General features: G+C 36.5%; 108 protein-coding genes, 1 tRNA gene and 5 pseudogenes (2 of these 114 only partly in view). 93 read left to right on the forward strand and 21 right to left on the reverse strand.

Annotated elements, in window-relative coordinates:
* The 9 genes from R4Z10_RS07335 to R4Z10_RS07375 all read left to right on the forward strand — a co-directional run.
* Positions 1-438 carry the 3' end of an NADPH:quinone reductase gene (locus tag R4Z10_RS07335; protein ID WP_338472548.1) on the forward strand. It extends 540 nt beyond the left edge of the window, so only the last 438 of its 978 coding nucleotides appear in the window; the start codon falls outside the window, past its left edge; the stop codon is at positions 436-438.
* A gap of 626 nt (positions 439-1,064) precedes the next feature.
* Positions 1,065-3,287, forward strand: coding sequence for a phosphoribosylformylglycinamidine synthase subunit PurL (purL, locus tag R4Z10_RS07340; RefSeq protein ID WP_338472549.1), 2,223 nt, complete (start codon positions 1,065-1,067; stop codon positions 3,285-3,287).
* 530 nt (positions 3,288-3,817) lie between these two features.
* Positions 3,818-6,172, forward strand: a complete 2,355-nt coding sequence (locus R4Z10_RS07345; RefSeq protein WP_338472550.1) for an arylsulfatase — start codon at positions 3,818-3,820, stop codon at positions 6,170-6,172.
* A 68-nt stretch (positions 6,173-6,240) separates the two neighbouring features.
* Positions 6,241-7,497 carry an anaerobic sulfatase maturase gene (locus tag R4Z10_RS07350; RefSeq protein WP_338472551.1) on the forward strand — a complete coding sequence of 419 codons (1,257 nt, stop codon included), beginning with the start codon at positions 6,241-6,243 and terminating at the stop codon, positions 7,495-7,497.
* Between the two features lie 34 nt (positions 7,498-7,531).
* On the forward strand, positions 7,532-7,780 hold the full coding sequence (locus tag R4Z10_RS07355; protein ID WP_338472552.1) for a hypothetical protein: 249 nt from the start codon (positions 7,532-7,534) through the stop codon (positions 7,778-7,780).
* Positions 7,781-7,859: 79 nt separating this feature from the next.
* Positions 7,860-8,003 carry a hypothetical protein gene (locus tag R4Z10_RS07360; protein ID WP_338473182.1) on the forward strand — a complete coding sequence of 48 codons (144 nt, stop codon included), beginning with the start codon at positions 7,860-7,862 and terminating at the stop codon, positions 8,001-8,003.
* 746 nt (positions 8,004-8,749) lie between these two features.
* Entirely contained in the window at positions 8,750-9,604 is an 855-nt protein-coding gene (locus R4Z10_RS07365) for a gamma-glutamylcyclotransferase (protein ID WP_338472553.1), read from the forward strand.
* Between the two features lie 358 nt (positions 9,605-9,962).
* Positions 9,963-11,333, forward strand: coding sequence for an MFS transporter (locus tag R4Z10_RS07370; RefSeq protein WP_338472554.1), 1,371 nt, complete (start codon positions 9,963-9,965; stop codon positions 11,331-11,333).
* A 95-nt stretch (positions 11,334-11,428) separates the two neighbouring features.
* Positions 11,429-12,001, forward strand: coding sequence for a nitroreductase (locus R4Z10_RS07375; protein WP_338472555.1), 573 nt, complete (start codon positions 11,429-11,431; stop codon positions 11,999-12,001).
* Positions 12,002-12,447: 446 nt separating this feature from the next.
* Here the strand turns inward: R4Z10_RS07375 and R4Z10_RS07380 are convergent, their stop codons facing one another.
* On the reverse strand, positions 12,448-13,104 hold the full coding sequence (locus R4Z10_RS07380; RefSeq protein ID WP_338472556.1) for a nitroreductase family protein: 657 nt from the start codon (positions 13,102-13,104) through the stop codon (positions 12,448-12,450).
* Between the two features lie 338 nt (positions 13,105-13,442).
* Here R4Z10_RS07380 and R4Z10_RS07385 point away from each other — a divergent pair, with 338 nt between their 5' ends.
* Positions 13,443-13,601 (forward strand): hypothetical protein, encoded by a 159-nt coding sequence (locus R4Z10_RS07385; protein WP_338472557.1) that lies wholly within the window; start codon positions 13,443-13,445, stop codon positions 13,599-13,601.
* 157 nt (positions 13,602-13,758) lie between these two features.
* Here the strand turns inward: R4Z10_RS07385 and sda are convergent, their stop codons facing one another.
* A complete protein-coding gene (sda, locus tag R4Z10_RS07390; RefSeq protein WP_338472558.1) occupies positions 13,759-13,902 on the reverse strand; it encodes a sporulation histidine kinase inhibitor Sda in 144 nt (47 codons plus the stop codon).
* Between the two features lie 1,658 nt (positions 13,903-15,560).
* On the opposite strand from sda, the gene R4Z10_RS07395 reads away from it, so the two are divergent.
* The 3 genes from R4Z10_RS07395 (at position 15,561) to R4Z10_RS07405 (ending at position 17,482) form a co-directional block, all read left to right on the forward strand.
* Positions 15,561-16,055, forward strand: a complete 495-nt coding sequence (locus R4Z10_RS07395; protein WP_338473183.1) for a M15 family metallopeptidase — start codon at positions 15,561-15,563, stop codon at positions 16,053-16,055.
* Positions 16,056-16,744: 689 nt separating this feature from the next.
* A complete protein-coding gene (locus R4Z10_RS07400) occupies positions 16,745-17,086 on the forward strand; it encodes a hypothetical protein (protein ID WP_338472559.1) in 342 nt (113 codons plus the stop codon).
* Between the two features lie 63 nt (positions 17,087-17,149).
* Positions 17,150-17,482 (forward strand): hypothetical protein, encoded by a 333-nt coding sequence (locus tag R4Z10_RS07405; RefSeq protein ID WP_338472560.1) that lies wholly within the window; start codon positions 17,150-17,152, stop codon positions 17,480-17,482.
* 129 nt (positions 17,483-17,611) lie between these two features.
* Here R4Z10_RS07405 and R4Z10_RS07410 read toward each other — a convergent pair whose 3' ends face one another.
* Together R4Z10_RS07410 and R4Z10_RS07415 are read right to left on the reverse strand one after the other, a co-directional pair.
* Entirely contained in the window at positions 17,612-17,902 is a 291-nt protein-coding gene (locus tag R4Z10_RS07410) for a hypothetical protein (RefSeq protein WP_338472561.1), read from the reverse strand.
* Positions 17,903-18,531: 629 nt separating this feature from the next.
* Positions 18,532-19,386 (reverse strand): arginine deiminase family protein, encoded by an 855-nt coding sequence (locus R4Z10_RS07415; protein WP_338472562.1) that lies wholly within the window; start codon positions 19,384-19,386, stop codon positions 18,532-18,534.
* A 168-nt stretch (positions 19,387-19,554) separates the two neighbouring features.
* On the opposite strand from R4Z10_RS07415, the gene R4Z10_RS07420 reads away from it, so the two are divergent.
* The 7 genes from R4Z10_RS07420 to R4Z10_RS07450 all read left to right on the forward strand — a co-directional run bounded on the left by R4Z10_RS07420 (position 19,555) and on the right by R4Z10_RS07450 (position 29,672).
* Entirely contained in the window at positions 19,555-20,289 is a 735-nt protein-coding gene (locus R4Z10_RS07420; protein ID WP_338472563.1) for a YqcI/YcgG family protein, read from the forward strand.
* Between the two features lie 656 nt (positions 20,290-20,945).
* Positions 20,946-22,235, forward strand: coding sequence for a GntP family permease (locus R4Z10_RS07425; RefSeq protein ID WP_338472564.1), 1,290 nt, complete (start codon positions 20,946-20,948; stop codon positions 22,233-22,235).
* Between the two features lie 39 nt (positions 22,236-22,274).
* On the forward strand, positions 22,275-23,051 hold the full coding sequence (locus R4Z10_RS07430) for a 3-hydroxybutyrate dehydrogenase (RefSeq protein ID WP_338472565.1): 777 nt from the start codon (positions 22,275-22,277) through the stop codon (positions 23,049-23,051).
* A 506-nt stretch (positions 23,052-23,557) separates the two neighbouring features.
* Positions 23,558-24,724 carry a cell division protein FtsZ gene (ftsZ, locus tag R4Z10_RS07435; protein WP_338472566.1) on the forward strand — a complete coding sequence of 389 codons (1,167 nt, stop codon included), beginning with the start codon at positions 23,558-23,560 and terminating at the stop codon, positions 24,722-24,724.
* Positions 24,725-25,197: 473 nt separating this feature from the next.
* Positions 25,198-26,610, forward strand: a complete 1,413-nt coding sequence (locus tag R4Z10_RS07440; RefSeq protein ID WP_338472567.1) for a PLP-dependent aminotransferase family protein — start codon at positions 25,198-25,200, stop codon at positions 26,608-26,610.
* A 340-nt stretch (positions 26,611-26,950) separates the two neighbouring features.
* Positions 26,951-28,255 (forward strand): 4-aminobutyrate--2-oxoglutarate transaminase, encoded by a 1,305-nt coding sequence (gabT, locus tag R4Z10_RS07445; protein WP_338472568.1) that lies wholly within the window; start codon positions 26,951-26,953, stop codon positions 28,253-28,255.
* A 25-nt stretch (positions 28,256-28,280) separates the two neighbouring features.
* Positions 28,281-29,672 carry an NAD-dependent succinate-semialdehyde dehydrogenase gene (locus R4Z10_RS07450; protein WP_338472569.1) on the forward strand — a complete coding sequence of 464 codons (1,392 nt, stop codon included), beginning with the start codon at positions 28,281-28,283 and terminating at the stop codon, positions 29,670-29,672.
* Between the two features lie 293 nt (positions 29,673-29,965).
* On the opposite strand, the pseudogene R4Z10_RS07455 reads toward R4Z10_RS07450, so the two are convergent.
* Positions 29,966-30,106, reverse strand: a pseudogene (locus R4Z10_RS07455) (IS3 family transposase); the annotation flags it as partial.
* A 336-nt stretch (positions 30,107-30,442) separates the two neighbouring features.
* Here R4Z10_RS07455 and R4Z10_RS07460 point away from each other — a divergent pair.
* The 3 genes from R4Z10_RS07460 to R4Z10_RS07470 all read left to right on the forward strand — a co-directional run bounded on the left by R4Z10_RS07460 (position 30,443) and on the right by R4Z10_RS07470 (position 33,725).
* Complete coding sequence (locus R4Z10_RS07460; protein ID WP_338472570.1) at positions 30,443-31,825, forward strand: LLM class flavin-dependent oxidoreductase; 1,383 nt, start codon at positions 30,443-30,445, stop codon at positions 31,823-31,825.
* 191 nt (positions 31,826-32,016) lie between these two features.
* On the forward strand, positions 32,017-32,226 hold the full coding sequence (locus R4Z10_RS07465) for a hypothetical protein (RefSeq protein ID WP_338472571.1): 210 nt from the start codon (positions 32,017-32,019) through the stop codon (positions 32,224-32,226).
* The gene (locus R4Z10_RS07470) at positions 32,223-33,725 is read left to right on the forward strand and encodes a sodium:solute symporter family protein (protein ID WP_338472572.1); all 1,503 of its coding nucleotides are present in this window, start codon (positions 32,223-32,225) and stop codon (positions 33,723-33,725) included. The genes R4Z10_RS07465 and R4Z10_RS07470 overlap by 4 nt, the downstream gene beginning before the upstream one ends.
* Before the next feature lie 189 nt (positions 33,726-33,914).
* Here R4Z10_RS07470 and R4Z10_RS07475 read toward each other — a convergent pair whose 3' ends face one another.
* Positions 33,915-34,574, reverse strand: coding sequence for a hypothetical protein (locus tag R4Z10_RS07475; protein WP_338472573.1), 660 nt, complete (start codon positions 34,572-34,574; stop codon positions 33,915-33,917).
* Positions 34,575-34,933: 359 nt separating this feature from the next.
* Complete coding sequence (locus R4Z10_RS07480) at positions 34,934-36,085, reverse strand: ArgE/DapE family deacylase (protein WP_338472574.1); 1,152 nt, start codon at positions 36,083-36,085, stop codon at positions 34,934-34,936.
* Between the two features lie 163 nt (positions 36,086-36,248).
* Between R4Z10_RS07480 and R4Z10_RS07485 the strand changes: the two are divergent.
* Positions 36,249-36,541 (forward strand): annotated as a pseudogene (locus tag R4Z10_RS07485) (cupin domain-containing protein); the annotation flags it as partial.
* A 262-nt stretch (positions 36,542-36,803) separates the two neighbouring features.
* Here the strand turns inward: R4Z10_RS07485 and R4Z10_RS07490 are convergent.
* Positions 36,804-37,103: a DUF3243 domain-containing protein gene (locus tag R4Z10_RS07490; RefSeq protein ID WP_338472575.1), complete on the reverse strand. Its 300-nt coding sequence runs from the start codon at positions 37,101-37,103 to the stop codon at positions 36,804-36,806.
* Positions 37,104-38,023: 920 nt separating this feature from the next.
* Here R4Z10_RS07490 and R4Z10_RS07495 point away from each other — a divergent pair.
* Positions 38,024-39,277, forward strand: coding sequence for an amidohydrolase family protein (locus tag R4Z10_RS07495; protein ID WP_338472576.1), 1,254 nt, complete (start codon positions 38,024-38,026; stop codon positions 39,275-39,277).
* Positions 39,278-39,513: 236 nt separating this feature from the next.
* Here the strand turns inward: R4Z10_RS07495 and R4Z10_RS07500 are convergent.
* Both R4Z10_RS07500 and R4Z10_RS07505 read right to left on the reverse strand, forming a co-directional pair.
* Positions 39,514-39,735, reverse strand: a pseudogene (locus R4Z10_RS07500) (IS110 family transposase); the annotation flags it as partial.
* Between the two features lie 519 nt (positions 39,736-40,254).
* The gene (locus tag R4Z10_RS07505) at positions 40,255-40,590 is read right to left on the reverse strand and encodes a hypothetical protein (RefSeq protein WP_338472577.1); all 336 of its coding nucleotides are present in this window, start codon (positions 40,588-40,590) and stop codon (positions 40,255-40,257) included.
* A gap of 514 nt (positions 40,591-41,104) precedes the next feature.
* Here R4Z10_RS07505 and R4Z10_RS07510 point away from each other — a divergent pair.
* The 10 genes from R4Z10_RS07510 to R4Z10_RS07555 all read left to right on the forward strand — a co-directional run bounded on the left by R4Z10_RS07510 (position 41,105) and on the right by R4Z10_RS07555 (position 50,349).
* Positions 41,105-41,998 (forward strand): SDR family oxidoreductase, encoded by an 894-nt coding sequence (locus R4Z10_RS07510; protein WP_338472578.1) that lies wholly within the window; start codon positions 41,105-41,107, stop codon positions 41,996-41,998.
* 201 nt (positions 41,999-42,199) lie between these two features.
* On the forward strand, positions 42,200-42,850 hold the full coding sequence (locus R4Z10_RS07515) for a 2OG-Fe(II) oxygenase (protein ID WP_338472579.1): 651 nt from the start codon (positions 42,200-42,202) through the stop codon (positions 42,848-42,850).
* A gap of 636 nt (positions 42,851-43,486) precedes the next feature.
* On the forward strand, positions 43,487-44,401 hold the full coding sequence (locus R4Z10_RS07520) for a catechol 2,3-dioxygenase (RefSeq protein ID WP_338472580.1): 915 nt from the start codon (positions 43,487-43,489) through the stop codon (positions 44,399-44,401).
* Between the two features lie 60 nt (positions 44,402-44,461).
* Positions 44,462-44,788, forward strand: coding sequence for a 2Fe-2S iron-sulfur cluster-binding protein (locus tag R4Z10_RS07525; protein ID WP_338472581.1), 327 nt, complete (start codon positions 44,462-44,464; stop codon positions 44,786-44,788).
* A 340-nt stretch (positions 44,789-45,128) separates the two neighbouring features.
* Entirely contained in the window at positions 45,129-45,503 is a 375-nt protein-coding gene (locus R4Z10_RS07530) for a nucleotide excision repair endonuclease (RefSeq protein WP_338472582.1), read from the forward strand.
* 386 nt (positions 45,504-45,889) lie between these two features.
* A complete protein-coding gene (locus tag R4Z10_RS07535; RefSeq protein ID WP_338472583.1) occupies positions 45,890-46,093 on the forward strand; it encodes a hypothetical protein in 204 nt (67 codons plus the stop codon).
* 313 nt (positions 46,094-46,406) lie between these two features.
* A complete protein-coding gene (locus R4Z10_RS07540; RefSeq protein ID WP_338472584.1) occupies positions 46,407-47,438 on the forward strand; it encodes a fatty acid desaturase in 1,032 nt (343 codons plus the stop codon).
* A gap of 78 nt (positions 47,439-47,516) precedes the next feature.
* Positions 47,517-48,023 carry a response regulator transcription factor gene (locus tag R4Z10_RS07545; protein WP_338473184.1) on the forward strand — a complete coding sequence of 169 codons (507 nt, stop codon included), beginning with the start codon at positions 47,517-47,519 and terminating at the stop codon, positions 48,021-48,023.
* 349 nt (positions 48,024-48,372) lie between these two features.
* Positions 48,373-48,849: a CarD family transcriptional regulator gene (locus tag R4Z10_RS07550; protein ID WP_338472585.1), complete on the forward strand. Its 477-nt coding sequence runs from the start codon at positions 48,373-48,375 to the stop codon at positions 48,847-48,849.
* A 1,299-nt stretch (positions 48,850-50,148) separates the two neighbouring features.
* Positions 50,149-50,349 (forward strand): cold-shock protein, encoded by a 201-nt coding sequence (locus R4Z10_RS07555; RefSeq protein ID WP_338472586.1) that lies wholly within the window; start codon positions 50,149-50,151, stop codon positions 50,347-50,349.
* Between the two features lie 112 nt (positions 50,350-50,461).
* Here R4Z10_RS07555 and R4Z10_RS07560 read toward each other — a convergent pair.
* A tRNA-OTHER gene (locus R4Z10_RS07560) sits at positions 50,462-50,546 on the reverse strand.
* Positions 50,547-50,848: 302 nt separating this feature from the next.
* On the opposite strand from R4Z10_RS07560, the gene R4Z10_RS07565 reads away from it, so the two are divergent.
* From R4Z10_RS07565 to R4Z10_RS07580, 4 genes are all read left to right on the forward strand, one after another.
* Positions 50,849-52,168 (forward strand): short-chain fatty acid transporter, encoded by a 1,320-nt coding sequence (locus R4Z10_RS07565; RefSeq protein WP_338472587.1) that lies wholly within the window; start codon positions 50,849-50,851, stop codon positions 52,166-52,168.
* A 189-nt stretch (positions 52,169-52,357) separates the two neighbouring features.
* Positions 52,358-53,458, forward strand: coding sequence for a sugar diacid recognition domain-containing protein (locus R4Z10_RS07570; RefSeq protein WP_338472588.1), 1,101 nt, complete (start codon positions 52,358-52,360; stop codon positions 53,456-53,458).
* Between the two features lie 118 nt (positions 53,459-53,576).
* Positions 53,577-54,851 carry an SLC13 family permease gene (locus R4Z10_RS07575; protein ID WP_338472589.1) on the forward strand — a complete coding sequence of 425 codons (1,275 nt, stop codon included), beginning with the start codon at positions 53,577-53,579 and terminating at the stop codon, positions 54,849-54,851.
* A 31-nt stretch (positions 54,852-54,882) separates the two neighbouring features.
* Positions 54,883-56,055 (forward strand): glycerate kinase, encoded by a 1,173-nt coding sequence (locus tag R4Z10_RS07580; protein WP_338472590.1) that lies wholly within the window; start codon positions 54,883-54,885, stop codon positions 56,053-56,055.
* Between the two features lie 119 nt (positions 56,056-56,174).
* On the opposite strand, the gene R4Z10_RS07585 is transcribed toward R4Z10_RS07580, so the two are convergent.
* Both R4Z10_RS07585 and R4Z10_RS07590 read right to left on the reverse strand, forming a co-directional pair.
* Complete coding sequence (locus tag R4Z10_RS07585; protein ID WP_338472591.1) at positions 56,175-56,540, reverse strand: DoxX family protein; 366 nt, start codon at positions 56,538-56,540, stop codon at positions 56,175-56,177.
* A 375-nt stretch (positions 56,541-56,915) separates the two neighbouring features.
* The gene (locus R4Z10_RS07590; protein ID WP_338472592.1) at positions 56,916-57,263 is read right to left on the reverse strand and encodes a helix-turn-helix domain-containing protein; all 348 of its coding nucleotides are present in this window, start codon (positions 57,261-57,263) and stop codon (positions 56,916-56,918) included.
* A gap of 114 nt (positions 57,264-57,377) precedes the next feature.
* Here R4Z10_RS07590 and R4Z10_RS07595 point away from each other — a divergent pair, with 114 nt between their 5' ends.
* The gene (locus R4Z10_RS07595; RefSeq protein WP_338472593.1) at positions 57,378-58,235 is read left to right on the forward strand and encodes a pirin family protein; all 858 of its coding nucleotides are present in this window, start codon (positions 57,378-57,380) and stop codon (positions 58,233-58,235) included.
* A gap of 220 nt (positions 58,236-58,455) precedes the next feature.
* On the opposite strand, the gene R4Z10_RS07600 is transcribed toward R4Z10_RS07595, so the two are convergent.
* Entirely contained in the window at positions 58,456-59,298 is an 843-nt protein-coding gene (locus R4Z10_RS07600; RefSeq protein WP_338472594.1) for an MBL fold metallo-hydrolase, read from the reverse strand.
* Positions 59,299-59,592: 294 nt separating this feature from the next.
* Here R4Z10_RS07600 and R4Z10_RS07605 point away from each other — a divergent pair, with 294 nt between their 5' ends.
* The 13 genes from R4Z10_RS07605 to R4Z10_RS07665 all read left to right on the forward strand — a co-directional run bounded on the left by R4Z10_RS07605 (position 59,593) and on the right by R4Z10_RS07665 (position 70,959).
* Positions 59,593-59,871, forward strand: a complete 279-nt coding sequence (locus R4Z10_RS07605; protein WP_338472595.1) for a hypothetical protein — start codon at positions 59,593-59,595, stop codon at positions 59,869-59,871.
* A gap of 153 nt (positions 59,872-60,024) precedes the next feature.
* The gene (locus R4Z10_RS07610) at positions 60,025-60,306 is read left to right on the forward strand and encodes a hypothetical protein (protein ID WP_338472596.1); all 282 of its coding nucleotides are present in this window, start codon (positions 60,025-60,027) and stop codon (positions 60,304-60,306) included.
* Between the two features lie 1,039 nt (positions 60,307-61,345).
* Positions 61,346-61,603, forward strand: coding sequence for a YczI family protein (locus R4Z10_RS07615; RefSeq protein ID WP_338472597.1), 258 nt, complete (start codon positions 61,346-61,348; stop codon positions 61,601-61,603).
* Between the two features lie 169 nt (positions 61,604-61,772).
* Complete coding sequence (locus R4Z10_RS07620) at positions 61,773-62,189, forward strand: MarR family transcriptional regulator (RefSeq protein WP_338472598.1); 417 nt, start codon at positions 61,773-61,775, stop codon at positions 62,187-62,189.
* A gap of 124 nt (positions 62,190-62,313) precedes the next feature.
* On the forward strand, positions 62,314-63,360 hold the full coding sequence (locus tag R4Z10_RS07625) for an LLM class flavin-dependent oxidoreductase (protein WP_338472599.1): 1,047 nt from the start codon (positions 62,314-62,316) through the stop codon (positions 63,358-63,360).
* 14 nt (positions 63,361-63,374) lie between these two features.
* Positions 63,375-64,724 carry an NtaA/DmoA family FMN-dependent monooxygenase gene (locus R4Z10_RS07630; RefSeq protein WP_338472600.1) on the forward strand — a complete coding sequence of 450 codons (1,350 nt, stop codon included), beginning with the start codon at positions 63,375-63,377 and terminating at the stop codon, positions 64,722-64,724.
* Positions 64,725-65,101: 377 nt separating this feature from the next.
* Positions 65,102-66,052 carry an SMI1/KNR4 family protein gene (locus R4Z10_RS07635; RefSeq protein WP_338472601.1) on the forward strand — a complete coding sequence of 317 codons (951 nt, stop codon included), beginning with the start codon at positions 65,102-65,104 and terminating at the stop codon, positions 66,050-66,052.
* A gap of 171 nt (positions 66,053-66,223) precedes the next feature.
* The gene (locus R4Z10_RS07640) at positions 66,224-66,778 is read left to right on the forward strand and encodes a DUF4240 domain-containing protein (protein WP_338472602.1); all 555 of its coding nucleotides are present in this window, start codon (positions 66,224-66,226) and stop codon (positions 66,776-66,778) included.
* Between the two features lie 331 nt (positions 66,779-67,109).
* The gene (locus R4Z10_RS07645) at positions 67,110-68,105 is read left to right on the forward strand and encodes a zinc-dependent alcohol dehydrogenase family protein (protein ID WP_338472603.1); all 996 of its coding nucleotides are present in this window, start codon (positions 67,110-67,112) and stop codon (positions 68,103-68,105) included.
* Positions 68,106-68,686: 581 nt separating this feature from the next.
* On the forward strand, positions 68,687-68,944 hold the full coding sequence (locus R4Z10_RS07650; RefSeq protein ID WP_338472604.1) for a hypothetical protein: 258 nt from the start codon (positions 68,687-68,689) through the stop codon (positions 68,942-68,944).
* Positions 68,945-69,207: 263 nt separating this feature from the next.
* Positions 69,208-70,023: a lipid II flippase Amj family protein gene (locus tag R4Z10_RS07655; protein ID WP_338473185.1), complete on the forward strand. Its 816-nt coding sequence runs from the start codon at positions 69,208-69,210 to the stop codon at positions 70,021-70,023.
* 120 nt (positions 70,024-70,143) lie between these two features.
* Positions 70,144-70,515 (forward strand): DUF4181 domain-containing protein, encoded by a 372-nt coding sequence (locus tag R4Z10_RS07660; RefSeq protein WP_338472605.1) that lies wholly within the window; start codon positions 70,144-70,146, stop codon positions 70,513-70,515.
* Between the two features lie 138 nt (positions 70,516-70,653).
* Complete coding sequence (locus R4Z10_RS07665) at positions 70,654-70,959, forward strand: hypothetical protein (RefSeq protein ID WP_338472606.1); 306 nt, start codon at positions 70,654-70,656, stop codon at positions 70,957-70,959.
* A 275-nt stretch (positions 70,960-71,234) separates the two neighbouring features.
* On the opposite strand, the gene R4Z10_RS07670 is transcribed toward R4Z10_RS07665, so the two are convergent.
* Positions 71,235-71,438 (reverse strand): hypothetical protein, encoded by a 204-nt coding sequence (locus R4Z10_RS07670; RefSeq protein ID WP_338472607.1) that lies wholly within the window; start codon positions 71,436-71,438, stop codon positions 71,235-71,237.
* A gap of 647 nt (positions 71,439-72,085) precedes the next feature.
* On the opposite strand from R4Z10_RS07670, the gene R4Z10_RS07675 reads away from it, so the two are divergent.
* The 6 genes from R4Z10_RS07675 (at position 72,086) to R4Z10_RS07700 (ending at position 76,401) form a co-directional block, all read left to right on the forward strand.
* Complete coding sequence (locus R4Z10_RS07675) at positions 72,086-72,487, forward strand: hypothetical protein (protein ID WP_338472608.1); 402 nt, start codon at positions 72,086-72,088, stop codon at positions 72,485-72,487.
* A gap of 203 nt (positions 72,488-72,690) precedes the next feature.
* Positions 72,691-73,443, forward strand: coding sequence for a hypothetical protein (locus R4Z10_RS07680; protein ID WP_338472609.1), 753 nt, complete (start codon positions 72,691-72,693; stop codon positions 73,441-73,443).
* Positions 73,444-74,200: 757 nt separating this feature from the next.
* Positions 74,201-74,611 (forward strand): DUF2500 domain-containing protein, encoded by a 411-nt coding sequence (locus tag R4Z10_RS07685; RefSeq protein WP_338472610.1) that lies wholly within the window; start codon positions 74,201-74,203, stop codon positions 74,609-74,611.
* A 530-nt stretch (positions 74,612-75,141) separates the two neighbouring features.
* On the forward strand, positions 75,142-75,390 hold the full coding sequence (locus R4Z10_RS07690; protein ID WP_338472611.1) for a hypothetical protein: 249 nt from the start codon (positions 75,142-75,144) through the stop codon (positions 75,388-75,390).
* 248 nt (positions 75,391-75,638) lie between these two features.
* Positions 75,639-75,932: a hypothetical protein gene (locus R4Z10_RS07695; protein WP_338472612.1), complete on the forward strand. Its 294-nt coding sequence runs from the start codon at positions 75,639-75,641 to the stop codon at positions 75,930-75,932.
* 175 nt (positions 75,933-76,107) lie between these two features.
* Positions 76,108-76,401 (forward strand): 3-isopropylmalate dehydrogenase, encoded by a 294-nt coding sequence (locus R4Z10_RS07700; protein WP_338472613.1) that lies wholly within the window; start codon positions 76,108-76,110, stop codon positions 76,399-76,401.
* A gap of 712 nt (positions 76,402-77,113) precedes the next feature.
* On the opposite strand, the gene R4Z10_RS07705 is transcribed toward R4Z10_RS07700, so the two are convergent.
* Positions 77,114-77,236, reverse strand: coding sequence for a hypothetical protein (locus tag R4Z10_RS07705; RefSeq protein ID WP_338472614.1), 123 nt, complete (start codon positions 77,234-77,236; stop codon positions 77,114-77,116).
* A 74-nt stretch (positions 77,237-77,310) separates the two neighbouring features.
* Between R4Z10_RS07705 and R4Z10_RS07710 the strand changes: the two genes are divergently transcribed.
* The 13 genes from R4Z10_RS07710 to R4Z10_RS07770 all read left to right on the forward strand — a co-directional run bounded on the left by R4Z10_RS07710 (position 77,311) and on the right by R4Z10_RS07770 (position 86,792).
* Positions 77,311-77,487, forward strand: a complete 177-nt coding sequence (locus tag R4Z10_RS07710) for a hypothetical protein (protein WP_338472615.1) — start codon at positions 77,311-77,313, stop codon at positions 77,485-77,487.
* 106 nt (positions 77,488-77,593) lie between these two features.
* Complete coding sequence (locus R4Z10_RS07715) at positions 77,594-78,130, forward strand: small multi-drug export protein (RefSeq protein ID WP_338472616.1); 537 nt, start codon at positions 77,594-77,596, stop codon at positions 78,128-78,130.
* A 690-nt stretch (positions 78,131-78,820) separates the two neighbouring features.
* The gene (locus R4Z10_RS07720; RefSeq protein WP_338472617.1) at positions 78,821-79,210 is read left to right on the forward strand and encodes a hypothetical protein; all 390 of its coding nucleotides are present in this window, start codon (positions 78,821-78,823) and stop codon (positions 79,208-79,210) included.
* 738 nt (positions 79,211-79,948) lie between these two features.
* Positions 79,949-80,155 (forward strand): DUF3953 domain-containing protein, encoded by a 207-nt coding sequence (locus R4Z10_RS07725; protein WP_338472618.1) that lies wholly within the window; start codon positions 79,949-79,951, stop codon positions 80,153-80,155.
* A gap of 253 nt (positions 80,156-80,408) precedes the next feature.
* A complete protein-coding gene (locus R4Z10_RS07730; RefSeq protein WP_338473186.1) occupies positions 80,409-80,936 on the forward strand; it encodes a CarD family transcriptional regulator in 528 nt (175 codons plus the stop codon).
* A gap of 750 nt (positions 80,937-81,686) precedes the next feature.
* The gene (locus R4Z10_RS07735; protein ID WP_338472619.1) at positions 81,687-82,355 is read left to right on the forward strand and encodes a nitroreductase; all 669 of its coding nucleotides are present in this window, start codon (positions 81,687-81,689) and stop codon (positions 82,353-82,355) included.
* 309 nt (positions 82,356-82,664) lie between these two features.
* Positions 82,665-82,946, forward strand: coding sequence for a hypothetical protein (locus tag R4Z10_RS07740; protein ID WP_338472620.1), 282 nt, complete (start codon positions 82,665-82,667; stop codon positions 82,944-82,946).
* A 501-nt stretch (positions 82,947-83,447) separates the two neighbouring features.
* A complete protein-coding gene (locus R4Z10_RS07745; RefSeq protein ID WP_338472621.1) occupies positions 83,448-83,966 on the forward strand; it encodes a YusW family protein in 519 nt (172 codons plus the stop codon).
* A gap of 372 nt (positions 83,967-84,338) precedes the next feature.
* Positions 84,339-84,716, forward strand: coding sequence for a hypothetical protein (locus tag R4Z10_RS07750; RefSeq protein WP_338472622.1), 378 nt, complete (start codon positions 84,339-84,341; stop codon positions 84,714-84,716).
* Between the two features lie 10 nt (positions 84,717-84,726).
* Positions 84,727-85,260: a hypothetical protein gene (locus R4Z10_RS07755; RefSeq protein WP_338472623.1), complete on the forward strand. Its 534-nt coding sequence runs from the start codon at positions 84,727-84,729 to the stop codon at positions 85,258-85,260.
* A gap of 32 nt (positions 85,261-85,292) precedes the next feature.
* Positions 85,293-85,778, forward strand: a complete 486-nt coding sequence (locus tag R4Z10_RS07760; protein ID WP_338472624.1) for a thermonuclease family protein — start codon at positions 85,293-85,295, stop codon at positions 85,776-85,778.
* Positions 85,779-86,424: 646 nt separating this feature from the next.
* The gene (locus R4Z10_RS07765) at positions 86,425-86,526 is read left to right on the forward strand and encodes a YjcZ family sporulation protein (protein ID WP_338472625.1); all 102 of its coding nucleotides are present in this window, start codon (positions 86,425-86,427) and stop codon (positions 86,524-86,526) included.
* A gap of 131 nt (positions 86,527-86,657) precedes the next feature.
* Positions 86,658-86,792 carry a sporulation protein YjcZ gene (locus R4Z10_RS07770; protein WP_338472626.1) on the forward strand — a complete coding sequence of 45 codons (135 nt, stop codon included), beginning with the start codon at positions 86,658-86,660 and terminating at the stop codon, positions 86,790-86,792.
* A 43-nt stretch (positions 86,793-86,835) separates the two neighbouring features.
* On the opposite strand, the pseudogene R4Z10_RS07775 reads toward R4Z10_RS07770, so the two are convergent.
* A pseudogene (locus R4Z10_RS07775) lies at positions 86,836-87,038 on the reverse strand (IS3 family transposase); the annotation flags it as partial.
* Between the two features lie 328 nt (positions 87,039-87,366).
* Here R4Z10_RS07775 and R4Z10_RS07780 point away from each other — a divergent pair.
* On the forward strand, positions 87,367-87,825 hold the full coding sequence (locus R4Z10_RS07780; protein ID WP_338472627.1) for a hypothetical protein: 459 nt from the start codon (positions 87,367-87,369) through the stop codon (positions 87,823-87,825).
* A gap of 144 nt (positions 87,826-87,969) precedes the next feature.
* A complete protein-coding gene (locus tag R4Z10_RS07785; protein WP_338472628.1) occupies positions 87,970-89,049 on the forward strand; it encodes a hypothetical protein in 1,080 nt (359 codons plus the stop codon).
* A gap of 336 nt (positions 89,050-89,385) precedes the next feature.
* Here R4Z10_RS07785 and R4Z10_RS07790 read toward each other — a convergent pair whose 3' ends face one another.
* Complete coding sequence (locus R4Z10_RS07790; RefSeq protein WP_338473187.1) at positions 89,386-90,135, reverse strand: glucose 1-dehydrogenase; 750 nt, start codon at positions 90,133-90,135, stop codon at positions 89,386-89,388.
* A 337-nt stretch (positions 90,136-90,472) separates the two neighbouring features.
* Here R4Z10_RS07790 and yghU point away from each other — a divergent pair, with 337 nt between their 5' ends.
* The 6 genes and pseudogenes from yghU (at position 90,473) to R4Z10_RS07820 (ending at position 95,069) form a co-directional block, all read left to right on the forward strand.
* Positions 90,473-91,261 (forward strand): glutathione-dependent disulfide-bond oxidoreductase, encoded by a 789-nt coding sequence (yghU, locus tag R4Z10_RS07795; protein WP_338473188.1) that lies wholly within the window; start codon positions 90,473-90,475, stop codon positions 91,259-91,261.
* A 350-nt stretch (positions 91,262-91,611) separates the two neighbouring features.
* Positions 91,612-92,616: a GGDEF domain-containing protein gene (locus R4Z10_RS07800; protein WP_338472629.1), complete on the forward strand. Its 1,005-nt coding sequence runs from the start codon at positions 91,612-91,614 to the stop codon at positions 92,614-92,616.
* 325 nt (positions 92,617-92,941) lie between these two features.
* A pseudogene (locus tag R4Z10_RS07805) lies at positions 92,942-93,544 on the forward strand (metal ABC transporter permease); the annotation flags it as partial.
* The gene (locus R4Z10_RS07810) at positions 93,528-93,662 is read left to right on the forward strand and encodes a hypothetical protein (protein ID WP_338472630.1); all 135 of its coding nucleotides are present in this window, start codon (positions 93,528-93,530) and stop codon (positions 93,660-93,662) included. The pseudogene R4Z10_RS07805 and the gene R4Z10_RS07810, both read left to right, overlap by 17 nt.
* Positions 93,663-94,290: 628 nt before the next feature.
* Complete coding sequence (locus R4Z10_RS07815) at positions 94,291-94,701, forward strand: hypothetical protein (protein ID WP_338472631.1); 411 nt, start codon at positions 94,291-94,293, stop codon at positions 94,699-94,701.
* Between the two features lie 107 nt (positions 94,702-94,808).
* On the forward strand, positions 94,809-95,069 hold the full coding sequence (locus tag R4Z10_RS07820) for a CPCC family cysteine-rich protein (protein WP_338473189.1): 261 nt from the start codon (positions 94,809-94,811) through the stop codon (positions 95,067-95,069).
* Between the two features lie 509 nt (positions 95,070-95,578).
* Here R4Z10_RS07820 and R4Z10_RS07825 read toward each other — a convergent pair.
* Complete coding sequence (locus R4Z10_RS07825; RefSeq protein ID WP_338472632.1) at positions 95,579-96,457, reverse strand: thermonuclease family protein; 879 nt, start codon at positions 96,455-96,457, stop codon at positions 95,579-95,581.
* Between the two features lie 156 nt (positions 96,458-96,613).
* Positions 96,614-97,297, reverse strand: coding sequence for a DUF421 domain-containing protein (locus R4Z10_RS07830; protein WP_338473190.1), 684 nt, complete (start codon positions 97,295-97,297; stop codon positions 96,614-96,616).
* Between the two features lie 192 nt (positions 97,298-97,489).
* On the opposite strand from R4Z10_RS07830, the gene R4Z10_RS07835 reads away from it, so the two are divergent.
* The 9 genes from R4Z10_RS07835 (at position 97,490) to R4Z10_RS07875 (ending at position 108,105) form a co-directional block, all read left to right on the forward strand.
* Positions 97,490-98,992 carry an aminotransferase class V-fold PLP-dependent enzyme gene (locus R4Z10_RS07835; protein WP_338472633.1) on the forward strand — a complete coding sequence of 501 codons (1,503 nt, stop codon included), beginning with the start codon at positions 97,490-97,492 and terminating at the stop codon, positions 98,990-98,992.
* A 570-nt stretch (positions 98,993-99,562) separates the two neighbouring features.
* Positions 99,563-100,810, forward strand: a complete 1,248-nt coding sequence (locus R4Z10_RS07840; protein ID WP_338472634.1) for a peptidoglycan-binding protein — start codon at positions 99,563-99,565, stop codon at positions 100,808-100,810.
* A 385-nt stretch (positions 100,811-101,195) separates the two neighbouring features.
* Complete coding sequence (locus R4Z10_RS07845; RefSeq protein ID WP_338472635.1) at positions 101,196-101,654, forward strand: SMI1/KNR4 family protein; 459 nt, start codon at positions 101,196-101,198, stop codon at positions 101,652-101,654.
* A gap of 144 nt (positions 101,655-101,798) precedes the next feature.
* Positions 101,799-102,221 (forward strand): DUF5063 domain-containing protein, encoded by a 423-nt coding sequence (locus R4Z10_RS07850; protein ID WP_338472636.1) that lies wholly within the window; start codon positions 101,799-101,801, stop codon positions 102,219-102,221.
* A gap of 884 nt (positions 102,222-103,105) precedes the next feature.
* Positions 103,106-103,663, forward strand: coding sequence for a signal peptidase I (gene lepB / locus R4Z10_RS07855; protein WP_338472637.1), 558 nt, complete (start codon positions 103,106-103,108; stop codon positions 103,661-103,663).
* 142 nt (positions 103,664-103,805) lie between these two features.
* On the forward strand, positions 103,806-104,246 hold the full coding sequence (locus R4Z10_RS07860; RefSeq protein ID WP_338472638.1) for an ASCH domain-containing protein: 441 nt from the start codon (positions 103,806-103,808) through the stop codon (positions 104,244-104,246).
* A gap of 71 nt (positions 104,247-104,317) precedes the next feature.
* Complete coding sequence (locus R4Z10_RS07865; RefSeq protein WP_338472639.1) at positions 104,318-104,866, forward strand: GNAT family N-acetyltransferase; 549 nt, start codon at positions 104,318-104,320, stop codon at positions 104,864-104,866.
* A 345-nt stretch (positions 104,867-105,211) separates the two neighbouring features.
* The gene (locus R4Z10_RS07870) at positions 105,212-106,042 is read left to right on the forward strand and encodes a glycerophosphodiester phosphodiesterase family protein (RefSeq protein WP_338472640.1); all 831 of its coding nucleotides are present in this window, start codon (positions 105,212-105,214) and stop codon (positions 106,040-106,042) included.
* 896 nt (positions 106,043-106,938) lie between these two features.
* A complete protein-coding gene (locus R4Z10_RS07875; protein ID WP_338472641.1) occupies positions 106,939-108,105 on the forward strand; it encodes an acyl-CoA dehydrogenase family protein in 1,167 nt (388 codons plus the stop codon).
* Between the two features lie 327 nt (positions 108,106-108,432).
* Here R4Z10_RS07875 and R4Z10_RS07880 read toward each other — a convergent pair whose 3' ends face one another.
* Entirely contained in the window at positions 108,433-110,250 is a 1,818-nt protein-coding gene (locus R4Z10_RS07880; protein WP_338472642.1) for a V4R domain-containing protein, read from the reverse strand.
* A 174-nt stretch (positions 110,251-110,424) separates the two neighbouring features.
* On the opposite strand from R4Z10_RS07880, the gene R4Z10_RS07885 reads away from it, so the two are divergent.
* The 4 genes from R4Z10_RS07885 to R4Z10_RS07900 form a co-directional block, all read left to right on the forward strand.
* Entirely contained in the window at positions 110,425-111,297 is an 873-nt protein-coding gene (locus R4Z10_RS07885) for an alpha/beta hydrolase (protein WP_338472643.1), read from the forward strand.
* A 215-nt stretch (positions 111,298-111,512) separates the two neighbouring features.
* Entirely contained in the window at positions 111,513-112,391 is an 879-nt protein-coding gene (bphC, locus tag R4Z10_RS07890; protein WP_338472644.1) for a biphenyl-2,3-diol 1,2-dioxygenase, read from the forward strand.
* A gap of 156 nt (positions 112,392-112,547) precedes the next feature.
* Positions 112,548-112,949, forward strand: coding sequence for a helix-turn-helix domain-containing protein (locus R4Z10_RS07895; RefSeq protein WP_338472645.1), 402 nt, complete (start codon positions 112,548-112,550; stop codon positions 112,947-112,949).
* 525 nt (positions 112,950-113,474) lie between these two features.
* On the forward strand, positions 113,475-115,343 hold the 5' portion of the coding sequence (locus tag R4Z10_RS07900; RefSeq protein WP_338472646.1) for an alpha-galactosidase. The gene runs 360 nt beyond the window's last position; the window shows 1,869 of its 2,229 coding nt (coding positions 1-1,869); its start codon is at positions 113,475-113,477; its stop codon lies beyond the right edge, outside the window.

A 115,343-nucleotide genomic window follows, 5' to 3' on the forward strand; every position in this document is an offset into this window, starting at 1 on the left:
GGTAAGAAAATGGTTAAGGAAGCTGGCGCAGATGTTGTCATTGATCATGTGTCAGAAGCAACAATTAATGATGTGCTAGCCGTAACAGATGGCAAGGGACCTGATGTGATTATTGAATTTTCATCCCATGTTAATTTAGAAACAGATTTAAAGCTGATTTCACGTTTTGGTAAAATTATCATTATTGGAAATCGTGGTTCAATCGAAATAAATCCCCGACTTGCCATGCAAAAGGAATGTGATATTTTAGGAATGGCCCTCTGGAACGCACGACAAGATGAACGTGAACAAATCATTCACGGTGTAATAGATATGCTCTCAAGTGGTGCACTTCGTCCGATGATTGGCACATATTTTCCTTTACAACAAGCATCACAGGCCTTTGAACAGCTAGCAGAAGGGACTGGAAATGGTAAAATTGTTTTAAGTATTGACTAATGTGGGGCAGAGGGACATGTCCCTTGATCCACACAGGAAATGATGTATAAGGAAAAATACTTTTTCTTATACCTACTATAAAATCCCCCACTTAACTCAATTGGGAAACAATCGAATTACGAAAAAAAAAAGAAATGGCAAATGGACCGCTTTATCAAATACCAAAAGGTCATCCAATACAATCTCTAGATGAGAGAACTTGTGATTAAAAATTACAACTTACATAAAAAGTTATCAATAGGGTTTATTAAAGTTATAAGAAGCGGAAGATCATACGTTGATTGAATGAGTCGCTTAAAATATAATCGACAAAATATTTTTATGATTTATAGAACTTTTTATGAAAATCATTCGGACGGGGGAAATGAATTCTTTTCTTTGACAATCCCTATAATAAAATAATGAAAACGAATTCATTCCCTTAATGAGTGAAGAAGCGCATTTTGTCGCATAGCAGTATTAGAATTTTTAGATTTCCTGTTCTTGTCAAATCCTGTCGATGGCGCTATTATTATAGAGGATAGATGAAGGTAAGTGGCGCAGAAGATGTCGAAAAAGCGAGTGTCTTCATTGAAAACATAAGCATTATTTACCAAATAAAATAAATTTTTTGGAGGGAACCATTGATGTCGCAACATAACATTAGCCCAGAACAAATTGAAAAAGAACAGTTATACAAGGAAATGGGATTATCAGATGAAGAGTATCAACTAGCGAAAGATCTATTAAAACGTCTTCCGAACTATACGGAAACAGGCATTTTCTCTGCTATGTGGTCTGAGCATTGTAGCTACAAATCATCAAAACCATTACTTAGAAGGTTCCCTACGAAAGGAAGTCATGTTTTACAAGGACCTGGTGAAGGTGCCGGGGTTGTTGATATTGGAGATAATCAAGCTGTTGTTTTTAAAATTGAAAGTCATAATAGTCCATCGTTTGTCGAGCCTTTTGAAGGTTCAGCAACAGGTGTTGGAGGAATCTTGCGTGATGTCTTTTCAATGGGAGCGAAACCAATTGCATCCCTAAATTCATTACGTTTTGGAGATCTAGATAATGACCATACAAAAATGTTATTTTCCGAAGTGGTCCGTGGGATTGCAAGTTATGGAAATGTGGTTGATGTTCCAACGGTTGGTGGCGAGATCCAATTTGATGCACAATATGAAGAAAATCCATTAGTCAACGCAATGGTTGTTGGACTTGTTGATCATAACGATGTACAAAAAGGTCTTGCTGCTGGTGTAGGGAATGTCGTCATTTATGCCGGTGGGGATACAGGTAGAGACGGAGTTGGTGGTGCATCGTTTTCTTCAGATGTGGTCGAAGCTGGAAGCGAAGAGAATACATCTGCAGTTGCAATCGGTAATCCACAAATAGGTAAAAAATTAATGAATGCGTGCCTAGAAGTCATTCATTCGGATGCATTAGTTGGGATTCAAGATATGGGTGCGGCAGGATTAACATCATCTGGAAGTGAAATGGCTGCTAAAGCAGGTACGGGAATTGAGATGAACCTTGACCTTGTTCCACAGCGTGAAGAAGGGATGAATGCCTATGAAATCATGCTGTCTGAATCACAGGAGCGGATGTTATTAGTCGTGAAAAAAGGTCAAGAGCAAGAAATTCTTGATATTTTTGCGAAACATGAAGTAGATGCGGCCGTGATCGGTGAGGTTATCGAGGAAAAAATCTTCCGTATTAAGCAGCATGGGGAGATTGTCGCAGATATTCCTGTTGATATTTTAGCGGATGAAGCACCTGTCTATCATTTGCCAACAAAAGAAGCGGCATATTACCAAGAATTCCAAGCGATGGAAAATGAAGTTCCAGCAGTCGACGATCATGGTGCGATGTTAAGACAACTTTTACAACAGCCGACAATTGCTAGTAAGGAATGGGCATACAAGCAATATGACACAGAAGCACAAGGAAACACCATTGCGGGACCTGGATCTGATGCAGCTGTCGTGAAAATTGAAGGAACAGATAAAGCAATTGCGATTACGACAGACTGTAATTCTCGTTATATTTATTTGGATCCAAAAGTGGGCGGACAAATTGCCGTGGCTGAAGCAGCACGTAACCTTGTTTGTTCGGGTGCAAAACCACTTGCAATTACTGACGGCTTGAACTACGGAAACCCAAATGATCCAGAAGTATTTTGGCAAATGGCAGAGAGCATTGATGGAATCGGTGAGGCATGTCTTGCTCTTGAAACACCAGTTATTAGTGGAAATGTTTCCATGTATAATACATCAAAAGGTGAAGCGATTCTTCCAACACCGATCATTGGGATGGTTGGACTTATCGAAAATACAAAATATGTAACACCAAGCCACTTCCAAAATAATGGGGACCTTGTTTATTTAATTGGTGAAACACTCCCTGAATTCGGTGGCAGTGAATTACAAAATGTGATTGCTGGAAAATATTCAGGAAAAGCGCCAGCGATTGATTTACAAGTAGAGGCGAAACGTCAAAGCTCACTTGCGACTGCTATTAAAGAAGGTCTTGTTGTATCTGCACATGATTTATCTGAAGGCGGACTTGCAGTTGGCTTAGCGGAAAGTCTTTTTAAAGGACAAGGTCTAGGTGCCGAAGTGAACGTAACTGGAGACGCAACCGTAGCGTTATTCAGTGAATCACAATCAAGATTCCTAGTAACAGTAAAAGCAGAAAACAAAGAACAATTTGAGAATCTATGGACAGAAGCGGTCCAAATCGGTTCAGTCACGAACGACGGAAAACTAAAAGTGTCTGTAAACGGTGAAGCAGTGATTGAAGATACGGTTGATGAACTACAAAAACTATGGAGTGAAGCAATTCCTAAGTTAGTTGCAGCGAAGTAAATTCGTTCGAGGAAAATCGAAGTAAGAATGAAAGAGAATGTGTTAAATAACCTTTTGGTAGAGCACGGAACCCTGTGAATGGGCCGTGCTCTACCTATGAATCCATAGATACTCATCAGAAGGACAAAATTATTTAAATACAATGAAAAAAGAGAGAGGCAGGGTGATTCATATCCTGCCTTTTTGATGTGTTTGAATATTTTAGAGAAGTATAGCAAGCCCAAAAAGTGATTCGGGGAATGAAGCATTTAAAATTTTAAAATTGGTTTTTTTATTACGTAGAGAACGGATTTTGTTATATATCATTTAATTTGAATTTTCAAAAATCTAATTGACTTTAATTGCATCGGAATGTAAAATTATAGTTGGCTAAGGGGATGTATATTTCTGCAGAATATTCTATAAAAAGCTATAAAAATCCTGAGACTAAAATTTTAGTTAGGAATGAAAGATAGTAAGTATGTTAACTATAATGAATAACACTTGTTAATGGGAATTTTTTGCTTTAATTACAACTAACTTTATCGAAAATGGAGGTAGATATTAAGTTGGACAAAGGATTAAAGGTATTAAGTAAATCACCCTTACAAAAGTTGACGATTTTTGCTTCAGCATTGGCTTTACTATCTGGCTGTTCAGGAACAAAATTTACAGGATCCGAGGTAAAAGCAGAGACTGTAAAGACGACAGATAAAAATCAAACGAAAGGAACCAATTCACAAAATGGGGATTCTGAAAAGCCTAATATTGTTTATATTGTTTTAGATGATTCAGGGTTTTCAGATTTGGCAAGTTATGGATCTGAAATTAAAACCCCTAACTTAGACTCTTTAGCGGAAAATGGACTTCGCTACAATAACTCCCATGTGACGCCGGTTTGTTCACCGACCCGTGCGGCGTTATTGACTGGGAGAAATCCGCATGCTGTTGGGATGGCAACTGTCGCAAACTTTGATATGGGACCTGATTACCCAAATAAACGGGGGCGTATCAATCCGGAGGCAGGTACGACTGCCGAAGTATTGAAGGAAAACGGATATAATACATATGCACTTGGAAAATGGCATTTGTCTCCGTCCCATCATGCCACACCTGCAGGACCCTATGAAAACTGGCCGCTTGGAAAAGGGTTTGACCGTTTTTACGGTTTCCTTGAAGATTCTAGTGACCAATATAAACCCGAACTCGTCCGGGATAATAGTTTTATAGAAACACCTGATGATGAAAACTATCATTTTTCAGAGGATATCGTAAATCAGGCAAATCAATATGTTACAGATCAAGCCTCGATTGACCCTGATAAACCATTTTTCTTATATATGGCTTTCGGGGCCCAACATCAGCCTGTTCAAGTTCCAGAAAGTTATAAAAAACTGTACGAAGGCGTATATGATAAAGGCTGGGATGAAATTCGCAAAGAAAGATTTGAAAGACAAAAAGAACTGGGAATTATTCCAGAAAATACGGAGTTAGCCCCATTAAATCCTGGAGTGAAGCCTTGGGATGAATTGACGGAAGAGGAGAAAGAGACGTTTATTACTTTCCAGGAAACTTATGCAGGCTTTTTGACACATACAGATGAACAAATTGGCCGATTTGTAGAAAACTTAAAAGCTGTTGGTGAATTTGAAGATACGATGATTGTTTTTCTATCTGATAATGGAGCGAGCCCAATGGGGAAAGGAACTGGTTCCATCAATCATACATTAGCTTATAACGACATTCCCGAAAAATGGGATGATATTGTCAATCATGCAGATCAAATTGGAAGCAATCAAACAAAGTCTGAATTTCCGGCAGGTTGGGCACAAGTAAGTGGGACACCATTTAAGATGTTCAAATCGACAATGTATGCAGCAGGCATTAAATCGCCATTAATTGTGCATTATCCAAAAGGGATCCAAGCGAAAGGTGAAATTCGTAATCAATTTGTACATGCAATTGACATCACACCAACGGTTTATGATGTAGCAGGTATTGAGCTGCCAAAAAAGATTAATGGAGTTAAGCAAATGTCGTTACATGGTGAAAGTTTTGCCAACACATTCAATAGCGCGTCTAAACCGACTCGAACCACCCAATTCTATGAAAACAATGGGCAAAGAGCTATTTATCACGACGGTTGGAAAGCGATTGCTAAGCATGTACCAGGCACGCCTCATGAAAAGGATCAGTGGGAACTTTATCATGTAGCGAAAGATGCATCTGAAATGAATGATCTTGCAAAAGAAAATCCGAAGAAGTTAAAAGAACTGTTAAAACTATTTGACAAAGAAGCTAAAAAGTATAATGTGTTCCCAATGTCGGACGTTATGGGTGATGGGTTTTTAGCAATACCAGAGGATTCCTTGCGTGCACGAAACTCATTTACATTCTATCCTGGAATGTCACGTTTGCCGGAAGGAGCGTCACCATTTATTATTAACCGCTCTTATACGATTACATTGCCTGTTAATCGTGAAAGTACAAAGGATGAAGGGGTACTCGTGGCTCTAGGAAGCTCTGAAAGCGGCTATACGCTTTATATTAAAGATAATAAGTTAGTTTATGAGTATAATAGAGGAAATGAGGTTTACACCATTGTGTCTGATCAAACCGTTCCTGTAGGAGAGTCTATTCTTAACTATGAATTTGACCTGACTGGAACAAATGAGAATGGAACCCATCAAGGAATCGGCAGCCTTTATATTAATGATCAAAAGGTTGGGGAAGCCGTTATTCAAGAAACACATAAATTTAAACTAAGCTTCGAAGGGTTAGATATTGGCAGAGATACGAACTATCCTGTAAGCAAGGCATATGCTGACCAAGGGGACTTTGAGTTTACTGGAAAGATTCAAAAAGTAGACTATCAAATAAAGGAAGCGCAAGTTGTGAAAAATTAACAGGGGGTTAAGCCAGTGATGCTTACACATCACTGGCTTAACCTTTATACATAGAGAGGAAGTAGAAAATGGGAGAGACTGTCGTTAAAACAAACGGGTTCCATATGTTAGCTAAACCATCAGGACCAATCTGCAATCTCGATTGTCACTATTGTTTTTATACGGAAAAAGAAGGACTTTTTTCTGGTACGCCTTCATTTCGAATGTCAGATGAAACGCTCGAGAAATTCATCAAACAATATATTGAGGCGCAAGTTTCACACGAGATTCCATTTGTATGGCAAGGTGGAGAACCGACGTTAATGGGTCTAGATTTTTATAAAAAAGTGATTGCGTTTCAGCGTAAATATGGGAAAGGAAAGAAAATCACCAATTCATTGCAGACCAATGGTACGTTATTAACCGAGGAATGGTGTCAGTTTTTGGCTCAGCATGAATTTCTTGTTGGATTAAGCTTGGACGGTCCGGAGTGGATACATGATCACTTTCGTGTCGATCGTGGGGGAAAACCAACCTTCCATAAAGTATTAAAAGCATTGCATATGTTAAAAAAATATAAGGTTTCATTTAATATTTTGGCCTGTGTCACGAAATTCTCTTCCCAATACCCTTTGGAAATATACCGCTTTTTCAAGGAACAAGGTGTTGAATACATTCAATTTATCCCGATTGTTGAACGGATGCCTGACCAGAATGCTCTTCAATTAGGACTCCGTCATGCGACACCACCTTCTATTACAGAAAAAGACGTACAGAAAAGTGTTTCCTCTTGGACGGTTGAAGCTGAAAAATATGGGGACTTTTTAATTGCGGTTTTTGATGAGTGGGTGCGAAATGATGTTGGCAGGATTCATGTGATGAATTTTGAACATGCGTTAACAGCGTGGCTTGGCCTTCCGGCAACATCTTGTATATTTGCTGAAACATGTGGACGAGCTGGGATTGTGGAGCATAATGGTGATGTCTATTCATGTGATCATTACATGTATCCTGATTATCGGCTGGGTAATATTCATCAAGACCCTTTTGCGGAAATGATGGATTCGGAACAACAACGACAATTCGGGGAAAATAAGAAAAAGTCTTTGCCGCAACATTGTCAAACATGTGAGGTGAGATTTGCTTGTAATGGAGAATGTCCCAAGCATCGTTTCCTTATGACCCCTGATGGAGAACCAGGTCTTAATTATTTATGTGAAGGGTATAAAAAATACTTTTTTCATATTCACAAATATATGAAAGTCATGGTTCAATTGATAGAAAATGGTTTACCTGTAGAAGAAATCATGGGTGTCATCAAACGCCCATTAGTAATAAAAAAATAACGGACCCTATATCCAATAAAAACGATGTTGGCAAATGGCAGAGAGCATTGATGGAATCAGTGAGGCATGTCTTGCTCTTGAAACACCAGTTATCAGTGGAAATGTTTCTATGTATAATACATCAAAAGGCGGAGCGATTCTTCCAATGCCAATCATTGGAATGGTTGGACTGGTCGAAAATACAAAATATGTGACACCAAGCCACTTCCAAATAGTGGAGACTTTGTTTACTCAATTGGTGAAATATTCCCTGAGTTTGGTGGCAGTGAACTGCAAAATGTGATTGCAGGAAAATATCGGGAAAATCTCCAGCGGTTGATTTACAAGTTGAAGCGAACCGTCAAAACCTACTTTCAGCTGCTATTAGAGAAGGTCTTGTCGTATCTGCACATGATTTATCAGAAGGTGGACTTGCTATGGGCTTAGCGAAAAGTATAATTATAGGACAAGGTTTAGGTGCCGAAGTGAACCATAACTGGAGACGCAACGGTAGCGTTATTCAGTGAATCACAATCAAGATTTTTAGTAACAGTAAAAGCTGAAAACAGAGAACAATTTGAAAATCTTTGGACAGAAGCGGTTCAAATCGGTTCAGCCACGAACGTAGGAAAATTAAAAGTATCTGTAAACGGTGAAGCAGTGATTGAAGATACGGTTGATGAACTAAAAAACTTTGGAGTGAAGCGATTCTGAAGTTAGTTGCAGCGAAGTAAATTGTTTCTGAGTAACTCAATGATATGTTTATAAACCAAAAAGGTTATGTACACATGCTTTTTAATTGTACATAACCTTTTTTGTGTGCTATTCGTAACAACAATTACTCGACTATGCTATGAAAATAGATGTTTGTTATAATGAAAAGGAATGAGGAAATAAACGGGTTCCTTTTAGAAATGCTTAATTTGGGTCTTCCTTGTGACTCGGTCTAGCTGAACACAAAAAAGACGCCTGTAAAAACAGGCGTCTTCGCGTTTGCGGCAATGGTCCGAACGACCACATTCGTTCGTTTAGCACAAAGCATAACCATTGACTTATGCAAATTAGCTCATCGCTTTTTTAATATAGCATTTTTTTGCTATTAATGCAAGTTGGTAGCCAAAATTTTGTGGCGTATCATTTAGTTTTTTGATTTCATTGCCACCATGCGAGTCCAACTTAAAAGGAAAGAGAAAATTCGGGTCGTCACTGTGACTTGTTCTGAAGAAGAGAACTTACGCCAGTTAATAATAGAAAAAATAAATGGGGTGATTGGATGGTTTATGTATTTGTGTATGGCACGTTAAGGAAAGGGGAATCCAATGCTTATTTGCTGAAAAATGCAATTTGTATCGCTGAACAGGCTTGGACAAATGGAGAGATGTATGACACGGGTAATGGATATCCTGCGATAAAACCATCCTTAACTTTACGAGTATACGGGGAGCTGTATCTCGTAACGGAAAGTGAGTTGGAACGTTTAGACCAACTTGAAGGATATACGTCAGGAAGCACTAACAATCTATATGAAAGAATTGAACAGACTGTGTATACAGATAGGGGTGAAAAAGAGGCCTTTGTATATGTAGAAGGGAATGCTAGCATATGTAAAGAAGAGATTCACAGAGGTGACTGGAAGGAGTACCGACTGCTGAATAAGCAAAAAAAACCAAATCATAAGATTCTTTACTTTGCCTATGGAAGCTGCATGGATGACAAACGTTTTAAAATGGCCGGTGTGGAGCATTATTTTCAAAATGTAATCGGTGTTGGTTTATTAACCAATTATTCGCTACGTTTTACTTATTGCTCCAAAATTGATGGAATGGGGCGTGCAGATATTGTGGAAGAAGGGGGACACGTTGAAGGAAAGGTTTATGAAATTCCTATTCATGCCTTAGAGGATTATTTGTACATCCGCGAAGGCGTCCCCTATGCTTACCGTCCCACTTTTGTAACGGTTGAACTGAACGGTAAGAAAGTTGAGGTACTCACCTTTGTCGTTGCCCAAAAGGCGGAAGAAACACCCCCACCAGATTGGTATGCGGAAGAGATCCTACGCGGTGCAAGTGGATATTTAACAGAAGATTATATTGCTAGATTAACAGAACACATCCATTTTTTAAAATAAAGGTACAAACCCCTTCGGAAGATGATGAGCCGGAGGGGTTTTTAGTGAGACGTTTTCTCGTTTTATAAGATAATAACCCGAATTTTTTGAATTAATTATTCATGAATAGTAAAATAAAGAAGATGCTTCCTCACACCGGTAACAGGTTACCTCTTAGGTAAGGGAGCCTACAAATGCAGATATCATTTAACAATGTAAACAAATTTGAAAGTTGTTGAACACGTTTTTCGGTGAAACACCTTTATCAAAATGGTGAATTAAATGGTCAACCTGACTACATGATTAGAACTTGGCTTTACCTATCGTTTTTTTAATAAAGACTTAACCTAGCTAACTAGTAGAAATGAGAGATGTCTAAATGAAAAATTGGCGTAATAGCCGGGGACTATTATTATCAGCAGTGGCGACCGGGGCGATGTTGAATCCTCTTAATTCCTCTATGATTGCACTAGCACTCTATAATATTCAGAAAGATTTTGGTCTATCTTATTTGACGGTTTCTTGGTTGATATCCTCCTTTTATTTAGCGAGTGCGGTGACACAGCCAGTAGCCGGAAAACTTGGTGATCTGATCGGAAGAAGAAAAATGTTTCTCGGTGGGCTCCTATTAGTGGCCATATCTGCAATTGGTGCACCTTTCGCGCCAGCATTTGCCGTGTTAATTATCATGCGCTTATTTCAAGCAGTCGGCAGTGGGTCTATTTATCCTTCGGGAATTGGGATCGTGCGTGATCAGATTCATGATAGACAAGGATCAGCGCTTGGTTTCATTTCTCAAGTTATGACGGCGATGGCAGCCTTAGGACCTACAATTGGAGGGCTACTGATTGCCTGGGGAGATTGGCCGGCGATCTTTTTAGTCAATATCCCTGTTCTAGTCGTATGCTTTATACTGGGGTGGTTTGTATTACCGAAAGATGAAACTAGAAAAAAAATGAAACTGCCTGAATTGATTCAAAAAATGGATTTGTTAGGCATCCTATTATTTTCGGTAGGAGTGGTCGGTCTTCTTTTGTTTTTATTATCTTTTAAAACAACTGTGAATTATGGTGCAGGGATCATTGGTGTTATTTTCCTATTTTTGTTTGTCTGGCATGAATTAAGAACCAAAATTCCATTCATTGATATTCGTTTGTTTCGATCGAACCAGAAATTATCTTTAGTGTATTTACAATATATCATCCTGAACTTTATTTACTATAGTTTATTTTTTGGATTGCCAGGTTACTTTCAAGATGGTTTGAATTTAAGTGTGAGTTACAGTGGAGTGTTGATGCTTTTTGTGACGGGAATGGGAATAATCACCGCACCGTTAATTGGTCGTTGGATTGATAAAGCAGGTGTGAATCTACCCATTTTGCTGGGGAATATGTTAATTGTGATCGGTTCCTTATTACTTTGGATTTTCTTTGATCATGTTTCCGTTATGGTCATGGTGTTAATCATCTCTCTTATTGGGGCTGGATGCAGTTTTGGAAATGTTACATTACAAGTCGCCATGCTTAGGGCAAGTCCAGCCAACATTGTTGGGGTGTCGACAGGATTGTATCAAACATGCCGGCATTTAGGCTCCGTTTTCTCAGCTGTATCACTTGGATTAATATTTGGTGATCATTTTAATCCGGAGAATTTTAAAACACTGATCAATGTATTTATTGTGTCAGGTATTGTTGTTGTATTACTAGGGGTAAGATATTCAAGACTGAACCCCGCATCGGCAAAGGCCTGATCGGTCAAGTCACAGGGACTTGTCGATTACGTTATTTTTGTATCAAAGGTTGAATACATATATTTACTAGATGAAAAACGAAAGGTGGATTTAAAATGGATATATTTGAGGCGATCTTTAATAGGAGAACAGTCGGCAAGGTGAAACCCGATCCAATTGAGAAAGAAAAAATTGAAAAATTACTTGAAGCGGCGATTTGGGCTCCAAATCATTATCATACAGAACCTTGGAAATTCTTTGTCTTAACTGGGGAGGGGAGACGCTCATTAGGTAGAGCATTAGCTGAGATTGCCAAAGAGAATATGGATGATCCAGAAACAAAGGAAAATCAAGAGAAATTAAAAAGAGAGGAGGAAAAACCATTTCGGGCACCTGTTATTATAACAGTAGCCGTAACTCCATCTGACAACCCGAAGGTTATAGAAATCGAAGAGGTAGGGGCAGTAAGTGCTGCGATTCAAAATATGCTATTGGCTGCTCACGCTCTCGGACTCGGTGCGATTTGGCGTACAGGAAAGCCTACCTACCATTCAAAAATGAAACAATTATTCGGATTAAGAGAGCAGGATGAGGTGTTAGGATTTATTTACATCGGTTATCCAGACATGCCTCAACGAGAGGGAAAAAGAATTTCATTTGAAGAAAAGACGAAGTGGATTGAAGAATGAAACGGCGGGACGGTTCTCGCGTTTCATACAAAGTTTCTATTAATTTTAAAAACTTAAATTTACATCCCGTTACTACTTGAAATAAATTTTTCAGTGGAAACGATTACGATTGGTTGGGGGATTAGAGTTAAATAAGATAAAACTTCCATCAGTGAGGGGCTACTAGCCCTAAGCTTGATAAATTTTGGCGGGATAACAGGGAGCACTCTATCGTCTCATAACATAAAAAATGTGTACTTTAATTGGTTGTTTGGTCTAGCACATAAACAAACCATAATAAAGTACACTTTTTTAAAAATAATGTTCAAGAACTGTGAAAAGTAACGTAATTAACGCGTTGGGACGGTTCTCATGTTTCAAAAAGACCATAAGAACCGATTTTTCATGCGCTCTGATTCCCATAAATCTTGTGAAAGTGAAACGCGAGATCCGTCCCCATGTTTCAATTATAGCATTTTGTTAAAGGACACTACATCATCAATAGGAAGGCGTGTAGTTGGGTGTCCCGGTTCTGTTGCTTTTCCAATAGCAATGAGCATTACTGGCACATACTGGTCGGATATTCCGAAAGTTTCAGCTAATTTTTTGGGGTCGTATCCTCCCATTGGAACGGTGTCGTACCCTTTAGAGCGGGCAATAAGCATGAGTTGCATGGAGACAAGGCCACCATCTGTATATACGATTTGACGAGCTGCTTCAGGTGAAAGGCTTGAGTACATAGCAACATTTCGCTCAATGAATGATTTAGCTGTATCCTCTTGCATAAATCCAGCTTCAACTGCCTGGCCATAAATTTGTTCAGCTTTTTCATAGCTTTTTACATCGCCAAGAACAACAATAACAGCAGAAGCCTCAACGACCTGTTTTTGATTATAGGCAATAGGTAGAAGTTTTTGTTTTAATTCAGGCTTATCAATTACAAGGAAACGCCATGGCTGTAGGTTCGAGGACGAAGGGGCTAATGTTGCTAACTCAAGTATTTCAGTCATTTCCTCGTTTGAGATTTGCACGGTTGAGTCATACTTGCGAACAGACCGACGTTCCTTAATTACATCCAAGAACATTTTTGATTGAAGCTTATCTATGGTTTGTGAGTTTGTCATAATAATTCCTCCTGATCATATTCTAGTTGATTGATTAATATGATAATGATCTCATCTAAAAAAATGCCCTATTCAATAGAATAGCATAATTTGGAGGAAATAGGTTAACAGAAGCTAGGGAAGGGTTCCTCAACCACAGTTTCCAATTCTTCATTCGCTCTGATTCCCATAAATCTTGTGAAAGTGAAACGCGAGATCCGTCCCCATGTTTCAAACGCGAAGGCTGTCGTCTTTTCGATTATTAACAATTGTTACATAAACTTAACAAGAATTTTCTTACTTTTACGTTTATAATAGAAGGGTAAATATTTTTCTAACTAGAAGGGGGGAGATTAGTAGTGTTTGAAGAGAATAAGCCATCAGCACCTCACTTAGATGAAAAATTAAAAAATAATCATCAAAAGGACAAAAATGAAATCCACCTAGATATAAAGGAAACGATAGCTAAAAATAAAGAAATAATCGAGAAAAATCGGGAAATCTTAAAGAAAGAATAAAACTTTTAATCCTTTTATTAATGTGATTATTTTGGGATGGTTAGAAACAGAATAAGCCTTGTTATTTCAATTACTTCAACGATAGGATGAATATGAAGAAAATAAGCTGTCATTACGACAGCTATTTGTCGTTTCACTAACAAAGTAATTTGCATTCTTATTGTTCATTTAAAGGGAGACCTCTTTTGCTTATTTCTTTTTCTATTAACCTTATAAAATCTTCTGTTACTTCTCCTTTTTTATTAAGTTGTTTAGCTTCTCGGTATACACGAAATAGGGATCTATCTGTTAATTGTTCCATTTTATCATTTCCTCCTAGACGGTTAAGTGAGTTAATTAACCGGTATATACCCTTAATAGGATTGAGGTAAACCTATTTTCAGACAGTTTTGTTTTGGTAAAATAATATAATGGTAGATTTGTTGGTAAATGAAGTTCCTTCTATATACTTAAACAACAAGGTTAGTATGGAATTTATATTGAACTACTCATTTTAAATGCTGAAATCCAAACTACTCCAATAATGTAATGAGAGTTTATAAGGTGGTTAAAAATAATATTGGAGGCGAGAAAATGAAGCGAAAGTTGAATTGGTTGTTTCAATCTTTAATATTGTTGGGGGAGTTTCATATACATTGGGATTTTTTAATATTGGAGAAATTTTTTTTGATAGATATTATAATTGGTTGTGAAAAGAAACAAGACAAAGAGGACGCTTTATTGCCTTAAAAGGGGCTTTAACGGAATAGGAACACTCCTAAGCGGGGCACGTTTGTGTATGAAGAAAGGAGAGAGTTTTCTTGGAAAAAGTGAAAACCCATCCATTAACCATGTTAGCCTTAATATTAAGTTCTATCTCGATGGCACTATATGCATATCGAAGCTATACTAATCAGGAAATAGGCTATGGTATAGTATTTACAGTCTTATTTATTCTTCTAATGGGCATGGTCATTCATAGTATGATAAGGAATAAAAAAATAAATCGTGAAAATACAAAATGAATTTAATCTTGTTGTTTTAACGGGGGGCGAAGCTTCAATTAGGAAGGATCGCTATTTTTTATTGTAGGAGCTGGCAGGTTGGTTCCATAGTTATCATAGAGAAATTTGTATTTATAATAAAATTAAACTAGCAATCGTTTTTATTTAGGGAGGGGGATTATGTTGAGCGGTTTCAATCTGGGAGATGCACTGTTTCAACTATTTTCATTTGCATTTATTATTCTAATTATCTTGTTCGTCGTGTAATTGTTTCGTGATAACAAGAAGCGAAACAATCAACTTGATAGAATTGAACAGAAAATAGATGAAATAAACCAACGAATAAAAAACGGTGATGAGTAAGATTTTTTAAATTTAATGGAAGAGGATCTTTATTTCATCAGGGAGAAAAGCCTTTTTTATTCTAGTAACGGAGAAGTTCAGTTCATGTTAAAATTACTAAATGGATGACTCAACAAACGAGGCTAGTTTAATAGATAGGACATTTCATATTATATTAGTCATGCAAATGATGTAATTTCCTTTAAAACTTATCGTTGTTAATAAGGGCATGTGATTAAAGGTGCAGAAGTAGGGTAAATAAAGAAAAAGTATGGATAGCAATAAAGTAGAAAGTGCACCGATACATTATGGATTGAACCCTAGAAATCAATTTACACCTTCAAATCTAACTATTCCAAAATTCAACGTTTACATTATGGGACAAGGGTTAGAACTTTTCCCCGTTGGCCCCAATTATTAAGGATTTTAATGAGCTTTTGACTAGTATGTTTAGGACTGGGTGCCTCACCCGTATGTTCTATTCCGTCAAAGAGACCATAAATTATGTGAAAATGAAACGCGAGAACCGTCCCCATGTTTCGTTAAGAAGGAGTGGCTAACAACTATGAAGAAAGTGCTGAGATTATTGCTGTTATTCCTTTTTGCATTTGTGGCCTATGAATCTTTCTTATCTATGAAGGATTATCCTGGTTCTTCGGAGCAGGTTGATTATGAATTAAATGCAGAGACTCTGCCAACTGAATTGCATCCTATTGTAGCTGAGAACGTGGAGGTTTTAAAACAAAAAACTGCAGCAAAAGGGATTACGATTGTGATTACAGATGAATACCGCTCGTTTGAAGAGCAAGACAAGCTTTATGATAAAGGCAGAAGAACTCCTGGAAGAGTCGTTACTCATTCGGAGGGGGGCGAATCTTATCACAACTTTGGCCTTGCAGTCGATTTTGCTCTTCAGCTTGAGAATGGGGATGTCATCTGGGATATCGAATATGATGGGAACGGAAATGGCCAATCAGACTGGTTTGAGGTTGCAGAAATTGCGAAGGATCTGGGCTTTGAATGGGGAGGAGACTGGCACAGGTTTAAAGATTATCCTCATCTCCAGATGGACTTTGGGTTAACCATAAACGATTTGCAAGAAGGAAAACGTCCAAAACACTCAAGCTAAAGGCAAAAGCATGAACAAAACGTTCAGTTTTTAAGAATCTAAAATAGCTATATTATGGCGATGTAGCACCTGTATTTCAAAATTAAAGGATAACGTATTTGTCTTTGCTGCAAAAATATAGAACTAGAATCATAGAACCTGAGAAAACAATAATATAGTTTTATAAGCATATAACAAAAGTAGAACGCGAGAACAATGAAGACGTTCCTTTTGAATCAAACAATGTAATAAAGTATGTAATTAACAGAAGAAATAGCATGGCTATTAACATGATAGCCATGCTATTTCTAAAAAACTTCCACCTCATTAACTTTCTTAAAAAATAAACGTTACCTTAATAACCCCTTAAATTTGGCTGGTTTTTTCACATAACCTTCGATAATAAATCCACATTCCATACAAATAATGTGTTCAACTTTCAGACCCAATGCTCACTTTATTATCTGGATAAATAACTCCTGTGCCACTATGTTTGCCTCTTCCTAACTCTTTTTCGCACATTTTGGACATTCATTTATATTTTCTCTAGATCGTTTCATATAAAAGCCTCCTTTAAATATAATTTAAACATTCTTAATACTATTCCTGCCCCAATAGTTTTTTCCTACTGATGAAGTGTTACTTTTCATGTTATATTAATGAGAGGATTCTCAAAATTTTGATTAATGTTGGAGCAAAAGAGGGATAACGTGACGAATAGTAGAAGTGATAATTCAAAATGGATCAAGTTTATTGGCATAGGCATCGTACTTCTAGTGGTGATCGGATTAATCACTTGGCAGTCGGTTGACAGACACAAAGAAGTTCAACAAATCGAGTTGAAACTGGGAACTGATATTAAAGTGGTAGATAGACAATCACATGGGGCATGGTGGGCAGCCACGAGAACGTATCTAGTGAAACCTTTAGAAGATGGCAAGGAAAGCAATATGGAATACCTTTTATACTTGAACAATGAGAACAAAATTGAACATTGGGCGAAAGTTAGAAATGGAAAGACAATCAATCAAAATATCACAGAAAAAGAGTAGAGGATGTTAAACAGTTAATAGTTTCATAACTTAACAGAGCTAGATGGTTTAATAAATTCTACTATGACAGAAGGTGTTTATTTGAAAAATAATGAACGAAGTGTGCCAAGAAATCACAGTCTACTTAGTTATATTTCTCTTCTCATAGGTGTGATTTGTTTTTTTATTGTTTTTGTAACACCTACAAGAATAGCCAACGTTGGGAATTTAATTGGGGATTATATAACATTCGCGCTTACCGTTACGGGTATTATATTATCAATTATTGGACTTGTGAAAAAAACGGAGAATAATATAATTCCTGTGATATCTTTGATTCTTTCCTCGTCCTTCTTTATTTTTTGGATTATTGTGGTTTTCTTATTATTTACTGGTCAAATGGACTTTGCTCCATAGTTGTGCAATCGGGCGCAAATCTTGCATAAACAAGCGCCCATTCTTCATTATAACAACGATGAACCTTTTCGGAAAAGACCCTTATGCTGCCTTTTCGGTGGACGGGCAAAAACAACACCATATGCTTTTCTATTCCATAACGCTTAGGTCTCTTTCATCGATAAAGATAACCTCTTTCTTTTCCTTATCGAAATAATAAACCTTCATGTATTGATATACACCATCCTGATCGCTTGCAAGCACACCAAAATATCCATCGCCTAATTCAACCATATTCGAATTAATTAGATTTGAATTCCAGTAGTTTGGATCGTGATCGACTGTAACTGTTTTGCTTCCAGCCCCAAATAAAATAATAATGGCAATGACAATTAGTGTAATCCGGATTCTTCTTAGCTCTTGATTCGTCCCGTCCAACATGAACACCTCCTCCTTTTCTATTAAACTCTTTTTCGAAAATAAAAGATAGTAAATATATTTGCACACTTAGCGGATCATGAAGTAAAAATCTTAGAAATCTTAAAAAATTGAATAAAGTGAGGTGAATGGTTCTATAAAAATTATCAAAGTTGTTGCACAGAATAAAAGAAGGCAGAAGGATATCGTTCCTTCTTGAAATTGTTTTGTTATAGATCGTTGTAACCTTAATCATACGAATTAAAGAATAAAAAATTGCGTGGATCACATGTTTATTTCTATATTCGGCTCGCCCTGCGGTTCCAACTAATGAGGAAAGGCATTGAGGAATTAATCATATATTCGGTACAAGAGTCTCATATTCGTTGGAGAATGAGGGTTTTATCAATTGAGCAAACAAAGAAAAGTACTATACATGAAGCAAAATTAAATGTATATAAACAAATAAAAAAGACCCCTATTGTTTTTTGAACAAGAGAAGTCATAAATTGATTAAATCTTAATTAAAAATCATCTTCTTCATCATCAACAATGCAGCTCTCCATGTGAAACCATAATTGTTGCTAAAGTTCCCACATTCTGTAAGTTCCGCTAACGGAGCCACCTGCGATCCATACGAATTTACTATTTTCTTAATGTCGCACAAGTGGCATTGAACAACATCGGAATGACCCACCTGATTTAATAATTTCCGAAAAATCTACCTCCAACACTTGATATCCACGCTGTCTAAGTTGAAGATTAACGTTATGATTTATTGGCAAACTAAACACTTGATTATGACCAATAGACAACACATTTGTACCCATTGAGAACTGCTCCCTTTCGCTCACTTCGATTAAATGATACATGTTCGATAAAACTTTCGCGACTTTTGGATCGAACGCATTCGGATAAATCAACGCATCTTTTGGGGAAAGAATATTGAACACACAATCTAGATGCAAATATTTTGGATTAAAAGGAATAGGGAGAATCGCGAAATCTGGTAAATCTCTTTGCAAAGCTTGAACGGCATTTATACTTGTACGATGGCTAATTCCAATGAATACACGATTGCCATCCACAATTACATCGCCACCTTCAATCGGATGTGTTGAAAGCTTCTTATACGGAATGTCATATTCATTTAACCAATGAGATAATACTTTCTCTTCCCCTTGACGAATCGGATTCGCCATTTCAGAAATAAATAAGTGATTGCCCAAAGTAAAACCGATATCTCTAGTGAAGACTTGCTCAGGGTGGTCTTTACTTGGTTTTAGTTTAATCACTTCCACACCCGCATTCCGTAAAGATTGTTCAAATATTTGATGCTGCGCAATGGCAAGTGAACGGTCAATATTATTTTTTATATACTTTTTTTGCACATCATTAATCACTTCTTTAATTTCCATGTATTGAGGTTTACATAAAACGACTTTTTTAAGTGTTCCATATTCACTTTGACAATGTATTTGAGATCGATCTAGAACTGTTTTTACCATAAGTATCCTCCGGTTTCTTCATTAATTATTGTTCTATACCCTTAATGTTTCATTTCAAAACCTATTTGTGAAAATTATTTTCATCTATCATCGTTGTTTAAGGAATTAGAGGATGGGGTAGAGATTAGTAATAAAGAAATATGTGAGTAAGTTAGTGGAGGAGATCGTATGATTACGAAGGAAAAAGCTTTATTAACAAAAGAAGATTTTCATACTAGAACAGACTTGCCGAGTTGGCTCTATAAAGAATACGAAACTTTTCATAACACGGTAACGGATAAGACGTTTCCATGTTTTTTTGGTATGAGTGCCGAACTGAAAGGAGAGCTTCGTTATGCATATATCAATCAAGGCGACTGGAGTAATCTACCGTCTGCATTAAAAGGCTTTCTAGATTTATTTAAATTACCAAACTATAAGAGACACGGTCTCTTTGTATTTGTAGAGCCTTTTGAGCAAGAGGGTTCTCTCGAAGATTACCGAAAGCAATTTTGGGATATCCTTCAATACTTACATAATGTAGATGAGGTTGAATGGCCGGAAGACAGTCCTCGCGACCCCGAGCACTATTTATGGGATTTTCGGTTCAATGGAGAGCCAATCTTCGTATTTGGAAATGCTCCTGCCTATAAGAGACGAAAGACACGTAATCTAGGAAATGCGATGGTACTAGGATTCCAGCCTCGTAAGATATTTGAGGGATTAGAAGGAACTGAACAAGGTGGAATCATGTCACGTGAAAAAGTTCGTAAACGTGTAGAAGCTTGGGATCAGCTGCCTAAGCATCCAGATATTGGCCACTACGGCGACCCGACGCATAATGAATGGAAGCAATTTTTTATTGGGGATGATATTGAGCCCAATCAAGGCAAATGTCCATTCCACCATAAATCACAAGCATAAACTCAAGTCTCCATTTTCATAGGGATATTATTTGTGAAAAAATGAATTAAAAAGAATGAGGTTACGCTGCAGAATTTCATTCAAAGAGGCAAACGGATAAACTTCATCGACTGTTGGTTAAACACAAACTTCACGGAGTATAGAGGCCAGATCTTTATTAATTAGAAGTAGTAAGAATCAAGGAATAGTCTTGGAAGAGGGGGAAACTAATAGTTTGTCTTTTTATAAAAATTGGAGAATTTCGCTTAAAACAAACGAGTAGCGTTTGGGATTAAAGCTATGTTTTTAGCTAATCTATTAAAAGGACGCCTTTATTCAAACGGGAATGACAAACCCTATAAAATTTTATATAGGATGATAGTATTAATCATAGAAAAGCGTGTTTTGATCATTTTCAAAACACGCTTTTTTTATTGCACTTTTATAAAGTGAAACGCGAGAACCGTCCCCTGTTTCCTTATAAAATACCTTCAACTAAAAATGTTTTATTTAAAAATGACGGGGTAATAACAGTGTGAGAGTGTAGGAGAGGATTTCTCCTAATCTTGGCCTCAAGTCTTTGTACATATAGTGAAGGATGTTGTCCAAAGTAGAAATTATATCCTGATTGCTGCTGATGCAAATGAATAACCACATAAGAAAGGGTGTGATTCTGTGTGATTAGTATTCTTATTGGCTTAGTGATGTTGATGGCATTAGCCTATCTTGGCTGGTCCATTATTTGGGTGGCACCTTTAGCCGCTGGAGTTGTTGCATTACTTAGCGGGTTAGATGTGTTTGATACTTATACAGGACCTTATATGGAAGGGTTGGTCGAGTTCGTTAAGAGCTGGTTCCCGATCTTCTTATTGGGTGCAGTATTTGGAAAATTAATGGAAAAGACAGGGGCTGCAAAATCTGTCGCTAAAAAAGTAACACAATTAATTGGGAAAAAACGAGCCGTTCTAGGTGTTTTAATCGCTGCTGCAGTACTTACTTATGGTGGCGTAAGTTTGTTCGTAGTTGTATTTGCAATCTATCCGATTGCGCTTGAATTATTCCGTGAAGAAAATATTTCAAGGAAATTGCTTGTACCGACATTTGCACTTGGCGCCTTTACATTCACGATGACTTCTGTTCCAGGTACACCGCAAATTCAAAACTTGATTCCGATGGAACATTTTGACACAACTCCAATGGCAGCTCCGATCATCGGGATTGTTACGACCTTAATCATGGCAGTTGGTGGTTATTTCTGGTTAGCATACCGAACAAAAAAACTTTCTGCGAGAGGTGACGTTTTTACAGAACCTACAGAAGATGAAGCAACTACCGAGGATACAACAGATGAAAAGGTTCCGCATTGGGTTCTGTCTCTACTTCCCCTTCTCGTTGTGGTCGTCTTGCTTAACGTTGTAAAGATGGAAGCGCTATGGTCACTTTTAATTGGGGTTCTGAGCATTATGGTGTTGAATGCAAAGGATTATAAAAAATTTATTCCTTCGATCAATGCCGGGTCAAAAGGTTCAGTAATGGCCATTCTCAATACGAGTGCTGCCGTCGGTTTCGGTGCCGTTATCGCCATTGTCCCAGCTTTTGAAGATATAACATCTTGGCTGCTTAATGTATCCGATAACCCGTTAGTTGCTGAAGGTCTTGCCGTTCAAATCATGGCCATCATTACTGGCTCTGCTTCAGGAGGTATGGGCATTGCCTTAGGTACACTTGGTGATACGTTCGTTAAACTTTCGCAAACCACTGGGATTAGTCCTGAAGTATTCCATAGAATAGCAGCAGTTGCTTCGGGTGCATCCATTTTTCCTAATAACGGGGCCTTATTAACACTCGTTTCTGTAACTGGATTAAGTCTTAGGGAAACTTATAAAGATGTGTTTATTGTTGCATTCATCATTCCAACCATCGCATTACTTGTAGGAATTATGATGGGAGCAATCGGTTTAGTATAAAACCAATAAACTAAAAATTAAAAATTGGAGGAATTTAAAATGGTTGAAAATAAAGTTGTGATCATTACAGGTTCTGCTCGTGGGATTGGATTTGAAATTGGTAAACATTTTGCTCAAGAAGGGGCGAAGGTGGTTCTTTCCGATATAAACGAAGAAGGTGTACAAGCATCTGCTGAAGAACTTAAAAAACTTGGATTAGAAGCAATAGGTATTAAAGCTGACGTGACAAGCGAAACCGATCTACAAAACTTAGTAAAAGAAACGAAAGATACTTACGGTTCGGTAGATATTCTTATTAACAACGCAGGTCTACAACACGTATCACCTATTGAAGATTTTCCAACAGAGAAATTTGAATTAATGCAAAAAATCATGTTGACAGCCCCTTTCATTCTTACAAAAATAGTCTTTCCTATTATGAAAGAACAAGGGTGGGGACGGATTATCAACGTCGCTTCAATTAATGGATTGATTGGGTTTGCAGGCAAAGCAGCTTACAACAGTGCAAAACATGGTGTGATTGGCTTAACAAAAGTTGCCGCTTTAGAAGGTGCTCGCCATGGGATTACAGTCAACGCAATTGCACCAGGATATGTGGATACTCCCCTTGTACGAGGACAAATTTCTGACTTAGCAGAAACACGCAACATTCCTGAGGAAAGGGCGCTTGAAGACGTAATTCTTGCTCAAGTCCCGCAAAAGAAATTATTAGACGTGAGCGAAATCGCAGACTACGTATTATTTTTAGCAAGTGATAAAGCGAAAAGCGTTACAGGACAAGCAGTCGTGATTGATGGCGGTTATACTGCACAATAGTTTAGTAGAGAAACTATAACTTAGGTAATCCCATGCCTATAAAGACGCTTAAATTCAAACGGGAATGACAAAACTATAAAATTTTATATAGGATGATAGGATTAATCATAGAAAAGCGTGTTTTGATTATTTTTTCAAAACACGCTTTTTATTGTTTTTTTATAAAGGTTTATATGTTAATCTATCAAACGTACTTACACATATTATTTTCATGCCGCAAAGGATCGGAGGAAATTTATTTTTTTTGGTAATGTTGATTCAATGATAAAGTCTTACTGTGGCATGATTTCTGATCTATCTGGTGATTGGAAAATAGACTAAAAATAGTAAGAGCCTTGATTATTTTTTTATCATAATAAACCGAGTTTATTACAGATTCTTTAAAAAAAGATTACATTATATTAGTAGTAACTTCTAAACGACTTTATTATTTCTGAACATGATATAATATAGCAATCCAGGTATGCATTACTAACAAGAGTATCAACGGAATTGGGGGATTTTTCATGCTGGAATTTGAAACAGGTATAGATTCATCTGCAATAATAAAAGTTATTGGTGTTGGCGGTGGGGGAAATAACACGGTCAATCGTATGGTAGAGCATGGAGTGCAAGGGATTGAATTTATCGTTGTCAATACGGATGCACAAGCTTTAAATCTGTCAAAAGCGGAAGTGAAAATACAAATTGGAGAAAAATCAGCACGAGGTTTAGGGGCAGGAGCGAATCCTGAAGTAGGGAAAAATGCTGCTGAGGAAAGTAAAGATCAAATTAAGGCTGCCTTGCATGGTGCCGATATGGTTTTTGTTACTGCTGGAATGGGCGGTGGAACAGGAACAGGTGCTGCACCCGTTATCGCACAAATTGCAAGAGATTTAGGGGCTTTAACGGTAGGGGTTGTAACAAGACCCTTTTCTTTTGAAGGGAGAAAAAGAGCAACACAGGCAACCGGTGGAATAACAGCCATGAAGAAATCGGTTGATACATTAATTGTCGTTCCAAATGATCGACTGCTCGAAATTGTTGATAAAAGTACTCCAATGCTTGAAGCATTTAGAGAAGCGGATAATGTGCTCCGTCAAGGGATACAAGGGATTTCTGACTTAATCGCTGTTCCTGGTTTAATTAACCTTGATTTTGCTGATGTGAAGACCATTATGGCCAATAAAGGTTCCGCACTGATGGGGATTGGAATGGCTTCAGGAGAAAATCGTGCAGCAGAAGCCGCCAAAAAGGCAGTATCCTCACCATTATTAGAGACTCCAATTAATGGGGCGCAAGGTGTATTGCTTAATATTACTGGTGGTTCAAATTTAAGTTTGTTCGAGGTTCAGGAGGCTGCTGATATTGTCGCAAGCGCTTCGGATTCAGATTTGAATATGATTTTTGGATCCGTTATTAACGAAAATTTAAAAGATGAAATTTTTGTTACGGTTATTGCCACTGGCTTTAATGAAGAAATCGCACAAACAAAAACAACCAGCCCTTCATATGAAGCACAACAGCAGAGAACAGTAGCAGAAGTGCCTAATAGAGAGCCTAGGAGAGAATTCATAAGAGAAGAAGTACCACTAGAACAACCTCCACTAGAACAACCTAGAACGTATAATACACAACAAGAAGAGGATATTTTAGATATACCAGCTTTCTTAAGAAACCGAAATAGAAGATAATTCTGAAACATGGGGACGGTTCTGGCGTTTCATTTTATGTATACACATTATGCAGGCTGAGATGTCCGTTCAGAAACAATGGTGTCCTGCGTATTTCTAGGGAAATCAGAGTTGAACATGGTCAAAGAAATTGAACATTTTTTTACTATGACAAAAGATCTTTACGTCTTTTAATGCTTGGAAATAATCTGTATTGTACGATTGCTTGTCACACAAAAAAGGTGCACTCAAAGAGTGCACCTTTTCAATTCTCTTAAGAAACTGTTTGAACACCGATTAAGACCAAGTCACAGGGACTTGTCGAATCGGCTCAAGTGTGGAAGCTGCTGCTAGAGTCAATCATCTGCCTTCATATAACCTACTAAACAGCTTTTAATATAATTTAACTATTCAGCATATTAAAAATAAAAACCGTTTGGTACAATGAAATGGAGCTGTATTGAAAAAAATATGGTACCAAGGAGGGGTTCTTGATGTATATCCTCATTGATAAAAAGATGCCTGGTCCCATCTATAAACATATTTACGAACAGATAAAAAGCTTGATTCTATCCCGACATTTAAAGGCGCACACGAAGTTACCTTCCAAACGGGATTTAGCCAAAACATTAGATGTGAGCCTTAATACCGTCATCAATGCGTTCGAGCAGTTACTTGCGGAGGGTTATCTTTACAGCATAGAACGGCAGGGATATTTTGTGGAGGGAATCCCTGAATATGAATTTACCCATATTAAAGCGACCAAGACCATTCCAGAAAATCTTAGAGAGAAACTTGAGGATCGGACAGGGTGGATTTCTCTCTCTCACATGAGTGCGAATACTGAAAACTTCCCGTTTAAATTATGGCAAAAGTGCCAAGGAGAAGTGATTGAAAAATACGGAGATGAGCTGAGCAACATGCCTCATCCGCAAGGCCCTTATCTCCTTAGGGAAACGATTGCCGATTTGATTCGATCAACGAGAGGGGTTGTCTGTGCTCCCGAGCAAATCATTATTCATTCATCCAGCCATATTTTATTAGAGCAGTTTTTAGTCCTTCAGAATTCAGAATCTAGTCGATTTGCGATGGAAAATCCTGGTTATGCACGCTATTACAACCTGTTTCAGCAATATCGTTTTGATGTTCAACTCCTTCCTGTCGACGGGCATGGGGTAAAGATTGATAAAATAGATGAAAAGTGTAATTTTTTACTGATCACTCCTTCACACCAGTTCCCAACCGGTGTAATCATGCCGATTTCAAGAAGAATCGAGTGCTTGAATTGGGCGTTGGCAAGAGAGGACCGCTACATTATTGAGGACGACTATGACAGCGAATTTAAATACAAAACGGATATTATTCCCTCCCTGCATAGTTTTAATTTCAACGAGAAAGTCATATACATGGGTACTTTTTCAAAGACGATGTTTCCCGGGTTACGAATTAGTTATATGGTACTTCCAGTTAAGTTGTTGGAAAAGTACAGATCTCATTTTCACGGACTGATCCAATCTAGCAATGCCTTGGCCACCTATACGTTACACAAATTTATTCAAGACGGACACTATTTGAGGCATGTCAAGAAAATGAACAACCACTATGAAATGATCCGTGAAAAATTGATTGACCAATTAACATCCCACTTCAACGATCAAGTACATGTTTCCTCGGTTCCTGCTGGCCTACATTTTTTAGCCTACTTTAAGACTAAATTATCGTATGAAGCAATAGAAGAGAAAGCTAAACAGTTAAAACTTGAAGTCTATACTTTACGCAGATTTACTCTATCTCCTATAAATGAAACACAAAATGATGTGAAAGGAATCTTAATTGGTTTTGCAAATATCAGGGAGCAGGAATTGGTAGAAGCGATTCTAAGACTTAAGCAGTGCTTATCACTTTAGCGTAAGAGTCTCTGGAAAAACAGCTCTTTTTGAACAAGATAATTCCACTTCTTCTAAGGGGGATGAAGGTGAAATCAAATCAGGCGTGTCTTCGGATACGTGAATGATTTGATTTTTTTTATTTTAAGCGGAATCATTTATTAATTAAAGGAAGATTTTTTCTTCCCTCCCATATCCCTTCCTTTTTTCCTCCACAAAATTTGTAGATAAATAAGATGATCTTTAACATCTGGTACCATCAATTCTAATCATTTGGTTCTTTTTGTTATACCAAAAAGATGGCAAAATGTTATTAAATTCAAACAATTAAAATGTAAGGAACAGAACGAGGGGGAGAAAGATGAAGGCGACGACTTTTTTAACCACAAAAGAATTACAAGAAAAAAGACAAAAATATGTTGCTAGAGGGGTAAGCAATGGAAATCTAAATTTTGCTCAAAAGGCTTCAGGAGCAACAGTGATTGATATGGATGGAAATGAATGGATTGATTTCGCCGGTGCGATTGGTACGTTGAATGTGGGCCATAGCCACCCTAAAGTAACAGCCGCAGTGAAAGACCAAGTGGATAGGTTTTTGCATCCTGGGTTTAATGTCATTATGTATGATAGCTACATCCATCTTGCTGAAAAGTTATGCCAGATCACACCTGGTGATTATGAAAAGCAGGCCATATTCTTTAACTCAGGTGCCGAAGCGGTTGAAAATGCGATTAAGATGTCTCGCCGTTATACTGGACGTCAAGCGGTTGTTTCATTTATTCGTGGCTATCATGGAAGAACAAATTTGACAATGGGAATGACAAGTAAGGTTAAACCATACAAGTTTGGATTTGGTCCATTCGCTCCTGAAATTTATCAAGCCCCACTCCCTTACATGTATCATAAGCCTGAGGGCATGGCAGATGAAGCGTATATTGACATGAAAATTGAAGAGTTTAAAGACTTTTTCATTGCGACAGTAGCTCCTGAAACCGTTGCTTGCGTCGTGATGGAGCCGATTCAAGGGGAAGGTGGATTTATCATCCCACCGAAAAAATTCGTTCAAGCGGTAAGCGATTTTTGTATAGAGCATGGCATTGTCTTTGTTGCAGATGAAATCCAAACAGGGTTTGGTCGTACAGGAAGACTATTTGCCATCGACCATTTTAACGTAACCCCTGATTTAATCACTGTTTCGAAATCATTAGCAGCAGGACTGCCATTGAGCGGAGTTGTAGGTAGAAAAGAAATCCTTGATGTTGCTGACCCCGGTGAACTAGGTGGAACTTATGCGGGAAGCCCGGTTGCTTGTGCTGCTGCTTTGGCTGTCATTGACATCGTGGAAGAAGAGAATTTGGTTGAGAAATCTGAAACTCTTGGACAAAAAATGGAAGTTAAACTTAAAGAATTAGCAGAAAAACATGATTACATCGGTGATATTCGTCGATTAGGAGCCATGGTTGCAGTGGAACTTGTTGAGGGTCGCCTAAGCAAAAAGCCGAATAAAACCAAAACAGCTGAAATTGTTAAATATGCAAATCATAACGGTTTATTGCTCCTGTCTGCCGGACTGAAAGGCAATGTGATTCGATTTTTAGCCCCACTAGTGATTACAGATGAAGAACTTTCAAAAGGATTGGCTATATTAGAAAAAGCCTTTCAATAAGGGATAAAGAGGGGGGGATCACAAAATGAGCAAAGAAATTATTGTAAAAAATCCGGCTACGGGTGAGATTGTTAAAGAGGTAAAAATCAATTCAGAAGAAGAAATCAATGAAGCGATAAAGCAAGGGCATGATAGTTTTAAAAAATGGTCAAAAGTGAATGCACATGAACGCTCCCGGTTATTATCAAACTGGTCGCGCATCATTCAAGAGCATAAAGAAGAAATCGCGGAAATGATGACTTTAGAAAACGGTAAGCCTTTGTCAGAATCACGTGGAGAAGTGGATTATGCAACAAGCTACATCGATTGGTATGCAGAGGAAGCGAAAAGAATTTATGGTCGCACGGTTCCAGCCTCGACCGAAACAAAGCGAATCATAGTCAGTAAACAACCGATTGGGTTAGTAGCAGCGATCACGCCGTGGAATTTTCCGGCAGCGATGATGACGAGAAAAGCTGCCCCTGCTTTAGCCGCCGGCTGTCCATTTATCGTAAAACCAGCTGTAGAGACCCCATTAACTACGATGAGATTAGTAGAGCTTGCCCATGAAGCAGGAATTCCGACGGATGTGATTCAGTATGTAAATGGATCTGGGTCTGTTGTTGGGCGAATTTTTACAAGCAGTGAATATATTAGAAAAATTACGTTTACAGGCTCAACACCGGTCGGAAAGCAATTAATAAAGGAAAGTGCGGAAACGGTAAAGCATGTAACAATGGAATTGGGAGGCCATGCTCCTCTTATCGTAGCGGAGGATGCTGATCTCGACTTTGCTATTAAACAAACGATGGCAACGAAGTTTAGAAACGCCGGCCAGACATGTGTATGTGCAAACCGCATCATTGTTCATGAAAATATTGCTGATGCGTTTTCTAAAAAATTAGCGGAGGAAGCAAGTAAATTAAAAGTAGGAAATGGATTTGATCAAGATACACAAGTAGGGCCCATTATTAATGAAAAAGGTTTTTCAAAAATTGTTGCTCAAATTGAAGATGCGATTGAGAAAGGAGCAGAAGTGCTGGCAGGAAACCAATACAAGGCCGATAAGGAAGCAGGTTATTTCTTTATCCATCCTACCGTATTGATAAATGTTAACCTTGACATGGTGATCATGCAGGAAGAAACGTTTGGTCCTGTTGCTCCAATCATTACTTTTAAGACGTTGGAGGAAGCGGTAGAAATTGCAAATAATACTCCATTTGGTCTTGCCGCTTATTTCTTCACAAACAACTATAAAACCGGAACGTACTTGCATGATCATTTAGATTACGGAATTATTGGCTGGAATGATGGGGCTCCTTCAGGTGCTCATATCCCATTTGGAGGAATGAAAGAAAGTGGATTAGGTCGTGAAGGCGGCGTTGAAGGGATTGAGCCATACCTAGAAACAAAGTACTTATCTGTTGGTAATTTATAATTAGAAACGCCTGACTCTAATAATGATCAAGGGGTGCATGAAGTGGTTAAAATAGCTGATAGTAAAGTAGCCGTTCAAGCAGAAGAAAAGCCGTTAGACTTATTGACTTCCACACAAATTATTATTAAAGAAGCGTTAACAAAACTAGAATACTAAACTACGATCTTTTCCAGCATGTAAATCATTCTTAATTTCTGACAGCCCTTGTAAAGAGAAAGTGAGAAGATAAAACACTCACACAACTGTTGATATTTCAATATGAAATTGCCCCAAAAGGTTAGATACAATTTTTTAGCTGCCTGTAAGGCATGAATCCGGTATTGAACAGGACTCATGCCTTTTAGTTTTACCTTCATTCGTTTGTGATTGTTAACTTTACTATATTTTTCCAATTGTATTATAAAGTTTTCCTTCCTCTTAAACTCTTTCAAATAATACTTCATAAAAGTTTACCTTATTTTTCGTAGTAATTTTATGTCGAGGGGAAATCTAGGTATAGTTTAAAGCTATATATAGCGATAGAGTTTAAGTGTTACGCTATAATATTTTTCTTGTGTATACTTAAATCACATTTAACTATCAATAAATTTAAAAACATTAGAATAGGGAAAACTATTTAACTTTTCCAATGGGAGGAATCATCAATGATAGCTTTGAAACCAGAAACTTTATTATTACATGGGGGACAACAGCCTGGTCCAGTGTATCTATACAAATAAAGTAGAGAAATAAGAAATATCAGGAAAAGGAACTAAGGAGGAGCTAACAACATGAAAAAAAAGAGAATCTATTTAAATGCATTTGATATGAATTGTGCGGTCCTTTATTCACCGGGATTATGGACGCATCCTACTGATAAGTCCTCAACTTATAAAGATGCCGAATATTGGACACATTTGGCTAAAGTATTAGAAAAGGGTCGATTTGATGCTATTTTTCTAGCAGATGTTTTAGGGATATATGATGTTTATCAAGGATCACGTAATGCGGCAGTTCAACAAGGAGCCCAAGTTCCAGTTAATGACCCTGCCTTTGTAGTTCCTATTATGGCTCAGGTGACAAAACATTTAGGTTTTGGTTTAACAGCTTCTACAAGTTATGAACATCCATACATTTTTGCAAGACGTATGTCGACACTAGACCATTTAACGAAAGGTCGAATCGGTTGGAATGTGGTTACCTCTTATTTAAACAGTGCTGCTGTAAATATCGGTTTAGATCAGCAAATTAGTCATTCGGAACGTTATGAAATGGCAGATGAATATATGGAAGTAGTTTATAAATTATGGGAGGGGAGTTGGGAGGAAGACGCGGTTCTCGTAGATAAGGAAAGAAAAATATATGCCGATCCCGAAAAAGTACATGGCATTAGACATGAAGGAAAATACTTTAATGTTCCTGGAGCGCATTTAAGTGAGCCTTCGCCACAAAGAACACCGGTTATTTTTCAGGCTGGAGCTTCAAGCCGTGGGAGGAAGTTTGCTGCGAAACATGCTGAGCTTGTATTTATTAGTGCTCCTACAGCAGAAATTACGAAAAAAACCGTAGATTCTATAAGAGAAGAAGCAAAACGTGCGGGACGTAATCCAAATGAAATTAAAATCCTTTCATCACTTACACCGATATTAGGTCGTACACAGAAAGAAGCGGAAGAAAAATATGAGGACTACCAAAAACATATAAGTTACGAAGGTGCCATGGCACTGTTAGGTGGCTGGACTGGTATTGATTTTTCAGCATATGACCCAGATGACAAAATTGAATATGTAGATAGTGATGCAATGAGGTCTGTCGTTGAAAACTTTACAAAAGTTGATCCGAATAAACAATGGACAGTAAGAGAATTAGCAAATTTTGTAGGGATTGGTTCTGTCGGTCATGTTGAAGTAGGTACGCCAGAAAAAGTCGCAGATACAATGGAAAAGTGGATCGATGAAGTGGGGATTGATGGGTTTAATATTTCTTATGCAGTCACACCAGGAACCTTTGAAGAATTTGTGGATGGCGTCGTTCCTATTCTGCAAGAGCGTGGCCTCGTTAGAAAAGAGTACGAAGAAGGTACTTTCCGTAACAATCTGTTTGGATATGACCGTTTACCAGACGATCATACTGGAGCTCAATATCGTAAGATTCACTCGAAATTAGAAGTATAAGAATGTAATAGAGAATAGAATAGGCGGTTTATTAAGGGTATAGATGAAAAGAGGGGGGGATTAACCCCCTCTTAAATAAATCTATTATCGTAAGTATATGATTATCTCGGAGGATTATTTACATGCACAATATGATAAGGAAGAGAAAGAATATTATATTTTTAATTTACTACTCTTTAATAACGATTTGCATGACGTTCCCAGGAGTATTTGATTGGGCTAATAAAATTGAGCCGTGGATACTCGGATTACCGTTTGCAATTTTTTATCTTTTTTTATGTATTGCTCTTTTAGGTACTGGGTTATGCATACAATTTTTTATTGAGAGTAAATTAGGTGAACTAGATATTGAAGTGACGCCGATAGATAGTAGAAACATGACTGGTGGTGAAAAACGTTGAACATTATTCCGTTATTAATGATTTTTCTTTTCTTTGCAGTGATGCTATTCATCATACGGAAAAATTTAGGTGTTCGTTCTTTTGAAGATTATGCAACAGCAAACAGGTCTTTTGGTTTTTTTGCTTTAACCTTTTCCGTTTTAGCAACATGGATTGTTGGAGCAATGTATACGGCTTGGGCGGGCATGGCTATCACTTATGGATATACCGCTTTATATTGTGCAGCTTACGCAATCATAACCATGATTGTCATGTATTATTTAGCTCCAAAAACATATATATGGGGTGCCAAGTATGGAATTAAAACTCAATCTGAATTATTAGGATTTAGGTATCAAAGTAAGACTGTACGAATGCTAACTGGGATTTGGGGTATAGTATTTACGATTCCTTGGTTAATCGTTGAAATTGTAACTCAGGGATATGTTTTTGCATATGCTACCGGTGGTCTGATTAGTCAGTTTTGGGGTATGGTCATAGGAATAATTGTGGTTGCTGTATTTGTTTCGCTAGGAGGTATGAGGTCTGTAATAACAGCGAATGTTTTTCAGGGTTTAATACTAATATTTGGCGGCACTGCCCTGATGATTTACTTTGTATATAAATATTTTGGTGGCTTTGCGTCAGGATTTGAAATGGTCGTTAATGAGTATCCTGAGATGCTTACATATCCCGGTCCCGGTTGGAACCCACCAACTCCATATTGGACATCTATTGTGATTTTAAGTGGCATAGGTGGATTTTTGTGGCCATGGGCATACAATAAGTTGTTTGCAAGTGATAGCATACGGACAATAAAGATTTCTGCTTTGCTCGCACCCATTATATACGTAATTTTCTTTTCTATTTTTGTCTTTACTGCTATATTTATTCATTCATACGATGAAACTCTTGCTGATGTGCAAGGTGCTTTTTTATGGATAGCCAGTGAATCCGGTCCGATAGCACTCGGAATTCTAGGTGTAGTTATTATGGCAAGTAGTGTTGGAACCGTTAGTGGGATCCTACAGGCAATTAGTACAACTGTTTCAAGAGATATAGCACAAGTGATAAAAAGGAATATTTCAGATAAAAAAGCGGTAAATATAGCAAGGATATCCGTGGTTTTTATTTCGCTTATTTCTTTACTTTTCGGTACCGCTGATTTAGGATTAATGGTTTTTCTTGCGTTATTTACTTATGATGGAATAACCTTGCTATTTCCTGTTGTTATTTTAGGCTTGTTTTGGAAACGGGCCAATAAAGAAGGAGCCATAATAGGCTTGATTGCAGGTACGGCATTATCTATGTTCCTTCGCTTCTTTAATCCTAACTTCATTGATAGTTGGGGTTGGCAGCCGGGTGTTTATGGCTTAATTCTAAGCTTTATCATAATGATCGTTGCCGGATATATGAAAAAACCAAGTGTATTTGCGGAAAAACTATGGGAAGATACAGAGGACACTTACACACAAAATGTAAGCGAGCCTTCATCCAATCCAAAATCCGCTATTTTATAGAATAACAAACCTATTTCAAAATTAGAGGTTATAATAAAAAAATTATGTTAGTTTCAATCAATTTTTTATAGAAATGTCATGGGACAGGATGCCTGTCCTCTTGACCCTGCATTGTTTATTGGGAAATAGAATGATGATGTAGCCTGGATAACGTAAAAAGAGTTTAAAGTCGGAACCAACTCCATGGCTTTACTTTTCATGTATTACTCGATCCTGATAAGCCTTTGTCGCAAGGAGGGCTGTCATTAGGCCGAGTTCTCCTAGATTATGTATGGCATTTGTTTTTATGAAAAAATGGGTAAGGGGGGTGATTCCCATGAACAAGATTCCTAAGAAGTACCATGGCCACTTTTGCTTCCACCACAATATCAAGGACGTGATGAGTAACGAGGCGGAAACACCCATGATCATGAGGGGAGAGCCGTCCGCTGTTTTTTCATAGCTTAAGACACCGTAGTCCCACGTTGGTTTTAAGGAAATGTCCCATACTACTGTAACAAGTTCAATGATCATCAAGCTAAGCATATAAATGACGACAAGCCATTGGATGATTTTTTTCTTTGCCCATTGTAGATTGGCATTCACTAACGTTTTCCAAGCAAATAAGATTAGTAATGGAGTGATAAGTGCATGCAACCAGTAACGTGCCTCGTTTAACCCTTTGAGGACACCTCCTTCTCCTATATATTTTCCGAATGCAAGAATGCCGTTATCATAAAATAAAGCGAGAATGACAAGCAGCAAAACATTTCCAATATCCATCCACCGAAACTTCTTCGCCATAAGGATTCCCATGATGAAAAGAATAAGATAAGCGCTAGCAAGGATCATATAGAGAACGGTATCCATCAAACATTGCTCCTTTGTGAAACGGCGGGACGGTTCTCGCGTTTCATTTCATCTAAACATTAAAACCTAAATTTCCCTGTCCGTAACCAGATGCAAAGTCTTTACCCGACACATTACAGCAGGTAGGGGCACTAAAGGGGAAACACGGAGCATATTAAAAATATCTCCGTGTTTCATTTGAGTGTGTACCCCTTCAATTGTAGATTTAACATAAATAGATAATTTATTAACCATTGAGTCTACCTATTTGTTTTAGCTAAGGTTCAAGGTTTGTTAAAAGTCGGAGTAGTTATTTCGTACTGCCAGTGTTTTATTTGTCGATTTCAACAAGAGTGAAACACCAGAACCGTCCCCATGTATCATTTTGTTAAACCTAAGATTAGTTCTTTATAGATGTCGAAGAATGCGAAGTAGTATTTTTTGTAGACGTATTCGTCTGTTTTGTGGGCCATTTTTGTTTCGCCTGGGCCGAACATCATGAATGGGAAGTTTTCATCTTTTCCTCGTAATAAGTTGGATGCGTCCGTTACCCCTGGCGAACCTTTAACAGAAATCTCTAAACCTAGATGTTTTTTGCCGAGTTCTTTCGTAAGGTCAACCATATCAGACTGTCCTGTAGTGAAAACACTTGGTAATGACATGGTCACTTCAACATTGATTTTAGAGCCTTCTTCTTTATTGTATTTGTCAGCGGTTGTGTTGAATAATTCAATCACTTCATCGTTATCAAATTCTGAAATCGTCCGCACGTTGATTTGGGCTTCTGCCTTTTCTGGAACGGAGTTGACTTGGTTTCCTGCATTAAAAATCGTCGTACTCATCACCAATTTACCGAGAACTTCATTTTTACGCTCATCGCCATTCAATTTTTCGTCCATTTCTAATAAATATTTCATCAATGGATTAATGGCGTTATACCCTTGGTCAGGCATTGAACTGTGCGCTGCTTCACCAATGGACGTTACACGCAGGTTAAGTGATCCTTTGTGCGAGTAAATGATTGTGTCATGAGAAGGTTCGGCTACCCATAGATAATCAACATCCTCCATATAGCCTTCCTCGTATAATTTTTTAGAACCTGCGCCGCCGACTTCTTCTCCAGTCGTTGCCATAAAACGGACCGTACCCTTTGTTAGTTCATTATTTTCTTTGAGTTCGATCATCACTAAAGCAAGGTTGATTAAGCCTGCTTTCATGTCATTGGTGCCACGTCCGTATAATTTTCCGTCTCTTTCTGTCATAGTGAACGGATCTGAAGTCCACTCACTTTCATTACCAGGAGACACGACATCCATATGTCCAGAAATGCCTATGACTGGACTTCCGCTTCCAATTTCAGCTACTAAGTTAACGCGAGTGTCTGTAACGGGAACAATTTTAGAATCAATGCCATATTGGGAAAATAAATCTTTCAAGTAATTGGCTACTTCGATTTCGTTTTCATTCACAGATTTCATCGCGATAATATCCGATAAAATCTTTATCTTTTCTTCTTCTGTAAACTGTTTCATGTTCTATTCCTCCAAATTATTTTCAGGCTATCCTCAATGAGAACTTAACAGTATATTACCCAAAAGTTCATTAACTTAGGCAATTGTTAACAAGTTGCTGTGGCTTTGTGTGTCTAATGGAGAGTAGAGGCATTTATCTTGATTATATGCTCCACCGCAACCTGTTCATGTAACAAAAGCGGACGCAATGGCTGCGGAAGAAGGGAATAACCAAGGCAGTGGAAAACAAGTATTTGGTAGAACTCCAGACGAGTGGAACAGTATACGGAATTTTCGTTAAATGAAGGATTGGAGGATGCTAGAAGAGGAATTAACGCCTTACACATTCTTCAAGAATTTATTCTAATGGGTGTACTAGTAGGGAAAGGATATTCTCCTGAAAGAGCCTATGAAACAGTAGAAGCATGGGAGCGCACAGAAGAATCTAAACTTCTTCAGCAAAGCAAAAATATGTAGAAAATGAAGCAAATGCATCTAGGTAAGGAAATTGCTTATTGAACGAGCGGGTAGCATTCCTTAAACAAGGGATTTTGTTTTTTAAATGAAGGAAAGTTGCGGGTTAACGCAATAAATCCAAATAGTACGCTAACTGCAATACAACAAGAGCCGTCCATTATAGGAAATGAAAGGCTCTTGTTGTTTCAAAGGAAGTGGGTATTGCTAGGGGGAACCCTATGATTTACTTGTATATCCTATTTTGTCCGTCTATCCTTGTTAACTAGGATTGCTTCACTAAACGGACAAGCATATGAGCCAGTTTATGCTGCTCTTCCTCAGTCCCGACTTTCCAAAGTTCCTGTAATAAACGCTCCTCTGAATTTTTAGGCGGCACCTTATCCGCAAGGTAATCGGCTACTTTTTGAGCCGACTTGGCTAGCTGCTCTTCGTCCATCCCTAGATTTTCTCCTAAATTCACTTTTCCACTAAGATATTCTTTGAACTCATCAAAGCTTGATAAGACTTCTTCGTTTTTATTAACTTGATTTTCAATCTTCTGCGCATCTAACTGTTTTTCCATAAATATCACTCCATTCCTATTTGATTCACATCAAAGGTTTAATGTGACTGACCTGTACATTCCCTGAATTTTCCAAAATAAAACTTAATAAATAAATATTTTTTAAGTGGAGGCGTTTTAAGCCAACCTCGAGATAGAGCGATTATATGATTTCTCGTCATACAAAAAGGCTCACTAAAAAAGTGCGCCTCATTAAACCTTTAATCTTGAGAGAAAAGAGGTTTTTTCATTTTCATTTATTTCTATAACACATAATTAAACATGCTGAGCGTTTAATCATGAATGCAAATGGGACGTTAAGGGAACTGGAACGTTTGCTTGGGCTGATGAAAATTCAGAACTGCCATTTTTTCATTGACTTAAGGGAAGAAAAGGCGGATTTACACAACGTAGGAACCGAACATTTTAATTTGGCTTCTTTCAACTAAAGCACCTTATAGTTGAAGAAAATGCTTATTCTGTTCCTCGTTTTCTCACAAAATTTAGAGGTTGAAGGATTTAATATTATCGTATAAGTTTACTATTTTGCTCAATTATTCCTTTGTTTGTTTCTATTATGTCTTTATTTGTAGCTATTATTTCTTTATTTAAAGCAATCGTATCTTTTATGACTAAATGCATTTTATTCTTGTTCGTTAGGTTTTCATATAAGTGAAATACTGATGACTTATTCTCATTATCTATTACAATTCCTCCTATAGTATAGACATTAACCCCCTCCTCTCAGTATAACCGAAAGAATGCGATATAGATATTAAAATTACGTAAATTATTGAAATATTCCAACATTAATACACTATTAAAAATATTTGAGATATTTCAGAATGGGGAGGAAAGGAAACTGTAGTCATTTCTATGATGGCGAACGTTTGCAATATATAAATGCATTTATTAAGATGATGGAAAGGAGTGAAGTATATATGAAAAAGTTTATTAATGCGAATATATACGGAGATCCAGAATCTCATGAATTATTAGTGGAAAACGGTCAATTTAAAGCAATAGGTAATGATTTATTCGACGCAGATGAAGTGATTGATTTGAAAGGCAATTTGGTGTTGCCGCCTTATGTTGACCCTCATTTACACTTAGATTACATCTTTTCAGGGCTAGGCGAAGGAAATGCAAATGTTTCAGGAACGTTATTTGAAGGGATCCAGCGTTGGAGTGATAATAAAAAATCATTGACTGAAGAAACAGTACGTGAACGTGCGATTAAAGGAATTCAAAAAGAAATGAGCCATGGGGTTCAATTTATTCGCACACATGTAGATATTACGGATCCTAATCTAACAGGGATGAAGGCTTTAATTAAGTTGCGTGAAGAATTGAAAGATATTGTTACATTACAACTTGTAGCATTCCCTCAAGAGGGATTCTTTAGATATAGAGGTGCCGAACAGTTAATGGAAGAGGCACTTAAAATGGGTGCTGACGTAGCTGGTGGAATTCCTCACTTTGAAATTTCATATGAACATGGGGTTGAGTCATTAAAACGGATTGTAGATATGGCAATAAATTTTAACGTCATGATTGATATTCATTGTGATGAGAACGATGATCCAAATAGTCGATTTTTAGAAGTGTTAAATGCGCTTGTAATGGAAAAAGACTATGGTCCATACACAACAGCAAGCCATACATGCAGTTTTGGTTCGGTAGAAAACAGTTATGCAAATAAAATGCTAGGTTTATTTAAAGAGTCACAAATTAACTTTATTTCTTGCCCAACTGAAAACGCCCACTTACAAGGACGGGGCGATACTTATCCGAAACGCCGGGGCTTAACACGGGTAAAAGAGTTGTTGAATAATGGAAATAATGTCGCTTTTGCCCAGGATTCGATTGCAGATTACTGGTATCCCTTAGGTAATGGAAATATGATGAACATTTTAGACAATGGGATTCATTTAGCACATTATACACATATTGATGAAATCAACAAGGCGTTCGACTTAATTACATACAACGGCGCAAACATTATGAGAGTTAACGATGAGTATGGCATCGAAGCCGGAAAGCCAGCCAACTTTATCGTTTTAGATGCAAAAGATGCATATGAAGCCATTCGTGAGCGTGCAGAAGTGCTTGCATCCATTCGTAATGGTGAATATCTGTTTAAACGTGAGCCACGGAGAAATGAAATTGAGATAGATTTCTTGAAACAATCATAAGTTTCATGAATCAACCCCAAATGGTTAATCCCCCTAAAGAGTAGGGGGGATTTTTATTTAGGATCGTTTCCATACATCCTTTTTAGATATGACAGATTATCCAAAAAGAAAGCCCATGCAGGACCCTTTGGCCCGTCTTTAGATATGGGATGAATTTTTCGGTTAGCTTTAGCTAACGTGATTGATCATTCGATTTCACGTGTATTTAATACCGCCTCAGATGTTTGGCTCCCCCAAAATTGAATAACTCGATAATGATAGTGATCAGTTGATTCCAATACAACCGTAGATTGGCTGCCATTAGCCGATTTTTCAACTTCTTGTAGGAATTCTAGTAAATTCCCTAACCCTTTAAGGTCACGCTTAGTGCAGCTTTTTTGATAAGGCTTACCTTTATCTAAAAAGGCTTGAATCTGACTTTCCCCTTTTGAAACATCCAGAGCAATGTCTGGATTCATAATCTATCTCCTCCTAGAATATTAAATTAGTCGGTATCCCCTAAGGCTTCTTGTAATGTCATAGGTTGTTTGTTAAACGGGATCACAAGGTCCCGACCAGCCTGGATCATGTTCATACAAGTAGGAGCTAAACAGTTTAGCTGATGGAATCAAGTCCCACGGATGCGACGTTCGACCCGATTACCGTAAACATATGACCATATGTAAAAAGGTCAGCCAGAAAAAATCTGGCTAACCTTATATCACGAACGGGTGCTTTAATTAGGGATATGGATCACATACATAAATTATTTCGCAAAATGTTCCCTTTTAAAGGTAATCAAATGTTAATTCATAAAAAGCCCTCTCAATCGAGCAGGGCTTCTTACAGCACTTTATAACATACACTCAAGATTTTTTATCGGAAATTTGAATGCTTATTTTATAAAAAAGTTTATTCGCCTTTATCTGTATTAATTAATTCTATTTATGTGTAAAAGTTACAAACAGACACTTATTTTAAGTGGACAGACACACATTTTATCTAATTGGGTCAGTAGCCGGTGCTACGAATCTCATTTTACATAATATATCACTATAAAAAAGAAAGGGGGTAATTACATTGCCTTGCTTGAACAATGTAAGAAGGGTAACGGTATGTGCTGTTTTTCGAATCGATGTTAATAACGGCGGAGTAACAACGGAAGTTAATTGCAATGCTTGTACGGGTCCTGAATTTAATTTCAACCCTAATACTGGCATCCTTACGATTCGCCAAACTCTCACTTTTGTTTTCGATATTGACATTCGGGACAACTTTAGAGTAACTTGTAGACTTACTGATATCACCACCCCATAGTCTGAATCTGAACGCATCTGAAAAAAACGAATTCTAGTAAAAACCAGGGGCTATCTTCCCCTGGTTTTTACCAATTCAGAGATCTAAGATTTAAGCATTAAGTTATAAATAAGAACCTTAATACTTCGTGCATTCTATTTTTCTGCCCAATTACGTTTGTTTAATTATGCATTTCAAAAAAGTTTGTAAACTATTCTACTTAAAAAAACGAGTGCGATTGCCAAAAGGGTAGTCGCTTTTTGTGCTGCTTGAGGGTTAGTGGAAGAGTAAAATGCTATATTGTTGGCTAAAAAACAATGTCAATTTTAATTTAGTCATTGTGTAAAAAACTACAAATTTTTTTTACTAAGAAGCTAATCCAAGATTAGTAGTGGGTTTGAAGAGGGTAATAGATCTGAAGCCGTTTAAAGAAAATAATTACAGGGTATGCAAAAAGTGTAACAGGGTGTAGTTGGTGCAATCACGCAAGGTGTTAATTTTTTTTGTGATCCTTAACATCTAAGAATCTATGAAGATAGGAGATGAATTTTGATGCCAAACCGACATTTAATTGACCCACGTAAGAAATTTTACACGGACAACTTCCCGGATCAAGAACAGGATACTCCAGCGTTACAGAATGAAATGAGTCCAAAACCTGACTGTGGAGAAGAATCATATAAAGGCTATAATCGTCTGGAGGGACGCAATGCCTTAATTACCGGTGGCGATTCCGGGATTGGACGTGCCGCCGCCATTGCTTATGCCCGAGAAGGCGCGAATGTAGCCATCCAATTTTTCCCTGGTGAAGAGGAAGATGCCAACGAAGTTAAAGCATTGATTGAAAAAGAAGGCAGAAAAGCATTGTTGCTGCCGTATGATTTGCGAGAAGACGGTGCAGCAGCGGAAATTGTTACTCAAACAGTGTTAGCTTTTGGAGGACTGGATACGTTAGTATTGAATGCCGCGCAACAAATTGCACAGCCATCCTTGAGTGACTTAAGCATGTTGCAAGTGCATGACACCTTCAAAGTAAACATCATCAGCATGTTTGAGACCGTAAAAGCGGCCGAAGAACATCTGGAACCAGGAAGCGCGATTATCACTACTACATCGGTTCAGTCTTTCGATCCGAGCACATCTTTAATCGATTATGCCGCTACAAACGGTGCGATCAGCAACTTCACGGTTACCCTGTCCTCGTACTTTGCTTCAAAGGGGGTACGTGTCAATGGGGTCGCACCAGGGCCAATTTGGACGCCGTTACAGTTGGATAACGGAAAACTGGATGGACAAATTCCTGAGTTTGGCCAAAGCTACCCATTAGGACGTGCAGGACAGCCAGTAGAGCTTGCGCCCGTGTATGTTCTTCTAGCCTCTGATGAAGGAAGTTATATTACCGGTCAGATTTATGGAGTAACAGGCGGAAAGCCGATAGACTTGTAATCTTAAATGTGAGACAAACCAATAAAAATACCCTTAAATCCAGTCATGTCTACTGAATCCTACGTTATTAGTGAAACGCCGGGACGGTTCTGATGTTTCAAAAAATATTTTTTGATTAGGAAAAAATCGAAAGGAATTAATAACCTTTTTGTAGAATAATAAAAAAATATTTCTATAGAAACAGGGGCTGATGAATGGAAGATGGTTGTTAAAGATGCACAAGTTAGGGAAGTAACGATATTTAGCCATAATGGGAATAAAATTAAAACAGAGGACAGAGAAATTAATATCATTGCTAGATACGAAGAGCCGTTAGTTGTTGTTTTAGGATCTGTACTTGACGATGAGGAATGTGAATCGCTTATTCAGTTGTCAATAGACTGCCTTCAGCGTTCAAAAATCGGAAGTACAAAAGAGGTCAGTGATATACGAACAAGTAGCGGTGCATTTTTAACAGACGTCAATAATCCTATTCTCGAGAGGGTAGAAAAAAGAGTTTCGGCCATTATGGGCATTCCTAAAGAACATGGAGAGGGACTTCATATTCTGAACTACAAACCTGGTCAAGAGTACAAAGAACATGTAGATTATTTTGCTTCTACAAGCAAAGCGGCGAAGAACAATCGAATCAGCACGCTTGTATTATACTTGAATGATGTGGATGAGGGAGGTACTACCTTTTTCCCGAAACTAAATTTAACGGTTTATCCGCAAAAGGGCATGGCCGTTTACTTTGAATATTTTTATCATGATGCACTAGTAAACGAATTAACACTACACGCAGGAACTCCTGTGGTTAAAGGAGAAAAGTGGATAGCGACTCAATGGATGAGAAGGCAGAAATTTATTTAAATCGATTAAATGAAACTTCATTTCCACGTGTCATTTCTTATGAAAAATAAATACGAATCGTTCTTTAAAATATAGAAAGCTGCCGCAATCACTTTGCGAGCAGCTTTTATGTTCCAAACTAATAGGGGATTAAGCTAAGAAGGAGGATTATAAATACCGAAACAGACACTAGTGTAAAAATTTTAAATCTGTCTATTTTGAAACGGATAGGATGATTTAAACCAAGATTTGGTGCCTGTGAACGATGTCCGGCAAATTAAAATGAAACGCGAGAACCGTCCCCATGTTTCACCATCTATAATTTGTTGTTTAATATGTTCAGCATTAACTTCAAAGATTTTTTTTCTATTTATTTTAGTTGTTTTCATATTTTTAGCTCCTCTGATAGATTATATTATTTATTTTAAAATAATAAAATATTCAGAAAACATATAGACAAATTAAAAATCATCTGTTAGTATAATCATTGGAAACGCTTTCCTAAAATTGGAATAACGACTCATCTGATAACCTAATATCAAGATTATACAAAAAGATTTTCTTAAGAAACTCTCGAATTTAAGTTAAATTTCCAGAAAAATCAAAATTAATTTATCCAAAGTATACTAATCTATTCATTTATAAGGAGGAAAAATCATGGCAAGAATTTTAAGAATGGGACGTGTAGAATTAAAAGTATTAGATTTAGAAAGGTCTGTTGACTATTATACAAACGTAATTGGTTTAGTAGAAACAGGACGTGTAGGAGACAGCGTTTTCTTCAAAGCTTGGGATGAATATGATCACCATAGTGTCATTATTACAAAATCAAATACGGCAGGACTTGCGCATATGGCATTTAAAGTAGAAAATGCAGACGACTTAGCCTATTACGAAAAGAAAGTGGAAGAATTTGGATGCACCACATCTCGTGTATCTAAGGGAACGAGATTAGCTGAAGGAGAAGCCGTACGTTTTATTTTACCAACTGGACATGCTTGTGAACTGTATTATGAAATCGATGTATTAGGTACAGCAGTAGGCACTAGAAATCCTCATCCATGGCCGTTAAATACAAAAGGAATCGCACCGCACCGCTTGGATCATTTATTATTGACAGGTGATGATTTGAATACGGTTACAAGATTCTTTGTTGAAGCACTAAACTTTAGACAGAGCGAGAGAGTGGTCGTTGAAGAAAATGAAGAATTAATTGGTAGTTTCCTATTTTCGTCAAATAAGGCACATGATATTGCTTTCGTAAAAGGACCTGATGCAAAACTTCATCATGCCGGATTCCATGTTGATTCTCTACAAGATGTATTTAGAGCAGCGGATTTATTATCCATGCATGAAGTGCCGATTGAGATTACTCCGACACGACACGGGATTACAAGAGGACAAACGGTTTATTTCTGGGATCCTTCTGGAAATCGTAATGAGGCGTTTGCAGGCGGATATATGGCTTTCCCAGATATGCCAACGATTACATGGGATGCGTCGAAAATTGGTCAAGGGATTTTCTACCATGCTAGAGAATTAACGGAATCGTTCAACGTTGCATTAACTTAAGTTGAAAAATAGAATTGTCTGAGTTAGATAAAATAAAATGTAGAAGAGAGGAGAGGTCGGATGTATAAGATAAAACTTAAAGCAAGAGGACAGCAATTTGATTATACTTGTCCAACTACTGCAACACCTTTAAAAGCAGCACGCGACCTCTTTATTCCCATTCCTACTGGATGTGTTCGAGGCGGTTGTGGGGTGTGTAAAGTGAAGGTGCTAAGTGGTGAGTATAATCAGGAATTAATTCGTTCACATGATGCTTTGTCTGATGAAGAGTTGGCAGAAGGTTATGCATTAGCTTGTTGTATGACCCCAGATTCTGATTTGGAACTGATGACAGTAGAGGATTATGAGAAACGTAAGGAGCTTGAATCTTCTTACTCAAGTAATTAACGTATTGAAAAGATGTCTGTTAACCAGACATTTTTTTTATCTAACATGTCTCCACTAGAAATAAAAGTCATTTTGAATTTCGAGTGATGATATCATTTGATTTGAAGCGATTTGGGCGAATTTCCAAATCGCTTATTTCATGTCATTTATTAAATTTGAAACAACCTTGTTGAATGAGGTGGAAAGCGGGATTGTCCGTCTTTATATTCGGCAAGTCGCTGTAACTTGTCCCTCGGGGCGTAACAGAAACGAATAATGACTTGAAAATAAAGGCAATCTAATGTATTTTTGGTAAGGCTAGTATGCTTAAAGAGCAATTATAAAATAGGGTGTGAAGAGCTTGATAAAAATTGAAATACCGAATCCTGATGTTGTCATTACGAAAAAAAGGGAATTAGGAGAAAAAGTAGAGGCTGTGATTAGCAGCGAATATGGCTTTACAGATTACCATCGAATTCCTCGTGATAAAGGTGGGATCATTTTGTTTTACAACGTGGAGGGTGAAATGTTGTTTGTGGGCAAAGCCCGTAAATTACGTCCTAGAATAAAGAAACACTTTGAAGATAATGTTTCCCCAATTAAGTTGCATCGAGATGAGGTTTACAAAATTGCGGTCTTAATTGTTGAAGATCCAATGGATAGAGAAATTTACGAAACGTACATTATTAATACACAACACGCAAAATATAATATAGATAAAGTATTTTATAAGTAATATGTAAGGGTAGGGACGTTGGGGATCAGACACCGCGTCCCAGTTCGACGTGGTTTAATGGTACGGGGAAACATCGGGACGGTTCTGGTGTTTCAAAAAGACCATAAAAACTGAAGTTTTTTATTAGTTTTTTTATGATTCGAGCTCTGATATCCATGGTAACCTACATTATATTTATGTAAAAAAGAAACGCGAGAACCGTCCACGCGTATATTCGTGTTCATTAACAGTAACCTTTTGTCTGTTCTATTATTGTTTATGAAGAATTTTTCCCGTCTTACCCGGTAGTAAGATCCCTGCCTCAAGATAGATTGTTAGAGGATAATGGGATATTTGGAAATAAATTTGCAAACGATATAGAAGACCTTATATGAGGAGGGATTGTTATGAATGATGAAAAAGATGACCTTGAAGACGTTCTAAAAGATTCCATTGAAACGGAGGAGGAATTAATGCGTACCTATCTTATAAGTGCTGAGAGAGTCCAAGATGATGATGAGTTAAAAGAACGCCTTGAGAATTTTGCACAGGGAAATGCGAAGCGGACAAAGCAGCTTATCGATGAGTTAGAAGAAATGAAAGATGAATAAGAAAACACGGTTACATAGGGGGATTCGAGACCACTGAAATAGTCAACTTTTCAGTGGTTTTAAATGTTCATGGACATATGGACGGGCTTACTGTCCCTAACAGCCTTTGCGTTTGGATTCAGATTTAATGCGGTTCAGGAAAAAATTAAAAAACCGGATGCATTATTTCCCTTGGGACACAAGGAACCTGTCCCTGCATCCCAGCTTGTATGTGACATTTGTCACACCGCGGATATGACGCTTGCTACTAACATGTTAGGTTTTTTTCCTTTATTATTGGAATTACGATAAAACAGGGAAGGGAATTCAAAATATGACCTTACAAAATACAAAAAGTTTGAAAAAACAAGTGGCTCCGTTTGAAAAGTCAACGTCAAAAGAAAGCATATGGCAGATCATCAACACCGTTGTGCCTTTTATAACATTATGGTTCTTGGCTTATATAAGCCTCTCCGTTTCCTATTGGTTAGCGTTAGTACCTATTGTAATGGCTGCTGGATTCTTGGTTAGAATTTTTATTATTTTTCATGATTGCACGCACAATTCATTTTTCAAAAGCCGACGTGCCAACCGAGCTGTTGGAACCGCGATGGGCGTCTTAACTTCATTTCCTTTTGATCGCTGGGGAAATGAGCATGCGATTCATCACGCAACAAGCGGGAACTTAGATAAGCGTGGCACGGGTGATATTTGGACGCTTACTGTAGATGAATATAAAGCAGCACCTCTGAAACTTCGGTTAGCCTACCGTTTTTACCGTAATCCAGTAGTGATGTTTGGGTTAGGGCCGATTTATCAATTTGGACTTAACAATCGATTTAACCGTAAAGGGGCTAAAAAGAAGGAACGTATGAACACGTATTTGACAAATGTTCTAATTGTTGCTTTGAGCGCATTGCTTTGTTGGGCAATCGGCTGGCAGGCATTTCTTCTTATCCACGGGTCGATTTTCATGATAGCCGGTTCAGCAGGCATTTGGTTGTTTTATGTACAGCATACGTTTGAGGATTCTTATTTCGAAGAAGATCAAGAGTGGGAGTATGTGAAAGCAGCTGTAGAAGGAAGTTCTTTCTATAAGCTTCCAAAGGTATTCCAATTCATAACAGGCAATATTGGCTTTCACCATGTTCATCATTTAAGTCCAAGAGTTCCCAATTATAAATTAGAAGAAGCACACAACACGACACCACCTTTACAAAACGTGCCAACGATTACACTTGCGACAAGCTTAAAGTCGCTTCGCTTCCGCCTATGGGACGAGAAAAGTAAGAATTTCGTGAGTTTTAGAGAGGTTAAAGCAATAGCGAAAAAAAGAGTGTCGGTAAAGGTAAAAACCGAATCGTAATATTCCCATTTATGTGACTCCCCGTTATGTATGGGGAGTTTCTATATGGAACAGCTTCCAAAAAAGGAGAGAATGTGTATGATTACCATTGTCATTGCTGAAGATCAAGAGATGCTCTTAGGGGTCATCGGTTCCCTTCTTAATTTGGAAGAGGATATGAAAGTGGTGGGGCAAGCAAGTAATGGAAAAGAAGCCCTAGAACTCGTACATGAATTTCAGCCTGATGTTTGTTTAATGGATATCGAAATGCCTGAAATGAACGGACTTGATGCTGCACAGGCTTTAATGACGACAGAATGCAAGGTCATTATCTTAACCACTTTTCCAAGAAAGGGTTATTTTGAACGTGCGATTAAAGCAGGGGTAAGAGGTTTTTTATTAAAAGACAGCCCAAGTAAAGAGCTCGTTTACTGTATTCGAAAAATTATGAATGGAGAGAAAATCTATTCGCCCGAATTAATCGATGATGATTCGCTCGACCCTCTCATTCATCATAAAACCGCTAAGCATCATAAAAAAGGAATGAGAACGGTTAAAAACTATTTTTCAATCTTTATAGATAAACTGAAGTTACGAACCGGATAGGTTTACACTCTACTGAAAATAGATTCATTCAAATCATCCCCTAGGCTGATGTTCGAGAAACTTCCATCATAACATGCAACTAAAACTCTTTCTCGATGGGGAAGGAGTTTTTTAATACAGTAATAAAATGAAAGAATGGGGAAAGGTTCCTTGCCCAGTTAGAGATGTTGTGTACGGGTTAAAGATTGAAAATGAATCGCCCTTTATTTGTTTTTCGACACGATTCCCGATGTTCTAACTTTTTCTAATTATTAAAGAAAAAGTAGTTGACATTAAAAGCTAGATTATGTTATTATTATAAATTTGATTAAAAATAATATATATGTTAAGGTTAAGAAGGTTACCATATATGGAGGTGGATTATTTGTTTCAAATTGGCGATAACATTGTTTATCCAGTGCACGGAGTAGGTATTATTAAATCCATAGAAGAAAAGGAAATCTCAGGGACGAAACAACAGTATTATGTCATAAAAATGTTAATCAGTAATATGCAAGTCATGATTCCTACGGGTAAGATATTGAGTTTAAATATACGCCCTGTTACGGACATAAAGGCAATAAAAAACATCATACACATTTTTCAGCATGGGGAATCAGATCGATTACTGCCGTGGAAACAAAGGTATAAAGTGAACATGGACAAAATAAAAACGGGTAAAATACTAGAAGGTGCTGAAGTTGTACGTGATTTAATGCGTATGAAGAAAGAGAAAGCACTTAATACAAGCGAAAAGAAAATGTTAGATAACGCACATGAATTTTTGATTAGTGAACTGAAATTAGTTGAAGGGATCACTGAGAATCAAATAAATAGTTTCTGTTAAGATTAATGATAGGTAATGTATGACGCTCTCTCAAAAATATCCTGAATTTTTTGGAAGAAATGATGATTATAAAAAATATATCATTTCAAAGGCAATCAACTTCTTCAACTCACTTGTGGAGCATAAACCTCTTTAGTTATTTCTACAATCTCCATCCATTTATATTTCTTAAATTCTTTTTACGTACGTTTGAGGCTTTAACAATTACTTATAAAATAGTCACTTGACTTTTGCTTTTGCAATCCTGATTCACACTGGCGCGGTCTAGGAGCCGTAAGGATGAAAGAGAGGTAGGGCTTTCATTGTTTTAGGTATACAAATATTTTGTCAAAATCATCATTTCTAGAAGGAATAAACAATCAAACTCCCCTCTATTTTAAGAATAGAATTATCTACTGAGAAGGTGAATAGTACTTGGATCCGTTCAGGTAGAGGATTTAAAATTGGAAGGTGGCCGATAAGACAATGGCCAGAGAGATGGCTATTCCTTCTCCTTGTGAAAGGACTCAAAAGGTACCATTTTGAGCATCAAGTAATTCGGGAGGACTACAGGGGTAAGGTGTGTTAGGTTATAGGAGAAGACTATAAGCGCAAGTACAAAGGATGTTCGTGAAGGTACCCAACCTTACACCTGATTTTACCTGTACTTTAGGGGCATATATTTCTGTTCCACTTGGTCTTTTTTATAGATAAGTTTTTTCTGTGCATTAAAAGTTTAAGACAATGCACGCGAAATCATTCCTGTATTAAAGGGAAGATAAAACATGTGTAAGCTATTTCTGAAAGGAAGTGGTTTGATATGAAAAATAAGTTACGTGTAAAACCAGACACCAAAATAACTGGAACAGATCAAACTATATTAGATTTTTGGCAGTGTGGTTCTCGAATATACTTACTAACTCATTATGAGGTGTATTTTCGGAATTTATGGTAAGTGCAGCTATTTGGCGCACTTAACAGAACCAGAATTGAATGGGATGCTTACGACCTTCAATACAAATAAAAAAAGAAGTTAAATCAGGAGCTTACATTCAGTCTTAGTATAGTGGAAAACCGTCAAAAATTATTTTTAATATAGGGAGCAAAAAGAGAGTATAACTATAGATCAATGCTTTATGAAACGCCGGGACGGTTCTAATGTTTCAAAAAACCATAAGTTATTTTTATGATTCGAGCTCTGATTTTCATAAATGATGTGAAAGTGAAACGCGAGAACCGTCCCGATGTTTCAGAACACGAAAAAAGGGTATAAAAATAAAGAATCAATTGCAATGTGCAATGTGTAAGGAGGAAACAATTATGGAACAAGGTAAAGTTAAGTGGTTTAATGCAGAAAAAGGTTTTGGATTCATCGAGCGTGAAGAGGGAGATGACGTATTCGTACATTTCTCAGCAATTCAAAGTGAAGGTTTCAAATCTTTAGACGAAGGACAAGAGGTCACGTTTGAAATCGAAGAAGGCTCACGTGGTCCACAAGCGACTAATGTTCAAAAAGTTTAATAATAGCAGAAAACAGACCCTAAATTAAAGGGTCTGTTTTTGATTTGCGGGAATGGCTTTGTTGGACTGGATTGTTTATTAAGAAAATTAGATAGAGCTTTGTAATGGGTTTGGGACTTGGTGGGATTCCAACCCACAAGATACTCAACAGTTTACGTTTGAACTGCTGGTTGCTCTAAGCATTGAGCTACAAGTCCCTAATTGTAGTATAGGTAGTTTTTTCGTTGTTATACATTAAAATGTAATTATTTAAGTTAAAAAGGGAGCGATCGAATAAATGAAATACTTTTTTCAATATATACTGCAAAAAAAGAAGGCTGCTATCTACAAAAAAGTAGGTGAATCCTTCTTTTTTATCATGAACGATTTCGATATTCTCGTGCTTGTCCCACGTCCTTTCATAGATATCACCTTTAAAATATAAAAAAAGAAGTTATTTTCATAATATTTGTAAAATATGTAATAGTGTTACAATAGCATATCAAAAGGAGAGGAACCTATGAAGGTATTGGTATCATTTTTTAACCGCATCATGCAGAGGTATTTGCCTGACCCATTTATATTCGTCATCATTTTAACGTTTGTTGTATTTGGATTAGGCCTAATTTTCACTGATAATGGTCCTTATCAAATGGTCCAGCATTGGGGCAATGGATTTTGGGGTCTTCTTTCCTTTACGATGCAGATGGTCCTTGTCTTATTAACAGGCCATGTCTTGGCAAGCAGCTATATTTTTAAAAAAGGGTTAGGAGCTCTTGCTTCATACGCCAAGACACCAGGACAGGCGATTGTCATCGTCACGATTGTATCGATGATTGCCAGCCTCATTAACTGGGGATTCGGGCTTGTCATTGGGGCTTTGTTTGCAAAGGAATTGGCGAAGAGAGTAAAAAATGTTGATTACAGGCTCCTTATTGCAAGCGCTTACTCAGGGTTTCTTGTGTGGCATGGTGGAATTTCAGGATCTGTCCCATTGACCATTGCCACCCCTGGACATTTTACAGAAAATCTCATTGGGGTTGTACCAACAAGTGAAACCATTTTTTCAACCTATAATATTGTGATTGTATTAGGGTTGATTATAATCATTCCGATTATCAACCGCTTAAGTATGCCATCAAAGGAACAAACAATAACGGTTGATCCTGCACTGTTACAGGATGATATCCAGGCAGCGACCATTGAAAAGGCAGCCCTGACACCTGCCGATAAACTAGAAAACAGCAAATTGATTTCTCTTTTAATCGGATTGCTTGGGCTCGTTTTCCTGTTCTATTATTTTGCCAATAATGGATTTAAGCTAAATTTGGATATTGTCAATTTCTTATTTTTATTCCTTGGCATTCTATTTCATGGCACGCCAAAGCAATTCTTGGACGCTGTGTTGAATGCAGTCAAAGGAACGAGCGGTATTATCGTTCAATTTCCATTCTACGCTGGATTAATGGGAATGATGACTACCTCAGGGTTAGCTATGGTGATATCTGACGCGTTTATTGCCATTTCAAATGACTTTACGTTCCCAATGCTTACCTTTATAAGTGCCGGGATTGTTAATTTCTTCGTTCCTTCTGGTGGAGGGCAATGGGCTGTTCAAGGTCCAATTATGCTGGAGGCAGCCACACAAATAGGTGCATCCCTTCCAAAAACCGCGATGGCCGTAGCATGGGGGGACGCCTGGACGAACATGATCCAGCCATTCTGGGCCCTTCCAGCACTGGCAATCGCTGGGCTAAAGGCGAAGGACATTATGGGGTACCTTGTGATGGTCCTCATTGTAAGCGGTATCGTCATCTCACTAGGCTTCTTATTCTTCTAACAAAAGAAAGGATGATTCGGAAAGAAAGAATCATCCTTTCTTTTTATGTTGAGTATAGATCTTCTAACAATGAAGTTTTTCATTGCTTTTTGGAATTATAAGTGGCTATCATGATGTTTAATTGCATATTTTTTTTAAAAAAATTTAATTCAGGGAGAGGGATGTCCCATAAGATTTTTAGATCATGCTTTGGCACAGGAAATGGTTGATCGAACGATGAAAATTATCAATCGAAATATTAACGTGATGAATGAAAAAGGGGTGATTATCGGTTCAGGGGATTCAACAAGGATTGATTCCATCCATGAAGGAGCAGTTAGGGTAATAACGACCGAGTCCGGTTTTGAAATTAGAGAATCCGACGCCAAACAACTTCATGGGGTGAAGACGGGAATTAATTTGCCCATTAACTATCAGGATCAAGTCGTGGGTGTCATTGGGATTACGGGACCACCTGAAGAAATTCGAAACTATGGAGAATTGGTTAAAATGGCCGCAGAAATGATTCTTCAGCAAGCGATCCTCACTGAGGAAATGCAGTGGGATGAACGATTAAAGGAAGAATTAACGATGCAGTTGCTGCAAGATCCACAGGATTTAAATTCAATGTATTTCGAAAGAGTCAAAAGACTGGGGATGGACTTACATATCCCAAGGGTGGCGATCTTATTAAAGCCTGAAAACCAATCAAGAGGCTATCAATGGTTTCGAGATAAACGGGAAAAAGACGACTTATTTGTGATGCATTCCGATCATATCATTCTATTGAAAAAAGTGGATTTAAAAAACGGTGAATGGCAAGATCTCAAATCCTTAAACCAAATCGAAAATTGGGCCATTGAATTGGAAAATGATCAACAGGTACATAGTAAAATGGCGGTTGGAAGTTACCACCCTGGATTACAAGGGGTTTCAACGTCTTATCGAGAAGTTGTTTATACGTTAAATGTAGGGGAAAAGCTGGATCCACATAAAATGATTTATTTTTATAGCGATTATAAACTGCCTGTTTTTCTTGCACAAGCTAATCGATATGGAATTGGTGAGGGAATGGGTCCTTATTTCGAACAAATCAAGCAGCATGATAAGAAAGGGGAACTTTTGGAAACATTGTTGATTTATATCCAGGAAAATGGAGATATGAATAGAACAGCGGGAAAGCTGTTTATTCACCGAAACACCCTCAGATATCGTTTGGACCGGATTACGGATCTAACAAATAAGGATCCCCGTAAAGTGAAAGAATTACTTGAGCTGTATTTATCGATCTTGCAAAACCAAATTAAATAGTTGTGCAAATGCACAAAAAGGCGAGGGGAACCTTAGCCTTTTTTTTAATGGAATGAACAATGTAAACCATTCAGGAAACGCTTACAATGGATGTACAAACAAAAGGAGGTACAGATCAATGGATCCACAAATTCAGGTAAGCGCTTTAGGCGCCATTGTTGCATTAGTTGTTGCCATTATTCTAATTTTAAAGAAAGTCTCTCCTGCCTATGGAATGATTGCCGGTGCTTTGGTCGGCGGTCTCGTTGGCGGGGTAGACATCGCCAATACAGTGAACTTAATGATGGAAGGGGCTAAAGGCATTATTCCAGCTATGCTGAGAATTTTGGCAGCCGGTGTTTTAGCGGGTGTGCTGATCGAGTCAGGTGCTGCCGCTGCCATTGCTGAAACCATTGTGAAAAAACTAGGTGAAACGAGAGCGTTGCTTGCTTTAGCCATCGCTACGATGATTTTAACAGCGGTTGGTGTTTTCGTCGATGTTGCAGTCATTACGGTTGCCCCGATCGCCCTTGCGATTGCGCAACGAGCTGGAATTTCAAGATTTGCTATTTTATTAGCGATGATCGGTGGAGGGAAAGCTGGGAACCTTATGTCCCCAAACCCGAATGCCATTGCTGCTTCTGATGCGTTTAATGTTCCTTTAACATCCATTATGGCTGCGGGAATCATTCCAGCGATTTTCGGACTGGCCGTTACGTATATTCTTGCTAAAAAACTAGTAAAAAAAGGAACGGCTATTCAAGAACAAGAAATTCAAACCGATCACGGCGGAACATTGCCTTCTTTTTTGCCTGCGATGGTTGCACCACTTGTAGCGATTTTCTTATTGGCCTTAAGGCCGTTGTTTGATATTAGTATTGATCCAATGATTGCCTTGCCAATCGGTGGGATTGTGGGAGCTTTCGTCATGGGCAGAGGCAAGAAAGTAAATGAGTATGCGATTTCAGGTTTAGGAAAAATGACTGGCGTAGCGGTTATGTTGCTTGGAACAGGTACACTAGCGGGAATTATTGCAAACTCTGGATTAAAAGATCTATTAATAAATGGATTAGATGCACTTGGACTTCCTGCGTATGTACTGGCACCCATTTCAGGGATCTTTATGTCCGCGGCAACAGCTTCAACTACAGCAGGAACAGCTGTGGCTAGCCAAGTATTCAGTTCAACTATTTTAGAAATGGGTGTTTCTGCGATTGCTGGAGCCGCGATGATTCATGCAGGTGCAACGGTGCTCGATCACTTACCTCACGGAAGCTTTTTCCATGCAACAGGCGGAAGTGTCAACATGGAAATGAAAGAACGTTTAAAACTAATGCCATATGAAACATTAGTCGGTTTAACATTAGCGGTTATTTCTACCTTAATATATGGCGTATTTAAAATATTTGGATAAGGGAAGATCCAATAGACAGGGAGGGAAAAAAGTGAAAATCGTAATTGCACCAGATTCATTCAAAGAAAGTTTATCCGCCTTAGAGGTGGCGGAATCGATCGAAAGAGGGTTTAAACAGGTAATATCAGATGCCCAATATGTAAAAGTTCCAATGGCTGATGGGGGAGAAGGGACGGTCCAGTCGTTAGTGGATGCGACGGGTGGGGAGATTATTTCGAAATCTGTCACCGGACCACTGGGAAAACCAGTAGATGCCTTCTTTGGAATCCTTGGAAATCAAACAACGGCCGTCATTGAAATGGCTGCGGCTTCCGGTTTGCATCATGTACCAGTTGGGGAAAGAAATCCCCTTGTAACAACTACTATAGGAACGGGTGAATTAATTGCAGCGGCTCTTGATTACGGGGTGAATCACTTAATTATTGGTATTGGCGGAAGTGCCACAAATGACGGGGGTGCAGGAATGGCCAAAGCCCTCGGAGCCCGTCTACTTGATAAGGATGGAATTGAAATTGGAGAAGGCGGAGATGCACTTGGCCGCCTTGCTTCGATCGATCTATCAAACTTGGATCCGCGTCTAGCTCATGTAAAGATTGAGGTTGCGTGTGATGTAGATAATCCGCTTACAGGGGAAAAAGGAGCCTCCGCCATTTTTGGACCGCAAAAAGGGGCAACTCCGGAAATGGTTGCCCAACTGGATCAGAATCTGAGTCATTACGCTTCGATTATTGAACGGGACTTAGGTAAAAAAATAAATGATATTCCTGGTGCAGGTGCGGCCGGCGGGCTAGGAGGCGGAATTTTGGCTTTCTTTCCTTCTGAGTTGAAGCGGGGCGTTGAAATTGTGGTTGAAGCAACGGGTCTTTCTGAAATCACAGCAAATGCCGATTTGGTGATTACTGGCGAAGGGAAAATTGACAGCCAAACCATCTATGGGAAGACACCCATTGGGGTTGCGAAAACCGCTAAAAAATATGGAATTCCTGTCATAGGGATAGCTGGAAATGTGTCTAATGACAGCCACGTTGTATACGAACACGGGATTGATGCCATATTCAGTATCGTTCCTGGTGTGGTTTCACTAGAAGACGCTTTTAAACATGCTGCAGAAAACGTAGAAAGAACCGCTGTAAATATAGCTACGATTTGGAAAATGAAACGTGGGGACGGTTCTCGCGTTGCATTTGTTAATTTAAAGCAATGAAATTGATGAAACATCAGAACCGTCCCGGTGTTTCTATTCATGGTTCTGGGATAAGCATTTTCAATAATTTGGTATGGACAAGGAACCTGAACCCTTGTCCATACTTGTAGCTAAGTCTATTAAAAAACACTTAGAAGTTCAGATAAATTAATTAATGTAATAATGATTGCGATCATTGCTAAAATGAGAGCTGGCAATGCTTTGCTAATTGGATCTTTTGCTTTAATATGTGTTGCGAAACCACCAAGCATAGTCATTGCGGACCATAATCCAGCTAATGCGGCTATACTTGGATACCAAATGCCAATCACTAAACCAACTGCACCTATTAATTGTACCAAACCCGTCACTATTCGGAACCATTGCGGTAAATTGAGATGTTCAAATTGTTCAATTTGCTGCTTGTTACCAGAAACGGACATAAATCCAGTCATCGAAAAAATGAGAGCTAATAAGACTTGAAGAATAATAGATAAAATAGACAAAACTTCCACTCCTAATTTATATATTCCTAACAACGAACTAACGTCATTAGTGATTCCTTCGGACATACACAGATGCGTAATGATTAATTGAAAAAGTGATGGTGTTGTAAACGTCTTTTTCTGAAGGAATGTATGTAGTTAGTATAGTCCCATAATGTTAGTTTTGATAAGTACGCACTTTAAGGTGGCATAGTTTCTAAAAAGATACTTATATTGCTACACGGCAGAGAGCATAATATTATAACAATGCTAAATGGTGATGTAGATTAAATGTAGAGGTTTCCGAAGAATATCTAAATCTATTTAGAACCTTATATATGAGAAAAAGCAATGACTGTAGAAAGCTCTATCAGTCATTGCTTTTTTCATTAAAAGTTATATTATGGTTGCTTTTTTTGACTTTTGTTTATGCAGAAGATGTGCCAGACCCCATTCATGCATGACTTCAAGAACAGGTTCAATGCTTTGACCATATTCCGTAATCGAATACTCTACTTTCGGTGGTACTTGTGGATAAACCTCACGATGAATGAGATCCTCTTCCTCTAACTCACGTAATTGCTGTGTGAGCATTTTTTGGGTAATCCCTGGCATCTTTCTTTTTAATTCATTAAAGCGTAACGTTCCATGTTCGAAGAGATGAAGAAGTATAATCGGTTTCCACTTACCCACAAGAATATTGAGTGCATCTCCAACACGGCATTCCTCCGCTTTTTTCTCCATATGAGATCCCTCCTGTAGTATCATTTTTGATACTATAACACTTTTAAGTGCGTACTTACAAATTAAATGTTATTCATTTATGATGGTCTTAACAATAAAGAAGGAGCTGTTAACATGAAAAAGGAAAATATGAAACACCGTGAAATCAAAAAAATTTGGACGGTCAACGAACAAAAAATCAGTCCGATTCATACTGCAGGTCCTGTACTTCCACCGGGGGCCTGGAAGAATTATGATCCGTTTTTATTATTAATGGAAGATAAATTTGAAAAAGGGGCATTTGACGTACATCCGCATCGTGGAATGGAGACTCTTACATTTGTTATTGATGGAACGATCAATCATTATGATAGTGCGACTGGAGATGGGGGAACGCTCGTAAAAGGAGATTTACAATTTATGACTGCCGGCAAAGGGGTTGTTCACAATGAATCCCCGGCTGATGGTGAGAAAGTTCATCTTCTTCAACTATGGGTAAATCTTCCTCGTAAATATAAAATGGTCAATCCGCGTTACCAAAACATGCATGCAAAAGATATGCCTGTTCGTGAAGAGGATGGTGCTTTCATTCGTGTATATTCAGGTTCGTCGGGGGATGTCGTATCAAATACCTTGAATTATACACCTGTTACATTTGTTGAAATGGTGTTGGAAAGTGGATCTTCGATAGTTCAAGATCTTCCGGGCAGCTATAACGGCTTTATTTATGTGTTAGAAGGAAGTGGGACGTTCGGTGAAAATAAAGTCGAAGCGGAAAAAGGGCAAGCGATGTGGTTAGGTTCCACAGATGAAGAGAGTAGAAGTGAAATTCAAGTTTCTGCAAACGAAAAATTACGCCTTGTTCTTTTTGCTGGTGAGCCACTAAGAGAACCAGTAGTTGCACGTGGACCGTTTGTCATGAATACAGAAGAAGAAATAAGACAGGCTTATCGTGATTATCAGGAAGGGAAATTTTTAGATCCAACAAATTAAAGAATAATGTTTATGGGGAAAACAGATTCATAATTAATGGACATTAGTTTGTTAAGATAAAATCAATAGAGAGAGGCACTCTATCCTCTTACATTCATGTTTTACATTGTCAAAATGTATAGACATTGAGCTTAGCTTTTAGAAAAATCAATCAGGATCCACGTGATTAACCATCAGTGGGGGAGATGAAAGATACCCCCATTGATAAAGTTTCAATTTATCATACATACCTTCCGTAAGCAGGTTTGGCAATTTCATCAAAATTTTCAACCAACTTTTCTAAACTCTTTGTTAGTAATTCACCGTACATAGGTGATCCATGTCCAGTAACCGCGATCGTTGGGTTTAATGCCGCTAACTTGATGATAGATTCTTTAGCGGATTTCCAATCCGACGTTAAATATCTTGGAGGGCCACTAATTTCATGTTTTTGTGTTAACACTCGATATAGATATTCTTGTTTCACAGTAACAAAAGCATCGCCTGCGATTAAAACCCTGTCTTTTTCTCTGAACAAAGAAACATGCCCTGGAGTATGTCCAGGAGTGTGAATCCACTTAAACTCTGGCATATGAGGTACAGATCCATTAGAAGGTAATGGGTTTACATTTTTTCCTAAGTTAATAGGTTTATTAGGAAACATGGATGACATTTTAGCGACCATCCCGCCCTCTACAGTTGGATCTGGTTTTGGATAACTTATTTCTCCTGTTAGGAAAGGCATTTCTAATTCATGTGCGTAGACAGGAATGTCCCAGCGTTTTACTAACTCAATAACAGCTCCAATATGATCAAAATGTCCGTGGGTTAAGATAATTGCCTTGGGATAACAGTTCTTGCCAAAAAAGCTTTCAATAACTGAGATAATCTCCTTTGCTGAATTAGGCATTCCTGCATCAACTAATACAAAATCTCTTGTTTTTGGATCACCAACCAAATAAATATTTACGATTTGGGTCGTATAGCTAAAAAGGTCTGGTAATACTCCAATACCCGTACCACTACCAATAGAGGTCACTGGTATATATTTATAATCACTACCGTAATTCATTTGCTTGACCACAAAAATCCCCCTTAAAATACATTATATATAAATTTACCCTTAATTTTAATTTAGAAACTAATAGAAACGATGCCGTAAAAATCTAGTTATAACTTGACGCTAATTTCTTGAACGGTATTAGGTACTAATATTTATAAAGACCTTGTTACGCTATGCTTATGGACAATCGGCTATATTGTTAAGAAAAGTAACTCTTATTTATAATGCATCCAAGGTTGTTAAGGATTAAACTGAACCTAAAAGCAGGATAATTTTAGAGGAAAAAAGAGATATAAGTCAGGGGGAGGTAATAGCATGGACAAAAGAGAAGTAGGAATTATATTAGGTATTTCATCCATATTGCCAGCCATAATTAGTATCCTTATTTTCTTTATAACGAGAGGTCCAGATGCTGATATTTATTTTGATATAACCATTTATGGCACCTTATCAATTATTGGTATTTTACTAGCTATATTCTCTTGGACAATGTCCAAACGCATAATTCTTTTAATGATCGGCCTAATAGGAAACGGATTCGTTTTGTTTTGCACATTTTTATTGTTACTAGCAATGGGAATTAGTGAACCATAGAACTATTCTTTAACCATTAGACTCTTTTGTTTAATGTTCAAAATTAGACGGATTTTTATTAATTTTTTGTATATTCTTAGCCTTTATGTTCAAAAAATATGCTACCATAAACAATATCTTCTGAATGCCGAATACCATTTCTTAGGAGGGATTATGAATACATTTAGTTTATGGTCAATAGTCTTTATCGTTTTAGGATTATGTTCATTTGGATTAAGCGGGATAATGGAAGGTTATTTTGAACCTATTGTCCTTTTGGGATCTATTTTTTTATTCATAGGGGCCATATTAAGTTTTATAGCTATCTCTAAAAAGGAAAAAGGTAGAATAAAATTCATATCACTCGCATCTTTTTTTATGATCCTATTTTTAGTTACTTGGTTTGAACCATTCCAAGTTATTCGAGTAATGATATGGCTTAAAAATATTGTTTGACTCACAGGTGTTTGTGTTCAATAAGGACAACCCTGTTTTAACCATAAACTCCAAGTAAGCAGGTGCGATTATCGGTTGATAGAATACATTCAGAATACGTGTAAAAGAATAGTTGTTTTAAAATATAATAATCTACAGGAATATAAGAGTTGAATAATGGGGGTATAGTGGGGGGGAAATATGGTCTATCATTTGATTCCTCAAAGACTACCAGTTTTAAGCACTATCTTTATAGTGATACTAGGGAATATAATAAATGATTATTTTGGTTCGTCTTTTTCTATTTATTTAATTCTTTTACTATTGGTAGTAATTGTATGTCCGATTCGGTTTAAGTTTAAAATTAACGAGGATCATCTAGTTTATCAAATCTTTTATTTCAAAAAATCTATTTTAAGAAAAAATATCTTTCCTAACCAAATTAAACAGATTAAATTTATACGAGTTGGTTGGGCAAAAAAAGGTGCAACTATTAAAGTACATAATGGATTTAATTTCAGACTTTCTATTCTACAGCCCCAAACAGCCTATGACGATTTAATTAAATTCTCAAATAAACACGATATAACAGTATTAAAAACAAAGGACTATATCCTACTAGAGAAATACTACTCTAACTAACCGATCAATCCTAAATAATAAATGTTCTTTTTGAAACGCCGAAACGGTTCTAATGTTTCAAAAGACACAATAATTGTTGGTTAGTATTTATCCTTTTATTACTTTCACTTTCGATTGTTTGTAATTTTGTCAATATTTATATATTTAACTCGTCATATATTGCTTTCTATGGGCTTAACATAATGGGCTCGATGATTGGTTTTATAGGCTGGAAACTTCTGAAATTAGAAATAGAAGTTTCAGTGACTAAAATCGTAGGGAAAATTGGTTTTCACGGTAATTTGGCAATGGTAATTTTATTTTTCCCTCCCATTTATCATATTTGGGGAACATTGATTTTTGGTCCATAACAGTATTGTTGCGGATGTGATTGCGGAAAAAGAAGAAGCTGCACTTATTGCTAGTGAGCAGGGGTGGGTTGGTTAGAAAGGAAGTGACATTCTTGTTGAAAAATCTTCGTTATGTGTTATCAGTAATAACCTTTTTATTTGCTTCTTATGGACTAATTACTGGGGATTTTAAATATGGGGGTATTATGATTTTTTTCTTAGGCCTAACTATGTTGGTAATGGGGCTAGAAGAAATACGAAATGAACGAAAAGTAGTTGGGTGGTTACTAATTATTGTTTTTCTATTTTCAATATATGTATCAATTGAAGGGTTCTTATTAAGCTAAAGGGTCCTTTCTGTTATGGGGGAAACGTGGGGACGGTTCTTGCGTTTCACTCGTTCATTAAGAAATGACATTGATGAAACATCAGAACCGTCCCGCTGTTTCTTTTGATATAAAAATAAAATGTTGATATACTTAGCTTGCTAATTAATAATGACAAGGAGAAATCCATATGATTGAAGATGAAATTCGAGAACTTCTTGATAGAATATCAGCTCAAATGCGCCGAGACTATAATCATTTGTTACAAGATGTAAATCTTCATGTTGGACAGGATAATTTATTATGCAAGCTTTGGACAAAGGATGGGGTTACACAAGTTGAATTATGTGAACAGTTAAAGTGTGAACCACCTACTGTAACGAACATGGTAAAAGCACTTGAACAAAAAGGGTTGGTTTATCGTCAAAAAGATGAAAAAGATAAAAGAGTAACGAGAATTTATTTAACGACTGAAGGGTTGAATTTGAAAGATCCCGTTCATGAAAGATGGAGAAAACAACAAGATAAGTTGTTAGCAGGTATATTGCCAGGGGAGCGTTTGTTATTAAGAAGACTCATGAAACAGATGGAGGAGAATCTTTTTTAACCTCTTCTCTTCAATGTTTAATTAGCAGGCTAACTAAATGGACCAAATAGTTTTTACACACTTAAATGTTTAGCAAGCTAACTAAATAAAAATTTTAATAGAAATTAAAGGAGGGCTATGAGATATGTCGGTTAACGATAAAGAGATTAAACTTTCCATTTTGGATATTGGTACAAAGTTACAAGGAAATGATGCCAGTCAGACATTGAAAGATTCTACGGAACGGATTCAATTGGCAGACGAATTAGGCTATACACGTTATTGGTTTGCCGAACATCATAATACAGCAAACCAAGTGAGTACAGCTCCAGAATTAATGATTGCTCATGCGGCTGCTCATACAAAGCGGATTCGAGTTGGAGCTGGCGGGATTATGATGCCGAATCATAGTCCGTTAAAAGTCGTTGAAAACTTTTCATTATTAGAAGCGCTACATCCAAATAGAATTGATTTAGGAATCGGCAGAGCAACTGGAACAGACAATTTAACTGCTTATGCGTTAAGACGATCGAGAGAAGCGGTATTGTCGTATAATTTCCCAGAACAATTTAATGAATTATTATCCTTTTTTCAACGGAATTTTCCTGCGGAACACCCTTATAGTAAGATCATTCCTATTCCGAATGAACAAGATCAGTCATTAATACCAAATATTTATATGTTAGGATCGAGTACCGGGGGAGTCGAATTTGCGATAAATGAAGGCCTTGGCTTCGCGTTTGCTTCTCATTTAGCACCGCAGCTAGCAATCCCAGTATTACGTGCTTATCGAAATAACTTTAAACCATCGACCTTATTGTCAGAGCCAAAAAGTATTTTAACGACCATATTAATAACGGCTGAGACAGATGAAGAGGCAGAGTATTTAGCGGGTCCGGTTGAATTATTTTGGGCGAGACTACATACCGGTGATATTTATTCCCCATTCCCGACATTGGTAGAAGCAAGTAAGCATAGATACTCAGCGAATGAAAACGCGGCAAGGGTGCAAAATAAAGATCGTTTTATTATCGGTGGTATTCGGACGGTTGCAGAAAAATTAAGAAATTTAGTAAAAGAAACAATGGTAGATGAAGTCATGATTATGGAATATTACGCTGACAAAGAAGCGAGTCAAAATGCTTATCGAATGCTCGCAAAAGAATTCAATTTAAGAGGAAGCAATAGATAGAGGGGTTAATAGAAATGGAAAACAAACCAAAAATGCAATTAGTGATGCAAATAGGTTCTGGTTATGGGTTAGATCAAGGTGCTTGGCGAATGCCTAATGCAGATCCAGCGGCTTATATGAATGTCGATGTGCAGGTTGAGCTAGCAAAAATAGCGGAGCGTGGAAAAATACAAATGATTTTCTTCGCTGATACACCGGGTTTAGCGACCGATATTAGCAACCAACCACCTCAGTCTCCGATGGATCCCATCGTTTTATTGACAGCGTTGGCTAGAGAGACCGACCGAATTGGTTTGCTTACGACAATATCAACAACTTACAACCATCCATATAATGTTGCACGCCAGCTTAAAGCATTGGATGTTGTCAGTAAGGGTCGGATCGGGGTGAACTTTGTGACGACTTCCAACCCTGTAGCAGCTATGAACTTTGGAGAGAACGTACCTAGTCGCCAAGAAAGATACGAAAGGGCACATGAATTTATTCAAATTGTCCAGGCTTTGTGGGGGAGCTGGGGTGAAGATGCACTTCTACTTGATGTTGAAAATGGTAAATTTGCTGATGTAAGCAAAATTCAACCAGTTAACATGGCCGGAAGTTATGTCCAGTCCAGAGGGCCTTTACCAATTCCGCCTTCAAAGCAAGGTCAACCTGTTATTTTTACTGCAGGAGGTTCTGAAGAAACACTTAAAATCCTTGGACGATACGGAAATGGTCTGTATACAAACCCATATGATAGGAAGACAGCAAGTGTGTACAGAGAAATATTTCGGGAAGGGGCCAAAAGATTCGGAAGAGACCCAAATGAAATAAAGGTGTTTCCGGGTATTATTCCTTCCATTGCACCTACGAAAGAAGAAGCGTTAGAACGTCGAAGACAACTCGATCGAAAGATGGATTTAAGAGGAAGATTACAATACTTGGGGTCAATGATCGGCATTCCTTTATCGTACGATCAAATCGATCAACCCGTTCCAGTGGAAATGCTTGAACATGCTTTTGCGAATCCACAAGATCCACGTTCTGATTATGCATTAAAACTTGTAAAAACAGGTATGCCGATTCGCGATGTGTTGGCCCATGGTGTCATTAACTATCACCCGGTTATAGTTGGGACAGCTGAAGATGTTGCTGATTTTATGGAAGAATGGTTTGTGAACGGTGCGTGTGATGGGTTTGCCATTCAACCAGACGTAAGTTTTGATGGCATAAGAGATTTTGTTGACCAAGTAATTCCGATTTTACAAGAACGCGGACTGTTTCATGAGGAATACGAAGGCACGACGTTAAGAGAACATATGGGTATACCTTACCAATATGGAAGCATGGAGAAGCCTTTAACTGCACGTAATTTTCAAGACTAATATATATTAAATTTATTCTAGATAGTAGCGGATAAAAAACTCTTACCGTACTAGGCATATATAAAATGTCTTGTACGGGATTTTTTTATTTTTTTCGAAAGTGTCTTCTAATTTTATTTCCTAGTTTTTTCCATGCAAAAGTCGTGTTTAATATTGTAAAAAAGATATAGTTTAGAACTCTTGGCAATTAACATAACGTTCTTCATTAATTGGGCACAATTATCGAAATGGATTGCGCCTATTTCATGTTGGGGCCTTTCAGTGAAATAAGACCACCAAATAAAAGTAAGAGTGTTTTTTTAATGGAGAAAAAAGAGGAGAAATGGCGCTTCTAATCGAATGATTTTCCTATAATTTTTTTAAAAGGCAGGTTAATCATGAAAAATCTAATAGAATTGCTTCCAACAAGAAAGCCGGGAGTCGATGAAATACATATAAAAGCAGCAGAAGAGAAATTAGGTGCACGGTTTCCAGAAGAATATATAGAACTTTTTATGTTGGTAAATAATCCTGAGATTGGCGAGTGGATTCTCTATCCGATTATGGATAGCACAAATTTGAAAAAAACGTGGGACGATATCGTAAGACAAAACCTAGAACAAAGAGAAGATGCTTTTTCAAACGATTTAATCGTGATCGGTGATAATGGAACAGGAGATAAATTATGCTTTCGTGTTAGAGGAAAGTTCATGCAAAGTCAGGTATATATCTGGGATCATGAAACAACCAGGGCTAGGGTTGTATCCTTATCATTGAAAGAGTTTATTGAACGCGAGGCTGCTAAGTATAAAAATGAAACCATCTCTCTAGGGACATTCCAAGTGACGAGTGGCAAGTTGATTATAAGCGATCCTTGCTATGGTTACGATGAGGAAGACAGTGAAGAATTGCAGGTTCTTTTACAGCCAGCTAAACGAGGGGACTGGTCAGCTACCGTTTCTTTTGATGAGGAAGAAGTGGTTCATCAACTGGTAGTCTTTTGGGGAAGTACAGAGCCTAAAGGGGAATGGATTCCAATTGATCAGTTGATCGCGGTCGATTCTGCTCAAGCTGGGATTTTTGATTTCACCTTTTTTGACGACGATGAAAAAATAATTGATGAGGTAGAAAATGTGTATGGTTTTGAGATGGATGACGATGTATCCAAATACTATATTGCATGCTGTGATGCAGTTGCTTCAGAACAGCAAGGTGGGATTGTCCCCGGTGGTGCGGTAGCAATGTCAGGATATGGGGATGGCTTATATCAAGTTTATATTAAACAGGATGCCTCTGGTGAAGTTGTTTCTGCTATGATTGACTTCTTGGAAAGCGATGAGGAGGAATAAATATTTATAGTTAATAGAAGGTTAATCTTTCTTTTTATTGCTTCATTGATATTTGTCATTTGATTCAGAACCTTTTTTATAAAAGCGATTTTTTTTAAAAAAATATTTATTTTGAAAGGAATCCTGTTAGATAAAGTCGAATAACTGTCTTAATTTATTAGAAAAAAGAGGGTGAATATATTGGGAGATAAGGAATTTTGGAGATTAATTGAAAAGTCCAGAGAATTTGATCAAGCGGAATGGTTAACAGAGGAATTAGCTCGAAAGGGAATAGAAGAAGTATTAGACTTTGAATTTATATTTCAAGAATTAATGAATGCTAGTTATCAATCTCGATTATGGGGAGCGGCATTTGTTCTGATGGGCGGCTGTTCTGACGATGCTTTTGACTATTTTAGAGGATGGCTGATTGGACAAGGAGAAGAAATCTATAACAGGGTATTGAGAGATCCCGAATTTTTAGCGGAATATATAAATGAAGATAATCTTGATGAAGAAGGATTCCCGGTAAATGAAGAATTGCTTTCGGTTGGAATAGATGCCTATACGCTTCTAAAGACGGGTGATATTGAGTGGGATGACGATGTGCATAATGAGTTTTTAGACGCTCTTGAAAAGAAGGGAATACAATATGTAACTGACATAGAATTTGATTGGGAAGAAGAGGATTTGGAAAATCTATTTCCTGTTCTATGGGAGAGATTTGGAGAAGAACCACTAGGTTAAAAGAAACCAACTGAATTAAATAGTTATCCTTATAAAAGAAAAGAAATTAGAATCTAATCTTCAAGTTATTGGGCTAAGGATGGTTCACCATAATTTAGTCATTAAAAGTTAAAATATCGATTATTCGACAAACGGGCCACCATATTATGGAGCAAGACCTTTAAAGAAGTAATGGATCTATATGTTACTCTATTATTAAGATTGTGGAATCTTGTACTTAAAGTAACTGGCAGTTTACTACAATAACACAATTTAGTATTAATTTAATAGAAATAAATGTAAAATTTAAAATAATATATTTATTATTCTGAATTATAGAGGAGTGATTTGTTTGAAGGCACAAGTGATCCGTTCTTTTGGGGAAGCGTCTGTTTTTCAATTAGAAGAAATTCCAGTTCCAGAAGTGAAACCAATGCATGTTTTAATTCAGGTAAAGGCTACAAGTTTAAATCCTCTTGATACAAAAATACGCAGTGGAGTTTTTGCTAAATTTGCTCCTGAATTTCCAGCTGTTTTACATGGCGATGTAGCTGGTATTATCACAGAAGTCGGAGAAGGAGTTACTGATTTTAAAGTTGGTGATGAGGTATACGGTTTTGCAGGTGGTGTTAAAGGTACGAGTGGTGCTTTAGCGGAATACATGGCAGCAGATGCTAGATTACTTGCTCATAAGCCAAAAAACCTATCATTTGCTGAAGCAGCAGCCCTTCCAGTTGTCGCAATCACTGCTTGGGAAGCTCTAGTTAAACGTGCCAATATTGGAGCTGGAGACGAGATTCTAATTCATGGTGGTGCAGGCGGAGTAGGGCATGTTGCTATTCAGTTGGCAAAATGGGTAGGTGCAAAGGTATATACAACCGTCTCTTCACCAGAAAAAGCTCAAATTGCGGAAGAGTTTGGAGCCGATGTTGTCATCAATTATAAAGAAATGTCCGTACAAGACTATGTGAATATGTATACGGATGGTAAAGGGTTTAAATATATTTTCGATACCATCGACCGTAAAAACCTTGAGAATTCAATTGAGGCTGCTTCTTTATATGGAACAATTGTAGCGATTGCTGTAAGTCAAGACTATAACCTTAGTCCATTTCTTTTAAAATCATTGAATTTCCATGTTGTATTCACAGAGATTCCTATTCTTCATGAAGAATTTCGTCATATAAACGGAGATGTATTGAAGAACATTACACCTGTTATTGAGGAAGGAAAACTTCGACCATTACTTGCTCAAAGACAATTTACCTTTGACGAAATAGCCCAAGCACATGAATATTATGAGGCTAATAAAGCAGTTGGTAAAATTGTTTTAGTAAACAACTGGTGAAAATTAGAAGTTACATTAAGAATATGTAACAAAGGCGATCTTTCCTTAGGATTTTAATTATTGTGTAGTTAGAAGAGATTGTGATGTTTCTACTTAAACAAACGGGTGCGATAGCTGAACAAGGCTGTCGCTTCTTCAACTATTGGGCAGGATTGTTGAGTAAAAAGTAGGTATTTTTTTGAATCGTTTTAAAGCACTTAATTAAACAAAGGAGGTAATCCAATAGATAAAAAAATAAGTCTGATTTTAGGGTCGTTATTCATTTTAACTAGTGGACTAATTTTTACGATCGAAAGGTTAAGTAGATACGTTTATTGGTCAGCACAAATAAATACTGGAGAGTATGTAACTAATCCAGAAACAATGCCATTATTCGAAAACCTTTTTATAGCGTTATTTTTCCTTATTGGAATTGTCTTTATTATTGTGTCTTTCAAGAAGGAGAGGTAATTAAACAAACGGGTGCCATACTTCAAGAAGGAAGTATGGCTATTCTTATTGAAGTAAAGGGGTCAATTGAAGAAAGTATGATTGTAACTGAGCAAGCTAAACAAACCCAAATATAATTTAGGGTGATGAAATTGGATAAAAGTAAACTTCTTCTATTGGTTTTATTTAGTATACTAATTTGTGGGTTATATTATGGAACAACAGTAAATGCAAAAACGAACGATACACCTTCTTCCTTTGAGGAAAAATTTACTGAAGGCAACCAACTCACTCCTTTAGAAATCCAGTTAATGTCTTTTATGAATGGTTTGATGGTAGGCGAACCAAAACAAGCCGTTGAATTGTGGATATTAGGCGTAAATAATCGAAGTGGAGCTGTTAAACAATAACAACGAAATATAATCAATGGGAAGCATTTACTCCAGCCGAGACAGTTATAAATTTGAGCATTGCAGTTAACAATCAAATAAAGAGCAAAGTTTGTGAATAAAAGACATTAACTAGTGGGCGCGGAATTTGAACAAATGATGGATTGTTTGAGCAATTCATTTTTTTTGTCCTTAATTCGTTAAAAAGGTAATTTAGTTACATAACTTAAATTGGGAAATTTATGGTAGTATTAAGAGAAAATGTTAAAGTAGGTCATTGTATTTTGGAACTCTTCTCAGAAAAATTAATACTGATATCACTGTTTATATTTATTATTCATTCCATCGAAACACTTGCATATGCGGTCAGATTATCTGGCGCAAGAGTAAGATTGCTAGCTTCGGCTTTGTCCTTATTTAACTTAATGGTGATAGTTTCTCGAATGGCTAATATGATGCAACAACCGTTTACAGGCAGCCTTATTGATAATGCTCCAAAAGTAAATACCCTAGAATTTGTAGAAAACCAATATAGAGTCTTAATTGGCTCATCAACACTAGGAACCATAATGGGAATTCTTTTACTACCCACTTTTATTGCACTATTTTCAAGAGCTATTATTCATTTATCTGAGGAAAGAGGCTCAATTCCATCTTTGATAAAAAAGGGATTTACTGCTGAATACATAAGGCGTGGATTTAAGCATATTCATTTGCCGAGACTATCTTATTTAAAGGATATTAGGCTTAAAGATATTCCAATAAGGTTGTTCGTAATTAATATGCTAATAACAGCAATATATACCATTGGAGTATTATCTGCTTTATATGCAGCCTTAATAGCTCCAGAAAGAGCATCAACATCTATTATGGCATCGGGTCTTATAAATGGAGTAGCTACGATTTTACTTACTATTTTTATTGACCCCAAAATATCCATTCTTGCGGATGATGTAATTAATCAAAGGGGAAATTACCTTAGTCTCAAAGGCGTATCCCTTATGATGGTTACTTCCCGATTATTAGGAACCATACTTGCTCAAGTGTTGTTTATTCCGGGTGCTGAATATATTGCGTGGTTTACTAAATTTATTGTTTAATAGATTAACGGGCGCTTATCTAGAGAAAGGATAGCGTCTTGTTGAATTTACCAGAGTATTCATTTAATTTTTTTATTTTATAAATGTTTTCTTACTATGCGTTAATATAAGGAGAATATAATGGAACTTTTGATATTTATTATAATTCTTTTCATTTTGTTTTTTTTATTGGAAAAAATAGTGAATAAACTACTTGGAGTAAAAAAGCAAAAGATTTCAGAAACTCCAGGGAAAAAAATTGACCGATGGGGAAGAGGAATTATCGCGGTCGTCCATATTTGTATAGCTATCCCATATTTTGTTATAAATAATAATATTTCATTGAAGTGGTATTTTATAATTTTATTAATATTTACAATTGGTTTTCAGGCTATTTTGGAGTGGAAGTATATAAAAAATTCAAGGCAATATGCCAGTACACTAATTATTTTGATTGTAGGTCTAATCTTTATGTTTAATATTGAGTTTTTTATTCGTGTTTTTAGTTTGTGAATTTCTATTAGACATTTAATGTGAAAAATTGTACTTAAAGTATTGGTTGGATTAGTTTAGAAGCAGGAAGTGATAAAATTGAGCCTATATTTTTATAAGTATTTAGATGTGTTTAAAAGGAACTTTATGTTGGTTGTTATGGCAATAGTATTATTAGCTGTAACCTTCTTTATATGGGCTAGAGTTCCATTTTTTATAATCGGAAATCTAGCGGCAGACTTAACTTCTAATTTTGTAATTATTTATTTATGCATTTCACTATCAGGCGGATTTCTTATTTCCTTTTATTTTGTCCCATTCAATTTAAAACTTGCTAAAAATATAGCCAGCATAAAAGATACTAGTAAAGCGAAATCTTTTATATATTTACAAACAATATTGATAATAGGATGTTCTCTTATTTTTGCTATAGTGTTGATTTTGATGAATGTTCTTCAACTATAAGGTGCGTTACTTTAAGAAGCATTAAGTGGTTTTTAGGACGAATGCTATATGTTAGTTATGCCATTAAAGGGCTATATTATTGAGTCATATTGAGATTGTGAAACTTTACACTTAAACTAGGTGGCAGTTTAGTGGAACAAGTAATAGGTAAAAACTTTATTTACTGTAGTTTTTCGGATCAATATATAATTCATCACTGTCGTTCAAGACAAAGTCAAATTTTTGACCAAAAATTTTAATTAAGCCTTTTTCGATTTTTGTATGAGTTTCGGGGTTTACATCTTGTACATAAAAGTGATGGTACCATCGTTATCAATAGTTATTGCTTCAATACCTAATTTAAGTAATCTATCAGCTTCGTATGAAATACCGTATCTTAATATGTCGTCTTTTCTTAAATCTTTTATTGAATTAGGAACTTCTGAACAGGCACTCAGTAAAGTTGTTGTTATCAAAATGATAAATATTCTTTTTTTCATTCAAAACACCTCTAAATATTAAGGTGCCAGTAATATGTAATCCTATTCAATGGGTACGCTGCATTTATAAGGAATCGTTTTTCTTTGTTAGAATAACTCGCAGGTTTGTTCAATAAAAAGTCACAACAGAATTAGGAATTTACTGTAAAATTAAATTAGAGTTAAAGAAAGTAAGTTTAAAAGTAAAGTAAAATTCTGGAGTGAAATCATTGAGTTTAACAAAAAAAATCAAGCCTTATGAAAGCTTTTTATATTTTATGTTTATCACACTTATTCTAAGACTCGTACCCCTACTAACAGATGTAATAACGGAACTTTATATACAAATAGCATTTGTATTAATAATCGTATTTATTGTGAATTTTGTCATCAAAAAGGTAGCCAACGACTTTGCTAATTTTTGCCTACGTTTTAAAATAAAAGCTTTATATCTATATATCGTTTACATAATTTTATACTTTATTATTTTTCTGTTTTTGAACTAATAAGTGCATTACGGGAACAGCAGTAATGCTGTTTCTTCTTTAAGTAACAGTGCAGATTAATTGAGAAAGACGTTGTGTGAAAATAAATATTGATATTTTCAAAGTTATATTTAAGATAAGTTGCTTTAATAAGAATATTGTATTGATGAAAGGGATTTTTCAATGACAGCTCATTATTTTATCGCAACATCAAAACCTATTCCAGAATATCACACACGTGGAAATAATTATGCATTTCTAAATGGTGAAGCGTATAAGGAAAATTTGCCATTTACCCTCCCTTATGTTTATGAACTTGGAGGTGAAGATGTTGAGTTTATTACATTCTTGGACTCATTTATGGAAATAGGGGACGTTGTAGAGCTATATATATATGAGGAAGGACGACTGGGATATCGCTTATCACATAATTATCCAAAAGAGTCCAGAACAATTAATCTTTTTAAAAAAACTTACAAAGATGAATACGGTGAATATCAATTAGACTCAAAGAAATGGAAAGAAGAGCTTACCAGACGAACTATTGCATCAAAACGAAGCGTTACTACATTCGTTAAATATTAGTGACCTGCTGTTCTCAAGGTGTTATTGAACTAACTGGTGCGTTAGTGAAAATAGAAGAAATTATTGATTTTAAGATTGAGGTCATATTTTAGTTATTCCATAAAGGGCGCAATTCTACTACAAGGAATTGTGTCTTTTAGCTATCAACCTGAACAATGTGTTTGGGCTTATTTGACCAAAAAAGCGACATTAGGGGTGAAAAAATGACTGACAACGAAAATATCTTATTAAAAAAGCTTGAAAATGAAAATATGGAAACTCTAATTAAAAGGGGTAGAGGTGCAGAGTTAGAGCAATATTGTTCTTGGATAGGTAAATCCATACATGGAACAGCAAGAGAAAAAGCGTGTAGCCTTTTGAGTTGGTATGACTCGAAGACATACAGGGAAAGACTTAAAAAATATGAAAATCTAAAACTAAAAATAGATATTAAAAAAGGACCTCATGGTAAAACTGTTAGGGGAAGCATTTCACAGTATTTAGGGTTAAAGAAAATCAGACCTGTGATCTTATCTAAGTTTAACTATAAATGTTCTATATGCGGTTTTGAACCAGAAGAAAGCGAAAGAAAAAAACTTCACGTTCATGAGATAGAAGAATATGACTTTGATACGAGTATATGTGAATTGAAAGGGTTAGTATTAATCTGCTCATCCTGCCATAGTTTCCATCATTTATATAGGACGTATAGTATTGCTACTGAAGCACAGATGGATGAATTAATTTCTCATTTTACAAGGGTGAACGGAATTGAAAGTGAAGATTATCACGAGTATTTTAGATTATTACGATACTCTTGGAGAAATGAGAGCATGAAAAGTTTAGATGAAATGATAAATAGAAGTGTTATCTCTGATCGTGAAGAGAAAGTAACGTTTAGGATCAGTTTTGACATGCCGTATAAGGAAGAGGTCATAAAACTATTAAAGGAAAAAGATTTATATGTTAGAAACTAAATAGATTCCCAATTCGCTTTAAATTACATGTTAGTTTATTCAGGGATAGGGCGCGATTTTATAATAAGATTTAGCGCTCGTTTTCATTAAAGATTGTAAAACAATGTATTTAAAATAGCGATCGGAGTTTATTAATAATTTATGAGGTGTTTTGTGAGTAGGTTTTACGATATTTTTATTTCTTTATCTATTAATCCTTTCGAAACTATAAAAATTGAAAATAGGTGATTGATTGAAAAGGAAACTTCGAAATACATATTTTTGGTTAGTGTTCTCCTTCTATTACTTTCACTTTCAATAGCATGCAATTTTCTTGATATTTCTGTATTTGACTCACCGTACCTTGCTTTTTATGGGCTTAGCATTTTGGGTTCAATTATTGGTTTTGTAGGTTGGAAACTTCAGAAAGCGGAAATAAAAGGTTTACTGACTAAAATTGTAGGGAAAATTGGATTTTACGTAATTTAGCATTGATTATATTATTTTTTCCACCCATTTATCATATTTGGGGAACATTGATTTTTGATCTATAACAACTTTATTGCGGGTGCGATTGCGGGACAAGAAGCAGTCGCACTTTTTATTAACGGTGCAGTTTTGTTCAATAGAAGTATTTGAAAAATATAGTGTATAGAAGAGAAGAAGAAAGGAAAAAGCCAATTTGTGCATTCTATTTTCTATTTTTTTGAATGCAACCTGAAACTTTCTTTCACTTAAATCCGTATAATTTTATCATTATAACAAGGAGGGCTATATTATGTATGATGTTTGGGGTAATGGGGATTGGTTATTCGCATTCGGCCCAATATTTATAGGAATCATTTTTGTTATCATTTTTATAGGAATAATAGTCAGTTTATTCAGTGGACTTAGACAATGGAAAAAGAATGAAGATTCTCCTCGTTTATCTGTTCCAGCCATCGTAAAAATTAAACGAACAAATGTTACGAGACATAGTCATCATCAAGATAACAATTCCCACTCGCACAGCTCCTCTACGACTTACTTTATTACATTTGAATTCGAAAGTGGCGACCGTTCAGAATTTCATGTTTCAGGCAAGGCATACGGTATGCTTGCAGAAGGAGATATCGGCACTTTAACTTTTCAAGGAACAAGATATATTGATTTTACTAGAACAAAACTCCCTCAAATTCATCATGAATGAAATACCTAATGAACGGTTAGATCGATATTGTTCCATTAATGTACAGTAAAACCGTTATTCAGCAAAGGGGCAGGATATTTCATTTAAGAACGTTAAAATCGTTAAAGGATTAGGGGAGGTTCGAATCGGTTGAGATGGCTTTTTGCTATTCCATTTGTTATTCTGGGATCTTTTTTATTTACATTAACCATTGATGATATTGGAATAATAGGTCAAATAATCAAGATACTTATAGGAATCGGTTGTTTTTTTATTGCGGTTGTTTTTGTGAGAGGAAAGAGAGCATAAAACAATGCATCATCTTCAACTAACGGTAGAATATTTGAACTAGTATGTAACTTTAAAACATGTGAAACGATCCAGGTATTAAGTAAAAGTACCTAGATAAATAATGTTATAGACGGGGAATGAATTGGAATAGCTATTATGAGATAAAAAATAAATTTATATTGTACTAATGGACAGATTAGTGAAACAGGGAATTATGGTATAATATATTTACGAAACATTCTAAAAAGGAGGAGTGGTTTTTGAAAAAGTATTTTGTATTTATAATAAGTCTTATATTGCTTTATACAGCATATCAAATATTATCGGGCATGATTTTAACTGCCTTCTATACTCCAGATTTTTCTTTAATAGAGGGTAATCTTAATCAGAGTGTAGACTTTGGTGAGGTTACTTCAATACCATTATTTGTAACATTGTTTATTTCGATATTTGCTTATTTTCTATCTCAAAAAGTATTTAAAATTGAAAAAGTTGATTTAATTGCATAAAAAGGCTGTCTAATTACTCGTGGCAGCCTTTTTAAATTTATACGAAGAAGAAGAAAAAGGCTAATTTAGGTATAGGGGGAACTAGTAATCTAGTTCTTGAACCAAATCAAGAAGGAGAATATACTTTTGATTTAAAAAAATCCTGAAATTAGAATTGCACCTTCCTCCGACCAATTAGATAAGCTAAAAAATAGTATGTTTTATTTTCTGTTACCATTAGAGGGCGGAACAGGAAAGGCGGTTATATCTTGAAACAACATAAGGAGTTTTATCCAATCATTTTAACCTTAGCTTTGTTCTTAGTGGCACTTTTTGTATTCTTTTTCTTTAATGGCCGGATATTTCCAAATATGAACTTATGGATACCCATTATTTTATATTTATTAATTGACATTGGTTTTATTGTTTCGTTAATTTTAGGAATCAGATCTAAAAATATAAGTGTAAAGATATTCAGTATTCTATCTAATTTTACATTTATGATACCGTTATCAATCTGGTTATTTCTATTGTTATTGGCAAATGGAATTTCAGAACCATAGAAAATAGATCTTCTTTTTCTTATTTGACTAACGAGGTGCGATTGCTCAATAGGAGCAGTCGCTTTTTCACTAACAGGCAGGTTTATTCAATAAGAAGTCATAACATGAATGTATAACTACTGTAAAATATACTTAGATGTAATAAAGAGTCTGGATGAACGAGGGAGAATGTTAAATGGATAGTAGTTTTTTTATAATACTTATGGGCCTTTTTATTGTTGTTGCAAATGTTATTGCGTTTATATCTTATAGAAAAAAGAAGAATCTATACTTTGCTGCTTTTACAATATTATTATCAGCCGTTTTATTTGGGGCAATCGGTGGTGGATTAGCATTATTTATTATTCGTGATGCTTTTGCAATATTTTATGGAATGCAAGTAGCACAATATTTATTATTCAATAGTATCATCGTTTTTATTATTGCAATTTTAGCAACTGTAATAAAAAGATATCGTTCGGAAAAATAGAAATATAAAACAAACAGGGCCAAATTGCTAGTTAGAATGGGGATTGTGAGGTGTTGTGTTTGTTAAAAACAAATGCATGGTTGTTTTCAGTCATAAGTATCATATTTGTATTAATTTATTTTATCTTATTTTTATCAACTGGCTTAGCTAAGATAGTGACGTATAATCCTTGGTTCGCATTTTTTTTATGTGTTCTCCTTTCTGTTGGGGGATTTATTTTATCGGTTTCATCAATTATTTTATCAATTATCGGAAAAAGAACACATATTGTTCCTTACTTTACAGTATTTTTCTCATTTATATTAATTCTTTTTTACTATTTTTGTATTTCTACTACCCGAAGCAGGGATTCCACCTGTTATACCATTATTTTTTGATAGATAAGTAAAAAATATTTGTTCAGCTATTGGCGCAAAAAAATCTAACAACTTTGTGCTGCTATTTAGCAGTCCATAGTTGTTGCTCTCTAATCAATGAAAAGGCAGGATTTGTGTTAACGGGTGCTTTTCTTCCATAAAAGGACTGTCTAAAAACCTCTGGCAGTTTCTTTATATTTATACAACGATTAGTACTTCCATTCTTTCTTCCACTAAAGGGTAAGATGTGCGAATAGATGGTATTATGTTTATATTAGGAAGATATTGTAAAGCGATTTACTTAGATTAGCGTGCAGTTTAATTATATAAAAATATAATAATCCCATTATCGAAATTTATGTAAAATGTTCCGTATTATATTTAAAGGATAATAAATTCGACAGTTGCAATAGATATCTATTTTCATGCGGGTCAATAATTTTTTTATAATCTTCAACAATCGTGCGCAATAATGGCATAAAAGTCTGCACCTTTTTTACATATAAGGGCCAGGCCAGTTAAGGTAATAACTTCTTGTAAAGGGAGGATCTGTATGAAGTATGTAGTGGGTTTGTATATGGTTATGGCAGTAATGGTATTTGTTAATGGGGCAAGTGTATTTATTTTTAAAGACGAGTTTTCTGCCATTGCAAGCTGGCTTACAGTTATGTTATTTCTTTTGGGGACTATATTTTTCGTTAATGCGAGATATTATCTATCCAAGAAATAGCTTTTGGGGTTCTTGAGGAAAGAGGCCCTACTCCAGAATCGGGCAGTATTTTATATTCCGGTCGGAAGCTAAAAAAATTATATGAATGAAGAGGGGAATCGGGACTATGTTTTTATCGTATCTATTTGTATTTATTTTGGCAGCGATTCCGCTATTTGAACTAGTTGCGGTGATTCCATTAGCTGTCATCGGAGGACTGTCTCCGGTACTGACGGCGGTACTTGCCTTTTTAGGAAATGCACTAACTGTGGTTCTGCTAATTGTTTATGTGGATCACGTAAAGAAATGGATGAGAAAGCGAAAACAAAAGCGTATGCAAGGTGTTTTACAAGATGAGGGTATGGCGGAAGAAGCTGATGTGGAAGGAACGGAGGATTCGAAAAAAAGCAAACGCGCAAGGGCGCTATTTAATAAGTATGGCCTGCCTGGCTTAGCGATTATCGGTCCTTTTTTCGTAGGATCCCATATCTCCGCGTTTATGGGGATGAGCTTCGGTTCGAAAAGGAGGATGGTAACTATCTGGATGATGACAAGTTTAGTTCTATGGACAGTAATTATATCTGTCGCTTCAAGCTATGGAGTCACCTTTTTTATTCCTCATGTAGAAGAAGATGGTTTCTTAATTCGCCTGTTCAGCAACTAATTTTCCATTAGAGACTTAACCTTTAAGATAATATCCTGATACTAATTATTCAGAAATCGTGCGCTTTAATTGAGCGATAAACAAGCCTTATTTCTTCGCATTACATGGAGAAATGAGGCTTGTTATATTTATGCAGACATTACTACGTAAAATAGCATTTTTTTACGTATAGATTCCCTTTCTTGTTAAGCTAAATGGCAGATTAGCTCAACAAGCAATTAACGATATGTAGTAAGCTATGTTAAAGGGGAAATGGAGAAATGTGAAAAAGAATTATACTGTTTTGTTGAACTGCCCTCTATACTCCAGACTTTTCTGTAATAGAGGGTAATCTGAGTCAGAGTGTAGCTTTTGGTGAGGTTAATTCAATACCATTACTTGTAACATTGTTTATTGCGACATCTGCTTATTTTCTCTCTCAAAAAGTATTTGAAATTAAAAAAAGTTGAATTGATTAATACTGATTGAATTGCATAAAAAGGCTGTCTAATTACTTGTGGCAGCCTTTTTAAATTTATACACCAAAAACTAGTTAAAAGCGTATTTTCACGTTATGTCTCCGTTTGATCCTTCAACTAAAGGGGCAGGTGGTGTAAACGTGTTGAAATGAGACCTTTACAAATTAGATTATAATGATTTTGATAGGGTGGATATGATGCTAAATGGAGATGGAAAACAAAGAGGTTTACTATGATAATCGCATTTCTATTGCTTATATTATTTGTTGTCGTCATAGTAACTAAAAAATGGAAGGCTTTTATTATTTTTGTTGTTTGTCTTACGGTAGTTATTTTATCCGTATTCAAGATTCCGGTGTTATTTCAAAAGAGCATTGAATTATTAGGTGAGGGTTTAGATCAAGTAAAAGTCGGCTACTTGATTGATAAGGACGATACATCTCCGATAAAAGATAATGTAATTTACCTTGCTTTGAAGCATAATCCTGGAATTTTAGTGTATGTGGAAGAAGATATAATTAAGGAATTAACCTTAGTTACCGAACCTATAAATACATCGATATCTACAATGAAAGGAATTAATATGAAAAGTACATTCGCCAGGTCGTTCAGAATCTTATAGAAATCTAAGATTTGTAGAGATATATGGCGTTGGAATAGAGTACAGGTATAAAAAACTAGAATCATCATTCAATTCTTTTTTGATGATGATGAACCGGATAGTCAGGTACGCAATATAGAGATTATAAAGAAATAAATTTTATTAGTGGCAATACTTTTTTGACGTTAACAAATGTAAATAAGAATTTAATAGCAATTTAGTCGCAGCGTATCTCTCAAAGAGGGGACACGCTTTTTATTGCTTAAGGTTCACATTAAGCAATAAAAGGTCACAATATTAAATAATCAATAAGTAGATAAAGTGTGCTATAGTGATAGAAACAAATAAGTTAAAAATTGGAAATAGGTGATTGATTGAAAAGGATACTTCGAAATACATATTGTTGGTTAATATTCATCCTTCTATTCCTTTCACTTTCGATTGCTTGCAATTTTCTTGATGTTTTTGTATTTAACTCAACTTACATTGCTTTTTATGGGCTTAGCATTTTAGGATCGATTATTGGTCTTGCAGGTAGGAAACTTCAGATATTGGAAAAAGAAGTTTCGGTGACTAATATAGTAGGGAACATTGGGTTTCACGGTAATTTAGCCATGGTCATTTTGTTTTTCCCTCCCATTTATCAAATTTGGGGAACATTGATTTTTGGTCCATAACAATATGGTTGCAGAATAAGAAGTGGTCGCACTTAGTAATAATGAGCAGGTTGGTTTGGGTAGAAAGAAGGTGACAATCTTGTTGAAGACTCTTCGTTATGTATTATCAATAATAACCTTTTTATTTGCTTCTAATGGATTAATTACTGGAGATTTTAAATTCGGAAGTATGATGATTTTTTTCTTAGGTTTGACTATGTTGGTGATGGGGTTAGAAGAATTACGCAATAACCGAAAAGCAATAGGATGGTTTTTAATTATTGTTTTTTTATTTTCTGTATTTGTATAATTAGAAGGATTCATTTTAAGTTAATGGGTACCTACTATTTTTGGTGTAATATTCCAAAAGGAAACGTGGGGCCGGTTCTCGCGTTTCATTTGTAAATCTAAAGAAATGACATTGATGAAACATCAGAACCGTCCCGGTGTTTCTACCAACTTTTTTTCCCTCTTTTAATTTTAAAATACCAAAATAAATGTGTTGACAACATTAGTTATCTTGTGTTAAAATTGATTATTTGACTAAAGTGCGTAAAGGTGATATGATTAAGGTAAGAAAATATGGAGGCGATACATTGTATCAAGTAGGCGATCACATTTTTTATCCAATGCATGGAGCTGGTAAAATAAAAGCGATAGAAGAAAAGGAAATTGCAGGGGAAACACAACCGTATTATATTATCAATATGTTGATTGGTAATTTGAAAGTGATGATTCCCAAGAAAAGAATTTCAAAGTCAAATATACGCCCTGTTAACGACTTAGATGCAGTGAAGGAAATTGCAACGATGCTTGAGACTCGAGAATCAGATAAAACTTTAACATGGAAAAAAAGGTACAATGCGAACATGGACAAAATAAAATCGGGCAAACTACAAGCGTGTGTTGAAGTTGTATATGGTCTATTATGCATGCAGAGGGAAGCTAAACTAAATTCTAGTGAAAAAAGAATGTTAAAACGAGCGAAAAAGCTTTTAATGAGCGAACTGAAAGTAGTTGAAGGAATGAATAAAAACATCAAGGAAAAATTTCTGTCAATGTTGACGGAGAGTCATACATCTATTTCCTAAAATATATTTCGAACCTTTTGCGAATAAATCTCAAGGAAGTAACCCTATTAAAGAAATCTATCTGCTTTCACTCTCTTTAAGAGTATGAACCTCTTTTCACTTCCCGCATGATAAGTCCTCCCATAAGGAAAATCCACGATTCTCGCAGATTCAAAGAAAAATCCCCACAGCTCTTGTTAATTAGAGTTGTGGGGATTTTGCGCGTATTCATTTCAGTTTTTCAGATATTGAAGGGTCGCTCTTAATCTTCTACAAAAGGGTGCGAGATTTGTGCATATGATCTGAGGGAAACGTGGGGACGGTTCTCGCGTTTCATTTGTTAATCTAAAGAAATGACATTGATGAACTATCAGAACCGTCCCGGTGTTTCGCTCCTAAAGAAAAATTGCGAAAGTGGTTATCAAATATAGGGAGTGAATAAATCTTGACTACATAAAAATACATCTTTCTAACCAACAATTGGATATTTTTCTCAAAGAAGTCTACTAATTTTAGGACAAATTAGTTACAGGATATAACATCCAGTACAAGTATGAATAGAATGATCTCAATTTTAGGCAAATAGAAAACTGAAAATCATCAATAATATTTATAAATTGGAAGCCCATCTTTAAACCACTTAAATGGATGGCTTAAGGTTGAGAATAAATGAAATCTATTCTAAAATAAGCGATACTGTTGTTTAACAGTAATCACAGGTTCGGTTCGTTTTAAACCTATCGAAATTCTAAATAAAGGAGAGGTTTTTTGTTGGTTAATCATTCTTTTCAAGAAGTTCTACGCAGTCGACGGTCTTTCCGTCAATTTCTTCCTACACCAGTTGAAAAGAAAGTTCTTCATGAAGTTCTAGAAGATGCACAGTATACTCCGTCCAACTGTAATACCCAGCCTTGGGATGTACATATCGTTTCAGGTGCCAAGAAAGAGGAGCTAAGCAAGGCCATCCTCCAGGCGATTGAAAAACCATCACCTGACTTTACTTTTGATTTCGATCATTATTATGGTCGTTATGCTGAACGACAAAAAGAACAAGGGAAAACCCATTATGAGGCAGTGGGCATTGCTCGCGAGGATCATGAAGGCCGTCAAAAGGAAATTTTACGAAATTTTACATTTTTCGATGCACCGCATGTTGCGTTCCTATTCATGCCTTCCTTTGGAGATAATGTACGTGTCGCGTCTGATATTGGTATGTATGCCCAGTCGTTCCTTCTGTCACTAGCTGCACGAGGAATTGGCAGTATACCTCAAACATCAGTAGCCATGTATGCTGACACGATACGCCAAGTACTGGGTGTATCTGATGACATGAAGTTATTGTTTGTAGTTTCCTTTGGTTATCCAGATAAAGAAGCTAAAGTAAACAGTATTCGTATGGGCCGTGACCCAATCGACTCCAGTGTGACGTTTCACGAATAATCTAACGCAAGGAAGGACGGAATCCCAATAAATGGATTCCGTCTTTTTATTTTTGTTGATTTGTGAGCTACAGGGCCAGTCCATAGATCTGCTAAAGCATTAATGTAGTGGGGCCCCGGTTTTCGGGTTTATTTGCTTTATCCAATCGTCGCAAAGCTTGATGTGGTTGTGGAATCGATACAGATTGTTGAAGTCCCCTTAAGGAAATGAGTTGATCTTATCGTTAAAATCAAGTTTTTTTGGAGGATGATATGGAAGGATCTTAGATTCGGCAAATAAATAATCTGTTTGTGATAATAGGAGGATCATATGAGCTTGATAGCGCAACAACCTTATATAAAAACAGAAAGAAAAGTGACAAGTATTGAACAGTTCGAAATCGACCATGATCGAATCATTTACTTGTATAATGATAAGGTCGTTACACAAAATAGAGAGTTTCCAATTAAGGATGTGATGGATTTTTCTTATCGGGAAATTGCAAATCAAGGTGGCATTCTCTATTTACATACGCTACAAGGTGTATATACGTATATCGTAAAATCTTCACCAGAAGCTTTTATCAAAGCATATAGAGCATATTTCAAGTAGAAACGTGGGGAAACGTGGGGACGGTTCTCGCGTTTCATTAGTTAATTTAAAGAAATGACATCGATGAAACATCAGAACCGTCCCGGTGTTTCATTCACCCTAATTCGCCTCGAATTGGGGTATTTTCTTGTGCGAATTGATAGATTTCACGGTCAATTGCATCTTTTTACGAATTCGGCAAAAGGTCTCTTTGCTGAGAAGTTTGAAGTCACTACTGATCATATATTCATTCGACAAGTCACTGTGACTTGTCAGTAATCACTCCCCGAGAAGTAAAAAAGAAGTTACTGAAAAGGCTTCGTTAGTCATTTTTTCGGGGATTTAGGACATCCTCTTAGTATGCAAATTGTTAAGGAGGAAAGACAATGAAGAGTGACTAGAAGTTAAGATTTTTGAAGTGAACAATAATTGATTCAATCAGTCAATAAATACATAGTGAAATGGTTGCTTTTACAGTCTAGTTAAAAACACAGTAAAAAGCACTCGGAATGGAGGCAGAAAATGAAGCAATTTCTATTTATGTTTTTATCTGTAATTTGTATTGCCATATTAGCAGCTTGTGGCGGGCAAACAAATGAAACAGATAATGCAGCAGATCATGCAGTTCAACAAAATGGTAAAGGTGAAGCAACGAATATAAATGATCCCACTCCAATTCATAATACAACAGATCAATATGAAATGAAGTCGCAAATGGCCAAATTGGATTTCAGTGAAATTGATTTAGAGGTAACTTACCCAGAGCAAAAAGAGTATGAGGCTGAGATTAATTACGATAACTCAGGTGCTATAGGAGGAGAAGTTGATGATGATTTAAATAATCAACGCCTAAGGGGAAAAGATGCATTCGACAATATTTATCAAAAGGTTAAAAACTTGGCTATTTCTAAAAACACGAACGAAAGGGATGCTATCGATCAAGTTTTATCGTCATTTGACCTTCCTGCAGACTATACTGAATTCGATTTGGACATCGTCTTCAACGATGGTACTAAATTGGAATTTGTAGAGTTAAAATAGGACAGTTGAAGAAAAAGGTTCTTGGTTTGTTTTATTTTTCTAGAGATTAGACCTACTTGAATATCATTTAAGCATTGCTTTTCAACAATTCTGCGCATTTCTTAGAAGGAATGCGTTATTTTATTTGCCCTACACATAAAGGAATTAGATATTGATAGGTTAATGGTATAAAGATAGATGTTCGACAATTCACGGTGACTTGTCAGTTTAGTTCACCAAATTGACTTAATTTTATAGGGCCAATTTTGCCTTTTAATTTGTATGTCAATGGTGAAGGTCCTTCTTCCTATTTTTGTAAAAAAGAAGTTAGAGAATGGTAGGACTAAATAGGTTAAAGGGATTTCAATAACTCAGCGAAAGGATCGTGAAGCTTTGAATTATTCAACTTTTACATCAAACCAATTAAAACAGATCGCCCCATTTCAAACGGAAGAAGAATTTCAGAATCACATCGAGAAGTGGTTAATGGAGGTTAAACAGGAGTTTACGAATAGTGAGTTGGTTGGCCTCAATCAATTGGTTCGGACGAGCCTGTATCCTGGGGTCACTTACACTACCATTTCGAATGTGCTACAAGGGATCCAAAGTTCCATTGAATGCAGGGGAATATCGAGTAGAACGTTTAAACGAATGCTCATCAAAGCAAAGGCGATAGGACTTCTCATCGTGTATCCAAAAGTGAGTGTAGATGGGTTAATTCCTCGTAATCTCTATATCTTTCAACCTTTTTCAATGAAACAATCTTTATGAGGTATGCATCATGAGTAAACTATTAATTCAAGAAAATCCGATGATGATCCTGCCGTCATTAGCACAGAAAATCGGTTTAAATCAAGCCATTGTACTTCAGCAGTTTCATTATTGGCTCAAATCCAGCAAACATACCATCGACGGGAGAAAATGGATTTATAACTCATATAAAGAGTGGGAGCGGCAGTTTACGTTTTGGTCTGCGAAAACCATTGAACGGACGATCCGTTCTCTTGAAGAACAGGGGTACTTACAATCAGCCAATTATAATCGAACCAGGCATGATAAAACAAAGTGGTATAGTATCAACTATGAAAAATTAGCAGAGTTAGAGGAAGGTTTAGCTGGCAATCTGTCACCTAGAAATACGCGAAGTGTTGATAGAAGAGAGACGAATTGTACGATGGAGATCGTCGAGTTGGTAGACGGAACAGAACAAAATGGGGAAGCCCATGAGACAAATTGTCTAACTCCATCCGTCAGTTTGTACCAACCATTACCAGAGATTTTTTTTAGATTTGGTGGGTTAGACAGAGGTCGTTAGAAACGAGACTACTGTGTGAAAGGGATATGCCAATGAACGAGTATAGTTATAAACCAGATCAAGTGAAGAGTATTTTGGTTAAAGAGAAATCAAATGACAATGATTTAGAGTTGGTAAAAGTCATTAAGGTTATTGATGGGGATACCATTGTCGTTTCTGATGGAAGGAGCGTAAGGTTGATCGGAGTCAATACCCCGGAGTGCTCCTTTTATAAGATTGAACCGTATGGAATCCAAGCGAAAAAATATACAACCTACAAACTGCTGGGGAAATCGGTGTGGCTGCAAAGGGATGTATCAGAGGTGGATCGTTATCATCGTTCTTTGCGAATTGTGTGGTTGGAGAAACCGGTAAAACGAATGGATATAGATGAAATTCGGGAGAAGATGTTTAATGCTCAGCTTGTGTTGGATGGTGTGGCAGAGGCTGTGAGTTATTATCCTGATGTTACATATGGGCACTGTTTGGGTTGGTTGATGGGGGAGGCTAAAGGACGGGGGATGGGGATGTGGGGGTAGATAATGCCAAAAATATAAATTTGTTAAATTAGTAGAAAGATTATCATAAGTCATACAGAGGAAATAAAGGAAAACAGTGCCGAATATCTTGTGTGTAAAAAATGAATCTTCATATAACCGTTCGACTAGAGGAGTGTAATAAAAGGGGGATAACTAGGGGAAACAATTTTCTGACGAGATTAAGAGAAATTTTGGTTTGAATTTTTTTAAAAAAGGATTCAAGTTTGATCGTTATCATTGACCAATTTACCGATTGCTATTGTTGGAACTAAAAAAAGCCTTTTTCGGTGGTTACCCCCAAAAGTTAGATTTATTACTCTAATTTTTGGGGGTCGGTACCTTCTCAAAGGGCTTTTTTTAATGGCGGTGGATCTGCTTTGCTTGTTGTATGGTTTATTTTATTAATTATGGTTGAAACGGCTACTGTATTGTATGAAGAATTCTAATAATTGTTATCGAATATTTAAATTTTTAAAAATAATTTTGAAATGGATTATAAAAATTTTAGAAATTTTACATTTGTAGCCAAAAGAAGCGGGCTTTAGCGATTCATGTTGGTTGTATTGCCAAATAGGAAAAAGTCAAGCCTATTCACATTTATTTTTTTTGCATACTTTATATCAGAGAAACGAAAGGAGGAGAAAAGATGAGTGCAGTTGCAGGAGGTTTCGGCGGTGGATTTGCTTTACTGATCGTATTGTTTATCCTACTGATTATTATAGGTTGTAGTTGCTGGGGTGGATATTAAAATAAACTAATTCCTGGATTTCATGATCCAGTTGAATACGAAAAGTTTTAACCAAAAGAAAAAGGGTCTCCTTGCCAATTAGAGATCCCTTTTTCTTTTAACTTTCATTATCAAAAAAGGAGGATTTATTTATGGGTTTCGGATATGGATATGGTGGTTGTGGTTATGGCGGCTACGGTTATGGGGGCTCTGGTTGTAACTGGTTCGCTTTAATCTTAATCTTGTTTATTCTGTTGGTTATTATCGGTTGTTATTGTTGGAATTAGAAAAGTACTTTTTAGTGGTTACCTCTAAAAGTTAGAGTTTGTATTATGCAACTATTGGCTGGATTTGAGTTCTATATTCGACCGGACTTAGTCCAGTCAATTTTACTTTGGATCGTTCATTGTTTTACCAGTAGATACATAATCTTCCTCTAGTTTTTCCACATAATACAATTCTTAATTTAAAATGCCAAAGAAATTCTACATCGAAGCATTGTCTTCGCAGGTTGCTTTACGTGATATGCTTTGCATTGTTTCGTAGGACTTCGAATTGAAACCATCTTATTATGAAGGCAATATAGCTGATGGGATAACCATAAAGGTTTCAAAATAAAATCATATAAGCACGATAATGGGAGTTGTAAATCCACCATTATCGTGCTTTTTAATTGTTAGTCATAATCTCCCGGTTTAGAAGTTCTGATTGAATCCAAGTGTGAACTGTAATTGCAAATTTATCTGAATGAAAAATTGTATAAATGTCGAAGTTTAATGAATATGGGATAAATTCAATCTATCTGCTACAATTATACTAAGTATATAGTATTGGTTTATAAATTTAAGGAGGAATATAAAGATGAAAATTCAAACGCAAGACTTATTTCATGGTGCTGTACTCACACAAATTACAGAGCATCCTTCATTTAAGGCTTTAAATAAAGCGGATACATTATATGGGCATTACCTAGTAAACCATGATACTCGATTATTTGTGAAATATTTGTCTAAGGAAACATCACCATGGAATTTTAAATTCAGTGTTACCGAGATGCAATCTATTCAAAGTGATATGAAATTAACTAAGAATGTTTTCTTATGCTTAGTTTGTGGACAGGAAACCATTTGTGCTCTAAACATTCAGGAGTTTACTAATTTAATTGATCTAACATCATCTGAAAGTCAATCTATTATTGTAGAGATTCCACCTGGAGGCTCAATGCATGTTAAAGGAACAGCAGGGGATTTAGATAGAACTTTAAGACATAATTCTTTTCCTGAAAAATTGTTTGTAGAAGAGGTTGAAACGGTAAGATGATATTTAATCAAAGTGTCAAATGGTACTTATAGGGAATGAAAAAGTGGAAAAACAGAACAAAAGATTATTATTTTTATATAAATACAACTACTAGGAGTGTTTAGCAATGAAGAAATTACTTTTAACATTTTTTTAGTCTCAGCAATGTTAACTTTAGTAGGTTGTGGACAAAAGCCGACTAGTATAGTAGAAGACTTTTTTAAATCATTTCAAAGTAGTAATTTAGAAAAGGCAAGTAGTTACGTACAAGGTGGATTAGATGATATTAAAACAGAAGAATTAGGAATCAATGAAGCTACAGCAGATGAAATAATTAAAGGGATCGTAAAAGATTTCAAATATGAAGATGTAAAAGAAGTATCCGTAAGCGATGAAAAAGCAGAAGTTGAAGCAAAGGTAACATCAGTAGACGTAAATGCTTTATTTACAGAAACGATTGGTGAAGTGATGCCACAATTGTTTGGAATTGCATTCACAAATCCAGAAGGTGGCGAGGATGTTGCTACAGATATGATATTTGACGCATTAAAGAATAATCTAAATGAAGAGGATGTAAAATTAGTTACTCGTACTGTTACTTTGAATCTTGAAAAGGATACAGAAGGCGACTATAAAATTATTAATGATGAAAAATTACAGGAAGCTATCTTTGCTAACTCTTCTAAAATGGAGGATAAATCATTTGGAGATATGATCGATGAAGAATCGGGAGAAGAGGAAGTGAGTGAAGAACCGCATACGAGTAAAGTGATCAAAACAATAGATGAAAATAAACAATATGATGCTAAACCGATGGTATTAAACATTCAAGAGATTTCATTTAAAAAAGCTTCAAATGTATCCACTGATGAACAAGACCGTATAAATTGGATTACAGAAAAAGAAATTGGAACTGAATTTGAATACCTATATATTAAATTTAATGCAGAAAATACATCAGATGAAGATGTTGATTTCCAAGCGATTCAAGAGGTAACCGTTTTTGCTAATGGAAAACAAGAAACGGTAGACTCGCTTAATTATGATTTCATTGATTATGATGAATATGCAGATGGGGCAGCTTTTTATGGAAAGGTTAATAAAGATGGAGAAATAGGTTTGACTTTTGATACAAAACTTCAAGATGTGGAAAAAATTAGATTACAAATATCTCCAGTTTTAAATTCAGAAACATATGAAAGCTATGCAGATAGCCAAGTTGTAGAGATGGAAATAAGTAAATAATATAAAAACAATGATAATCCGAGGATATAAAGGACATAGGGACGGGCACTTCGTTCTGTTAATCGTAATATCGCTCGTTCCTGTTTTACATTGTTAACTTATATAAGGTTATTAGATTCTGAATGAGCATTGCCGATGGTTTGGTTATGGGAAAGAAATGAATTGCATCCCCAATTGTCAGACACAATAACAATTGGAGATGCAGTTTTTTTATGGCTTAAAAGTACCGGGAAGGTTCTAATGAATAGACCATAAAACCGGTCTTTCACTAGTTATTTTTATGATTCAACCCCTGAATTTTTTGTGAAAATGAAACGCGAGAACCGTCCCCATGTTTCATTCATAAATCATTTTTCTTGTCATGCCGCCATCGATAATTAAGTTAATGCCTGTGACAAAGTCGTTTTCTTTTGAAGTTAAGTAGAGACAAGCTTGGGCGATGTCTTCGGGTTTGCCTACACGATTGGAAAAATGTTGTTGATGATCCCGTGTGCTTAATTGTGAATAGTCTCCCGTTTCAATCCAACCGGGTGAAATACAATTAACCGTAATGTTGTCTGGACTAAACGAAGCTGCAAGAGCATGTGTAATGGACACAATTCCTCCTTTTGTAGCTGCATATGTTTCTGAATGGGGCTCAGACATCGTGGATCTTGTTGAGGCCATATTGACAATTGAGCCGCCTTCATTATTTTTACGCATGTATTTCGCTGCTTCTCGTGACGCTAGAAAAACACTTCTTAAATTGGTGTGAATGATATCATCCCATTCTTCAACTGAAACTTCATAAGGGGATTTAAATAAAGCTTTGCCTGCATTATTAATTAAAATATCGATTCTTCCGTATTTTTCATAGGCTCTTTCCATTAATGTGATGATGTCGTTTTCCTTTCTCACATCGACTTTAACAAAAAAAGCTTCTCCGCCCTGTAATTGAATTTCCTCCACCGTTTTCTTCCCAAGATGTTCATCTAACTCCGCTACAACGACGTTCGCTCGGTTTTGTGAAAAAAGAGCTGCAACTCCTTTTCCAATTCCTTTTCCTGCTCCTGTGACAATCACGGTTTGAGATGAAAAATCCACCATTTCATCCTTCCTTCCATTCGTAAAATGCACTCATCTTTTTATTTTGCAAAAATCTACCAAGTTATAATATAAATTTAACATTGGCAAATATTGAATAGCAATTATCTACATCCACTTTATAAAACCTGTACAAAAGGGCAGTCTCTTGTTGCTGTAAACACTAGGACGGTTTACAATGCTATCCTTCCTTTTTACAATAAAAAAGGAGTTATCATGATACGATTAAATCATTTATTTTGAATTACCTTATAAAAAGGTGATAAGCTAAAACTTGGGCACATTGTTTACGGGAGTAGTATGATGAAACTAATACATAGATAGTAGGAGAGTGTTGAAGATGACAAAATATGAATTACCAAATGTTTGGCAGTGGGAAGAAGAGAATTCGAATAGGGGTGCCAATCGTCCGACAGCCGGTGAACGTTTCGAACAAAAACTACCAGTCGGAGAAGCGCCTTTCCAACTCTATTCATTGGGAACGCCGAATGGGATTAAAGTGACAATTATGCTAGAAGAATTAAAAGAGTTGGGTGTCGATGGTGCAGACTATGATTTGTATAAGATCCATATTGGAGAAGGCGACCAATTTGGTTCGGACTTTGTCAAGATCAATCCTAATTCCAAGATCCCAGCCCTGGTCGATCAAAGTCAAAATCCACGAGTAGACATTTTTGAATCAGGGTCGATTCTGCTTTACTTGGCTGAGAAATTTAATAAGCTGATCCCGACAGATATTCATGGACGGACTGAAACCCTTAATTGGCTATTCTGGCAAATTGGGTCAGGCCCTTATGTTGGTGGAGGGTTTGGTCACTTCTTCGCTTATGCGCCAGAGCCTATGAAATATCCTATTGATCGTTTTACTATGGAAACGAAACGTCAATTAGACTTACTTGATAAAACATTAGCTCAGCGTTCATATATCGCCGGTGATACCTATACGATCGCAGATATTGCTATATGGTCTTGGTACGGGCGTTTAGCTTTAGGAAAATTGTATAAAGGTTCTTCTGAATTTTTAAACGTGGGTGAATATACTCATCTCTTGGAATGGGCTCAACGTATTGCGGAACGCCCAGGTGTTCAAAAAGGTTTGGCAGCTAAGTATCAATCGCTTGCAGAGTAGTTCAAAAAAATGAAACTTCCATCAGTGGGGGGTCTTTCATCTCTCACTGTTGGAAAGCCCGAGGCTAACAGGCTTGCTGGTCACGCAAGTGTATTTAGTCAAATAGATAGGGTTCTTCCTGAGAAAGGAAGTACTCTCATTCTTGAATAGCATAGGCTAGTTATTTTATTTAACGTGAACCATATCACAAGCAAATGAGGTTTTTGAATTTCTTATAAATTGTAAAAATGAATACGATTACAAGGGCATCTTTCTTGAGCTATAATAAAATAAATGGGTAAAATTTGAAATCCTTTGAAATACATAGTGAACCAATCTGACCTCAATACAAATGGACAGGAAGAACGGCTATGAGTGATATAGAAATCGTGCATCGTCAAAATTCAATTTTATTTATATTAATAAGTATTTATTATTTTATACATATAACCATTAATAGTTTAATGGAAGGAATAGCAAGTATTTTTCCCCCAGCTTTTCTATTTATATTATTCGCTATCATTCTGATATTACTTATTTACAGTAGAGTAAATCCAAAGATAACCATGTATGTCATAATCAGCTGTATCTATATCTATTTTTATTTCTTACTTAAAGATTCTCCGTATTTAGTAAACTATTTTTTCATGTGGCTGGCTCTCCCTTTAAGTGCCATCTATCAAAATAAACAAGTGGTAGCCGTAGCAGGCACTGCTTCAATTATTCTTACATTTTACTCTTTTTTCTACCTTCACTCTGAAATTTTCCCGAATGTTGTCAGGGAAGACTTTACCTATTTGGTTTTGTTTGGTGTATTCAACACCATTTTCATATTTACATTTATTCACAAGTTAAGAGCGACAAACGCGAAGCTGAAGGAATTAGCGTTTCATGATCCTTTAACTGGAGCGGCGAATCGGTTGTTACTCAAGGAAAAGTTTCATTTGCTGAAACGTACAAAGGTCCATTCGATCGCACTATTTTTTATTGACATGAATGGTTTCAAAAAAATAAATGATACGTATGGCCATGATGCAGGAGATCAACTATTGACGGAAATGGTATCAAGGGTAAATGATGTACTAAGAAATACAGATTTGCTTTGTCGGTTAGGTGGAGATGAATTTGTCATCTTATTTTCCAATATCGATCGTCAGATACTAGAAACGATTCCGAAGAGAATTCAACTTGCATTGGAAAAGCCAGTGGTTTTGAACCATCAATCCATCCATCTTTCTGCAAGTATTGGGTGGTCCTACACAGAGGAAGTTTCACATGCAGATTTGGAAAAGATGATAAAAGAAGCGGACAGAGCGATGTACAGAGAAAAGAAGGGGTGTATGGATAGCCGATGCCCCGGACAAATTTTAAGCTAGCAACTTGAAAACATTCTTGGTTTGATAACGAGATTAATCAACTGATCCTTGTCCCTGTTAGATTTGGTGGGGAAGACGTTTTAATTGGAATAGGTTATTTAATCCAGCAAGTGGGTTGAACGGCTCCTCAACTAGTGACTTTTTTAAAGTGTTCACTAGTTGGGAGTTAGTTCAACCCTCTTTTTTTATTCCCATAATTTTTTGAAAAATGGGTATTGACAAAAGTTGTTGTCCGCCATTAAAGTTGCCTTAAGGAAACTTTTTAAGTTAAGATAAAGAAATATTTACTTTTCCAAAATTAAAGAGGGTTAGATTTATATCTGCTGCCCATCTTGATGTACAGCATGCTTTAATGGGAGAGATCGCGTTTGACCCTTGGAATACAATGGGCTTGCCAATTGTTGGTGAGGTTCCCATCGCTACCTTTATGTTGATTCTCGTGTTGATCGTTATCGTTGTAATCATTGGCGCCTTTTATAAAGAGTGGAAATTAACAACCTTTGATTCAGCACTTGCAGTGAGCTTAGGGATTCCTGTCATGGTCTTGCACTATTTATTTATGACGCTTGTTTCAATCACAACGGTGGCAGGATTTGATGCAGTGGGAGCAATAATGGTCGTTGCTATGATGATTGCCCCGGCAGCTTCAGCTTATCTTTGGATCGATCGATTATCGATGATGATGATTTTAATTGCCGAATTTAGTGTCTTATCCGCTGTGATTGGTTAATATTTTGCCCTATGGGTCGATACAAGCATTTCTGGTTCCATGGCTCTGGCGATGGGTGTGACTTTCTTCATTTGCTTTATTTTTTCTCCTCGCCATAGACTGCTCTCCAATTGGTTACGGCCAGTACGATCCATTGAGGGAGAAAAGATGAAAAGTGATAGAGAAAGGAGAGGAAATCCTCATGAATCAGAGTCATAGAACCCGCGTGCGGATGATTAAGTACGCAGTCATTTTTAAAGCCATTGGGATTCTAAATGAAGACGATTATCAGAAAATCGTTAGACCGATCATCCACAATGAACGGGTATATAAATAATTTTTAAATTGAAAAACAAAGGGTTCCCACTTTATTTGAAAAAGGGGGACTCTTTATTTTTCTTTCTAAACTTCCCTTAAATGAAACTATTTGATGAATTGATTATTTGATGAATTTTTCTTTGCCGACATGAAAAAGTCTTAAATTTAAACGACGATTGGATAGGAAAGTAGAAGCTGTATACCTGGAAATTTTGCTAGGCCTTTTTGTTTATAAAATTATGAAAATAACCTACAATTAGATTCATGTATCTGTAGGTTTGTTTCAGAATGATGCGAATGTAATGAATAGGGATATGGTTTAATCTACATAACTACAAATCTAAACAAAGGATAGAAATACATAGGAAAGCGTACAATTTTTGGTCATACGGTTATCAAACTCTAGGTAAGGAATGCCTAATGCAAAGAAATTTTCTAAAGCTTTAACAGGAAGACAGTTTTCTGATGAGCCCAACCTGTATTTAGCAATTAATTGATGGATGTTTTGACAATATGTTTTATTAATCGTTTTAAAATCATTTACTCAGTGATGGATTATATAAAGGTGGCTACTATACATATTTGTAAAGCTGTACTTATTTCAAACGGGGCAGAAGAGTTGAAGAAAATACTTAGGGGGAAGAAAGATGATAAAGAAAATATTTGGCTTTAATGATAGAAACCCTTTAGAAAATATTACTTTGAATAACATTCAAGACAAGTTGTATGAAATAGGTTTTAATAAGGAATTTGCTGAAGAAATAATGATTATTTTAGAAAAGAGAATTAACAAGTATGGTAAAAAAGAATTCCAAGAATGGTTTAACGGATTAAATTATAGTGTACCAGAAGAATTTAAAGATGAATTACTAGCTATTAGAATATATGAAGAACATTCGTTCTTAATTGAGGAACAAGTGAAAGAGTTAGAAAAAGAAACAAAATTGTCCTGGGAAATACAAGCTGAAGATTTAAAGAATATAAATGAAAGAGCAAGAAAAGTTCAGTTAGTAATAAGAGATAGGCTCTCAGGTATTGCTTTAGACTTGTTAATTTAAAGGGTAGCGTTAGCGTAGTTCAAGGCTGTCATTTCGGCAGCTCTTTTTATTGAATTAAAGTGGAACAAGAAAGAATGGTAAGATTCAAAAAAAATCGAGGTGATATCGTGAAATATACTTGTCCTTGTTGTGGTTATAAAACATTAGACGAAGAACCACCAAACACCTATGACATTTGTGAAATTTGTTTTTGGGAAGATGACGGCTTTCAATATAGATATCCAGATGAAACTGGTGCTAATTATGTTTCCTATAGAGAAGCACAGCAAAACTTTATGAAATTTGGTGCTAAAGGTAAAAGAAGTTTGAAATTTGTAAGACCTCCAAATAAGTCCGATATAAAAGACCCTAATTGGAAACCGTTATAAGTAATTCGTCTAAACTAACGGTAGCTTTAAAAATAAGGAAAATTAAAGAGCCTAAAATATGTAAGGTTTTATGTACTGCTTGTATATTTAGACTTCATTCTATTCAAACATACTGCCATAAACAGCATTTCTAGTTGCCAAATATACCAAGACAGCATTTTAATGAAGCAACAAAGAATAAATGGTAGAACAAATAAAATAAATTGTAAAGAAGTAGCTGTTCTTGATAAAGATAAAAAATTTGATTAATAAATTTGAAGTTAAATTTAGAGTAGGAATTTACCTAAATGAATTTGGTAATGGCAAACATTCAAGAGCCATTCAACGGAAGATCAATAAATACTTCCGCAAAAGATAGCTAAAAGGCATGAGTCCAATACAATACCGGATTCACGCCCTACAAGCACCTTAAAATTCGTGTCTACCTTTCTGAAGCAAGCTCATTCTCGCGTTTTAGTTGTTAGGTAAAAGGAATAACATGGATGAAACATCAGAACCGTCCCCGCGTTTCATCGTTGGCTTGCTCGAAATCCTGCTTGTTCAGCTTCTTTTTGACTGCAGAAGTATTGTTCTCCTTTGGAGAGATCGATTTGTGTCACTTCATAATATTGCTGACCTGGCATGTGATAGATCTTCTCGCCACTTGATGAAATATTTCCTTTTATATCACAAGTTTTTGATGGAGAAGGAGAGGTTTGACGGTTCTTTTCGGAACTAGAATTTGTAGATTTTTGAGTTCCTTCTGCCACTTCTTTATAAAAACCGTCTTCTCTGGCATAGTTTTCAATACTCCAAATGCCTACACCTTTCTTTTGAGCTTCTTTCTGAATGGCGTAGTATTGGTCCACATACTTAGTATTCGGAGCATATACATAGGCAACTCTAGCCAATCCATTTCGCAATAATTCTTCCTGAACGCTCTTTCCATCTATATAGAGGTAATACAGAAGGCGGCCATACTTATCGCGATCACCGACATCCTTTTCAAGCTGAACCGTTCTTCCTTCTAACAGTTGCTTAACAAAGTCTTTTGCTTCTTGGCCAAAAGGTTGTTCTCCAAAACGAGGATGATTGGTCTCCGGTGTATCTACTAATAAAAATCTGACTGATTCAACGCTCCCATTGATTCTAACTTTAATCGTATCGCCGTCAGTAACAGATACTACTTCCGCATCAAATGTATGTTTGTCTGATGACTGTTCTGGTTTCGTTGATTCATTTTCTTGTTTTTCTGGTTCCGTTTCAATTGGATCCGTTAAAGCTTCCTCTTGTTGCACCGTATCGTTCTTTGTTTCTTCTTGTTGTCCGGTGGTTAAATCCTCACTTTCGCATCCAAACAATATGGTAATCGTTAGAAGTAAAAATAATGGTAATTTGACACTTTTCAAACGAGCGCTCCCCCTTGTTTTACAAATAGTAGTAAGGGTTTACTGATTGCTATGATCATAACCCCTAAAACCTATTTCTATGAAATTTAATTTTCACCCGTATCTATTCTACTATTTTTTCAGATTGCAGTAAAATCATGAAACGGCCCCAGTGTTTCATGGTTTATATTTGAGCGCATACACAGAGTGATTTGGTTTCCATTCAGCATAGATAACTGCTTTATAATCTGTAATATTTTGCTTAGCTAATTGCTGCTTTAACCATTGTTCATTCAGGCCATATTCTTTCAAATTTTCATAAACAACCTCACCGTCAAGGATTAACGTGATTGGTAAGTCGACAGGCTTTTCAGGCAAATTAAGATCGCTTACCTTTGGTGTGTCATATTTCGATTTCGGGAGCACACTGATCATTCCGTTTGTTTCTAATATGGCGTATTCCACCTCCTGAATCGAAAAGTAGCCTTGTTGTCTTATTTGGCTTTTCAATTGATTGAGATCCATCTTATTTTTCTTTAATGATTCATAGTTTATATTTCCTTTATGGATGATAATACTAGGCTCACCTTCCAGAAGTTTTCTCGTACGTTTAAATTTTTGAGTAATCAGTTCAATTACATAAATAATGAACCCCCACACTAATACAGCAAATAAAATTTCACGAAGTTTTGTCTCATGATCATACACCGCATTTCCGACTAATTCACCTAATATGAGTGCGGAAATAAAGTCAAAGGGAGTCAATTGAGAAAATTGGGTTTTCCCTAATACTTTCATAATGAAAAATAATACAACTAACCCTGCAAATAACTCTATTACAACAGATAAATAATGATTTATATGGTACAGCCCCTCTCTTTTTCATCATTTCCATTATGGAATAAAGGATTTGTATGTATACATAGATGGACAGTTAAAAAAAGCCATAAATTTATGTGAAACGGCCCCAGTGTTTTTGAAAATAATCATAAACGATGCAAAAGAGTCTTGCATATATTGAATGAAGAATAAACAGTGTAAGGGGTGAAACAAATGATCACAGGAAAAATTGGCGGTAAAACCTTTCGATTCCCAGAAACCCTTGAAGAATATTTTCAACCTTTTCGTTCTCGTGTGATTGGCTTGAACCAGGAATTTGATACCCCTTATGGAAAACAGGAAATCATATACGCCGATTGGACAGCAAGCGGGCGGTTATATGAGCCGATCGAAAAGAAAATAACTGAGGACTTCGGACCTTTTATGGCGAATACCCATACAGAGTCGAATATAACGAGTTTAATGATGACGGGGCTATATAAGCAGTCAAAAAACATGATTAAAGAACATGTTCATGCAGATCAACATGATGTAGTTATCTTAGATGGTTTTGGGATGACTTCGGTCGTCAATAAACTACAACGAATTTTGGGACTAAGAGTACCAGAGGTTTGGCGAAATCGTCTGCAATTATCAGAAAAAGAAAGACCAGTTATTTTCACGACCCATATGGAGCATCATTCCAATCAAACCTCTTGGCTCGAAACAATTGGGGAAGTCATCTTGATCAAACCAAATCGGGAAGGAAACGTGGACCTCAATCATTTAGAACATCTGCTGAATGTTTATAAGGATCGCCCATTAAAAATAGGTTCCTTTACAGCGTGCTCCAATGTAACAGGAATTCAAACTCCTTATCACAAGCTTGCGAAGCTTATGCATCAACATGGAGGACTTTGTTTTGTCGACTTTGCTGCATCGGCCCCATATGTCGAGATCAACATGCATCCCGAAGACCCGCTTGAGAAACTGGATGCGATCTTTTTCTCGCCACATAAGTTTTTAGGCGGTCCGGGAACAAGTGGAGTATTGGTGTTTGATTCGAGAATTTACAAGAATACTGTCCCTGATCATCCGGGTGGCGGAACGGTGTTATGGACCGATCCGTGGGGAGAACACAAATATTTAGAAGATATCGAGATGCGTGAAGATGGGGGGACTCCGGGGATTCTCCAATCCATTCGGACCGCGCTTTGTTTGAATTTGAAAAGTCAAATGGGAATCGATCATATGTTAAAAAGAGAAAAAGAACAGCTCAACCTTTTATTTTCCCAGTTGGAGAAGATCCCAGAGGTCCACATATTAGCTGGAAACATGAAGGATCGAATTGGGATCGTCTCGTTTTATATTGAAAACATTCATTATAATTTAATCGTTCGGCTACTAAACGACAGATATGGGATTCAGGTAAGAGGGGGATGTTCATGTGCAGGAACATACGGTCATTATCTCTTAAATATCGATAAAAGTACTTCGAAACAACTTGTTGAAAAGATTTCGCATGGAGATCTATCTGTCAAACCTGGGTGGGTACGATTTTCGCTGCATCCCATCATGACAGATGAAGAAATCCTCACTTTTATTGGAGCGATCAGAGAAATAATAGAGAACATGGATGAGTGGAAAAAGGACTACGTTTATGATCCAGCAAGCAATGACTATTTTTATGTCCACCACCTTCGTGAAGATCTGTCAGCTTTTTTTCGCTTTAAATGATTAATCCAACAAACAGATGTTTTACTTTTAATAAGATTTTTGTAGATTTATTGTCGAATGAGAACAAGGTATTTCAAATCAATCGGCTAAGAGCATCATACATTGTGGACAATGCAAGGTGGAACGATTGGTGGAGCGTATGGAACACGAACAGACGGAGAAGAAAGTATATTTATAGAAAGGAACTTCAAATAAGCCTAGTTTATAGCCTAGCGCTTATTTTTTTTGCCTTTTTGATAATAAAAACTAAATTTTATTAGGCTTCATGGGCTTAGATAAATCAATCAGGCTCTGGGCGTGACTAACCTTCAGGGGGGGATAAAAGAAAGCCCCTACTGATTCGCCCCTGGCCGTCGATGTCAGCATTATGCACACAAATAGTTTTACATGATAAGAGAAAGTTGTAACTTCAAGTATTTAGATGTTTGAAAACTTTGTTAATTTTGAAAGTTTAGGCAGGATTTAAGTACTATGGTATAGAAAGGTAATAGTAAATAGGTTATAAGTATTCAGAAAATTACGCAATCTATTAAGTGTCATAGATTGTATAAATAAAAGGAGGGAAAGACAATGAGAAAATGGGTTCTTCTTTTTGCCATGGCACTATTGACGTTTTTTTGTGTAGAGATATCTTCCGTTTCTGCAGCAGGAAGCCAATTTATTATCATTAATAAATCAAACAATCAGCTTGCTTATTATGAAAACAGTCAACTGAAAAAAGTATTTTCGGTAGGGACAGGGAAAAGTCAATCACTAACACCAGAAGGAACCTTTAAAATTGTGAACAAGATCAAGAATCGGCCTTATTATACAGATAATATTCCAGGTGGCGATCCACGCAACCCACTAGGTAATCGATGGCTTGGAATAAATGCCAAGGGAACATGGGGGACAACCTATGCGATTCACGGGAACAACAACCCTGATTCAATAGGTGGTTATGTAAGCGCCGGTTGTGTGAGAATGCATAACAGCGAGGTTGAATGGCTGTATAATCAAGTTCCTGTCAATACACCAGTTATTATCACGACTTCAGGGAATTCATTTGATTCAATCGCAGCTTCACACGGGTATAAAGTAGCATCTAGCCCCGTTTCTACTGTGGAAAATGGATCCATTCTTAAAAAAGGAAGTAGGGGTTCTGCTGTTAAGGAGCTTCAGCAAAAGCTTACTACTTTAGGTTTTAGCACAAAGGGAATTGACGGGTCATTTGGGCCAAATACAGAACAGGCAGTCCGCCAATTCCAAAAGGCCCGTGGTCTAACTGTAAGTGGTATTGTTGATAACGCAACGAGAAATGCACTTGGAAATACAACAACAACTAACCCACCTTCTCCTTCTACATCAGGATCTCTAAATAACAGTGGTGCTCTTAAAAAAGGAAGTACAGGTGCAGCCGTAGCAGAGCTTCAACGTCTCCTAACTGCGAAAGGATATAATACAAACGGAGTGGACGGATCATTTGGCCCAGCTACGGATCGGGCAGTCCGCCAATTCCAAAAGGCAAATGGTCTAGTTGTAGATGGTAGTGTTGGGAACGCAACGAAAAAAGCACTTGGAAACACAACAACAACTAAGCCACCATCTCCTTCTACATCAGGATCTCTAAATAACAGCGGTCCCCTTAAAAAAGGAAGTAAAGGTGCTGCTGTAACAGAGCTTCAACGTCTTCTAACTGCGAAAGGATATAATACAAACGGAGTGGACGGATCATTTGGCCCAGCTACGGATCGGGCAGTCCGCCAATTCCAAAAGGCAAATGGTCTAGTTGTAGATGGTAGTGTTGGCAACGCTACGAAAAAAGCACTTGGAGTTTAAATGAGACAATATTTCTTCATTTCCAATAGAGTTGATGCAGTTCATCTAAAGCTTGCTTATAAGCTTTAGATGGACGTTTTTATGATGAGGGTGTTAAGTTTATGATTAAAAATATGTGAAGTTGTACTTAAATCATGGGTGCAATCGCTAAAAAGAGCAACGCTGATACAATCTGCGATGCTTATTACATTTTTAATAATACTTTCTATCAAAACTCTTGTCGTAGTCTACCTCGTGAATGGAGGTTAAAGGTAAAATTAAAATATGTTAATAATCTAACGTGGCAGTTTAAAAAGAGTATAGTTAGTCCTAGTGGGATAAGGTATACACCTCCTATTTGTTCGAATTAATGTAAGTAAAAAATTGATTATAAGGAAGGGGAAAAATGAGAAGTATTGATGCTCTAAAAAAACGTTTGGTTCAGAATAAATTACTAGTTCAACTAGAGGATGGTCATTTAGAAGAAGTAACTTTTCATTTTAATCCTCCTGCTTCGGAAAATGAATTGAACAAGCTTCCATGGTATACCCCTAAAGATTTAGAAGAATTTATTAAACAACATAATGGTGCAACAATATTCAACAATACATTGTTCTCAGTAGACGAAATATTGAAATATATGATTATTTGGGATTGCCCAAAATTTTGTATACCAATAGGACTAGCTTGGGACGGACAATGGATTGCTTGTCAATACGAAGTAAAAACAGGAGAAAATAAAATGTGGTTAGGAGAATTTTTTAACTTTGAGGAAGAATTTGAGAAGTATCCTATCGATTTTTCCACTTGGTTAGATTACTTGATTGTAGCTCAAGGCAGTTCTTATTGGTTATGGTTGAGATAAAAGGCAAAAGCCAATTAAGAATCGATTAGTCTTTCAGACCAAAAACTTTATTTGATATTCAATTAACTGGCAGTTTGATTTAAGGGTGTTTCGTTTAAAGTATTAGAAATTAATAAAGAATTGCATAAATGGTGAGGAGATAAAATGAAAAATAAAGAGGTAGGTCATTTTTTTCTCGCGGCATTAAACTACTTCCAAATAGTTGAAGGTTTAAACTCCAACAAAGGGAAAAACGATTTAAATAATCTCCTAGTTTCGCTTTTAGATTTGTATTCAAAAGCCTTGTATCTACCTGATGTTGAACCAGAGAAGGATGTAGTTTCCGACATTAAACTATCTGTTCCTCAAATTCTTTTCGATGAATACGACCATTATTGGCAGGTCTTTAACCCATACCACTTAGATGACCCCGTGGGTGCAAGTTTATCTGATGATATTTTGGATATTTATAAAGATGTTAAAAAAGGCATACTTTTTTATACAAGAGAAATAAATCTTCGGAATTTTGAAATTGATTGGGGTAATCATGCTGTTAATGCAATTCGTGCTCTACACTCAGCAAAATGAATATAATTCCTTATAACCTAACGTGGCAGGGTGGTTCAATACAATAAAGGAAAGCCTGGTATGAACTCAAAATTAAGCTACTGTATGGAATCGGTGGAGGATACGAGGTAACGCTAAGAGTATTATCCTTATTATCGTGCTCATATGAGTTATGGAGACGAAATTGTTGTAGATACAAATGGTAAATTAATAAGCTATAAGCACATAAAAGCTTATCGTTGAAATTCAATTTATGGGTGCCATACTTCGAGAGGGAAGTATGGCTATTCTTATTGAAGTAGAGGGGCAGACTAGCGGAAGAAGGAAATAGAAAATAAAGGTAGAATTGATTTATTGGATTGAAAAGGTTATTACGAGTCAGAGTAGTTAAACAACGATTAATTAATTGGGAGTTAGAAGATGAAAAATAAAAAAAGAAAAAGAGACGGCTTTTTTAAAGATATCCTAGAAGAGTTCATATTTGAATTGGTTTGGAACATCTTAATGTTTATACCAAGAGTTATCATTCGCTTAATAAAGAACATTTGGTGAAGTAGTTAGTAAAAATAGGGCTAACGAGAGCAATTGCAAATAAGAGCTGTCATTTTATTACGAAAAGACAGCAATCCTTTAACAAATGAACTGCAAAATGGATAATTTTGTGAACAAGCCCACTTAATATAAAATTGACTTTCATTCACATTTCCTTCAGCCGGGATGGGATTCTCTTTTAACAACCGGGCAAAAATCGTTCTCTCTCCCGTTTGCCTCAATTATATCCCTTAAAGTAGATTCCTAAGTGCTATAATGATTTTAAGAATATGGAATCGAGACATTTTTGGTACTACTCCTTTCGGATGTAATAGGGGAGAAAATATTATTGAATGATGAGAGGATGAAAGCAAATGACAGAGGTAAAGGCAAAAGACAAAAATGAGATTTGGGAATGGATTAAGGCACTCTTGATTGCAATTTTCTTAGCTTTTATTATCCGTACCTTTTTAATTACTCCAATTGTAGTTGAAGGCTCTTCGATGGACCCTACTTTGCAAGACCAAGACCGAATGATTGTAACCAAAATAGGTGAACCGAAAAGATTTGATATAGTTGTATTTCACGCATCAGAGAGTAAAGATTACATAAAGCGTGTGATTGGATTACCGGGAGATCGCATTGAGTATAGAGATGATACATTGTATATAAATGGGACACCATATGATGAACCGTATTTGGACGAATTTAAACAAGAAATGTTGGATAGACCTCTAACAGGCTCGTTTACATTAAAAGAAACTCCTGTAAGCAGTGAAGTAGTTCCAGAAGGGCATTTGTTCGTTATGGGTGATAATAGGCGAAATAGTACGGACAGTCGTCATATCGGGGCGATTCCCATGGAAGAGGTAATCGGAACAACAAACATTGTTTATTTTCCTATTAACGAAATAAAGATAATCAGTAAGTAGAGTCATATTTAACATCAGTGGGAAAATTCTACTAACAGGTGCGTTAATCACAGGTGGATTAGCGCATTTTTTTATTGAAGTTGAATGTAATAACTTGCAGGTTCATGGTGAAAGAAATAATTTATATAAAGGAGGATTATATATGGATAAGGTACAACAATTTTGGAAAGATTTTTGTGTAGCCAATAATAAGAAAGGGATTAAGTATAGAGATGCTTTTCAATTTGGAGCTTCTGCTGAGTGGTTAGCTGAATTAGTTGTTGAAGGAAAGAAGACAGCGACAACTACAGGTTTTGTATTTTATGAGTTAGAAAAAGAAGCCATACCTCAAGTTGGTGAATACTATATAGTTTTAGACGGTCATGAAGAGCCAGTCTCAGTTATTCAAATTCAATCTGTTGAAGTTCTTCCGATGAATGAGGTAACAGAGGAATTCGCTTTAGCAGAAGGTGAAGGAGATTATCGGTTTTGGTGGAATGCACACGAAGAGTTCTTTACCGAATTATTAAAAGAATATGATAGAGAATTTTCACCAAATATGTTAGTTGTATGTGAACGGTTTAGAAAAGTATATCCAAAATAAAATAGTTAACTAACTTTAAAGTCTTTGGGTGGAGTAGTGTGTGCTAGATAGATATGACAGGGGAAAAATAGATGAAAACGTTAATAACTGAAAGGTTATTATTAAGAGAATGGAAAGAAACAGACAGCAAGGATTTATATGAATATGCTAAAAGTGAGTTAGTAGGTCCCAATGCTGGTTGGCCACCACATATAAATGAAGCAGAAAGTAAAGATATTATAAAAATGTTTATAAGAAATAATGATACATATGCTGTTGTTTTAAAGGCAGAAAATAAAGTTATTGGTAGTATAGGGCTTCACGATAGAAAGCCAGATGATAGTCTTGTCGAATTAAAGCAGAAGGAAGTAGGGTATGTTTTAAATCCTAAATACTGGGGAAGAGGAATTATTCCCGAAGCAGTAAATTGTTTAATTAATTATGGTTTTAATGAACTAAATTTAGATTTAATTTGGTGTGGTCATTTTAATTTTAATAATAACTCAAAAAGAGTAAACGAGAAATGTGGATTTAAATATCGATTTCAAAAAAATGAAAAATTAAAGCTGTTAAATAATAAGGAAGTTACTACTTTATATTATTGTATGTTTAAAAGTGATTATATTGAGCGTAACTATTAAGTTAATCATTAGGACACAATATTCTAATTATCTTTATTGCCGAAAACATTTAAATCCTGAATGAGTTAAAATAGGATTTTTTGCCCTCGTGTGAAACGGCACCATTCATCCTTCATCTGAAAAAATGAATGCCTTGTGGTTTTCCATGATTGATAGGTAAAAAGGAGTGGGATCATTATCCTTTTCTTTAAAATCAGTAGTAGATTGTAAAGAAACTTGAGGAGAAAGGTCGAATTTTGTTAACAGAAATCCTAATAAACCTTAAACAAAATCACATACTTGATCAACATCCCTATCCGAGAATAATAGTTGGATATACATATTATAGATAGGGAGATGAAGAGGATGAACAAAAAGTTAATAGTAGGGGCAGGATTAGCATTCTCGCTGTTATTCAACCCGTTCAGTCAGGCGTTTGCAGCAGAACCAACAGGGGGGGAAAGAAAACAGGTGGATAATGTAGCACACCGTGGTGCCACAGCTTATGCACCTGAAAATACGATTGCTGGGTTTGATCTAGCCGTGGATATGAAAGCCGATTATATTGAAATTGATGTGCAAAGAAGCAAAGATGGACAATTAGTATTGATCCATGATACAACGGTAGATCGAACAACAGATGGAACAGGAAAAGTAGGGGATTTGACGTTTGAACAGCTTAGAAGCCTTGATGCGGGTAGCTGGAAGGGAGAACAATTTGCAGGTGAACAAATTCCAACGTTCGAAGAGATTCTAGATCGTTACCATGGAAAAATCGGGATTTTAATAGAATTAAAGGCTCCAGAACTTTATCCTGGGATGGAAGAGCAAGTGGCAGAAGCATTAAAAGAACGAAATTTACATAAACCACAAAATGAAAAGATCATTATTCAGTCTTTTAACTTTGAATCGATGAAAAAAATGAATGAGCTTCTTCCTAAAACGCCAATTGGTGTGTTAACTTCAAATCGTGCACATACAACTCCAGAAGCTTTACAAGAATTCGCTACATATGCTGACTGGTTTAACCCAAGTTATAAAATTGTCACAAAAGAATTAGTGGATGATGTTCATTCTTTCGGTATGAAAATTGGCTCATGGACCGTACGTAGTCAAGCAGCAGCCGACTTCTTATTCGATATGGGAGTCGACGCCATTATTTCAGATTATCCGGATTATGTAGATCCGAGAAACTAATTACATTGCAACGCGGGGACGGTTCTCGCGTTGCATTTTTGTATTAAAAGTAGGGATCATGACAGACGGTCTCTGGATTTCGAGTTAGGTTGGGATTTGTAGAATCTTGAAAGTGATTTGTCAGCACAGCTTCTTTTTTTGTCTGTCACTACCAGAATGGACCCAAAGTTTATTGAAGTTTGTAGACCCCTTGAATGTGTAAGAAAGTTGCCATAGCAATGATTTGATTTGCCTTCACGAATAGACGTAGGACAGTGAACTGTACCCCTAATTGTTAGACATAACTAACAATTAGGGGTACAGTTTTTATCACTTGAAGTGCCAGGAAGGTTTAAATGATAAAGACCATAAAAACTGAACTCTTCACTGGGAGTTCTTATTCCCATAAATGGTGTGAAAATGAAACGCGAGAACCGTCCCCAATGTTCTCAGGAGGTGTATAAGCATGAGGGAGACATTAATTACAATAGTAACTATGGTAAATATTCGGAATATTAATACAAATATGTATTACATAAAATACTATATTTATTTATCATAGTTTGTAACCACCATATAAGAAGGAATATTAACTGGCAAAGGATACCACTAAAAAGGTGAAAAACGGTAAATTCATAGATTTGCTGTAAAGGTGGGGATAACCAAAAAAGGTAGCCATAACATTTAAGGGGCAAGGTTTTCTTAAACAAAGTCTGATTTTTTCGTAAAGTTTGTTGTTAAAATTTAAAGGCCAATTTTAACGTGGACATGCTTTTTGCCTGGCTTTGAATTTATTTTGCAGCTCTTGTCTCTGATAAACCTTGATATACAGTAAAAAACTAGGTTTTCATACTATAAGCAACAATGTCTGAGAAAAGAGCCTAGACAAAAAAATAATAATGGAGAGGGCGAACATAATGAAAGTAAAGTTACGAGATGAGCAAATCTATATGAAGCTGATGGAAAGTGCCAAAAGAATTGGTCAGTTGGCTGAAGAAGAAGCATTACAGGCGGACCAGGATAGGACCATTTCTCAAAATGTTGTAGATGTCATTATAGAAGAAGGAATCAATAAGTTAATCCTACCTAAAGAGTATGGCTATCCGCAAATTGATTTTAAAACCTTTGCAGATATGGTTAAAACTGTTGGTTACTATAACTTATCAGCTGCATGGCTAACTTATTTCTATTCGCTCCATAATTCATGGATATCATTTTTACCTAAACATCGAATGGACGAGATTGTTGCTGATGGTGGTTTAATAGCTGATATCTTTGCACCGGTTGGTAAAGTGGAACGATGTGAAGGTGGTTATTATTTATCAGGGAAATGGAATTATGTAAGCGGTGTCAATTATTCTGAATGGATTGGGTTGGCTGCTGTGTACCAATTTGAAGGGGAAGATCAGCCAGACCGTTTGGGATTATGCTGTAGGGTTTCAGATTTAACCGTTTTAAATGATTGGGACACATTAGGTCTTAGAGGCTCAGGCAGTAACTCCGTTATAGCAGACAACCTTTTTGTTCCTGAAGATATGACTTTTCGTTTTTCAGACATGATTGTAAATCGAAAACCGCGCAAATTAGAGATTGATGAAGATTACTTGTATTATAATGTTCCATTTTTTGCTGCCTTTTATATTGGCTTTCCAGCTATGGCTATGGGAGCTGCGGAAAGAGTACTAGATGAATATAAAGAACGAACAAGTAAAAGAACTCGGATATATGGTAACTTAGAGAGTGCGTCACCCGTTGGTCAGCGTATCATGGCTGAGTTATCTGTAAAGCACAAAGCCTCTATTGGATTAATGAAAGAATACATCAATATGTTAGAGAATGATAACGGAGAGTATAACGCTGGTGAATATAACGCCATTCGTGTAACCATTATCCAGAACTGTATCGATATTGCTGTAAAAGCCACATTGGCAATTGGGGCTACAGGAATAAAAAAAGGCATTCCGTTTGAAATAATTACCCGGGATTTAATTGCAATAGGAACACATATTACTTCATTATACGATGATGGCATTGAAGCGTATGGGAAATCTATATTTGGGTTTGACCATATGGCACTAGGTTGATTAGAAACAGAACAGACAATGATAGTTCTTGAAGAATTAAATAGACTAAATGAAATGATTAATCTACTAAGACAAGAATTGATTCAGATTGGTTGTTGAAAATGGCTTAAATGGTCATAAAACAATTGAATGCAGTCAAAAACTAGATCAACTAATTTGGGGATTATTTTTCAGATTAACTTGGGTGTTACCAACACGCATTCCTATTTCCGAGTGCCGGGTTAGCTAGGTTTAAATCCCGAGTGTCTTGCCAAATATAAAAATAATAGGAATCTCAACCGCACGGTGATTTTATTACTCGTGCGGTTTTTTTCGCTTTTTAAATGTTCAATCGAATTTTATCTCACCAACAAGAATAAGTGATTCAATCAATAACAATAAATAAGAGACTATTTTAAAGTCATTTAGATTTTTTTGGATAATGTTTTCGATTTTACGTATACGATATTGAACTCCCCCCATTGAAAGCGATAAATCTTGCCTTGTTTTTTCCAGTTTACCGCCATTACCTAGGAAGGTATATAAAGTGAAAAGAAGTTCTTTATTTTTTTCATTTGATTCTAACAGTTTTCCAAGTTCTTTTTTTGCCATCTGCTTTAAATTTTCTACATTTGATCCTTGAAGTAGTTCACCTAAAACTCCCAGTTCTTCAAATTGAATGATTGTTTGTTGACGAGGCAAATTTACTGCTTGTTCCGCCTGTTTTAAATAAATGTCAAATTCATTCAAATCATGATAGAGTTGACTAACACCTATTTTATAATCAATATCTCTATTTATTTTTCCCATATGAGACAATACATGCTTTATTTTATTTATTAGTGTACTAGATTTCTCGGAGGTAAATAATAAAATAATAATATTGTCTTTGTATTGGCTTAATAAACACTCTAAATGGTATGTTTTTAATAGTTTAGACCATTGCAGTAATTGGTCATATATATCTATATATGATTGGTTTACTTTATTTGGATTGCATTTTATGGAGAGCGTTACAAATTGTTCATGATGGTTTGATGTAACGTATTTTAATTGGGAGTTAATCTCCTTAATTGTACTGTATTGCTTGTTAATTAATTGATCTAATATTGAAAATTTCAAATGTTCAGTCGTTTCAAAACTGATTTTTTCATTTAGAAAGCATAAAGTTGCGATGGTTGACAACCTTTCTAAAAATAAATAATCATTCTCATCTGATTTTTGAGAATTCAAATAAATAAAGGAACAAAAGGCAAAAATTTTATTATCTAGGTAGATAGGAGTGGTTAACAAAGCAGTTTGTCCGATTTTCTTATATGTCGTTTTCCTGTTTGTATTCATTGTTTTTTTTCTATTTTTATTTCTCATAATGAGTTCTTGGTAAGTGTCAAGTTCCATTCCAGTTAGCATGATAATATTTTCAGATAAATCTTCGATTACGATAGGGATATTGACTATCTGAGAAGCAGTTTGTACGACATGCTCTATGTCATTTTTCTCAGCTACACAATCTGTCAACTGGCTATGATAATAGGCAATCTTATCCAATAGTACTTTTTGAGAAAGTAATTTATCGTAAGTTACTTCCAATTCATTTATAATGGTTTGATCATCGTAAATAGCTAGGTCGTCACTAGGCTGTTCCAGCCAAAATTCTTTTGTGTTTATTTTAAAAGAGCATTCATCATCTCCTTTTGCTCGACAGGAGACTTCTTTCACAAAGATATCTTTATTGAGAATGGTAGATAAATATCCACTAGCATATCCACTTAGTGTATGACATGAACATTCTTCTGCTATACCATGGTGTTCTAAATGTAAGTTTGCTTCAAAGGAATTAATCCAATTGCCATATACTTCATCTTCAAATAGGTAATTTCCATTTTCTATTACTAGAGGATGTCCGTTGTGTTCAACATCGGATACATGTCCAAGGCTTATATGAAGAAGGGGTGCAATATTCAACAAACTTTCCAGTGATGGATTATATTTCATTAATTCCATAGCTTTATTGCTTCCTAGTTCTTTACCAAAACGCAATAAAAACGCCTTTGCTTTTTTTGACCCCATATTTTCATAGATTCCTTTACGTAATAGACCAAAAGCTTGTGATGTAATAATTAAATCAGAAGGAGTAACTTTATATATATCTTTTAGTTTATTCATACTCTATCAGCCTCCTTTGAAAACGCTTCCTTACAATTAGCTATTTTAAAGGATATAAAGGCTAATTGCAATATAAAGTATTGTAAAATTCGGAAAATTCAATATATTATTACCTTAAAAATGTCTACGGTTTTCAATATTATAGAATTAGAAACAATAAAAGGAGGTTTTTACATGGCAAAATATTCAACAAAGAAAGTAAACACTGGGAAGTTTAATAGTTTTTATTGTGAGGGAGGGGAAACGAATAAGGATACAATCATCTTTTTACATGGATCAGGTCCAGGTGCCAATGCTGAGTCAAATTGGAGTAAAACACTTGATAAACTTAGTGACAGGTTTCATGTCATAGCCCCGGATATGATTGGCTTCGGAAATACAGATTTACCTGAAAATTGTGATATGACTTTTTGGCAATGGACAACCGCACGTGTTCAGCAAATCTTAGAAATTATGGACTATAATCATATCGAAAAAGCCCACTTAGTAGGGAATTCCATGGGTGGAGTTGTTTCATTAAATGCAGTAATGTACGATTCTAGCCGATTTGAAAAAATTGTTTTAATGGGAAGTGGCGGGTCAGTTCCAAAAGGAAATGCAGGGCCACCACCCGAAATTATTCGAATGAAAGATTTCTTTAAGGATCCGACAATTCAAGCGTTCCGTAATCTAGTTTCGTGGTTTTTATATGATGAATCCGTTCTTGGAGATGAGCTAGAAAATATTATCCAAACAAGGTATGAATTTATTATGAGGCCTGAAATACGTGAGCTATATCCAAAACTATTTAACTTTACACCATATGAAATCGCTATTCCTCCAAGTGCGCTAAGACGTATTCAGCAGCCAGTCTTATTAATTCATGGATATGAGGATCAATTTGTTCCAAAAGAAGGCAGTTTGGCTTTAATGGAGCACATTCCTAATGCTGAATTAGTTCTATTAAAGCAATGCGGACATTGGGCGCAAATAGAGAAAAATGAACGATTTATTGAATTAATAGATCAGTTTTTTTTAGTAAAAGAAGCTGTACAAACTAGCAATTAAATGATGAAAGATGTAAATAGATCTATTGGCTATTAGCACACACATCTTCGCTTTTTGAAGATCCACTTTTAGGACATGGACAATATTTATTTATCGTTTTTGAAAAAGGTTTCTTTGCTTGCGAAATTAGAAAAACATAAACAGAAGTTAATTATCCTTCATCGTCTTAAAAAAGAGAGGCTTTTAATGGGCTAACAAAAGAAAGGATGATGATCATGGCGATTAAAGAATTAGGTTATTTAGGTTTTTCAGTAAAAGACGTTCCTGCATGGAGTAATCTATTAACGAATGGATTGGGATTGCAAGAAGTCGAAAGCAACCGTGAAACCGCCCTATTTCGTTTAGACTCAAGAGCCTGGAGAATTGCAGTTGACTATGGGGAAGAGGATGATCTCTCCTATGCAGGCTTTGAAGTAGCGAATGCTCAGAGTTTTGAACAAATGACGGAGAAGTTGATTCATGCAGGAATTGAAGTAAAGTCAGGGGACATTGAACTAGCGAAACGACGTGGAGTGCTTGATATCATTTCGCTTACAGATCCATTTGGCTTACCGCTTGAAATTTACTACGGTGCAACCGAAGCTTTCAATAAACCATTTGTATCCCCAACAGGAGTTTCAGGTTTCCTTACTAACGAACAAGGATTAGGACATATCGTGCGCAATGTTCCTGATGTACAGAAGGCAATGACATTCTATACAGATCTACTAGGGTTTAAACTATCAGATATTATCGAAATGAGACTGGGACCTGAAATGGTGATCCCGCTTTATTTCTTTCACTGTAACGGTCGACATCATTCACTTGCTCTAGCAAGTTTGCCGATACCTAAGAAGATTCAGCATTTCATGTTCGAAGTGAAATCCCTTGACGATGTAGGACGTGCCTACGATCGACTTGCAGATGATATTACGCTTTCACTTGGAAAACATAGCAATGATCATATGATCTCTTTTTATGCAATGACACCATCTGGAATTGAAGTCGAATATGGTTGGGATGGCAGAACTGTTGATGCTAACTGGAGTGTAGTAAGACATGATACCACCAGCGCATGGGGCCATAAACCCGTTAAACAACCCTTAAACGCTTAACCTCAAAAAGTGATATATTCAAAAACATATTAACTTCCATCAGTTGGGTGAGGAAACCTCAACTGATGGAAGTTTTACTATTCAATGACTCTCTCTAATAATAGACCTATATCTTAGTTATTAAGATTAGCTCTACAAGGTAAGTGGAGTCAGTGAGTGTTTCATTTTAATTATAAGCAGGCATTGTTAACGGCAAAGTTAGCCTCGAAGGAAGATGGAAATTATTTGGGGGTCTACCGCAACTATGCGCCCATGCAAATGTTTCTTGCGTTGGCAGAAACGGATTCACCAGAGGCATATATTCATCCTGTTCTTGATCAGATACGTCAATATGACCATCTTCATAAAACGGAATACTACAAAACGTTACGACTATTTTGCCTGACGATGCAAAATAAAGACTCTACATCTATACAGCTAGCGATCCATCGTAACACTCTTCTTTATCGATTGAACCGAATGAGGGATTTATTTAATGTAACGTATGAAGACGAACAAACGGCCCTTCATTTACTAGTTAGTTTCCTTTTAATAGATATAATGGAGAGGTTTAGCTAGTTCCAGTCTATTTATATAGATGATCAATGGTCGATACGACGCGGAGACGGTTCTCGCGTTGCATTTTTGTATTTAAGATAGGGATCATGACAGACCGTCTCTGGATTACGAGTTAAGTTGGGATTTGTAGAATCTTAAAAGTGATTTGTCAGCGTAGTTTTTTTTTTTGTCTGGTCACTACCAGAATGGACCCAAAGTTTATTGAAGTTTGTAGACCCCTTGAATGTGTAAGAAAGTCGCCATAGAAATGGTTATAGTTTGTCCCCATACAGGGAGGGACATAGGACAGTGAACTGCACCCCCAATTGTTAGACACAACTAACAATTGGGGGTGCAGTTATTATGGCGTAGAAGTGCGGGGAAGGTTCTAATGATGAAGACCATAAAAGCTGTTCTCTTCACTAGGAGTTCTGGTTCCATAAATGGTGTGAAAATGAAACGCGAGAACCGTCCCCAATGTTTCATGTTCATTCATTAATCGAATAGTATATAAGGAAGATGATGTTTTTTTGGGGGGGATTAGTGGTGCCAATTGCTTGGAATGAGGAGAGCGGAACTCTCCATTTATACAATAATCGAATGAGTTATCTTATTCAATTGGTTCATGGCAAGTATCCTGCCCATTTATACTGGGGAAAACGGGTTCAGACACTGCAGCCTTCTTCCATCTTACAATTTAAAGGGAGAGCATTTTCACCATCAACTGAACCAGGGGATCCAGCATTTTCTTTAAACACACTGCCACAGGAATATCCAGCGTTTGGAAATGGGGATTTCCGGTCTCCTGCCTATCAACTTCGCTCTAAAGATGGGTCGACTGTTACGGAGTTTGTCTATGATTCCCATGAAATTATGAAGGGAAAGCCCCTTTTGAAGGGCCTGCCTGCTTCCTATGTTGAAGCTGATTCAGAAGCGGAAACACTAGTGATTACCATGGTCGATTCCATGCTGGGCATGGGGATGAATCTCTTTTATACGATTTACCATGATCTAGATGTTATTGCAAGATCCGTTTCCTTTGAAAACAGGGGCAGCCAAAATGTTGTGTTAGAAAAATGTATGAGCATGTCCGTTGATTTTCATCATTCTAATTGGGATTGGCTTCACCTTCATGGAACTTGGGCACGTGAGCGTCATATCGAACGGAAACCTTTACACCATGGGACTCAGTCGATCTCCTCCTCAAGGGGAGCAAGCAGCCATCAACAGAACCCTTTTCTAGCTCTCCTTTCTCAACATGCAAACGAAGAGGATGGGGAGGTTTACGGGTTTAGCTTGGTTTACAGCGGAAATTTCCAAGCAGATATAGAGGTAAATTCTTTTCAAACAACAAGAATCTCCATGGGAATCAATCCATTTAATTTTAGCTGGCTACTAAAGCCGGGAGAACAATTTCAGACACCAGAGACGTTAATGGTCTATTCTTCAGATGGACTTGGCGGAATGTCGAGAACCTACCATAAACTATTGAGGGAAAGGATCTGCCGAGGGGTTTATCGTGACAAAGCACGTCCCATTCTTATTAATAACTGGGAGGCAACCCGTTTTCATTTTAATGAAAAAAAATTAAAGGAAATCGCCGATGCTGGAAAAGATCTTGGGATTGAACTATTTGTACTGGATGACGGCTGGTTTGGGCATCGTGAAAATGATAAAAGTTCTCTTGGTGATTGGTTTGTTAATAAGAAAAAACTCCCAAACGGTCTTGATGGATTGGCAGATTATGTAAGAAAAAAAGGCATGCAGTTTGGATTATGGGTTGAGCCGGAAATGGTTTCGCCTGACAGTGATTTATATAGGAAGCATCCAGATTGGTGTATCCATGTACCTGGTCGGAGCCGAACGCTATCAAGAAATCAGTTAATTCTTGATCTAAGCAGGGAAGAGGTATGTGATTATATCATTGGAATCCTCACTGAGCTTTTTAAAAGTACTACGATCTCCTATGTGAAGTGGGATATGAACCGAAATATGACCGAAGTGGGATCTGCCGCACTTCCCCCTGAAAGGCAAAAGGAAACCGCACACCGCTATATGCTTGGTTTGTATCGAATTTTAGAAACGTTGACAGGAAGATTTCCACAAATTTTATTTGAAAGCTGTTCAGGAGGAGGAGGGCGCTTTGACCCTGGCATGCTTTATTACATGCCGCAAACTTGGACGAGTGATAATACAGATGCGGTCGAAAGGTTGAAAATCCAATATGGAACGAGCATCGTTTATCCTGCGATAACGATGGGGGCTCATGTTTCTGATGTTCCAAATCATCAGGTGGGAAGAACAACACCTCTTTTGATGAGATGTCATGTTGCAATGGCCGCAAATTTGGGATTTGAATTGAATATAGATAAACTAAGTACCGATGATAAAAAAGTGGTAAAGGAGCAAATTCAT

Source organism: Niallia sp. XMNu-256, from assembly GCF_036670015.1.
Taxonomy (GTDB): domain Bacteria; phylum Bacillota; class Bacilli; order Bacillales; family Cytobacillaceae; genus Bacillus_BD.

Coding starts and splice junctions, on each gene's coding strand:
- purL (WP_338472549.1), top strand. CDS start 1,065: ATGTCGCAACATAACATTAGCCCAGAACAAATTGAAAAAGAACAGTTA.
- R4Z10_RS07345 (WP_338472550.1), top strand. CDS start 3,818: ATGGAGGTAGATATTAAGTTGGACAAAGGATTAAAGGTATTAAGTAAA.
- R4Z10_RS07350 (WP_338472551.1), top strand. CDS start 6,241: ATGGGAGAGACTGTCGTTAAAACAAACGGGTTCCATATGTTAGCTAAA.
- R4Z10_RS07355 (WP_338472552.1), top strand. CDS start 7,532: ATGGCAGAGAGCATTGATGGAATCAGTGAGGCATGTCTTGCTCTTGAA.
- R4Z10_RS07365 (WP_338472553.1), top strand. CDS start 8,750: ATGGTTTATGTATTTGTGTATGGCACGTTAAGGAAAGGGGAATCCAAT.
- R4Z10_RS07370 (WP_338472554.1), top strand. CDS start 9,963: ATGAAAAATTGGCGTAATAGCCGGGGACTATTATTATCAGCAGTGGCG.
- R4Z10_RS07375 (WP_338472555.1), top strand. CDS start 11,429: ATGGATATATTTGAGGCGATCTTTAATAGGAGAACAGTCGGCAAGGTG.
- R4Z10_RS07380 (WP_338472556.1), bottom strand. CDS start 13,104: ATGACAAACTCACAAACCATAGATAAGCTTCAATCAAAAATGTTCTTG.
- sda (WP_338472558.1), bottom strand. CDS start 13,902: ATGGAACAATTAACAGATAGATCCCTATTTCGTGTATACCGAGAAGCT.
- R4Z10_RS07395 (WP_338473183.1), top strand. CDS start 15,561: ATGAAGGATTATCCTGGTTCTTCGGAGCAGGTTGATTATGAATTAAAT.
- R4Z10_RS07405 (WP_338472560.1), top strand. CDS start 17,150: ATGACAGAAGGTGTTTATTTGAAAAATAATGAACGAAGTGTGCCAAGA.
- R4Z10_RS07410 (WP_338472561.1), bottom strand. CDS start 17,902: ATGTTGGACGGGACGAATCAAGAGCTAAGAAGAATCCGGATTACACTA.
- R4Z10_RS07415 (WP_338472562.1), bottom strand. CDS start 19,386: ATGGTAAAAACAGTTCTAGATCGATCTCAAATACATTGTCAAAGTGAA.
- R4Z10_RS07420 (WP_338472563.1), top strand. CDS start 19,555: ATGATTACGAAGGAAAAAGCTTTATTAACAAAAGAAGATTTTCATACT.
- R4Z10_RS07430 (WP_338472565.1), top strand. CDS start 22,275: ATGGTTGAAAATAAAGTTGTGATCATTACAGGTTCTGCTCGTGGGATT.
- ftsZ (WP_338472566.1), top strand. CDS start 23,558: ATGCTGGAATTTGAAACAGGTATAGATTCATCTGCAATAATAAAAGTT.
- R4Z10_RS07440 (WP_338472567.1), top strand. CDS start 25,198: ATGTATATCCTCATTGATAAAAAGATGCCTGGTCCCATCTATAAACAT.
- gabT (WP_338472568.1), top strand. CDS start 26,951: ATGAAGGCGACGACTTTTTTAACCACAAAAGAATTACAAGAAAAAAGA.
- R4Z10_RS07450 (WP_338472569.1), top strand. CDS start 28,281: ATGAGCAAAGAAATTATTGTAAAAAATCCGGCTACGGGTGAGATTGTT.
- R4Z10_RS07460 (WP_338472570.1), top strand. CDS start 30,443: ATGAAAAAAAAGAGAATCTATTTAAATGCATTTGATATGAATTGTGCG.
- R4Z10_RS07465 (WP_338472571.1), top strand. CDS start 32,017: ATGACGTTCCCAGGAGTATTTGATTGGGCTAATAAAATTGAGCCGTGG.
- R4Z10_RS07475 (WP_338472573.1), bottom strand. CDS start 34,574: ATGGATACCGTTCTCTATATGATCCTTGCTAGCGCTTATCTTATTCTT.
- R4Z10_RS07480 (WP_338472574.1), bottom strand. CDS start 36,085: ATGAAACAGTTTACAGAAGAAGAAAAGATAAAGATTTTATCGGATATT.
- R4Z10_RS07490 (WP_338472575.1), bottom strand. CDS start 37,103: ATGGAAAAACAGTTAGATGCGCAGAAGATTGAAAATCAAGTTAATAAA.
- R4Z10_RS07495 (WP_338472576.1), top strand. CDS start 38,024: ATGAAAAAGTTTATTAATGCGAATATATACGGAGATCCAGAATCTCAT.
- R4Z10_RS07505 (WP_338472577.1), bottom strand. CDS start 40,590: ATGCGTTCAGATTCAGACTATGGGGTGGTGATATCAGTAAGTCTACAA.
- R4Z10_RS07510 (WP_338472578.1), top strand. CDS start 41,105: ATGCCAAACCGACATTTAATTGACCCACGTAAGAAATTTTACACGGAC.
- R4Z10_RS07515 (WP_338472579.1), top strand. CDS start 42,200: ATGGTTGTTAAAGATGCACAAGTTAGGGAAGTAACGATATTTAGCCAT.
- R4Z10_RS07520 (WP_338472580.1), top strand. CDS start 43,487: ATGGCAAGAATTTTAAGAATGGGACGTGTAGAATTAAAAGTATTAGAT.
- R4Z10_RS07525 (WP_338472581.1), top strand. CDS start 44,462: ATGTATAAGATAAAACTTAAAGCAAGAGGACAGCAATTTGATTATACT.
- R4Z10_RS07535 (WP_338472583.1), top strand. CDS start 45,890: ATGAATGATGAAAAAGATGACCTTGAAGACGTTCTAAAAGATTCCATT.
- R4Z10_RS07540 (WP_338472584.1), top strand. CDS start 46,407: ATGACCTTACAAAATACAAAAAGTTTGAAAAAACAAGTGGCTCCGTTT.
- R4Z10_RS07545 (WP_338473184.1), top strand. CDS start 47,517: ATGATTACCATTGTCATTGCTGAAGATCAAGAGATGCTCTTAGGGGTC.
- R4Z10_RS07550 (WP_338472585.1), top strand. CDS start 48,373: ATGGAGGTGGATTATTTGTTTCAAATTGGCGATAACATTGTTTATCCA.
- R4Z10_RS07555 (WP_338472586.1), top strand. CDS start 50,149: ATGGAACAAGGTAAAGTTAAGTGGTTTAATGCAGAAAAAGGTTTTGGA.
- R4Z10_RS07565 (WP_338472587.1), top strand. CDS start 50,849: ATGAAGGTATTGGTATCATTTTTTAACCGCATCATGCAGAGGTATTTG.
- R4Z10_RS07575 (WP_338472589.1), top strand. CDS start 53,577: ATGGATCCACAAATTCAGGTAAGCGCTTTAGGCGCCATTGTTGCATTA.
- R4Z10_RS07590 (WP_338472592.1), bottom strand. CDS start 57,263: ATGGAGAAAAAAGCGGAGGAATGCCGTGTTGGAGATGCACTCAATATT.
- R4Z10_RS07595 (WP_338472593.1), top strand. CDS start 57,378: ATGAAAAAGGAAAATATGAAACACCGTGAAATCAAAAAAATTTGGACG.
- R4Z10_RS07605 (WP_338472595.1), top strand. CDS start 59,593: ATGGACAAAAGAGAAGTAGGAATTATATTAGGTATTTCATCCATATTG.
- R4Z10_RS07610 (WP_338472596.1), top strand. CDS start 60,025: ATGAATACATTTAGTTTATGGTCAATAGTCTTTATCGTTTTAGGATTA.
- R4Z10_RS07620 (WP_338472598.1), top strand. CDS start 61,773: ATGATTGAAGATGAAATTCGAGAACTTCTTGATAGAATATCAGCTCAA.
- R4Z10_RS07625 (WP_338472599.1), top strand. CDS start 62,314: ATGTCGGTTAACGATAAAGAGATTAAACTTTCCATTTTGGATATTGGT.
- R4Z10_RS07630 (WP_338472600.1), top strand. CDS start 63,375: ATGGAAAACAAACCAAAAATGCAATTAGTGATGCAAATAGGTTCTGGT.
- R4Z10_RS07635 (WP_338472601.1), top strand. CDS start 65,102: ATGAAAAATCTAATAGAATTGCTTCCAACAAGAAAGCCGGGAGTCGAT.
- R4Z10_RS07660 (WP_338472605.1), top strand. CDS start 70,144: ATGGAACTTTTGATATTTATTATAATTCTTTTCATTTTGTTTTTTTTA.
- R4Z10_RS07665 (WP_338472606.1), top strand. CDS start 70,654: ATGGCAATAGTATTATTAGCTGTAACCTTCTTTATATGGGCTAGAGTT.
- R4Z10_RS07670 (WP_338472607.1), bottom strand. CDS start 71,438: ATGAAAAAAAGAATATTTATCATTTTGATAACAACAACTTTACTGAGT.
- R4Z10_RS07675 (WP_338472608.1), top strand. CDS start 72,086: ATGACAGCTCATTATTTTATCGCAACATCAAAACCTATTCCAGAATAT.
- R4Z10_RS07680 (WP_338472609.1), top strand. CDS start 72,691: ATGACTGACAACGAAAATATCTTATTAAAAAAGCTTGAAAATGAAAAT.
- R4Z10_RS07685 (WP_338472610.1), top strand. CDS start 74,201: ATGTATGATGTTTGGGGTAATGGGGATTGGTTATTCGCATTCGGCCCA.
- R4Z10_RS07700 (WP_338472613.1), top strand. CDS start 76,108: ATGGATAGTAGTTTTTTTATAATACTTATGGGCCTTTTTATTGTTGTT.
- R4Z10_RS07705 (WP_338472614.1), bottom strand. CDS start 77,236: ATGCCATTATTGCGCACGATTGTTGAAGATTATAAAAAAATTATTGAC.
- R4Z10_RS07710 (WP_338472615.1), top strand. CDS start 77,311: ATGAAGTATGTAGTGGGTTTGTATATGGTTATGGCAGTAATGGTATTT.
- R4Z10_RS07715 (WP_338472616.1), top strand. CDS start 77,594: ATGTTTTTATCGTATCTATTTGTATTTATTTTGGCAGCGATTCCGCTA.
- R4Z10_RS07720 (WP_338472617.1), top strand. CDS start 78,821: ATGATAATCGCATTTCTATTGCTTATATTATTTGTTGTCGTCATAGTA.
- R4Z10_RS07730 (WP_338473186.1), top strand. CDS start 80,409: ATGATTAAGGTAAGAAAATATGGAGGCGATACATTGTATCAAGTAGGC.
- R4Z10_RS07740 (WP_338472620.1), top strand. CDS start 82,665: ATGAGCTTGATAGCGCAACAACCTTATATAAAAACAGAAAGAAAAGTG.
- R4Z10_RS07745 (WP_338472621.1), top strand. CDS start 83,448: ATGAAGCAATTTCTATTTATGTTTTTATCTGTAATTTGTATTGCCATA.
- R4Z10_RS07755 (WP_338472623.1), top strand. CDS start 84,727: ATGAGTAAACTATTAATTCAAGAAAATCCGATGATGATCCTGCCGTCA.
- R4Z10_RS07760 (WP_338472624.1), top strand. CDS start 85,293: ATGAACGAGTATAGTTATAAACCAGATCAAGTGAAGAGTATTTTGGTT.
- R4Z10_RS07765 (WP_338472625.1), top strand. CDS start 86,425: ATGAGTGCAGTTGCAGGAGGTTTCGGCGGTGGATTTGCTTTACTGATC.
- R4Z10_RS07770 (WP_338472626.1), top strand. CDS start 86,658: ATGGGTTTCGGATATGGATATGGTGGTTGTGGTTATGGCGGCTACGGT.
- R4Z10_RS07780 (WP_338472627.1), top strand. CDS start 87,367: ATGAAAATTCAAACGCAAGACTTATTTCATGGTGCTGTACTCACACAA.
- R4Z10_RS07785 (WP_338472628.1), top strand. CDS start 87,970: ATGTTAACTTTAGTAGGTTGTGGACAAAAGCCGACTAGTATAGTAGAA.
- R4Z10_RS07790 (WP_338473187.1), bottom strand. CDS start 90,135: ATGGTGGATTTTTCATCTCAAACCGTGATTGTCACAGGAGCAGGAAAA.
- yghU (WP_338473188.1), top strand. CDS start 90,473: ATGACAAAATATGAATTACCAAATGTTTGGCAGTGGGAAGAAGAGAAT.
- R4Z10_RS07800 (WP_338472629.1), top strand. CDS start 91,612: ATGAGTGATATAGAAATCGTGCATCGTCAAAATTCAATTTTATTTATA.
- R4Z10_RS07810 (WP_338472630.1), top strand. CDS start 93,528: ATGAATCAGAGTCATAGAACCCGCGTGCGGATGATTAAGTACGCAGTC.
- R4Z10_RS07815 (WP_338472631.1), top strand. CDS start 94,291: ATGATAAAGAAAATATTTGGCTTTAATGATAGAAACCCTTTAGAAAAT.
- R4Z10_RS07835 (WP_338472633.1), top strand. CDS start 97,490: ATGATCACAGGAAAAATTGGCGGTAAAACCTTTCGATTCCCAGAAACC.
- R4Z10_RS07840 (WP_338472634.1), top strand. CDS start 99,563: ATGAGAAAATGGGTTCTTCTTTTTGCCATGGCACTATTGACGTTTTTT.
- R4Z10_RS07845 (WP_338472635.1), top strand. CDS start 101,196: ATGAGAAGTATTGATGCTCTAAAAAAACGTTTGGTTCAGAATAAATTA.
- R4Z10_RS07850 (WP_338472636.1), top strand. CDS start 101,799: ATGAAAAATAAAGAGGTAGGTCATTTTTTTCTCGCGGCATTAAACTAC.
- lepB (WP_338472637.1), top strand. CDS start 103,106: ATGACAGAGGTAAAGGCAAAAGACAAAAATGAGATTTGGGAATGGATT.
- R4Z10_RS07860 (WP_338472638.1), top strand. CDS start 103,806: ATGGATAAGGTACAACAATTTTGGAAAGATTTTTGTGTAGCCAATAAT.
- R4Z10_RS07865 (WP_338472639.1), top strand. CDS start 104,318: ATGAAAACGTTAATAACTGAAAGGTTATTATTAAGAGAATGGAAAGAA.
- R4Z10_RS07870 (WP_338472640.1), top strand. CDS start 105,212: ATGAACAAAAAGTTAATAGTAGGGGCAGGATTAGCATTCTCGCTGTTA.
- R4Z10_RS07875 (WP_338472641.1), top strand. CDS start 106,939: ATGAAAGTAAAGTTACGAGATGAGCAAATCTATATGAAGCTGATGGAA.
- R4Z10_RS07880 (WP_338472642.1), bottom strand. CDS start 110,250: ATGAATAAACTAAAAGATATATATAAAGTTACTCCTTCTGATTTAATT.
- R4Z10_RS07885 (WP_338472643.1), top strand. CDS start 110,425: ATGGCAAAATATTCAACAAAGAAAGTAAACACTGGGAAGTTTAATAGT.
- bphC (WP_338472644.1), top strand. CDS start 111,513: ATGGCGATTAAAGAATTAGGTTATTTAGGTTTTTCAGTAAAAGACGTT.